Below are 113,444 nucleotides of genomic sequence, written 5' to 3'. Positions count from 1 at the left end.
CAAGGCCGTGCAGGCCCTGGCCGAGGACACGGCCACGTTCCTTCGAGAGGACTTCAGCCTCGCGCGCAGCTTCAGCCTGGACAACGAGGACTCCGTGCAGAAGCGCGCGGACTTCGTGAAGTCGCTGGGGAAGTAGGCCGGAGCCTCAGCCCTGGCGCCGCTGCGTGCAGCGGCGCCGCAGCTCCTCGGGGGATACGTTCTCGATGTGGGCGTTGAGGGCCCAGCGATGGCTGAAGGGCGCTCTCAGGTTCTACTTGGGCTCCGCCTTCACCAGCCGGGTCAGCTCCCGGTCCAGGGCGCCTGCGAACTGCTGGCGGTCCTGTGCCGAGTAGCCGTCCGGGCCTCCAGTCGTCACGCCGCTCTCCCGAAGCTCCTGCATGAAGTTCCGGACGGAGAGCCGCTCGGCGACGTTCTCCTCGGTGAAGACCTCTCCGCGCGGGTCCAGCACCACGACGCCCTTGGGTACGAGCAGCGCGGCGAGCGGAATGTCCTGGGTGATGGCCAGGTCCCCCGGCTGCGCCTGCTGGGCGATGTGCTGGTCCGCGACGTCGAGCCCCGCGCCCACCTGCACGCTGGAGACATAGGCCAGCCGGGGCAGGGAGAGCGCGTGGTTGGCCACGAAGACGGAGTGAACCTTCACGCGCTGGCCAGCACGCAGGATGATGTCCCGGACGGGGCCCGGGCAGGCATCGGCATCGACCCAGATTTTCATACGGGCACGACTATCTCAGGATTCGCGCGCGGACTCACCCACGGCGCGCCGAGCGCCCGCGCCTTCCGGCCCAAGGCCCAGCGTGGGCTCCACGCCGGTGTGGTGGCTGCTCCAAGTGCGCACGGCCGTTCCGTCGGTGCCCTGGACCAGCAGGTCCTCTCCCTGTGACAGCGTCTCCAACTGGGCGACAGGGATGCCTTGCACGCTGGTGAGGACGAACGGCCAGGGAGCGGGGACCAACCGTGAAAGGCAATCCCTTGCGGTCGTCGTGACGCGACGCGTAGCCCAGGATGGAAGACATCGGCTGGGGACTTTGCGGAAGGACTGGCGGTTGCATCTATGATGACGCCCATGCGTCTACTTTCAATGCGTGTCGTCATTCCAATCATTGCCATCGCCATGCTCACCTCGGCTTGCGGTACCGACGCCACGGGGGAATGCCAAGGCACGCTCCTGGGCACCCGTGTGAAATGGCCCATCGATGGTGAAATGTCCCGGTGGATCCGCAATGGCTCTGGCGGGAATGGGCAGCACGGCACCTGGATTGACCTGAGCTACGACCCCAAGAGCACCGCGGGCATGACGAGGTTCGGCGTGGACATCCGGCTCGTGAATGGGGCGGTCGTCAGCGGCGGGCCGGTGACGGTGGCGTTGTCCAACGAGGACGGGCAGCGGCTGGTGCCGGCGGCGGACTCGCTGGTGGTGGACTGGCTCGCCAGCGTGGCGACACACTCGACGACGGGCTTTCCCGAAACGACGGGCGTGCCGGTGGCGGGCTCGGTGACCCTGGACGCGGTGAATGATGACCTGGCCGCGGGCCGCTTCGTCTATCGTTACAGGGATGGCAGTGAGCTGACCTGCACCTTCAACGTGCCGTCGCCGGAGCGGGCCGCTGGCTTCTTGGACGGGGACTATGAAGACGATGATGATGACGATTGAACCCTGCTCATGAATTGCGTGCTCGCTCGTGGTGTGTGTTGTAGAACGAGCGCATGAACAAGAACACGGGTGGCTGCTTTTGCGGAGCGGTGCGGTATGAGGTGAGCGCGCCGCTGACGGCGGTGACGTACTGTCATTGCTCGAAGTGCCGCAAATGGCATGGGCACGTCGGGGCCTACGCTGCCGTGGACCGGGATGGCTTCCGGCTCACGGAGGAGCACGGCCTCAAATGGCACACCGTCTCGCCCACGGTGCGGCGCGGCTTCTGCGTCGAGTGCGGTTCCAGTGTGCTGTTCGATGAAGCGCCTTCCGCGAAGATGTCGATTTGCGCCGGGACGTTGGAGTCGCCCACCGGCATCCGCGAGAAGGCGCACATCTATCTGGGCAGCAAGGGGGACTACTACGACATCACTCCGGGCCTCGTGGAGTACGACACCTTCCCCGGGAAGTGAGCACCCGCTTGCTCACGCCCCGGCGCTGTGAGGCTCAGGGGGCTCTGGCCGCCGCGTCGATGGCGTCCAGGGCTTCCACCCGCAGGCGCTCCTCCGGGGTGAAGGAGTCGAACAGCAGCCGCTGCACGGCGGCCTGGCGCGCGGCGGGGTTCGGCTCGGACTGGCCCAGCGCCTCCCGGCGGGAACGGAACTCCGCCAGTCGCCGCTTCCACTCGGCCTCCTCGCGGTCCATGGCCTCCAGCCGCTCGGTGGCCTCCGCGCCCACGGTGGCCAGCCGGTGCTGGCGCAGGTCCTCGACCGACGCACCGGATTCCACCAGCTCGCGCTCCACCGCCTGCTGCCGCAGGGGGCGCAGCGCCTCGTCGCGGCTGGCGCGGTATTCCGCGGGGAGTTGTTCATCCAGCGCGGCGATGCGGCGCTCGCGCTCCTCAGGCGACAGCGTGGTGTCCTGCTGGAGCTTCATCCGCTCCACTGACACCGCGTCCACCCGCTCCTCGTCACCGAAGAGTCCCTCCGCCCAGGGGCCCAGGTGCTCGCGGCGCAGCTCACGCAGGGACTCCAGCCGCGCGCCCAGGTCCAGCTCCGCGCCCCGTTGGTTCGCCGCGAAGGTGCGCGCCGCGTCGCGATACGCGAGGTAGTCATCCAGCACGCGCACGGCTTCCTCCATCGCCGCGGCTGGCAGGTTCTTGGCCCGCAGCGAGGCGAGGATGCGCTCCCGGATGACGGGCAGTCCTTCCTCGCCCATCGCGGAGAGGTAGTAGTCGAACAGGCGCCGCAGGTCCACCGACACCACCAGGTGACCCGATGCATCCACCTGCGCCGAGCCATCCTCCTCCGTGTCCTGGAGCGAGCCCGGCATGGGGGGCAGGGTGGGCGTGGCGGACGTGGGCGACGCGGTGAGCACGGCACGGTGCGGCGCCGGTGTACCCACGCGCGGCGCGGAGGGCATCGGCGTTGAGACAGCGGCGACAGCGGGCCCGGGCGGCGTGGGCGTCGCCCGGGCCTTCCACCATGAGAACACGCCCGCACCCAGCAGGGCGCACAGCGCGGCTACGGGAATGACGGCGCGGCGCTTCATGGCGGTCCTTCGCGCGCGGCCGTCTAGAGGCCGAGCCCCTTCAGGCGGTTGGCATGGTTGCGGAACACCGTCTTCGGGTTGGTGAAGAAGGCGGTGAGGCCCAGCACCTGGTTCACCTCGTCCAGGTGGTTCATGTCGTAGTTGTCACGCAGCACCGTGCCGAAGTGCGAGCTGCACTTGCCGACCAGGCCGTCGTTCGCCTCGCTGTAGAAGAACGAGCTCAGCTTCATCGGGTAGTCGGACGCGTCGAACAGGTTGGTGAAGGGGTCCGTGCCGGACCAGGAGTAGTAGCGCTGGCCCTGCGTGCCCGTCGCGGCGCCCTGGCCACAGCTGCTGGAGGGGATGCCCGCCGGGTACTTCTGGTTGAACGCCGCCGTGCCGGACTTGCTGAGCGCCGCCAGCGCGCCAATGGCGTCCTGCGGGTTCGTCTTCCCCGACAGCAGCCCCAGGACGGTGCCCAGGTTGTTGGCGAAATAGGCCAGCACGCTCTCCGTGAAGGAGCCGCCACGGAGGTTGGCGCGCAGGTAGTCCGCCAGGTCCGCGCCCTTGTGCGGAGAGCCCACCGTCGTCACGGACGCCACCAGGTCCGGGCGCACCGCCGCCACGTAGCGCACGTCCAGGCCGCCGTGGCTGTGGCCAATGAGGTTCACCTTGCCCTTGCCCGAGCGCGCGACGATGTCCTTCACCTGCGCCAGCAGCGCCTCGCCACGCTGCTCCGTGGTGTTGAACTGCGGAACGCTCGTCACGTACACCGTCGCCCCGCCCGCGCGCAGGTCGGTGCCGATGCCGTAGAAGTAGTCGTAGACGCCAAACAGTGAGTCGAAGCCCGCCATGCCGTGCGCCAGCACGATGGGATAGCGGGTCTGCGTTTGGGTACTCGCGAGCGCGGGTTGCGCCCACAAGCCAAGTGCCGCGACAGCCAGAACCAGTGTCCGGACAGCGTTTCGCATGAGGAGGGGCTCCTGTTCGGGGGACGGGTCCACTGCGGATTGACCCGCGAATCAACGCGTAGGCCAATCACAGACCAGAATCAAGGCGCCTCCTGCATTATCGGCAAACCGGGCGAGGCCAGTTGTCGCATGCTCTTGCTGTGTTGCGTCAAGGGCTCACGGCGCAGTGCGTTGAGTAGAGCCGGGGCTGCGCGAGCGCATCAAGGCGGCGCGGACCGCGCGCAAGAAGACGATCCGGCGCTGGCGTTCGAAGGGCCTACGCCTCGGGCTGTGTGGAGGGATTGCCCGCGGGCGGGAGGAAGCCCGCTTCGTAGTCCGCGAGCAGCTCCGGGAAGACAATGCACTTCTGCGTTTCGGGATACACGCCGGTGGAGTAGCGGATGGCAGCATAGCCGAAGATTTCCGTGAACAGCGCCAGCTTCGCCTCCGCGGGGGCCCGGCGGACGTGGTCATGGAAGGCGAGCACTTCTCCCTCCAGCGAGAAGGGCCGCGCGTACATGGCATGGGGAATCACGTCATGGACGATGCGGAAGACGCAGTTCTCCTCCGGCGTCCACAAGGGATGTTCGCAGTGCTCGGTGTTGATTTCGAGCTGTCCCCGCTCCAGGTCCGCGACGATGTCCTCCGGGCCTGCGTAGACGGTGCGCGTCGAATAGCGGATGGACAGGCAGGGCCGGACGGCTTCGTAGACGTCGAAGGCGTGGGCCAGCAGGGCTCGCCAGGAGCCGCTGCATCCCTCATCAAGGTGCCGGGCGTCGGCCGCATAGGCATCCGTCACCCGGGTGGCGAACGCCAGCAGCGCGGCGGGTTGGAATGCGCGTGGCGCTGGGTCCGCATAGGCGGTGAGCGGAAAGCGTGAGTCAATGCGCTGGCGTAATTCGTTCAGCAACGTCATGGAACGACCCCCATGATGGCCATTGGAGCGCGCGGCCAACCTCTCCGTCAACAGCACATCCTTCCCCGAATGGGCGTGTTCGCTGCGCCTCGTCCCTTGTGGAGAAGTGTGTGGGGTCGTTAGATCGGCGAGGCTTCCAGGTCTCACTTCCACCCAGGGCGTCTCTCTCATGTCGAGCACTTTCTCCGCCGCCTCCCCGGCCTCCACGCAGTCCGCCCCTGCCGCCAAGAGATGGATGCTCTGGCTGGGACGCATCTTCACCGCGCTCGTCGTCGCCACGCTGGCCTTCAGCGCGTCGAAAAAGCTGGGTCAGTCACCCGAAGTCATCCAGGGATTCGAGAAGTCTGGCTACCCTGGCTCGGTGTTGCTGACCATTGGAATCACCGAGCTCCTCTGCATGGTGCTCTACGCGGTGCCGCGGACGGCCGTCTTGGGCGCCATCCTCGTTACGGGCTACCTCGGCGGCGCCACCTCGACGCACGTGCGTCTGTCCGAGCCGTTCATCGCCCCCATCCTCGTGGGCGTTTTCGCCTGGGCGGGGCTGTTCCTGCGGGACGCACGTCTCCGGGCCTTGCTGCCCCTGCGCCGCTCGCCCTGAGCACGCGCCACGGCTCCTCTCCTGGCGTCAGGCTTTCGTTGTCTGCGGGCGGGCGCTCATTCTCCGGGCGCCCACGAAGTCCAGCACCGCGTTCAGCTTCGCCGCGCCCGACGAGGGAAAGACAATCGCGTGGGGCGGACTCCCCCGGCAGCGGGCGCCGAACCTATGCCTCCGTCGGGAGGAGGCGGGACAGCAGCTCGAGCCCTGGGGCTTGCAGGGGGATGCGCCCACGGAGCGCGGAGAAGAAGGACCAGCCATGGTTCGCCAGCAGCACCACGCCCGCGTCCGCTCCAGCGGCGAAGCCCATGAAGCTGGTGTAGCCCCGGATGACGGAGGCGCGCCACACCACCGGTTGACCGCGCACCTGCGTCACGCTCCATCCGAGCCCCATCTTCCCAGGGTTCGCCTCCGCACGCGGCACATGGGTCAGCTGCAGGGCACGCACGACGCCCGCGTCGCCCCGTCCGAGGTTCGCATCGAGGAAGCGGAGCAGGTCGGGGGCGGTGGAGTAGGCGGCGCCAGCTCCCGGCAGTGCGGGGAAGGTCCATTGGGGGATGGGTTTGCCTCGCGCCGTGTGGCCGGGCGTCAGGCGCGGCTCCTGTTCCTCGGACACGCGCAGCGTGGTGTCGGCCATGCCCAGGGGCTTGAAGAGCAGGTCCCTCAACGCGTGTCCGTAGTTGACCCCCGCGCGCCGGGAGAGCGCGTGGCCCAGCACCCCCATGCCCAGGATGGAGGGCGCATAGCGGCGCGGCGGCGGCCATTCCGGCTGATAGGTCTGGAGGAATTCTCCGAAGTGTCTCGCGTCGTAATGGCCGAAAGGGTCCTCCATCGTCTGGGCGTTCTGCTCCAGGTTGGGAGGCAGGTGGGGCATTCCCGAGGTGTGTGTCGCCAGTTGCTCCAGGGTGATGCGGCCCGCCGTGGCATCCGCGAGCAGCGACCGGGGAATCACCTCGGACAGGGGCATGTCGAGCCGTGCCTTGCCCTGGTCCACGAGCAACGCGAGGAGGGCCCCCGTGAAGACCGGGGTCAGCTCGCCCAGCGCGAAGAGGGCGCTTTCAGAGGGCGGCGCGCCTTTGCTCCGCAGCGCTTCGACGTGATGCACGCCTCCCTGGGTGATGCCGGCGCAGAGGGACGCCGTGCGATATCCGCGCACGTAGGCACGAGTGGCATCCTGGAGCAATTCACCGGGGGGCGGCTTCGGCACGGAACGCATGGCGGGCCTTCTACACCATGTGTCCGGAGCGGCCAGGGAGGGCCGGCGTCGGGGCGTCCGCGCCTTGCTGTCACACGCCTGCACGGGAATTGACGGAATGTCATTCGTCCGCCGTGTCGGAGCCGACCAAGTGCGCGGAATCTTGGGAATGAAGCGTTGGAACGGCATGTGTAATGGCCTCCTGGCAACAGGAGGTCCACGCCATGCCCGTTTGCCGTCCGCCCGTTTCCCCTGGGTTTTCCGCCACGCGTCACTTCGTCGAGCGCAGCTCGCTTCGGCAGCTTCGCGACGATGTGCTCGACTTCATCCTGGAGTTTGGCATCCGGACCCGGGCGACGGGCATGACGCACGTCACGGTGCTGGAGCGGGAGCTGCCGTGGGCCTGGCGGAACCTGGATGTGGCACGGCAGGCGCGTGGGTGGATTGTCCTGCTCAATGACGAGGAGCGCCTCATCACCTGCTACCGGCGCGGCGATGCGAACCGCTTCATCCGCCGCAAGCCCAAGCACCGCATGTCCGGTGTCCAGCTCCAGGGCCTTTGAGCGGGAGGCGCTCACGCCGCGCGCAGCAGCAGGAACATCAGCATCGCCAGCAGCGCCGCGATGCCCACGGCCAAAGGGCCCAGCGGCGCACGCTGGGTCAGCAGTCGCCGCGCGGAGATGGCGCTGTCGGGGCGGTCCTGGATGGCTTCCGAGAGCAGGCTTTTCAGCAACCGGCGCAGGTGCCGGGGCACGCCCTGGGGGAGTGGCTGCGTCTCCGGCATGCCTCCCGTGAGCGCCTCGTGCAGGACGCGCCCCAGCGCATGCAGGTCCGATTGCGGGACGGCGCGGCCCCACTGTCGTTGCTCGGGAGCCTGGTAGCCATGGGCACCGGGAGGCACGAGCGACAGGCCGAAGTTCGTCAGCATCGCGCCGTCCTTCGCGAGCAGGATGTTCTGGGGCCGCACGTCTCCGTGGACAAGCCCTGTTTCGTGCGCGGCGCCGAGCGCGTCGAGCAGCCGCAGCGCCAGTTGCTCCACCTCTTGGAAGGGCAGTGCGTTCACCCGGTCCCGTCTCGTCTCCAGGTCGGGCGCAATCACGGGCTCCAGGGCGTACCAGCAGTGGCCGCGCTCCTCGCCCACCGCCAGGACGCGGACGATGCCCGGGTGGCGGAGGCTCCGCAGTGTCTCCGCCTCCCGGTGGAAGCGCGCTCGCGCCTCCGCATCCGCTGTCACCGAGGAAGACATCACCTTCACCACGCATGGACCCACATGGCCTTCCGCTGCGTACAGCCAGCCCGTGGCGTCGGTGTCCAGGCGGGCGTTCAGCTGGAAGCCCGCCAGGGATTCACCCGTGAGGTCCGGCTCCAGCGGTGTGCTTCGCGTCTGCGCGCCGGGCGTGAGGTCCGCACCGCAGGCGGCGCAGGTGCGTCGCGGGCCTGCCTCGGCGCCAGGGTGGGGCGTATGACATGTGGGGCAGGTCGGATTCACGGGGCCGGGCCGGGTCGATTCTTCGCCATCTTCCGGGCCGTCCTCGTCGTCCGCAAGCCATGCTCCCGTGTGGCTCGGTGGGGACTCCGCCCAAGGCCGTTGACTCGCCCCTCGCGTTGAGGGACGGGAAGCGCATGGCACTGCAGAAGGTCCAGGTTCCTCGTGAGGCCGCCGGTGAGCGGCTCGACCGCTTCCTGTCGAAGCAGGTCCCAGGCATCAACCTGGAGCGGGCCCGTGCCCTGATTGATTCGGGAGCGGTTCGCATCCGGGGCAAGAAGTGCCAGCCCACGCGCAAGCTGTGGGGCGGCGAAGAGATTGAGCTCGAAAGGCCCGAGCCACGCGCCGCGCCGGTGGCTTCTTCTGAAGGGCCGGTGCTGCCAGTGCTTCATGACGATGCGGCCCTGGTCATCGTGAACAAGCCTCCGGGCATCGTGGTGGAGCCGGAAGGGCGCGCGGCCTCCGTGGTGGGGTTGCTCGCCGCGCAGCGGCCGCCCTTCGATGTGGAGGGACTGGCCCAGCCCGGGGTGGTGCACCGCCTGGACCGGGAGACGAGTGGCTGCCTGGCCTTCGCACGCACGGACACGGCCGCCGCCGCGCTCCTGCGCTCCTTCCAGGAGAAGCGCGTGGACAAGCGCTACTGGACGCTGGTGTTGGGACAGCCGCCCGCGCGGGGACGTCTGGAGGGGCCCTATTCCAGAGATCCGTCGGACCCTCGGCGCTTCACCACCCGCGTGCCCTCCGCGCGTCGCGCGGCGCTCTCCTTCGAGGTTCGCGAGCGCTTCGCGGATGCAGCGTTGCTGGAGGTCGACCTGGATACGGGCCGCACGCACCAGGTTCGCGTGCAGCTCTCCGAGGCCGGGTTCCCCGTGCTGGCGGATTCACTCTACGGTCCGCCGGAGGCACGCGCGCATGCCGCGGCGCGGGCGTTGGGCCGGCAGGCGCTGCATGCCTTCACCTTGGAGCTGCCGAGCCCCGCTACGGGTCAGCCAGTCCGCGTCGAGGCGCCATTGCCCGAGGACTTCCAGCGCGCTCTCACGGTGCTGCGTGGTGGGTGAGCGCGGTCGTCCTTAGAAGCGCACCTGGAGCAACAGGTTGCCGCCCACGATGTCCGGCGAATCCCAGACGTGTTGGCCATGTCACGCCTCGCGCCCCGGGAGTTACTTCTTGGGGCGCTTGAGGAGCGCGGCGCACGGATCCTCCATGGGCACCGCCGGCGTGAACCAGACGTAGTCGAAGGGCAGGGATTGCGCGCCGAAAGAGGCCGCGTAGTCCGCCGGCTCGGGCAGCTTCGGGTCGACCTCCAGCAATCCCACGGAGCGCACGTCCTGGCCGGGCGCACGGGCCGCGAGCTGCGCGGGAACGCCCCGGTCCGTCCGTGCATGGCCATTGCCTGTGATGAGTACGCCGCCCTGGCCCGTGTCCGCGCTCGACAGCCGGTCCGCCAGGTGTGCATCCCGTGCACGTTGGGCCTGCACCATGGGACCGAGCATCTCCTGGGGCAGATGACCACAGTGGGCTTCGTCCTGCTCCTGGCGCATCGCCTGCTCCACCGGTTCGGGCAGCGGCGTGTCCAGAGACAGGCGCTGGCGCAGCTCGGGGGCCAGGGCCTCCGGGCCGCGCATCACCAAATCCCTCACCTGCGCGCGCGGCAGGTTGGCGGCGACGATGGGAAGCCCCGCCTCCAGCCCGGCCGCGAACACGGGCCGATACAGGGCCCAGTCCGGCCAGCCACTGCCCGCCCAGTTGACAGCGAGCGCGAGCGCCTCCGTGTCCCGCGGGGCCTGGGCCAGTGCCGCGTCCACCGCCGCTTGTTGCCCCACGTCGAGCATCTCGAAGGCCAGCGCGGGCTTCCGGCCTCCCTCGGTCAGGGCCTGGATGAGCCACGCCTGGAGCTGGTGGTGGTCGGGCTGGTCATGCCGCTCTCCCAGCACCACGAAGCGGGCCTGGGCGAGCGAGCGGCGCAGGGTGTTCGCGTCCACGAAGCGGGCCGCCTTCACGTCCCAGATGCGGCCCGTGAGCGGATGCTCTCGGTGCAGAGGCGAGGACCACTCGATGGGAAGCGGCGCCTGGACGCTAGGCTGCTCCACGGCGGAACCAGGACGCGTGGCGCTGGCGCGCGAGCAGGCGGTGGCGACCAGCAGGACGGAGGCGATGAGGAGCGTGCGCATCACGCGCGCCATTCATCCACAAGGGAGGCCGTGTGGACCACTCCCTGGGTGGCGAGGTGGTGGACCGGTGACAACCGCTGGCGCGAGGGCGTCCCGGAAGGGACCCGACGGGATGGATAGGGCGCCGTGACGGATGCGTTTCCCTCCCCACCGGGCGGATTGTTGCGTCACCGCGCGCGCCTGAGGTTGCCGCCTGTCGAACCAGAGGGGAGCAACGTATGCGTCAGGGGAAGTGGAAGCCCGTGCGAGTGGCGCGGTGGAGCAGCATGTTGCTGGGAGTGATGCTGTCCGCCTGCGGTATGCCCTTGGACGACGCGCCTGAAGGCGTGCCGGAGGCGGTCTGGGAGGCGTTGGACGGGCGGGCCGGACCGTCCGAGATGGGAAGGAACATCGGGAAGCGTCCGCCCACGGGGCGGCCGGGCGAAGGCGTGGCCTTTGATGGAAAACAGTTCCTGGTCGTCTGGCAGGACGAACGCGAGGGGGGCGTCTTCGGCGCGCGGGTGACACCCAAGGGGAAGGTGCTGGACCCGGGGGGCTTTCCCATCAACGCGGGCAGCGGGTTCGATGGCGGGCAGCCTCGAGTGGCCTGGGACGGAAAGTTCTTCCTGGTCACCTGGGTCAGCGCTTCCGGTCTGGTTGCCGCCCATGTGGAGCGGGACGGAGATGTGCGCCGCCGGTTCGTCGTCTTCGGCTCCGATGAGGTGCGAGGGCCTCCAGGCATCGCCTGTGCGCACGAGTTGTGTCTGCTCGCCTTCCCCTTCGTCGGCGATGTGGAGAGCATCATCAACGCCATCCGTGTGACGTCCGACGGAGACGTGTCCGAGCGCACGCAGCTCTCCGTCTCCGCCTCCAACATGGCCATCAGCCCGGCCGTGGCCTGGGACGGCAAGGAGTTCCTGGTCGTCTGGAGTGACGAGCGGGGTGGAACCCTCACGCCGGACCTCTTTGGGAACCGGGTGACGAAAGACGGCATCCGATTGGATGGGCCTGGCGGTGTCCCGCTCGTCGTCCGTGAGGGCGCTCAAACCGTCCCCGACGTGACGTGGACGGGCAACCACTTCTTCGTCGTGTGGCAGGACGACAAGAACGATACCGCCGATGTCTACGGCGCCCGTTTCCGAAAGAACCTCGCGTTGGACGGGCCCGCGGCCTTCGGAATCGCCACGGGCGCGGACGAGCAGACGCTGCCGCGGGTGGCGCCCAGTGGCAACAAGTCGCTCGTCGTCTGGGATGCCACCCGGCAGGGTATCCACCGCGTGCGCGGTGTCCGGGTGGGGGACAACGGAAGCATCCTGGGCTCGAGCTTCACCATCTCCACGGGGGACTTCCAGCAGGAGATCGCGCCCGCCGTGGCGGCCGGAGACCACAAGTTCCTCGTCACCTACGCGGGCACGACGACAGGCACGGACGAATTCGGCCCGCACGAAATCCTGGCGACCCGTGTGACGCACGATGACACGGTGAAGGACAGGCCGGCGCTGCGCCTCACGCGCCCGTGGGGCCACAAGCCTCCGGTCGCCGCCGCGCGGGGCACCGATGCCTATCTGGCGGTCTGGAGTGAGAATCTCTCCGGCACGCCGGGCATGCTGGCCGCTCGGGTGAGCCTGGATGGACAGTTGCTCGATGTGCCCGTCGTGTTGCCCGCCGGGGCGACGTCACGCGCGCCCGTGGTGGTGTGGGACGGGACGGCCTGGTTCGTGGCGTGGGAAGAGGGCGCCGCTGACGCCACGGGATTCCAGGGGGCGCGCGTGAGTGGAGCGGGCCCGGCGCTGGAGGTGAGCAGCCTGTCCCGTTCCGCGCTGCTTCCTCTGGAGATGCTGGCGCCGTCCGCCGAGCGCTGACGGCGCGCCTCCCGGCCAGGCGGGCACTCCGCCTGGCCCGGGACGGTCCTGCTACTTCGAGTCCACCACGACGACCATCCACCGGTCCGTGGCGTGGTCGATGCGGATGTTGGCGGCGCCGGCCTCCTGGAACTGCTGGATGATGCCCTCCAGGAAGGTGAGGTGCTCCTTGGGCGCGTCCACGAAGATGTTCTTCGGGCCGTTGCCCTTCGCCTTGGCCTTCTTGGCGGGGGCGCCGGCCGCGCCGTTGATGGCCTCGGGGGCCGCGGCGGCGGCCTTCAGACGGGCGGCGGCGTCGTCCACCGTCGCCTCGGTCTCCTCGGCCTCGGGCTCGGGCTCCACTTCCGGGGCGGGGGCGGGCGCGGCGGCGGCGGCCGACGCGGCTTCGTCCTCGGCCTGCTCGCGGAGCTGGTTGAACGTCTTCATGTTGATGGTGCCGCCAAACTTGTCCTTGAAGGACTCCAGCGCCTCCTTGCTGCTGATGTCCGGCTGCTGGCGGAAGAGGTCGAGCAGAAACGCGTGGCGCTCCTGGGTCTGCTCTTGGGTCGTCCTGGCCATCGTCTTCGTGCTCCTGGGTGTGTCGCGATGTCGCGAAAGGCGGCGCACCCTATCCGGAGCCGTGTAGCGCCGCAAAGGGGGGCCTGAGCCTCCCCTTCGCGGGCATGACTCGCGTGCCGAGCCACACGCGCTGGACGTATGCTCTCAGCGCCGGGGCGGCGGCGGCGCGCTGTGGTCGCAGTGCAGCAGCGACGGCGGGTCGAAGCAGGTGAAGCGCTGGTTGTCGAGCCGGCACACGCCGTCCGGCGTGTTGGCGCACTGCACCTCGGTGCGCGTGGCCTTGCAGTCATAGCCGCAGGCCATGTCCTCGGAGGCGTTGAGGCAGCGGGGCGCGGGCGTCTCCGCGCCGTACTGGTGGATGACGGCGTCCGGCGGGTCCCAACAGGTCAGCGTGTTGAAGTTCGTGGAGCAGACGCCGTAGGGCGTCCGGTTGCAGGCCACCTCGCCGTTGAACTGGCGGCAGTTGTAGCCGCAGGCCACCTGGCCCCGGCTCTCCTTGCACTCCGGCTTCGCGCTCGTGGTGGGCGGGTGCTGGATGGCGACCAGGGGCGGGTCCCAACAGTGCACGCCTCCCACCAGGACCTCACAGATGCCGTAGGGCGTCCGGGCACAGGCTGTTTGTGTTCCGGTCGTCTTGCACTGGTAGCCGCACACCGAGCGTCCCTGGGAGAACACGCACTGCGGAGGCGGGGGGCGGACCACGGGCTGTTCCGAGGTCGTCACGGGAGCCGTGGCGAGCCACAACGCGGAGAGGAGGCTGAGCATGGTGGGAGGCCCGACGAAAATCGCGGCGGTTTATTCAAACCGCGCGTTCGGGCTCCCAGGTTCCAGGGCGCTCAGCGGGCGCGAGGCCCACCGGGACGGCGCGCCCGGGGACGCGCGGTTCCATTCGGTCCGGACCGGGGCGTGGCCTCATGACGCGGCGCGGAGGCACCCGCGCCGGTGTCGCGCTCGGCACGCTGCCGGCGCGCGGCCTCCCCGGGCGACTCCGGCGGGACGAGCGCGTGGGGCCCGCGGCCGATGAGGTCCTCGCGGCCGGCCAGCTTCAGCGCCTCTCGCGCCAGCGGCCACTGCTCCGGGTTCCAGTAGAGCAGCAGCGCCTTCTGGAGCCGCTTCTCGCGCAGGCCCTGGGCCGTGTAGACGGGCTCCATCTTCAGCGGGTCCAGGCCCGTGAAGTACATGGCGGTGGCCATGGCCATGGGGGTGGGGATGAAGTCCTGCACCTGCCGGGGCCGCTTGCCGTTCTGCTTCAGCCACAGCGCCAGCTCCACCATGTCCTCCAGCGTGGAGCCCGGGTGGCCGCTGATGAAGTAGGGGATGTCGTACTGCTCCTTGCCGGCCTCTTCGCTGGCGCACGCGAACATCTGCTGGAAGCGCTCGAAGCTCTCGATGCCGGGCTTCTTCATCTTCTCCAGCACGCGCGGGGAGACGTGCTCCGGCGCCACCGACAGCTGCCCACCCACGTGGTGCGCGGCCAGCTCCTTCACGTACTCCGGCGAGCGCTCCGCCAGGTCGTAGCGCACGCCGCTGGCGATGAAGACGTGCTTGACGCCGTCCTCCTTGCGCACGTCCTGCATGAGGCTGATGAGCGGCCCGTGGTCCGTCTGGAGGTTCTCACACACGCCCGGGTGGACGCAGGACAGCTTGCGGCACCGCTTCTCGATGTCCTCGCTCTTGCACTTGAGCTTGTACATGTTGGCGGTGGGGCCACCCAGGTCGGTGATGGTGCCCCGGAAGTCGCCCATGCGGCGCAGGGCGCGGACCTCGCGCAGCACGCTCTCCGCGGAGCGGCTCTGGATGACGCGGCCCTCGTGCTCGGTGATGGAGCAGAAGGTGCAGCCGCCGAAGCACCCGCGCATGAGGACGATGGAGTGCTTCACCGTCTCGTAGGCGGGGATGCGCTCCCGGTACATCGGGTGCGGTACGCGGTTGAAGGGCAGGTCATACAGCTCGTCCATGGCCACGGACTTGCCTTCGGCGCCCGCGGTGCCCACGCCGTCCTCCAGCGGGAGCGCGGGCGCGTTCATGTAGATGGCGCGGTTGCCGTGGCGCTGCGCCAGCGGACGCGCGTTGCCCGGGTTGGTCTCCATCTGGAAGTCGCGGCTCATCACCGCGAAGGCGTGCTTGTCCTCGATGACCTGCTCGTAGGACGGCAGCACCACCGTCTTGCGGTCCGCGGCGCGCCGGGCCGGGTCCGCCTCCAGGGCGCGCATCTCCTCGTCGTTGATGGTGTACGCGGTTCCGCGCACGTCGCGGATGTCCTGGATGCGCTCACCCTGGCGCATGCGGTCCGCGACTTCCATGATGGGGCGCTCGCCCATGCCGAAGACGAGCAGGTCCGCCTTGGCGTCGAAGAGGATGGAGCGGCGCACCTTCTCGCTCCAGTAGTCGAAGTGGGCGATGCGGCGGAGGCTGGCCTCGATGCCACCCAGGATGATGGGGACGTCGGGGTAGGCCTCACGGCAGCGCTGCGCGTAGACGATGGTGGCCCGGTCCGGCCGGCAATTCGTCTGCCCGCCGGGGCTGTACTGGTCCTCCGAGCGGTTCTTCTTCTGGGCCGTCAGCCGGTTGAGCATCGAGTCCAGGTTGCCCGCGGCCACGCCGAAGAACAGGCGCGGCGGCCCCAGCGCCTTGAAGGGCTCGGCCGAGTGCCAGTCCGGCTGGGGGAGGAGGCCCACCTTGAAGCCGCGACCTTCCAGGAAGCGCGCGATGAGCACCGGCCCGAAGGCCGGGTGGTCCACGTACGCGTCCCCCGTCACGATGATGATGTCGCACTGCTCCCAGCCGCGCGCCTGCATGTCGGCACGGGTGGTAGGCAGGAAGGGATGGGCGTAGCGCGTCGAATGGGCCATGTCGGTGAGGAGGGCGGGGGGCTTCCACCCAGAACATCGGGAGGACGCGGAAGCAAGCCCGGCTGGAGAGGGTGTACACCGGGGCGGCCTGCCTTCCTACCCACCGCGCATGCACCCTGGGTGTGGCGCATTGACGGCGATCCAAGCCTCCCCTACCTTGGCCGGCCTCTTACATGTGGCGACCTGTTCGGGTGGGCAGGTCATGAAGTGTAGGCTTCGCGAGTGTTCGCCATGGCAGCCGCAGCGTCTTCTCCAGCCCTGCCGGATGTAACGGCCCCGCGTGGCACCGGTGGCCCAGGGCCGGTGCGCGGCGAGGTGTGGAGGCCGCGCGTCCGATGAGGCGGGGGCCGGAGGCGGGACGTGCGGGCGAGGCGGCCGAGCCCGGAGACGGGGGCTCGCAGGCACCTGCGTCCACGCGCGAGCTGCATGTCGAATACGACGATGCGCCGCCGCCCGAAGCCGCTCCGCCCCGGCGGGTGGGGGCAGTGCCGCGCTGGCGCAACACGTTCCAGGCACCCGAGCCTCCACGTGAGGAGGACGTGGCGCTGCGGCGCACCGAGAACGCGGTGCGGGTGGAGCCGCCCCAGGCCCCTGAGCCCACCGAGGCGAAGGCGGACGTGGCCCGGGCGCCGAATCCGTTGCTGCTCGTCTCGCGGATGGCGCGGGGACGGGAAGGCGGAGAGGACGTTCCGTCGCGCGATGTCTCCGCGCCCGAGGACGTCAGCCCTGCCGAGCGCGAGGCGATGCGCGCCGCGGTGGCCACCGGGAAGCGCCGCGAGCTCTGGGCTCCGCCGGCGTATCTGCCGGAGGACCTGCGGGAGGCGCTGTTGTCCGAGCGCAGCCAGTACCGCGCGCAGCTGCTGCAGGACGTGCGCGAGGTCAGCCTCCAGGGACCAGGGGTGCTGTCGCTCATCCCGCGTCCGGCGGCGGATCCGGACTGGTCGGGAGGTTCGGTGCTCGGCTTCCTGGGGGAGGAGTGCGTCTTCGGCGGAGACGTCGTCCACCTGGACTTCGAATCGGGGCGGGTGTTCGCCGCACCCAGCCACGGTGATGACGTGGACCGCCGCGCGCTGTCCGCGGACCGCTGGTGCTATCGGCCCTACGATTTCGCCGAGGCCCTGTGCGCGGCGGCCTCCGCGTACGAAGAGCGGCAGGACGCCCTCGCCGAGTCCCTGCGCCGCGCCTGTGGGGAGGCGCCTCCGGCCACGCTGACGCCTCAGGACGAGGCCCTGATTCCGGCCGACCGGCTGTGGCGCCAGCCCTGGGGCTGCATCTGGGGACCTCCCGGTACGGGCAAGACGACGGCGGTGGCGGACCTCATCGCGCGGGCGCTGCGCGCCTTCCCGGGCGAGCGCATCCTCGCGGTGGCGCCCACCAACCGCGCCGCGGACGAGCTGGTCCTCCGCGTCAGCGCGCTGCTGGAGCGCGAGCCCATTCCGCTGCGGCCCCTGGCGCGCAGCATCTTCCGTGGTGGCACCGGCGCGAGCGAGGCGCTGGTGAAGCTGCCCACCGTCATGCTGGAGGACACCAAGGGCGGCAAGCTGCGCGCAAGCATCGAGGAGCGGGAGCGGGAGCTCATCCTCCAGCGGGTGCGAGGCGGCCCCGCCCATGAGCTGGCCAAGCTCCAGGCGGAGCTGCGCGGACTGCGCGGCAAGGTGAAGGACCCCACGCTCAAGGAAGTGGAGAAGGGGGACTGCCCGCTGGTGGTGGTCACCGTACACCGCGCGTTGCGCCTGGTGTCGGAGCTGGAGGGAAAGCGGCACTTCGCGCGGCTGGTGGTGGACGAGGCCGGCATGGTGACTCGCGTGGCCACCGCGTTGATGGGGCCGCTGGCGGAGCGGGTGACGCTGGCGGGAGACCCGAAGCAGATTGGCCCCGTGAGCCGCGCCGCGGAGGGCGCGGGCAAGGGCACGCAGAAGTGGCTTCGCGGCAGCGGGCTGTCGCACCTGGAAGACGCGGTGAAGGACGCGGCGCGCGCGGATGTGTTGTTGCTGCGCACCCAGCACCGCATGCACCCGGACATCGCGAAGGTGGTGAGCCACTTCTGCTACGGCGGCGCGCTGGAGGATGGCGACGTCGTCAAGCAGCGCGCGGAGCGGCCCGCTCCGGTGGCCGCGTTCCCCTCGGTGCGCGCGGGCTGGGTGGTGCTGGACGGCCTCACGCGAGATTCAAAGCGCCTCACGCACGGCCGCGGGGAGACGGGCTCCGGCTACCAGCGCGAGCTGTCCGCCAACCTCGCCGTGTCCCTGGCGCGCGAGGCGGTGCGCTCTGGCCTCAGCGTCTTGTGTGTCACGCCCTACCGCGCGCAGGCCGCGCTGCTGCGCCGGCTGGGCAATGCCGCGGGCCTGCGCGGGGACGTCTTCAGTGCGTCCACCATCCATCGCCAGCAGGGCACCCAGTACGACGTGGTGCTGGTGGACACCGTCGCCGGAGGCAGGCCCTTTCCGCCTCACACACTGGTGCCCATGCTCAACGTGGCCGCCAGCCGCGCGAAGGATTACCTGCTGGTGCTGGCCTCCCGCGACGAGGCGCGCGCCGCCACCATTCCCCAGCGCTTCCTGTCACTGCTGCCGCGTCTTCGTGTGCACCCTGGTGAGCCGCTGCGCCTGGAGCCGCTGCCCATGCCGCAGCGCGCGCCGCCGCCGCCACCCCCGCCGGTGCCGGTGGACCTGGGCGCGGAAATCTCGGGCGCGCGGCCCGGCAAGCCCCTCTTCACGCACGAGCAGGTGTCCCTCTTCGAGCGCCGCTTCGACGACGGGCACCACCTGGTGCGCGGCGTGGCGGGCAGCGGCAAGACGTACGTGCTGGCGCACTGGGTGGCGCGCTACCTGCTGGAGCACTCCGAGGCGCAGGTGCTGGTGTCCTTCTTCAACCGTGCGCTGGCCCCGCTGGTGGACAAGTTGTTGGTGGAGGCGCTGGCCCAGCGCGCGGGCCGCCTGCGGGTTCGTGAGCTGCGCGCGCGGGTGACGGTGCTGCACGTGGGGGCGCTGCGCCGCCATGCCCCCGCCTCCTTCGATGGCGTCTTCGTCGACGAGGCCCAGGACATGGACGCCAAGGCGCTGGCCATGCTCCACACGTTGGTGCGTCCGGACACGCTGCCGGACGGGCGCGAGGTGCGCTGCTTCCAGCTCTTCATGGACGACTCGCAGAACGTCTACGGCCAGGTGCCCATCGACGCGCTCAAGGAGCAGCTGCCCGAGGGGCTGTCGTTCCGTGGCCGCACCCGCGTTCTCAAGGAGACGTTCCGCGCTACCCGGGACATCCTTGATGTGGCCTTCAACGTGGTGCTGGACCCGCTGCGCCAGCACGCCGCGGCCGAGCCCGGCATGCGCGAATACATGAAGGTGGGCGAGCTGGCGCGCGAGGGGCTCGTCTGGCTTCCGGAGGAGACGTTGGAGGGCCTCTTCCGCGTGCAGTCCACCGAGCGCGGCGGCGTGCTGCCCCAGGTGCGCGGCTTCGCTTCCAGCGCCAGCGAGGCGCGGCAGGTGGCTCGCGAGGTGGCCCGCCTCATCCGCGAGGAGGGCGTCCACCCCAGTGACATCCTCGTGGTGGCCCCCGTCATGCCCTCCCAGTACACGGAGGCGCTCAAGCGCGCGGGCGTGCCCGCGGAGGCCTACGGAGGCAAGGGCGGGCGCAACGTGACGGACTTCCGCGTCAGCGGCGTGGACCACGTGCGCGCCACCACGGTGTTCTCCTGCAAGGGGCACGAATGCCCCATCGTCTTCTTCGCGGGCCTGGATGCGCTGGACACCGCGGAGCAGTGGATGGCCGGTGCCCGCGAGCGCTCGGCCCGAGAGAACGAGCGCATCCGCCGCGCCATGTTCTACGTGGGCGCGACGCGCGCGATGAAGCGGCAGTACCTCACCGGGGTGAAGGGCGCGCGCTTCCTTCGCGTGGCCGCCACGTACGTGGAGACGCTGAGCGGGCTCGTGCCGGCGGCTCCATCCCTTGAGGGAGCCTCGGGGGCGGACGCGCGGTAGTTCGCTGGCCGGGTTCCACGCGCGCAGCGTGGGCGGGTGCAGCGACGCGGGCGCCAGCACGTCCGTCACGATGAGCCGCTGGGCGTTCGCTTGGGACGGCGGCGTATCGGTCAGGCCGCCCACCCGGTCGGACCAGGCGATTTCGGGCGGCAGCAGCCCCGCGCGCCCCTGCACCGGCGGCCGCGCGAGGACGTCCACGCTGGGGCAGGCGCGAAGGGCCTTCCTCACCGCGTCGGTTACCAGGTCTTCGACGCCTTCCTCCGGCGCCCTCCTTCCCGGGTCGTGGTGGACCAGGAGGCGCCCCTCCGCGTCCCGGGCAACGACGAAGGTCCGCTCATCATCCACCGCGACGCCCAACACGCACCGCTCCGGCGCGGGCATGGCGTGCTCCTCGGCGAAGAGCGCCAGCCCCTTCGCCCGTCCGGCCCGCGTCGAGGATGAGTGACGTGTAGCTGTAGACGCGGGCCTTGTGCGCGCTCACGCCCGCTGCCGGCAGCCTGGAGGCGTCGGCCAGCGCCTGCCCTCTGTGCGCGACCTGCTCCAGGTAGAAGCGTCCCTCGATGTGGCGCAGCAGCGCGAGGTCCTGCGCGCCCGAATCGCGCAGCGCCCCCAGGCCCTGCTCCAGCAACCGCGCGTCCTCCGGCTTGCGGAAGGGCGTGCGGGCCAGGTCGGCCAGCCGCGCCATGGAGGGCTTCTGACTGCACTGGATGGCCCGGTCGAGCAGCTCCCGGGCACCCGCGACATCCAGCGCGCGGTGGTGCGCGAGCGCCCGGACCGCGCGAGGCGTTGTCAGGCAGGGGGGGCGCCGATGTGGGGCGGGCTGCGTCGCTGTCAGGCGTCGCTCGCGCCTGGGCGGAGGGCGTTGACGGTTTCCAGGGTGGGCATCGGCACCTCCAGCCGGAGTCGCTGGGGGCCACCGACGTCCGCCATGAAGGACAGGCGCCCGCCGTAGCGCTTGAGCAATCCGCCCACCACCTTGAGGCGGTCGTCGGCCAGCAGGCCCGCGAAGCGCTCGATGAGCGCAACGGCCTGGTCCGCCGGGAAGGACGGGTCGGCCACCTGCACCTTGAGCACCATGGACGCGGCCGACATGCCCACCTCCGCGTTCACGCCGTCCGGCGCCTCCCGGAAGGGGGCGTAGAGGCACGCCATCGTCTCGCGGTGCCGCAGCAGGCCCTTGAGGTACGTCACCAGCTCCGCGTCGTCCCAGGGCTTGCTGATGAACCGGCAGATTTCGCCCTCGTTCACGGAGGCCACCACGGACTTGAAGTCCGCATAGCCGGAGATGATGAGGCGCAGGGCCAGCGGATGACTGCGTTTGATGCGCTGGAGCAGCTCGCTGCCCGTCATTCCTGGCATCCGGAAATCCGTCAGCACGATGTCCGGGCTGAACCCTTCCAGCCGCTCCAGCGCCTCGTTGCCGTTGAAGGCAATCTGGACCTCGAATCCCTCTCGCTTCAACAGACGCTGCAGCGCGCGTGCGATGGGCTGCTCATCGTCGACCACCAGAACCTTGAACGCATCCATGACAACGTCGCTCCTCGGGCGCGCACTCTAGACCGGGCACCTACGGAAAATCCCAGCGTCTGGAAAATGAATGCCGGGTCATGCTCGCACCTGCGACAGGGTGGGTGGGATTGCTTCATCCCATTGCACCCGGGGTTCATTTCAACGTCAGCAATGCACCCCCAGCCATGAGCGTCACGCCCACACCCATCCGCCAGGTGAGGGGTTCGTGGAGGATGAGGAACGCCAGCAGGAGGGTGAGCGGCAGGCTGAACTCGTCCAGGGGCGCCACGCGGGAGGCGGGCCCGTGCGGGAGCGCGCGGAAGGAGGCCCGCCACGACAGGCCCGTGGCCACGCTGGAGCGCACCAGGAAGAGGCGTGTCTTGTGGGGGATGGAGGGCAGGGCGTGATGCTCCCCGCGTGTCAGGGATCGGCTCCACCACGGCATCGAAACCCCCAGGTTCCGGAGCCGGCGGAATGCCACTCAGGGGCATCGGCCTACCAGTGCGGGGCGGCGCTGTCAGGAGCGACTGGCGGTGGGGCGGCTCCTGGCATATGGCGGGGGGCCTCGCACACGCCAGAAGGAGCCCGTCACTGTCCCAGGCAATCAGGCCTTCATTCCTCCTGCCCTCCGTGCTGGCGCTGCTGGCGCTGCTGAGCGCGTGTGGCGCGGAACAGGACTCGGGACTGGCGCGGGTGCGCCGCACGGGGGAGCTGCGTTGGGGTGCGGATGCCCAGGGTGGAGAGCCCTACGCCACGGAGGACCCGGACGCACCGGGGGGCATGAGAGGCTTCGAGGTGGAATTGGCGGAGGCCCTGGCGCGTGAGCTGGGGGTTCGGGCCCGGTTCGTCCAGAACGACTGGTCCAGCCTGGTCCCCTCGTTGGAGCGCGGCTCGTTCGACGTGGCGCTCAACGGCCTCGAAGTCACGCCGTCGCGCTCCGGGCGCATCCTCTTCACGCGGCCCTACTACGTCTTCCACCTGCGCTTGCTGGCGCGGCGGGACGATGCGGCCGTCACCGGGCTGGATGCGCTGAAGGGCCAGCGGGTGGGGACGCTGGCCAACTCCCTGGCGTGGGACCTGCTCCAGCGCAGCGGCGTGGAGGCGGTTCCCTACGAAGGCGTGGAGGAGCCCTACATCGACCTGGAGCAGGGGCGGGTGCGCGCCGTGTTGATGGACGACATCATCGCGCAGCGCTACGGGCAGCCACGTCCAGGGCTCCGGGGGGTGGGCGACGTGGGGAAAGGCTACTACGCCATCGCCGTGCGGCCCGGTGAGGAGGACCTGCGGGAGGCGCTGGACACGGCGCTGGGGAACATCGCTCGCTCGGGCGAGCTGCGCGCCATCTTCCAGCGCTGGGGCATCGACAACGCCGAGCAGCAGCGCATGGTCGACTGGACGGATGCGCAGACCCGCGAGGTGCTGGCGCCCACGCAGACGGCGCGCATGGGCTGGGGACAGCTGGTGCTGTTCCTCCAGGCCGCGGGCGTGACGCTGCTGGTGTCCGTGGGCGCCATGGTGCTGGCCATCCCCCTGGGCGTGGGGCTGGCGCTGACGCGGCTGTACGGGCCTGGCTGGGCGGCCCGGCTGTCCACGGCCTATGTGGAATTGTTTCGCGGCACGCCGGTGCTGCTTCAGCTCTACGTCCTCTACTACGGGCTGGCCGGAGTGCTCCGGTTGGACCCCATCAGCGCGGCCATCCTCGGGCTGGGCCTGAACTACGCGGCCTACGAGTCGGAGGTCTACCGGGCGGGCGTGTTGGCCGTGCCACGAGGGCAGCTGGAGGCGGCGATGGCACTGGGCATGCCCCTGCGGCTGGCGCTGCGGCGGGTCATCCTCCCCCAGGCCTTCCGCGTAGCGCTGCCTGGGGTGGCGAACGACTTCATCGCGCTGCTCAAGGACAGCTCCTTGGTATCCGTCATCTCCGTGGTGGAGCTCACGAAGCGGATGACGATTACCGCGGTGGATGTTCGAAGCTGGCTGATACCTGGCGCGTTGTGCGCATTGATGTACCTGGCAATGAGCTATCCCTTGTCCCGGCTGGCGAGGCACCTGGAAGCGAGGCTGGAGCGCGGATGATTGAAGTCGAGAAGCTGAGCAAGCGCTACGAGGGGCGGCCGGTGCTGGAGGGCATCAACGCCGTCTTCTCCCCGGGCGAGGTGACGGCGTTGGTGGGCCCCTCCGGTGGAGGCAAGAGCACGCTGCTGCGGTGCCTCAACGGACTGGAGTCCTTCGACGGGGGCGTGGTGCGCGTGGGGCCGGACACGCTGGCACCGGGCGATGTTCGCGCGCAGGGCGAGAAGGTGCGCCGCATCCGCCGCCGCGTCGGCTTCGTCTTCCAGCAGTGGCACCTGTTCGCGCATCGCACGGCGTTGGGCAATGTGACGGAGGCCCCCATGCACGTGAAGGGCATGGGCCGGCCAGAGGCCAACGAGCGGGGCCGGGCGTTGTTGGCGAAGGTCGGCTTGTCCCACCGCGAGGACGCGTACCCCTCCGAGCTCTCCGGCGGCGAACAGCAGCGGGTGGCCATTGCCCGGGCCCTGGCCATGGAGCCGGAGGTGCTGCTGATGGACGAGCCCACCAGCGCGTTGGATCCGGAGCGGGTGGGGGCGCTGATTGACCTGTTGGAGCAACTGCTCTCGGACGGCCTCACCCTGGTGGCGGTGACCCACGAGATGCGCTTCGCGTACGAGCTGGCCTCGCGCGTGTTGGTGCTGCACGGCGGGCACATCATCGAAGAGGGCCCGCCCGCCCGGGTGCTCGCCAATCCGCACCATGAGCGCACGCGCGCCTTCCTGGGCCTGGGCCGCGTCCCCGCGCTGCGCACCCTGGGGGCCTGAGCGCCTCACTGGCATCGCGGCCTGCCCGCCGGGCATGCTGACGGACGGGCCGGGCAGAACCGGCGCACTGGCGGTGTTCCTCGCCGCGTCCCGCGAAGGAGAGGCATGCGTCGAGAGGTCCAGTGGATGGAGTGGGGGCAGGGGCGGGGGCCTCGGGTGCTGCTGCTGCCCGGACTGGGCGCGCGTGGCTCCGGCTTCCAGGCGCTGGCCCACCAGTTATTGCCCTGGGCCCGTCCCATCCTGGTGGAGTACCCCGAAGGTGAGGCGGCCGCGTGCGGCGCGGGCGCCTTGGCGCGGCAGGTGCTGCGGGCCGTGGGAGATGTGGACGCGGTGGTGGCCAGCTCCTTCGGAGGCATGGTGGCCGCGCATCTGGCGGCGGCTGGCGCGGCGCGAGGCGTGGCCTTCCTGGGCGCCTTTACCCGCACCGAGCACCTGGGCGTGCGCGGGCTCGTCATTGGCATGATGGGCCCCATCGCCCGGTGGGCCCGGCCGGGTGCGGTGGCGGCGGGGCTCGCGGCCTGGACGCCGGTGTCTTTCTCCCGTGTGCCCGAAGTCGTGCCCACCACGGCGCTGGAGCGCAGCTCCACCTGGCATCGCGCCCTGGCCATCCGGGGCGAGGCGCCCCCACCGGAGCTGCGCAGGCTGCCCGTGTCCTGCGTCTGTATCCAGGGGACGCGGGACGTGCTGGTGCCGCCGTCCACGGTGGAGCGCCTGGCCGCGTCGCTGCCGCCGGGAACGCCACGGCACCTGCTGCGGGGCGCGGGGCATGTGCCCTACTTCACGCACCCGGAGGCGTGCGCGGGGCTCCTGCGGCCCTGGTTGGCGGCCCTGGACGCGCCGGCGGTGCCCGAAATGGAGAGCAGCGCCGCCTGACGCAGCCCGGCAGGGGCGGTGCGGGGCACGTTCGGACCGACAGGGGGATGTACGGAAGGCGTGGGGATCGCTACCTTTCGGGCGCCAATGCAGAACCGTCTCACGCGATTGCTCGTCACCCTCTTCGTTGTCTCCGCGACGCCCGCGCCCGCTGCTTCCGTGCAGGAGCCGTCGCCCTCCACCGTGGCGCCCACGGCCGTGCCTGCGCCCGCCGCGGCACCGGAGGCTCCCGCTCCGTCGCCCGAAGTGGCGCGCAAGCACAAGGTGCTGCTGCTGGGGGACAGCCTCATCGCCACCGGCTTCGGGGAGTACCTCCAGGCCCAGTTGGACGCGCACCCGCGCATCCAGTCGGCCCGCCGCGCCAAGTCCTCCACGGGCCTGGCCCGTCCGGACTTCTTCGACTGGATGGACGTGGGCCGCGAGGAGGTGGAGCGTCACCAGCCGGACGTCGTCGTCGTCATCCTCGGGGGCAACGACGGGCAGTCGCTCCAGGACACCCAGGGCGGCAAGGCCATCCACTGGGGACATGCGGAGTGGGAGGCCGCGTACCGTCAGCGCATCAATGACTTCCTGACCGTGCTCTCCTCGCCCGGCCGGAAGATTGTCTGGTTGGAGCTGCCGGCCACGGGGCTCAAGCGCTTCGAACAGAAGCTGCGCATCATCCGCGCCCTCCAGCGCGAGGTCATCTCCTCCCGACAGGATGCGGTGCACCTGGACACGCGCCCCTTCTTCACCGACGCGAAGGGGCGAGCGCTGAGTCAGGCCCGGGTGGATGGCTTCCGCAAGCCCATGCGCCTGCGCATGGCGGACGGCGTGCACTTCACCGTCGCGGGTGGCCGTTACTTCGCCAACAAGGTGTACCCCGAGGTGCTGGGCGTGCTGGGCCTGCTCCAGCAGGGCTAGCCGCGCGGCGAAGGCCGCGTCAGTGCGGGCTCAGGGCGGTGATGAGCCGCTCGGCCTGCTCGCGGATGTCGCGGTGGGTGCTCGCCTGGGCGCGCCTGGCGTGCGTGAGCGCCTGGGCCTTGTCGCTGTCCGCCAGGGCCAGCGCCAGGTTGAGGTGGACGCCCGCGTCATCCGGGTGATGCTTCAAGGCCTCGGTGAGGATGGCGCGCGCGGCGGCGGCACCACCGGGACGCGACAGGTGCAGCACCGCCAAATCGTTGGCGGCGCCGGCCTCGGACGGGTCCGCCGCCACGGCGGCCTCGAGCAGTGTCTGGGCCTCCGCGTCGTCACCCAGCTTGCGGCGCACCTTGGCCAGCGCCACGCGCACGGGCGCGGACTCCGGGGCCTTGGCCAGCGCCTCGCGGAGGATGCGGTCCGCGTCCTCGTCCTTGCCGGCCACGAAGGCGGAGATGCCGTGCAGGTAGATGGCGTCCGCGCTGTCGGGGAGCTGGAGGCGCAGCTCGATGGCGGCGCGCATCGCCGCTTCGGGGGCGCCGGCCATCAAGCACAGTGAGGCGAACTCCCGGAAGAGGGCCGTCTCCCGAGGGCTGCGCAGGATTGCCTGCCGAAGCGTGACGATGGCCGCGCCCACGTGCCCTTGCAGCAGTTGCACACGCGCGGCGAGCTGGAGCGGCAGGTGCTCCGTCTTGTTGGCCTCCGCGGCTTCTTGATAGCGCCGCAGTGCCCGGTCCAACTGCTTGTCACCCTGGAGGGCCATGCCCAGGTACGTCAGCGTCTGGGCATTGCCGGGCTGCAGCGCCAGTGCGCGCTCCAGCTCGGGGATGGCGGCGGCGTACCGGTCATGCCCCAGCAGGGCGCGGCCGTGGTTGATGACCTCGAAGAAGCCCGCCTTGGGCTGCGCGGCGAGCGCGGCCAGCAGGTCCAACTGGCGCGCATCACCCTTCTCCGCGTCCAGCCGGGCCAGGTGGCTCAGCGCCTCCGGGTGGGTGGGGTGCAGCGCCACCAGTCGCTGAAGCACCGCGCGGGCCGCCGTTTCGTCGTGCTGGGCCAGCCGCAACCGGGCCAGCCCCAGCAACGCGCTGGCATCCTTCGGGTCCTGTTCGATGGCGCGCTCGAAGTCTCGGGCCGCCTCCTTCAGCAGACCCTGCTTCATGAGACGCGCGGCGGAGGATGCCAGCTTGGAGACGGCCATGGGCACCGATTCTAGCGGCGGGGGCGTGAGGTGGGTACCTCTAGAAGACCTTGTCCCAGGCGTTCTTGATGCCGTTGCCCACGTCGCCCGCGAAGTCCGTCACGGCGTCCGCCGCGTTGGTGAAGACCTTGCCCGCCGCGTCGGCCACCGCGCCGCCGGCGTTGATGGCGCCGTCGACCACGTTCTCCAGGATTTCGCCACCGGCGGCGGCGGCCGTCTCACCCACGGCCTTCAGCACGTTGCCGGCATTGACGGAGCCCTCGACTTCCACGCCCAGGCCCAGGCCCGCGGTGGCCTCCACGCCAACGTCGAACTCCAGGTTGCCGTTCTCGATGCCGATGTTGGCGTGCGCGTCGCCGCTGACACCCGCGCTGGCGCTGGCGGTGATGCTGCCGGACGCGAGCGTGTTGTCCTCGTGCTTCAGCTCGATGGAGCCCGTGAGGCTCGCCTGCGCACCCGCGAAGCCGGAGGCCGCGGCGTTGATGGACACGTTGCCGTCGGTGCCCACGTGCAGGTCCAGCTCGATGCTGCCCTCGGCGCCAATCTTGCCCAGCGCCTCCAGGTCCAGTTCGACGGAGTACTCCTCGCCGGCAATCTCGAACTCGACCGTCTTGGAGGCCCCGGCGCCCGCCTCGATGAGGTTGGCCTCGATGTCGATGTCGACGCTCACGTCGATGCCGGACAGGCCGATGTCCGCGTCCACCTGCGCATCCGCGGAGAACGTGGGACCCTGGACGTGGGCGCGCGTGTCGATGCCACCGGGGCCGGTGCCGCTCACATCGGCGCGGGCACCGCCGGCCGTGAAGCTGGACTGGCCGCTCAGCGCGCTGTGCCGCGGCTGCTCCACCGAACCGGACGCGGAGGCCTGGGTGTCAACCCGCGGGCCGTTACGTCCACCCTGGGCAGGAGGCCGGGTGTCGCGAGCCGGGGGCGGGGGCGGCGGCGGCGGGGGCGGCTGCGGACGGTTGCCAATGCGGGGGGACATGGGGGCTCCAGCGAGATTCGGGGGCGCCCGGAAGGACGCCATCTGTCCCCATTTTCCGTGATCCGCTGCCGCAGTTGCTTGGCCCCTTCATTTTTTGAGAATCGAGGCCCGGATTTTTCTCGAACCGGGTGAGTCTTCATCCCACTCCGCGCGCGAATCGAGCCCCATCGGCGTCCAGGTGGGATTCAGTGCGAGGGAGGGACCGAGTCGGGCGAGCCGGGGTCGGGCCTCAGCCGGCGGACGGCGCGCAGCAGGAGCTCCTCGTCCCGGGGGCTGGCCAGGAAGCCGCGTGCGCCGAGCTCGCGGACCCGGTCGAAGCTCTCGTCATCGCTGCCGTGGACGATGAGGGCGCCCTGGATGTGGACCTCCCCGGCCAGCAGGCCCTCCATGGCCTGGAGGGGCGCGAGCACGACGTCCTCCGGCCCGGTGTGCAGCACCTCCAAGGGGGTGGCGGTGCGGGCCTGGAGGCCGTTCCTCGCCAGCAGCCGGGTGATGAGCACCGCCGTGACGGGCGGCCAGCCATAGAGCAGCAGGGGGCCCCCGGGCGCGAGTGAGGGGGGCGCGGGCGGCTCGGCGGGCGTCTCGATGCCATAGAGGTCGGCCAGCGCGCGGGCCAGCGCCGCGTCCGAGGCGATGTGCGCTTCGACGCGTGGCATTCCGGACACGGCGCGGACGGCGTCCACCGCATCCAGCGACACGGGGGCGGGCAGCGCGATGTGGAGCACTTCCCGCTCGCCCTGGTCCAGCAGCACCTTTTCGATGCGCAGCGGGACGACCCGATACTGGCGCGCCACGCGAGCGGGGATGTGGTTCAGCAGCCTGGCGTCTGGCGGGGTCCGTTCCAGGTCCACCGCGTCCACACCGAACTGCTCGGCGAGTCCGCGAAGCACGTCGGCTTCGGAGCAGAGGCCCTCTCGCACCAGCGCCCGCCCGAGCGGGACATGCACCTCATGGTGATGCACCAATCCCACCCGGAGCTGGGCGCGGTTGAGCACTCCCTGTTCCAGGAGAATCTCGCCGAGCGGACGTCGTGAGCCGGTCTCCATGAGAAGACATGAAGTCTTCACTCGACGCCCCGGTCGGCGAGAGGCGGCCCGCCGTGGGCTCGCCAGGTCGCCTGCCTTGCGGGCGAGGCTCAGCCGCGCGAGGCGAAGTGCTGCTCGTAGGCCTCGGGCTTGAAGCCCACGAGGACGGTGTCACCGGTGACGAGCACGGGGCGCTTCACCAGCTTCCCATCCGCGGCCAGCCACTCGACCAGCTCCGCGTCACTGGCGGCATCCACCTTCGCCTTGCCGAGCGCGCGGTAGCTCTGGCCGCTGGTGTTGAGCCACTTGCGGACGGAGACACCGCTGCGAGCAATCCATTGCTTCAGCTCCGCCACGGTGGGCGGCGTCTCGACGATGGGGCGCACCTGGTGGGCAATACCGTGCTCCTGCAACCACTTCAGCGCCTTCTTGCAGGTGCCACAGCCCGAGTATGAGAGTACGAGGACGTCTTTCGCCATGCGCGCGCTTGTAACAGGGCACCCGCGTCCCTCCCAGCGATGAGTCCACGGGTCGTCCGGACCCGGTTTGCGAGCCGCCAGCAGCGCGTGTTAGCGCGACGGGACATGAAAGCCTCCCGCTTCCCGCGCTCGCTGTTCGCGCTACCCGTGGTCCTGGTGCTTGTTGCCTGTTCGTCAGGGCCGGATGACAGGCTCTCTCCCGGAGGCGACGCGGGCGTGCCGGACGGCGGCGCGGACTCAGGCACGCCGGACAGCGGCACGGATGCGGGCAGTGACGGCGACGCGGGCACGCCGGACGCGGGGCCGGACATCGAGGTCCCCGAGGATGGCGGCACGATTGTCAGGGGGACGTTGACGGGACGGCTCACGGTGGAGGGCTCGCCGTACCGGGTGGAGGGGGATTCAGACGGGGTCGTCACCATCCCCCACGGACAGGTGCTGACGGTGGGGCCGGGCGTCATCCTGGACTTCCGTGGCCGGCCGGAGGTGTCGGAGCGGGACGTGGATTCGGACGCCCCCGACAGTGTGATGAACCACCAGGCGGGCCGCGTGGAGGTCCGCGTGTACGGCGCCATCCAGGTCCGGGGAACGGCGGATGCGCCCGTGCTGCTGACGTCCACCAACCCCCATGGCTGGTGGGGGGTGAACTTCTACGGCGCCAACTCCGTGGGCTCGGGCGACCCGGTGTTCGAGCACATGATTTTCGAGAATGTGCGCAAGAACCAATACAACAGCGACCGCGATTGGACGCGTGCCGCGCTGTGGGTCTACTACCCGGGGGCGGTGACGATTACGGACTCGGTGTTCCGTGACAACGAGTCCTCCGCCAACTGCGGCGCGTTGGACCTGATGTTCACCGACGGCTCGCGGGTGGAGAACACCGTCTTCGAGAACAACCGCATTCGTGAAATCGACCGCTTCGCACAGCCGGGCACCTCTTCGATGGCCGGCGGTGGAGCGGTGTGCATCACCCACGGCCGCAACACGGTGCTGCGCGGCAACACGTTCCGGGGCAACTTCGTGCAGGCCTTCGGCGGCTCGCTGACGAGCGACCTCTGGGACCGGCCCATCCTCACGTGGCCCAACCCCCAGGGCATCTTTGACCTGGGCGGTGGTGCCGCCATCCACTACTTCCAGCCGGACAATGACCTGCTGGAGGGCAACGTGTTTGACGGCAACTACATCCCGCTGGGCCCCGGCGCGGCCGTCCAGTTGGAGGACATCGGCGGGTCGCGGACCGTCGTCATGCGAGGCAACCGCTTCGTGAACAACCGAGGCGGAGCCGGAGGTGTCATCACCTGCAACCGCGGGTCGAATACGGGTGAGCTGGTCATCACCCGCGACAACGCCTTCACTGGCAACACGGTGAATGGACAGCCGGCCACGAACATGACGGGCGACTGCGGCGTGGTGACGCAGTAACGGCCCTCACTGCGTGGCGAAGCGGACGCCCGCGCGGCTCAGCAGCGGGTCGTCCGCCAGTTGCCACAGCGCGACGGCGTGGTTCTCCTGCCGGGTGCCACCGAAGTGCAGGCCGAGCACTGCGTGCGTCTCCAAATCAACGATGGGCGAGCCGGAGCTGCCTCCCAACGTGGAGCAGTCATGGGAGAGCTGCTGCCGGGCCGGGTCGAGCGAGAGCAGCTCTCCTGGCTGGAGTCGCTTCACGCCGAAGGCGTCCGCGAAGATGCGCAGCAGCACCTCGGGCGGCGTCCGGCTGTGGTCCTTCATCGGGTAGCCCACGCAGTACAAGGCGCGGGAGTCCGTCGCGTCCGGTGCTTGGGTGGCGAGCCGCAGCGGGGCTGGGCGCAGCACCGCCCCCTTGGGAGCGCCCAGTCGCAGCAGCGCCAGGTCATGCACGGTGTGAACCGCCGCGACGCCTTGGATGGGGAAGGTGGCCTGGGCATCGCGCTGGTGCTCCCCCAGCCAGTCCACCCGAGGCACCACGCCGAGTCGCAGCACCCACTTGTCCGTCGCCTGCCGGCAGAAGTGCTGCGCGACGTGACGGTTGGTCATCACCAGCTCATCGGTCACCAGGAAGCCCGTGCCGAGCATGCCGCTTCCGGCCAGCTCGATGCGCCCGGTGGCGTCGATGGTCCGCTCGATGTGCTCGCGGTGTTGCTCCAACATCTCCCACCCCACGGGCGGCGCACCGAAGCTGCCGTTCCGGATGGCGAGGGCAGGGCGCCCGAAGAAGGCGACGACCGTTTCCAGCGCCATCCGCTCGGTTTCGGAGAGGGGCGTGTCTTCCCCTGAATGCTCCAGCCGCGCGAGGACCTGCGCGCCCGTCTTCAGCAAGTCACGGAGTTCGTCGCGCAGAGCGTCGGCAGTCACCTTGCCGACGACGGAGGTGGGCACGCGCCAGGTGGGGGGAAGGTGCGTGGCGACGAGCGCCTCCACGCCCTCAGGGTGCAGTGCCTCGCGGACCTTCGACAGGTCGCGGAGGGTGCGGCGTGCCCGGTGCAACGGCTCACGGCCTTGCTGGGTGGCGCTCATGGAGACGTCGTGCCTCACGGCGTCGGCAGGTCCGCCAGGGGGCCCGCTGGGAGAAGGAAGGTGTCGCAGATGGACTGGACCGGTGCGTACTCGCGCCGTCCGCGCATGAGCGTGCAGGCCTGTCGCAGCAGGTCGTCCGGCCGGAGCGAGAAGACATAGGCTCCGTCCGAGTCGAAGGTGGCGACGCGCGTGCCCTCCTCATCGGGCACCATCTCCAGGTCGGAGTGCTCGCCCTGGTGCAACTCGGCCACGTGCCGGCCATCGGAGGTTCGCCAGAAGTGGAGCTTGCCCGACGTGTCCAAGACACCGAAGCGCTCGTGTGCATGCCGGACCTTCACGTGGATATCCGTGCGCACGTCGATTCTGCGCACGAGCGCGCCTGAGTTCGGGTCGAAGAGGTGGATGGCATCGTCTGTCACCGCGACGAGCCGGGACGTATCAGGAGAGAAGGAGAGCGCCTTGACCTTTCCGTCGATGGCCGCCAGGGGCTTCCTCTCGCCGTTGGTGGCGTCGAAGAGGTAGGCCTGTCCCATCCAGTAGACGTCGGGGTGGTTGGCGACCGCGAAGTACTTGGAGTCCGGTGAGAACGCCATGACGGCGGCTCCCAGGCTCGTGGGCAGTGGCGCCAGCTTCGTCCCCGTGGCGCTTTCCCAGAGCGCGGAGGACTCGGGCACGTTGGAGAGGGTGACGAAACGCTCGCCGTCCGGTGAAAACGAGGCGCCCTGGGATGTCAGCGCAGCGGTGGCCAGCGGCGCTTCCCGCGTCAGCCGGCAGTCTCGGGCGGAGCCCAGGTAGACGGAGCGTTCGTCCTCAATCGCGAAGTATCTGCCGCTGGGGGCGAACTCGACGAGGGCGCTCTGCGAGAAGGTCCTCTGCGTCTGACACGCGCCCTCGCCAGGCACCTCGGCCCGCTGGAGGTGCGCACGGGTGCGAGGCGACGCCAGGACGCGCTCGGTAGCGGGGGCCTCCGTGGGGGTGACGTGCCGCCATTGCCAGTGGGCGGGGAGCGAGGTCAGGTGGATTCCTGCTTCGATGGGCGGCGGCTGTGTGCGCGGTCCAAGATTCGCCTGCGCCACGTCCCAGAACAGGACCTTCACGCCGCAGCGGACGGCGAGGAACTGGCCGTCGTGAGAGAAGGCGCCCTCCAGGGGCGGATGCACGCCTTTGACGTCACACGCGCCCAGTGCTGTCTGGCTCGAGGTCTCCCTGTCAACGAGCGAGAGCTGGCCGCTTTGCGGCTCCCTCACCACCATCCAACGCAGGTCCTTGGACACGGCGAAGCCGCCCGGCACGTACTCGCTCCAGGTGGAGATATCGATGCTCTTCCGCGTGAGGCCGGGTTCGGCCTGGACGAGGAGCGTGCGTCCATCCGGCGCGCTCAGGGCTCGCTCCGCCCGGGATTCCAAAGGCCCCTGGCGAAACATCCAGCGCAGGGTTGCCTGGGGAACCCGGATGAAGGGATGGGCGCCCACGGGATTTTCGGCGAACTCGACGGCGCGCCGCCCGTTCTCGAAGAGGCGTCCATGGAGGGGAATGGGCGTCCAGCGTGTTCGCATCCGCGGGGATGCCGTGCTTCCGGTGGCGTTGCCAGGCCCTCTGTCACAGAAGCGCACGGTGAGCGCCGAGGAGAAGATGTCGTCGAAGGCCGAGAGGCTGCATTCGTCTTCGAAGGACGGCATGAGCGCGTGCCCTTCGAGTTTCGTGAGCGGGCGATGAAGGTCCCGGCCAGAGGGCAGCTCCAGCAGACGGAGGCTGGCTTCGCCTCGCCGGTCGCCGAGCACGGCAAGCCTGCTCGAAGGAGCGAAGGCGACCGAGGGTCCCGGGTCCTGCGTCGTGATGCACCGGATGAGGCGCACATCGGAGGTCAGGTCGTAGAGGCACGTCAGTTCTTCACCGCCCACCCAGGCGTAACGCGAGTCGCCCGACAGCACGGCCTGGGTGCAGGGCTCCTGGAAGGTCAGCTCGCGCAATGTCCGTCCGGTGTTCGCATCCCAGAGCTTCACCCTGCGGTCGCGACTGGCGGACAGCACGCGGTCGCCGCTGTCCGAGAACGAAATGGCTGTAATCCTGTCCTGGTGGGCATCCGGAATGGAGGGCACAGCGCCCGGGTGGCTCCACCTGAACAGGGTGCCGCGGCGCCCCCCCAGCCAAAGCGTTCCATCCCCAGGCGAGAAGCCAAAGGCGTGGGTGTCCTCCCCTGAAATGTCGGCGTACAGCGCGTCCGTGCATTCCACGAGCGCGCCTTTCGGGCACAGGTCGACGGACTCGAACTCGCGCAGCAGGCTGGCGGTGCGGACGTCCCAGAGCCGGCTGACGAACCGCATGGACGGAGTCAGCACGACGCCTCGTGTCAGGAGATGACGTGAGTCTGGAGAGAACGCGCCGACGGTGCGCGCCTCCAGCTCCGTGGACAAGGGGGCCGAATAGAGGAACGCGGCGATGGCCTCGGTCAGCGCTTCGGTCACTTCGTCCTGGGCTGCGTCCGCGCCTGCCGGCGGGCTTCCCGCGAGTTGGATGGCCTGCGTGAGTGCCTCTACCTCGCGGCCAGGGCTGCGCGACAGGCTCACCACGGAATCGGCTTGGGAGATGCGCAACTGCAAGGAGAGCTGTTTCGAGGTCGCGGCCTCGGCGGCCACGGCAAGCTCAGCTGCATCCTTTGCGGCCACGGCCTGCTTCTCGGAATCCACTGCCCGGAGGTAGAACCCGCTCACGCCCAGCAGCGCGCTGACGGAGGCACCCAGGGCGAGCCACAGGTTTCGCCGTGTCCGCCTGTACCGGCCCCGCTCCGCTTCCTGGCCGCGCAGGACGTACCGTTGGGCCAGTGCGCTCGTTTGGTGCGGATGGAGCGTGACCATCGCCTGCGCGTGGGTGAGCGCCTCGCCTCGCAGCAGCCGGTGCTCGGCCTCCTGTCGCTGCTGAGCGCGCTCCGCTTCCCACCAGCGCTCCGCGTCGGCCTGCACGGCTTCGTGCCAGCGGCGGAAGGCCCGGTCCTCGGTGCGCAGCTTCACGAAGCGCTGCCAGTGCGTGAGGAGCGCGTCGTGAATCAGCTCCACCGTCTCCCGCTGCCGGTGCCCGTCCTGGGCTGTCACCAGGAGCCGTCCGTTGACGAGCACCTGGAGCACCGCGTCCATCTCGGCCTGCGCACCCAGGCGCCCGCGCAGCACCTCCAGCGGCACCCGGCGCCCCTTGTCCTCCAGGCCGCTGTCCGCCTCACCCAACTGCACCAGCTCCAGCAACAGCCGGTCCGCCAGCAGGCGCTCCGAGGGCTTCAGCGGTTCGTAGACGCTGTCCGCCCAGCGCGCCAGCGAACCGAGCAGCCCCGCGCTGGCGTTGAAGGCCTCCAAGGTCATCGCGCCATCCCGCGACGCCTGCCACAGCTGCGTCAGCGCGACCTCCAGCAACGGAAGCACGGTGACGCGAGCGCCCGCGCCGGACTCCACGCGGAACTCCTCCTGCGCGGCCAGGGCGATGGAGTCCACCACCTCGGGTGGGTCGAAGCGCAGGCCCACCTCCCGGGCCGGGCCGGCGATGATGTCCCGCAGCTCCGAGGGCGTCAGCACCGATGGCACCTGCACCCGGTGCTCACCGAGCAAGGTGCGCAGCCTCGGCGCGCGCTCGGACAGCACCGCGTCGAAGCCCTCGCGCAGCGCCACCACGCACGTCACGGGCAGAGACGCGTCCGCGAGCGCGGAGAGCTGCTGGAGGAATCGTTGATGTTGCGCCAGCTCCGCGCTGCTTCCGCGAAGGAGCACGTCCTCGAACGAGTCGATGACCAGCACCAGCCGCTTCCCTGGCTCCGGATTCGCGGCCCGCCACGCCTGGACGCGCGCGACCAACCCCTCTCCAGCGGGCAGGCCCGCGCCATCCAGCGCGGCGAACGGCTCCAACCCGGGGCGCAGGGCCCGGACGTCCCAGTGCTGGCTGCCCGGAATGAACGTTCCATCCCGCAGCGCGGGAATCAGCCCCGCGTGGAGCAGCGACGACTTGCCACTGCCCGAAGGGCCGGAGGCCTCCACGAATCGGGGCAGCCTCGCGAGCAGCGGCAGCAGCTGTTCGTTCAGCACCCGCCCGCGTCCCTTCCAGAACCGCGCGTCCGATTCGCGGAACGACGCCAGGTCCCGGTAGGGGCAGTCCTCCGAAGCACTCAGCTCCGGACAGCGCGCGAGCAGCTGCTCCGTGGGCGTCGCGTACGCCTCCCTCGCCTCCGAGCCCACGGCCTTGAAGCGCACCACGCCCACCACGCGCCGCGTCTGCTCGTCGAAGAGGGGACCGCCGCTGAAGCCCTCCCGGATGTCCGAGCCGTGCAGCAGCAGCTTGCGAAAGTCGCCGTCCCCCGTCGCGTAGCCGATGGTGCCGCGGGCCCACGTGCCCGTGTCATCGAAGCCCCGTGGAAATCCGAACGTGGCGAAGCGGTGGTCCGCGCTCCGCTCCGCACTGCCCAGGGGCAGCGGCGTGGACGGTCCTCGGAGCGGGCGCGTCAGCTCCAGCAGCGCGAGGTCCGCCACCTCCGTGGGGCTCGATGCATCGAGCCGCAGCCGCGCCGTGGCCTTCTCGTGGCTCTGCAGCACCTCCAGGCAGATGGCGTCACGCTCGGTGTCGCTGAGCGTGTCGAGCACGTGCCAGCACGTCACCACCAGGCGCTCGGTGACGAGGAACCCTGTCCCGAGGACGCGCTGCCGATCCCGGCTCAACACGCGAACGACGCCTTCTCGGAGGTCACTGCCTTTCATGATGCGCGCGAAGCTAGCACGCGCACCCTGAGCTGATTCCAGGCGCACTCAAGAGGTGGATTCCGTCTCCGTGAGCGCTTGCACGATTCGGCGGGCGGCCCGTCCCAGGGGGATGCCCGCGTGGTGGTGGAGCTGGGGGCGGAACGCGTGGGTGGCGTCACCCGCCAGCTTCAGGGCCTTCAGCTCGCCCCGGCGCAGCTCGCGGGTGGCCATGTATTCGGGCAGCCACCCGAAGCCCAGCCCCTCCAGGATGGCCGCCTTCTTCGCCGCGAAGTCATTGAGATGCACCGTGGAGCGTGCCTCCAACTCGCCGGTGCTGAGCTGGAGCCGAGGGTCCGAGCCGCGCACCGTGAGCACCAGGTGCTCGGCCAGATCCTCGTCCTTCAACGGTCCCCGCCGCCGGGCCAGGGGATGGCCCCGGTGGGCCACCAGGATGGCCTTGAGCTCCGGCAGGCGGTACGTGCGCAGGCCCGGCACGGTGGGCGGCAGCAGCGTCACCATCAGGTTCGCCTCCTCGCGCACGAAGGCCGCTTCCACGCCGGAGAGGAACTCCGCGGAGACGTGGAAGCGGGTGCTGGCGCCCTCGGTGCTCAATTCCTTCACCACGCGCAGTAGGGGCTCGGCGGGGAAGATGCCGTCGAAGACGATGCGCAGCGCGGGCTCCCAGCCAGCGCGAATCTCCGCGCACGCGGCCTCCAGCTCGCGCTCCGCGGCCAGCAGCTTGCGGCAGTGCTCCAGAATCCGTTCCCCAGCGGGCGTCAGCCGGGTGCGGTAGCCGCGCCGGTCGAGCAGCGTCAGCTCCGTCTGCGCCTCGAGCGTGCGCAGCGCGTACATCACCGCCGTGTGTCCCTTTCGCAGGGCCTCCGCCGCGGCGGTGAAGGTGCCATGGCGGGCGAGGGCGTCCAGGGCGCGGGCATGCTCCAACGTGACGTTCATGCCCGACATTGTGCAATCTTCAGACATACATCGGCAGTTCTCTGTGCTCGTGCCGCGTCCTCTGCGCTGGGCTGGCTGCTTCATGACACATGACGCAGCGCGCCCTATGCCGGGTGTGCGGGCCGCCCTACAGTCCCTCACAGTGCGGTGCTCCGAGAACACCCACTTCGACGGAGGGGAATATGACGGGAAAGCTGTCTTGGGCCCTGGCTGTGGTGTCACTGCTGGCCTCCACGCGCGCGAGCGCGCAGGAGGAGGCGCAGGCGCTGGAGTCCTCCGCGCGGGATGAACGCAGGGGCCTGGAGCTCACCGTGGGGGTCGGCTTCCAGGTGGGCGCCGGCTACGTCTACCGGGATGGTGCGGGGTTGGACCGGCAGGTCCGCGACCTGAAGCTCAGCGACGCGGCCAATGGGGGCATCGCCTTCCTGTTGGAGGCGGGCTACCGCCTCAACTCGCGCTGGTACGTGGGCGCGTTCGGCCAGTACTCGCACGTGTTGACGAAGACGAACCCGTACACGTGCCCGGAAGGCTACGACTGCTCCACGTCGCAAATCCGCTTCGGTCCCCACGTGCAGTATCACTTCGCGCCGGACGCCTCGTTCGACCCCTTCGTGGGGCTGGGCGTGGGCATGGTCCTGCTCAACAACAAGGTCTCCGGTCCCATCACCCAGCCCGCGCCCGGAACGGTGGAGATTGACAGCCAGTCGCGCGGCCCTGAGTTCGTGAACCTGACCCTGGGCGGCAAGTGGCGGCTGTCGGATTCGCTGTCGTTCGGCCCGTACCTGACGGGCACGTATGCTCGCTACACCACGCGCAGCGGCACCTCGACGGTGAACATCCCCGCCGTCAATCTCACGCAGGAGACGCCGCTGGAGCAGGTGGGTGATGGCCCCTATGGCTTGCTCATGCTCGGGGTTCGCGGGACCTGGAACCTCTAATCCGGAGTAGCCGGGTTTGTGTTTCACGCGCAGTCTCAAGTGACGCGGTGCCAACACGCCGCGTCACGTGTTTCCCTACCGGGGACGTCGTCGTTCGGGATTCTCAACGCCTGTTGGCTGCGTAGAGTGCGGGCAGAGATTTTCATCCCGAGGAGTCGCCCATGGTTCGTGGTTGGCAGCGGTGGAGCGCGTGCGGAGTCCTGGGTGGATGGGCGCTGCTGAGTCTTCCCGGGGCCTCAATCGCGAAGGCGCCTCCGTTGCAGCAGGTCACCAGCTGGGTGCACCAGTCCGGCGGCCCGCAGGACGAGCTGGCACAGGCCGTCACCACCTCCGGCGACGCCGTTTATACGGCGGGCTACACCACTGGGCAGCTCGGCGCGGAGCCCTCGGCGGGGGGGCAGGACGCCTACGTTTCGAAGTACGACGCCTCGGGCGCGCTGCTGTGGACGCGGCAGCTGGGAACGTCCGCGAATGACCGTGCGCTCGCGGTGTCCGCGGATGAAGCCGGCAACGTCTACGTCGCGGGCTACACGTGGGGCAGCTTCAGCTTCTACGAGAACGCCGGCGGCACGGACTTGTTCGTGGCGAAGTACGACGAGAAGGGGGCCTTCCAGTGGGTCCGGCAGTTCGGCACCGCCACGGATGACTACGCCACGGGCATCGCCGCCACGCGGCTGGCCTCGCATGACGTCGTCTTCGTCAGTGGCTACTCACTGGGGCGCTTCGATGGCTCGGCGCCGCAAGGCAACTACGACGTGGTGGTGGCCAAGTTCGACACGGGCGGCAATCCCTACTGGCTGCGCCAGTACGGCTCCGCGCGCAGTGACGTGGCGCTGGGCGTGGCCGTGAGCCCCAACGAGGACGTCTACGTCACGGGCTACACCTACGGCAGCTTCGACGGCGTGACGAACCCGGGCAACACGGTGGACCTGTTCCTGGCGAAGTACAGCGTCCTGGGCGAGCCGCAGTGGGTTCGCCAGCTCGGCTCCTCGCATGACGAGTTCGGCACCGGCGTCGCGGTGGCGGACGACGGCGGCGTCTATGTGTCGGGCTACACGTCGGGCGCGCTGGAGGGGAGCACCCGCCTGGGCTCCTATGACGCCGTGCTGGTGAAGTACGACACCCAAGGCAACTGGCATTGGACGCGGCAGATTGGCACGGCGACCACTGACTACGCGCAGTCCGTGGCGGTGAGCAAGGCGGGCCGTGTCTACCTGGCGGGATTCACCTCCGGCGCCATGGGCGGCGAGCCGTCGCTCGGGAGCACCGACATGTTCCTGGCCACCTACGACATCCACGGCACGTGGCTGGATTTCCGGCAGGTGGGCTCCACGTCGGCGGACCGTGGCCAGGGCGTGGCCATCGCGGACGACGGCGCCGTCTATCTGGTGGGCTACACCTTGGGGCAGACGTCCAGCTTCCCCAGCGCGGGGGGCTACGACGCGGTGCTGTACCGCTTCCTGGATGGCGCCGCGTTGCCGGATGAGCCAGGGCCGTGGGGGCCCCGATGGGACTCCAAGGCCCTCTGAGCCGTTCGCCGTCCAGCACGGGACATCGCGCGCGGGGGCAAGCGGCCACCGCGCGAAGCCGCGCTACGCTTCCGCCATGAGCCAGCAGGGCGACGGCGCGGCGACAGCCCGCTACAAACAAGCGGCCGCCGAATGGGCGGTGGACGGCTTCGTCCAGCCGGGCATGGTGGTGGGGCTGGGCACGGGCAGCACCGCGGCCTTCGTCGTCCAGCGACTGGCCGCGCTGCGCGAGCGGGGACGGTTGCTGGACGTCGTGGGCGTGCCCACCTCGCGCGCCACCGAGGCGCTGGCTCGCTCGCTGGGCGTGCCCGTGTCGACACTGGACGCGCACCCCGTGTTGGACGTCACCCTCGACGGCGCGGACGAAGTGGCGCCGGACCTGTCCCTCATCAAGGGCGGAGGTGGCGCGCTGCTGCGCGAGAAGATCGTCGCGCAAGCAAGCCGGCGCGTCGTCATCGTGGTGGACGCGGGAAAGCTCTCCCCCGTGCTGGGCACGCACTGGCCGGTGCCGGTGGAGGTGATGTCCTTCGGTTGGCGCTCCCAGGCGCGGTTCCTCGAATCGCTTGGCGCGCGCGTCACCGTCCGGCACGGCGCTGGCGGCGAGCCCTTCCTCACGGACCAGGGCAACCTCGTGCTCGACTGCGCCTTCGGCCCCATCGACGCGCCCGAGGCGCTGGCCGCGAGCCTGGGCGCGCGCGCGGGAATCGTGGGCCACGGCTTGTTCCTGAACCTCACCACGGACCTGGTGGTGGCGGGGCCGAAGGGCGTGGAGCACCGCGCGCGCTGATGTCGACGCGGTGTGAGTGCGCACCCAGAGTCCTGTCTCACCCAGAAGACAAACAGCGGCAACGTAGGCGACTGTGTGGCCTGTATATTCTGTAATCCTTGCATTCACTGGCGTTTGAAGCCAATCCCAGCGCAATCCCGCAGTTCGCCTGGACGCTCAGGGGCTCTGAAGCGCCGCGCGAGAATCGTGACGGACCGTGTTGGTGAAGCGGTTAGAATCGTCTGCCAGCCAGCACTTCAGAGGGGGCCAATCTGGGGGTGGCTGGTCCGAGGGTGCCTTGCGTATGCGACTCTTCCGTTTCTCTGTTTCCGCGGCCTTGCTGCTGTCAGCAGCGTCGTGCTCTTCCGACAAAAACCCGCCAGGGGGGACGCCTCCTGAAGTCGACGAGGCTTCGGCGACGCGAGTGCGGCGCATGACGCGTGCGGAGTACGACAACAGCGTCAATGCCATCTTCCCCACGACGGTGCCGCTGGTGATGACGTACGCCTTCGCGCCGGAGGACACCATCCTCGGGTTCTCCACCCATGACCGGCTGCAGGTCACGTCCTTGCTGGCGGACCAGATTGACGTGGCCGCCAACAACCTCGCGGAGTACGGCAAGGTCCAACTGCGCGCGGACTGGACGTGCGCGGCGGGCGTTCCGGAGCTGGAGTGCGCGGAGAAGTTCATCCGCGGCATCGCCTCGCACGCCTACCGCCGGCCCGTCACCGACGACGAGGTCGCCGACCTCCTGGCGCTGTGGCAGGAGTCGAGCAGGGGAACGGACCCGGGCACCGGGGCCCGCATGGTGCTCCAGGGCATCTTCTCCTCTGCCTCCTTCCTGTACCGCACCGAGCTGGGCGCGGAGGGGGCCGGCGCCAACCGGGTGGTGCGGATGACGCCGCATGAAGTCGCCACCGCGCTGGCCTTCGCCATCACCGCCGGCCCCGCCGACGCGGAGCTGCTGGCCGCGGCCGAGGCGGGCCAGCTCGACTCTCCGGACGAGCGTGAGAAGCACGCCCGCCGGCTGCTGGCCACGCCCGCGGCGCAGCGGCACCTGTACCGCTTCGTCGAGGAGTGGATTGGCATCACCGGCCAGGCCAACCTCACCAAGAACAACCAGGTGTTCCCGGTCTTCAGCGCGCTCTTCAAGATCTCCAGCCAGGCGGAGACAAAGGCCTTCATCAACCACATCCTGAAGGAGCGCAACGGCTCCGTCCGCGAACTGCTCAACGCCGACTACACCTACGCCGACGCGCGCATGGCGTACTTCTACGGCAAAGAGCCCTCCATGCCGGATGGCACGCTGGGCCGGCTGTCGCTGCCGCCCGAGCGCGCGGGCATCCTCACCCACGCCAGCGTGCTGGCCACCTACGCGCTCTTCGACTCCAGCTCGCCCATCCGCCGGGGCAAGTTCATCATGCACCGCCTGCTGTGCCGCGAGGTGCCACCGCCGCCGGCGACCATCTCCATCATCCCGCCGGAGCCGGTGCTGGACCGCACCACGCGCGAACGCTTCGCCGCCCACACCAACAACCCGACGTGCGCGGGCTGCCACCGGACCCTGGACCCCATCGGCTTCGGCTTCGAGGACTTCGACGGCCTGGGCAAGCACCGCACGGTGGAGAACGGCCTGGCGGTGGATGCCTCCGGCGCCGTGGAGCTCTCCACGGGGACGGTCCCCTTCACGGGCGCTGCGGCGCTGGCGCGCGTGCTGGCGACCAGTGACGACGTGGGGGACTGCGTGCCGCTCCAGCTCTTCCGCTTCGCCATGGGACGTGACGAGACCCCCGTCGACGAGCACATGCTGGCCGACATGCGGTCCATGTTCCGGGCCAACCCGGAGTGGCGCATGGGCGATGCGCTCGTCGGCCTCGTGCGCTCCCCGTATTTCGTCCACCGGCGTACCTCTTCCCCCGAGTAGCCCCCATGCTCCGCGAACTTTCCCGACGCTCACTGCTCCAGGCGCTGGCCGGCTCGACGGCGGCGCTCCCCTTGGCCAACCTGCTCGGCACCACCGACGCCTATGCCCAGGGCACCACGCCGCCGCTGCGCTTCGTGGCCCTGTTCACCTCGCACGGCTGCCTCCCGGAGCTCTGGAATCCCCAGGGCTCGGAGACGAACTTCACGCTCGACTTCCCCAACTCCATGCTCGCGCCGCTCCAAGAGCACAAGGACAAGCTCCTGGTGCTGGACGGCCTGGACTACCAGGTCCTCTATGAGCAGGGCCTGACGGGCCATGAAGGCGGCCCGGTGACGTTCCTCACCGGAAGCAAGGTCAACACCGGCAGCGGTGACCACCTGCCGGAGAGCGCCTCGCTGGACCAGGTGCTGGGCAACCACATCGGTGGTGGCACGCGCTTCCGCTCCCTGCAGCTCAACGCCTGGGAGCAGTTCGGCGGCCAGCACGTCTACAACAGCATCAGCTTCACGGCGAACGGCTCGCGCGTCCCCTTCGAGCGCGACCCGGCCAACGTGTACCAGCGCCTCTTCGGTGACGCGCCCTCGCCGAGCGCCGACCCGGCGCAGGTGGCGAGCAGCCGGGCGCGCCGCAAGAGCCTGCTGGACTTCCTGATGAAGGACGCCACGCGCCTGCGCAACCGCCTGGCGGGCGCCGAGCGCCAGAAGCTGGAGACGCACCTGGAGGCGCTGCGCGACATCGAGCGGCGCCTGGGGGCACTGGCCGTGGATCCGGCGCCGCTCCCCAAGCAGCAGTCCGGCGAGACCGCTTGCGGTGGCGGAGCCGCGCCGCCGTCCTACGGTTTGGGCGGCCTGGGGGACCTCAACAACATGCCGGCGCTGACGCGGCTGCACATGGACCTGATTGCGCGAGCCTTCGCGTGTGATTTGACGCGCGTCATCACCATGACGATTCCGGGGCCGTCCATGCCCTGGCTGCGCATCCACGAGGACACGCACAACGACATCGCCCACCTGCTCGACGTGCAGGATGAGCCCCGCCGGAGCACCATCCGCGGGAAGATGGTGCTGATTCAGCGCTGGTATGCCGAGCAGTTGGCCTACCTGATGACGCAGCTGGCGAACATCCCGGAGGGCAGCGGCACCGCGCTGGACAACACGCTCATCTATTGGGGCAACGAGCTGGGCGACGCGTCCGGCCACATGAACGTGCGCGTCCCCACCGTGCTCGCGGGCGGGGCGGGGGGGCGCTTCCGCATGGGCCGCTTCCTGCGCGTGCGCCCCGCGGGCTCCAACCCGCTGGGCGGCTGGGCGGGCCCCGGCACGCGGCTGAGTGGCGCCGTGGCGCACAACAAGCTGCTGGTCTCCATTGCCCGAGCCTTCGGCGTGAATGTGAATACGTTCGGCCACCCCGACTACACGGGGGAGCTGCCGGGCCTCACCTGAGCGGCGCTCGGGCTTGAAGTCCGGGCCCCGGTGGGAGCTGCGTGCCTCCGCCGGGGCCTTCGTGTTTCTTCAGGGCGCCGCGGTGCCAGCGCTCCGCCACCTGCGCAGCAGCTCGCTGGCGCTGCCACCGCGCTCCAACTGCGCGTGGGTCACCGCATTGGACGCGTCCAGGTGGATGACGAAGGCCAGCGTCGGCTCGCCGCGCAGGTGGTAGCGCAGGTCGGCGATGCGCACCTTCTGGCCTCCTTCGGCCAGCGGCTCCAGGTGGACGAGTGGGAAGCGGGCCCAGGCGAGCGCCTCGCGCACCGTCGGCACGGCCTGCACGTGCTCCGGCAGCGTGCTTCCGGTGGCTTCCGCGCGCCGGGCCTCCGAGGGCGGACCCGCCAGGGGGACATCTCCCGCGGCGAAGACGTCACCGGGCAGCGTGGCCACGTAGCGCCACGTGCTCACGGAGAAGGGCAGGGGAAAGACGCGCACCGCCTGCGCGGCGGGGTAGGCCGCCTCCACCCGCTGCGTCAGCACCGCCCAGGTGGCCACGCGGAAGCCCACGTACGCCACGGAGCAGGCCGCGCTCCACAGCAGCGTCCGCCGCCAGTCCGCGCGCCGGCGCCAGGCCAGGATGGCTCCGGCGAGCAGCGGCAGCGTCACCCAGGGGTCCACCACCATCGTCCAGTCCAGGCTCAGGCGGCTGTCGGAGAAGGGCAGCAGCACCCGTGTCCCCCAGCCCGTCCACAGGTCGGGCAGGAGGTGCGCGAAGACGACGGAGGCCAGGCTGGTGAGGAACACGGGCGCCAGCCGCGCGCCGCGGAAGCAGGCGCGGGCGGCCAGCGTGGCGGTGAGCGCCACCAGCGGCGCGGCGACGAGCGCGTGGGACAGCCCCCGGTGGGCCTGGAGCGCCACCGTCACCGCGTCGCCGCGCGCCAGCAGGGTGTCCAGGTCCGGCAGCTCCGCGGCGAGCACCGACGCCACCAGCACCGCGCGGTCCGTGGGGGAGGCGCGCTCCGGGGCGCCGGGGCGCACGTCGGGCTTGCGCATGGCGCCAATGGCGAGCCCGAGCAGTCCGTGGGTGAGGTTGTCCATGGCGTGGCTTCGTCTATCGCCCCACGGGCCGCGTGGCCAGCGGCAGGGGAGGCGCCATTCGCCCGGCGCCTGAAACGGCGAAGCGGGACGCCGGGAATCCCCGACGTCCCGCTCCAGGTGCGGCGTCACCGGGCCAGGCCCGGCGTCAGCGGCTGGCTACCCGCCCAGCGCGCCGTTGATGAGCGGCGCGACAATCTGCATGCCCGGGTCCTCGGCGTTGTAGCCGTTGGCGGGCTCGTAGATGCGGACGCGCTGGTTGCCGTTGATCCACCGCGACAGGAACGTGTCCATGCCCACGAACTCGCTGTAGCACTTGTACGTCTGGCTCCACGGGAACTCGAGATACTCGTACCAGTAACGCTTCTTCTCCATCTGCTGGCAGGCGTGCGCGCCGATGAAGGTGATGATGGTGCTGCAGTGGCTGGAGTTGATGGCGCGCTCGTGCGGGATGAAATAGCTGAAGTTGTTGTACTTGTTCAGCTCGGTGACCAGCGCGTCCTGGTCCTGCTTCCAGTAGCCCAGCACGGACTCCTTGTCGTTGGGCGAGTGGAAGCGGTCATACGAGAAGCGCGAGTAGTTGTAGTCGCGCGAGTAGCCCGTGTAGGCCAACTGGTCGTTGGGGAACTCCTGCGCCACCATGCGGTTGATGGAGCCGAAGTCGCTCTGGCTGAACGTGCCCGGCAGCAGGGAGAAGACGGAGTTCAGGTCCCACGACTGGCGAATCTTGTCGTGCAGCGCGCGCGAGCGGAAGTTCGCGTTGGGCGCCAGGAAGATGGGGCCGGAGTCGTTGAGCAGGTAGCCCCGCGCCGGGTTGATGGCCTTGCGCAGGAAGTAGTAGCCGGCCGCCGTCGCCGTGCCACCCGCGCTGTAGCCCGTCATCAGCATCTTCTGGACGTTGGGGAACTGCGTCTTCGCGTAGTTCGCCACCGCCAGCGTGTTGTTGTAGCCGTTGTGGTGCCACGTCAGCGGCGGGTTCTGCCCCGTCGAATCGACGTAGGTGGCCACGTTGTTGCCCACGTGCACGTCACCGGTGCAGTAAGGCACGTAGACGATGTTCCAACCCTTCGTCACCAGGTCCGTCTTGCTGCGCCCCGGCAGGCCCGGGTCCGCGCCGTTGACGAGCGGCGACACATACTTGGCCGTGAACTGGGTGATGTAGTCGTCGGCGATGCCGTTCGGATTGGCGGCGCCCAGCAGGCCCGCGCGGCCGCTACACGTGTCGTAATCCCAGCACGCGCCGCCACCTTCGAACAGGAACATCAGGTTGGGCGAACCCGTGCGGTGCACCCAGAACTTGAACTGGGAGCCATTGCCACACTTGGTTCCCGGCAGCTCCACCTTCTGCCAGTTGTAGTTGTTACCACCGTCCACCAGCACGTCGACGATGGAGGACATCACCACCTCCGCGCGTGCGGCTGCGGGCACGAGCGCGGCGGCCGTGAGTCCAGCCAGGACCAGGTTCTTCATTCGGGGACCTCCGGGAATAGTTGGGAAATCCGTGTATACAATGGCGTTGCATCCGAGTCAGGAGGATTGTGGTTGTTTCACGTTTCCGACGAGAGGGACGCGGGTGCTGCATTGCGCCAAGGATGCGACGCATTGCGGCATCCGATGTGGTGCGTTGCGCTATCTCGCGGTGGGAGGTTGCCGCGTCCACTCCGTGCGCGGTATTCGGAGCGGCATGGCCGTGAATGCATGGAGGAAGGGCCTGCCCGGCCTTGTCGTGGCGACGGGCCTCGTGGTGGCGGCGCTGGTGTACGCGCTTCGCCAGGACCCGGAGCCGGTGACGCCGGAGTCTCCCGCCGTCGTCAAGCAGGCCGCCACGCCCACGGCGCCGCATTCCGAGGCGCGCACGCCGCCGCCTCCTCCACCGCGGGCCACGCCGCCGCCGTTGGACCTGACGCGGCCGCCCGAGGAAGTGCCGGACGACAACGCGCCCAAGGTGCACCCGGTGGACCTGCAAGTGATTCGCGCGAAGCTGCCCGACAACCTCTACTGGCGGATGGGCGCGCCCACGCAGGACCCGGCGGAGCTGGAGCGCCGCGAAGCGGAGTCCCGCCGCTGGAACGAGCTCTACGGCAAGGTGCTGTCCGCCGATGCCACGGTGGAGCAGATTCGCGAGTACTACGGCCACCGCCGTCAGGTGTCCGAGGACTTCATCACCTTCTCCACCGAGGTGTTGTCCCGGTTCGGTGACGTGCTGCCGGAGCGGGACCGCGGGCTCTACGAGCTGAGCATCAACATGCACCGCACGCGGCTGGCGGAGCTGCCGGCGCAGGAGCAGGACGCGCTGGACCGGCGGGAAGCCCAGGAGCGCCGCCGCGAGGCCTGGCGCCAGGGCCTTCAGTCGCCCTGAGCGCGCTCCCGGGCGTGCGGCGGAGACTGTCCATCTCCGGACAGTGCCTCCGCGGGTGCACCCGGCACGCCTCGGGGTGGGGAAGGGCGTTCCCCCCGAGCGGCGAGAATGTCGGCTGCCTTGCAGATTTCCGGCGCGTGGCAGTGGGGTGGGCGCGGCGGAAATGTTAAGCGGCAGGTACATCGCCTTGGCCCGTTCTCACACCGACCGCGTGGACTCACTCTCGACCGGACAGGACCCTGGTGGCGCCAGCCACGGCGGGTCGGACGCCAGCGGGCTGGATACCGCCCTGCTGGACCAGATGCCGGAAGCGGTCGTGGTCTGCTCGCTGGACGCAGTCTGTCTTCATGTGAATCCCTCCCTGGAGCGGCACCTGGGCCGGCCGCGCCAGGAGCTGCTCGGCCGGAGGCTCTGGGAGCTGCACCCGGAGTGGACGGAACGTTCCTTCCAGGAGCGCTTCCTCCAGGTGGCCCGGACGGGCGAATCCGCCGAGTTCGAATGCCACACCGAGCTGCAGGACCGCTGGTTCGTGAAACGGCTGTTTCGCGTCCATGAGCGGGTCGTCCTGTTCTCGCGGGACATCAGCGCGGAGAAGAAGCAGGAGGCGACGCTTCGGGCCCTCTACGACGAGATGCGCCGGGCGCAGCGGCACGCGGCCTTCCTGGCCCAGGCCAGCGAGGTGCTGGCGTCGTCCCTGGAGCACGACCTCATCCTGCAGCGCATGGCCCACCTCGCCGTTCCCATCCTGGGTGACGCGTGCTCGGTGGACCTCCCCATGCCGGATGGGCAGGTGCGCCGTGCCGCCGCCGCCTTCTCCAGGCAGGAGATGGTGGGGCCCGCGCAGGACTTCCAGGCGCGCTATCCCATCCGCCTGGAGGACGCGGCGGGTATCGGCAAGGTGCTGCGTACCGGCGTCACCGAGTTCACCCCGGACTTTCCCGCCATGCTCGCCGCCGCCCAGGGGGGCAGCTCGGCGTACCGGCGGGCCGTGGAGGCGCTAGGCATCAGCGCGTACATCATCGTCCCGCTCATCAGCCGGGGCCGGGTGCTGGGGGCGCTCACGCTGCTCAATTCGGAGTCCCGGCGCAGGTACACGGAGGCGGACGTGCGGCTGGCGGAAGACCTGGCCCGCCGCGCCGCCACCTCGCTGGACAACGGCCGGCTCTACACGGAGGCGCAGGAGGCCGTGCGCGCCCGGGACTCGTTCCTGTCCGTGGCGTCTCACGAGCTCAACACGCCGCTGACCTCGCTCATGCTCAACATCCAGGCGTTGCGGCGCGACATGGAGCCGCGCGCCAGCAATGGCCCCGCGTCACCGGAGGCGCTCTCCACGAAGGTGGTGGCGGTGCAGCGGCAGGTCTCCCGCCTGTCGAGCCTGGTGCGCGAGCTGCTGGACGTGTCCCGCATCACCGCGGGGCGGCTGCGGCTGGAGCGCGAGGACCTGGACCTGGCCGCGCTCACCCGCGAGGTGGTGCCCCGCTTCACCGAGGACCTGGCGCGTGCGGGCTGTGCGCTGCACCTGGATGCGGGGGGCGCCGCCACTGGCCATTGGGACCGGCTGCGGCTGGAGCAGGTGCTGCAGAACCTGCTCTCCAACGCCATCAAGTACGGCCGGGGCCGCCCCATTGAAGTGCGGGTGGGGGCGGATGCGTCGCGCGCCTGGCTGTCGGTGAAGGACCAGGGCATGGGCATTCCACCGGAGGGGCGCGCGCGTCTCTTCCAGCGCTTCGAGCGGCTGGCCAGCGAGCGGCACTACGGCGGACTGGGGCTGGGCTTGTGGATCGTGAAGCAGATCGTGGACGCCATGGAGGGCCGCATCCACGTGGAGAGCGTGCCCGGCCAGGGCTCCACCTTCACCGTGGAGTTGCCGCGCCATCCGGCGTGAGCAGGTGCGAGCGGACGCCGGAGGACACCACCCACAGCTGATGGGAGGTGCGCGTCACCGCCACGTGCAGGCGGCGGCGTGACTCGTCGTCCACCGGGTAGGCCCGCGCCGTCACGTCTGGGAGGATGACGTAGTCGAACTCCAGGCCCTTCACGCTGCCCACGTCGGTGACGTCCACGCCGGGCTCGAAGGTGAACTCGCCGTCGCTCACCAGCCGCGCCCAGGGCTGGTCGGAGACGACGCGGTAGATGGTCTTCGCGGACTCGGGGCTGCTGGCGATGACGCCCACGGAGGCGTGGGGCTCGCGGGCGACGAGGTCCCGGAGCGCCTCGCCGATGAAGAGCTGCGCCTGGGCCTCGTCGGGGAAGTGGTGGAAGCCCACCGGAGCGCCCGCGCGGCCGGTGGCGGCGGCCTCCGGGGCCTGCGCGCCCAGCACCTGCCGCGCCAGTTCCACCACGGGCCGGGGGCACCGGTAGGAGACCTGAAGCCGGCAGGTGGCGGCGTCGAGGATGTTGAGCTCGTTGAGGACGGCGGGCCAGCCCGCGAAGCCCGCGTCCGTCTGCTGCATCTCGTCGCCCGCCAGCGTGCAGCTCTTGCTCTTGCCCAGCAATTGGCGGACGGCGAAGAGCTCGAAGAGGGAGAAGTCCTCGGCCTCGTCCAGCACCACGTGCGCCAGCCGCTCCAGGCCCAGCGAGGTGTGCTGGGCCTTGAGGAACATCAGGACGGGCAGGTCGTCCAGGTCCACCGTGCCGGCCATGGCGTCCGGCGTGTCGTCCTCGATGGAGCGCCCATCCACGGTGATGAGCCGCTCCGCGTCGGTGATGTGCTTGAGCGCCTTGGACAGCGGCGTGGCGAGCTGGAGGCGCGTGTGCTCCAGCGTCTCGTCGATGGCGGTGCGAGGAATCTCGCCCTTGGCGGCCGTGACGACGCTGTCCAGGAAACGCCGGTCCATGTATGCGTCCGCCATCCGCGTGCGCAGCCGCTCCAGCGTGGTGCCCGCGTCTGTCTTTGGCACGCCCACCCGGGCGGCCAACGCGCGCCGCAGGGTGGGGTGGCGCTTGAGGCGGGACACCAGCGGCGGCGTGTCATTCCACAGCTTGATGCCGGGCACGTTGAAGGCGGAGCGCGCGGCGGCGAGCAACCAGGCATCCCGCGTCTGCACGGCCACGTTGCCCAGGCCCAGCGGCGCCAGCAGCCGGCGGGACAGCCGCGCCAGCCCTTCTTCCGGGACGATGAGCTTCATGCGGGCCTGGGGGAACTTCTGTGGCTCGTCGAAGGCCAGCTTCGCCAGCCGGTGCAGCGCCACGGTCGTCTTCCCACTGCCCGCGCTGCCCAACACCAGCAGCGGCCGGTCCGGGCCGGTGCTGAGGGCCTCGTACTGTTCGGCGTCCAGCATGGCGGTGACGCCAAAGGCATCCTCGATGCGCCGCGCGCCCTTGCCGGTGCCCAGGAACTCCGGCCGCGCCGCCGTCCCCGCTCCGCCCGACTGGAGCGTGGCGAAGTCGCGGTTCACGCTGCGCCATGTGCCGTCCGCCAGGCGCTCCAGCACCAGCGCGCCGGAGATGATGCGCGTCAATACGCCGCGCTCGATGATGACCAGCCGGCGCGTCTCCACGCTGCCCTCGGCGAGCCGCTCACCGAAGTACTCCTCGTAGTCGTCGCCTTCCTCGTAGCAATAGAAGACACGGGCCACGGGGGCGAAGCGCCAGTCGATGACGCGCACGCCAGCGCCCACGTCCGCGAACGTGGTGCGGCCCAGCAGGTAGTCGCGCGGGCCGCTTTCGCCATTGAGGCGCAGGTGCGCGAAGTAGGGCGCCTGTGGGTCGGGAAGCTTCACGCCCTCCTGACGGTCCAGGAGGGAGCGCATCTGGTTCATCTGCGCGAAGATGTGCGGCAGGTCGGCCACGGCCGCGGTGGCGGCGTCGTCCCGCAGCACCTGCAACTGGGCGACAAGTCCCTGGGCGTCCTGTCCGCGTGCGGACTTGCGCCGCGCGGCTTCCAGCGTGGACTGAACACGGGCCAGCAAGGCCTCTTCCTCGGCGATGATGGCGCGGGCATGGTCCGGCAGCGACGCCTCGACGTGGCTCATGCGCGGCAAGGTGAACCTCGGCGCCGTATGCGTCAACCTGTTGTTTTTCCTGAGAGAAATGCTGTCTTTTTGGTACTCTGTACCAGAAAGGGATGGACATGCGCGGTGTGACCCAGCGGCTGCTGCTGGTGGGGCTGGTGTTCCTGGCATGTACGGCCTCCGCGTCCCGCAAGGTCCTGTACGAGAAGGAATCGCCCTACACCCTCATCTCGGTGACGGAGGACGAGGAGGGGCGCCGGTACCTGGGCTTCGACGCCTCGGGCGCGCTGCAGAGCGTGGTCTGGCCGGGCAAGCCGCTGGACCTGGTGCTGCCCTACACGCAGGTCTCCATGGTGGGGCTGGCCTACGTGCCCGCGCCCAAGCGCATCCTCATCGTGGGGCTGGGGGGCGGGGCCATGCCCATGTTCCTGCGCAAGGTGGTGCCCCGGGCGCACATCGACGTGGTGGACATCGATCCGGATGTGGTGACGGTGGCCAGGCGCTACTTCGGCTTCCGGGAGGACACGCTCCTGCGCGCCCACGTCGGAGACGGCCGGCGCTTCATCGAAGCCGAGCGGCCCGCGTATGACCTCATCTTCCTGGATGCCTATGGCCCGGACAGCATCCCCGAGCACCTGGCCACGCAGGAGTTCCTGGCGGCGGTGCGAGCGAAGCTGAGCCCCCGGGGCGCGGTGGTGGGCAACGTGTGGGCGTTTCCGCCCAACCGCCACTACGACGCCATGGTGCACACGTGGCAGGTGGCCTTCACGCAGTTGTATGAGTTCATCGTGCCGCAGAGCTCGAACCGCATCCTGGTGGGCGTGGGGTACGAGGAGAAGGTGGCCGCCAAGACACTGGAAGCGCGCGCGGAGAAGCTGGAGCGCACCCGGGGCGTGCCCTTCGACTTGAGCGGGCTGGTGGACCGGAGCTACACGGACGCGACGGAGCGGCAGCTGCGAGGCAAGGTGCTGAAGGACGCGGACCTGCCGAAGCCCGAGTCTGTGACGACGCCGGCGCAGGTCCGCTGAGCGCTTGTAGGGGGGCTTGGGCCTGCTTCACATCGACGTGTCTGCCTTCAGCGGCCCGTCCATGGGGGGGACCACGCCTTGGGATGCCGATAGCGGTCCTTCCGGGCGTCGAGGTAGGCGCGGAGCTTCGTGAGCGCGGGGTGCGCGTTGTCGCTACGCCAGACCAGGGAATGTGGATACACGAGCATCGGGTTGCGGATGGGAATGCGGCGGAGGTTGTACTCGGCTGGCCACACCAGCCGGATGTGTTCACCTACGAGTGTGGCCAGGCTCGAGGAGCCGGCAATCACCTCCAGGAGCGCATCGATGCCGAAGTCGGGACCGAGCGTGTCGATGGTGAGCCCGAATCTCGCGGCGAGCTCGTCGTAATAGGCGGCCCACTCTGTTCCTGGGACGATGAAGGGCATCCAGACCTTGTGCTTCGCGAGCTCGGCTGGCGTCAGCGAAGTCGCAGCGGCGAGCCTGTGCGTAGGGCTCGTGAGGAGCTCCACGGCGTCGTCGAGCACTCGAGTCGCCACGACGCCGTCGGTCAGTTGCTGCGCGGGACGGGTGATGGCACGAAACGTCGCGTCGATCGTCCCGGCCCGCACAGCGGCCAACGCGGTCTTCGCGTCGAAGAGATGCGTGACGACGTCGATTTCAATCTCGGGATGGGCGCTGTGGAAGTCACGAAGGATGCGTGCGCTCCCGAGGTTCGGCCTGACCACGTCGACACGGAGCCGACGGCGGCCAGGGCGCACGGAATCGGCTGCCCGCTCCGCCGCTTCGAGGAGGCTGCGAGCATGAGGCAGGAACACCTGTCCGTCGATGGTGAGCTGAACGCCGCGTGGCGTCCGGACGAACAACCGGGCCCCGAGGCTGGCTTCGAGCGCGGCGATGCGCTTGGAGACGGCTTGCTGTGTCAGTGACAGCCTTGATGCCGCCTCTTGGAACTGTCCCGTGTCGGCGACGGCAATGAAGGTCCTCACCCCATCGAAATCCACGCTGCCCCGCCTCCGTTGCTCCAGTGTCGTCAGCGGAGGGTACCAGGGAATGGCACAACCCGCGGTTGTGTCTCAGGGGATATCAAGTTGTTTGATGTCTCAGCGATGCACTGGCTAGGGTCCTGTTCAACGGCACGCACGTCTTCAATGGCTGCCGTCATTCCAGGAGAACCGTTCCATGCATGGCGAGAAGCCATTCCTTCCTCGGGAGGTGCTGATGGGCACCCCTGAATCAGCGGTCATGTTCAGCAACATCCGGCGAGCGATGCGCCTGACCGTCGAATTGAACAAGCGCGCCTTCGATGATGCCGAGGAGATCAGAGCGCTCTTCAGTGAGCTGACCGGCAGGAATGTCGACAGCACGTTTTCGCTCATCCCGCCGTTCTATACCGACCATGGCGTCAACATCCGCGTCGGGCGGAACGTGTTCATCAACCAGTGCTGCACGTTGATGGACATCGGCGGTATCGACATCGCTGACGACGTCATGATTGGCCCGAAGGTGAACCTCATCACGTCGAGTCACCCTCTGGAGCCCGCCAGGCGGCGTGCTTCCGCGGTCGCGAAGCCCATCGTGCTCCAGCGGAATGTCTGGATTGCGGCGGCCGTCACGATATTGCCGGGCGTGACGGTGGGCGAAAACTCGGTGGTGGGCGCCGGAGCGGTGGTGACCGAGGATGTGGCGCCGAACAGCTTCGTGGCGGGCGTCCCCGCCCGGCTGGTGCGACACCTGACTTGAGGGGCCAGGGGGCACGCCTCGGTGCCCCCTGGCCTCGCTCAATGTCAGGCGTTGGCGATGGACTTGGGCGGCAGCTTCAGCACCTGCCCGACCTTGATCTTGTCCGGGTCCTTGAGCTGGTCCTTGTTGGCCTCGAAAATCTTCGGGTACAGCTTCATGTCCCCGTAGATGTCCTTGGCCAGCTTGCTCAGCGTGTCGCCCGACTGGACGGTGTACAGGCCATACGGCGTCTCGTGCGCGACGGTGAGCATGACCATGACCTCGTTCTGCCAGTTCGGATGTCTGGCCTTGATCTGGTCCCACATCCGGTCCCGGTCCCAGGCGTAGTCCACCGTCCCCTTGATGATGAGCTTGCCGTTCTCCTCGCGCGACTCGACCTTGGCGCCCACGTTCTTCGCCACGTCGAGCACGTCCTGGTAATCATTCTGCAAGGCCATGGTTGCTCCCTTTCGCCTGCGCACGCCGGAACGGGCGTGGTGCTGGGCGGGGCGCAATGTAGCCGCCTGGCCCGACGTACCCGTCGCGCCTCAATGCCGCTGGGCGCGCGGATGGCGGACGGTCAACAGAGCCGGCCCCGCGCCTGTCTCGGATAGACGGCGGGCGGAGGGAGAGGCGCTCCTCCCGCCCCGCGCGTCAGCGCCATGCGTTCGGCGCGCGCGGTCACGGACAGTATTGCAGCGCGCACTCGTGCCGCTGGTCGATGCAGACCTGCGTCTCCTCGGGGTCCCCAAGGGCCTGACGAATGCATGCGGTGTAGGTGGTATGGCAGTCTTCACAGGTGGTCAGCGCCTGGACTTCGGCCCCGTGTGCCTCGTCCGTGCTGGCGGGGTTGTCCAGTCCCGGGTCCATGCCGCCACAGCCCGTCCCCATGAAGACCGCGGCCAGCGCCACGCCCATCCACGTTGCTCGCATGATGCCTCCCCCGTCGCGAAGACGGTCCTGTTGCGTTGTGGATTGCCAGAATTGCGGAGGTGCCTGGATGTGGCAATCGCGCCTGGAAGTCCCGGCCCTTGGCCTGTCTTCCCGCGGATGGTATGAGCATTCCGTCCGTCTGGCCTTGAGTCCAGGGCCAGCGTGGTTCGTACACGGCCTTCGCCTCGTCGCTGTCGAGATTCACTTCCGCTCGGGGGAGGCGGTGGGGTGTGCCCCAGCGCGCCGCTCCCGGGTTCGTCCTTGGAGCTTGGATGTTTCGCCCGCGTGTCTCCCTCCCTTCCGTCTGGCGGCCCCGTGCCGCCGTCGTCGCCCTGACGCTGCTGCTGAGCGCGTGCGCCACGCTGCCTCAGCGTGGGCAGATCGTCATGCGTGACGTGGCCTTCCCGCTGCGGGACTTCCGCTTCCCCTCGGGGCTCCGCGTGGTGGTGGAGCAGGATGCCCGCTCTCCCGTGGTGGCGGTGGTCGCGGTGGTGGGCGCGGGGGGCTCCAGTGACCCGGGCGGCAAGGAGGGCCTGGCGCACGTCGTGGAGCACCTGGCGTTCCGTTCCCGCCACGCGGGGAGTCCGTCGGTGTGGCGGCGCCTGGAGGCGTCGGGCGCGGGCTTCTACAACGCCTCCACCAGTTTGGATTACACGTCCTACGAGACGCTGGGCCCCAAGGAGGCCTTGCCCGTTCTCCTGAAGCTGGAAGGCCAGCGCCTGGCCGCGCCGCTCGCGGGCGTGAGCCCAGAGGTGTTCGCGGTCGAGCGCGAGGTGGTCCGCAACGAGCTCCGCCAGCGCAACGAGACGGGCTACGTGGGACAGGTCTTCAGCTGGTTGAACGCCGCGGCCTTCCCCGGTGGACACCCCTACGCGCGTCCTCTCGCAGGGACGCATGAGTCGCTGTCCGCGCTCAGCCTGTCGGATGCGCAGCGCTTCGCCCGGGCGCACTACCGTCCAGACAACGTCACGCTGGTCATCGCCGGCGACGTGGACCTGGCGGCCGTGGAGGCCACGCTTCGGGCAAGCCTGCCCGAGGCCTGGGTGGGCACGGGGGCACCCCTGGCACTGGAGGCGCGCCTGCCCACGCAGCCCGCGGCCCCGGCCACCACGCCCGCCCAGAAGTCGGTGCCCGTCTTCACTGCCGCCGTGCCCACCCCGGAGGTGTATCTCTCCTGGGTGCTGCCGCGTGGCTTCGATGAGTCCAGCGCGGTCCAGGACTTCGTGCGCGCCACCTTCAGCCAGAACCTCTGGGGCGCCGTGCGCAACGACGGCGACATCGCGGACATCTCCACCAACCTGATTCCGGGGACGCGCGCCTCGCTGCTGGTGGTGCGGGTGCGGCTCAGCCGGGGCGACGACCCGACGCGCTCGGCGGGGAAGGTGTTGGACCAGGTGCAGAACGCGTGGGTCCAGGAGATCCAGCCCGGCTCCGTGCTGGGCCGCGAGTTCGACTTCCAGGCGACGCGCCGGCAGGTGGTGACGGGCATGGTGCTGGAGTCAGAGGACCTCATGTCTCGCACCGAGCGTCGGGCGTTGCTCACCCACTTCACGCAGGACGTGCGCTCCTATACCCGCTCGCAGGTGGCGCTGATGGGGCTCGTCGGCGGCAAGGTGACGGACTTCTCCTATCAGTGGCTACAGCGGGACCGGGTGCGAATGATTGTCGTCCGTCCCGGTGAGGTGCCGGGCGCGGCGACGGCGGCCGCCACGCTGTCCGCGGACGAGGAGCCCTGGACCACGCCCGCCGAGCAGGTGACGCCGTCCATGACGGCGGCGCTCGATTCGCCCGTGCAGGTGCTCAAGCTGGACAATGGCATGGAGGTGCTGCTCGCTCCGCGTCCGGGCCTCCCGGTGGTCCGCATCGGCGCGGCGCTGGGCGGTGGTTCGTCCTACGGCGCGAAGTCAGGGGTGGCGGACCTGGCCAACTGGGGCTCCTTCCGGGAGTCCTGGTTCGAGGGCCGCCCCAGTGACTGGGGCCTGCATTCGACCTCGTCGTTCCAGCGCGACCACCTGCGCGTCGGCATCTCCGGCACGGCCGGCAACGTCGGCAACATGTTGGCGATGCTGGCCGAGCAGCTCGACTCCACGCGGACCTCCGAGGACGTGGTGCGCTTCTACCGCGAGCAGGTGCTGCCCTGGCGTCAGGCGGTGGACTCGAATCCGGAGCTCCTGGCCGAGCGTCACCTCCAGAAGGCGCTGTACGGCACGCATCCCTTTGCGCGCGAGGCCACCGGCGCGGACCTGGCCCAGGTGTCCTGGACGGAAGCCGAGGCGTGGCTGAAGGACGTGTATCGCCCGGCCAATACGGTGGTCGTCATCGCCGGAGAGTTCGACGTGAAGGAAGTGGAGGGGCTGGCGCGCAAGTACCTCGGCGGTTGGAGCCGGGGGAAGGCGGCGCCCGTCGCCACGCCGGCCGCGCCTGAGCTGCCGGCGGCGTCTTCCGAGGCGACGGTCCTTCTCTCGCCGCGTCCTGGCGCGAGCCAGGCTCAGGTGCAACTGGCCTGCCGACTGCCCACGGCCACGCCCGAAGCAGAGGCGCGCTACGCGTTGATGGCGGAGCTCATTCACAATCACGCCTCGGGTGAGATGCGCTCGCGCCGGGGGGCGACGTACGGCTTCTCCGCGCGGCCCTGGCTGGGGCGCGGCGGCGCGGCCCACCTGGTGCTGGAGGGCGCGGTGGATGCGCAGCGCATGGGTGAAGGCATCAGCACCGTGAAACAGCTTCTCGCGTCCTTCGCGAAGGAGGTGCCCGCGCACGCGCTGGAGCGGGCTCGCAGGGGGATGCTGGCGTCCCAGGCCGTCTCCTTCATCAGCTCGGAAGCCTGGGTGAACGCGCTGCTGACCGCGCGCGTCCGGGGCTTCGAGCCGGACACGGTGACGCGCCGGCCCGCGCTGCTCCAGACGGTGACGGCCGAGTCCCTTCGGAAGGAGTTCGAGGGCTGCTCCCAGCGGCTCGTCGTCTCCATCACCGCGGATGAGGGCAAGGCGCGGCCCGTCATCCAGGCCATGTCCCAGCCGTAGCCCACCCCGGCCCCCTGCCTGCTGGCCGTCCCACCTGGCAGGGGCTGTCGTCCACCTCCGTGTCCCTGGCTGCTTATCTTGAGGCCGCCGGGGACCAGCCAGGGAGGCGCCGCATGCGGTGGCAGGGTGGACGTCGCAGCTCGAATGTCGAAGACCGGCGGGGCAGTGGCCTGGGCCGCCCGCTGGCGCTGGGGGGCGGCGCGGCCTCCATCGTCGTGGCGCTGCTGGTGCTGCTGCTCGGAGGAGACCCTTCCGAGCTCGGGCTGGGCGGAGGCGAGGACCCTCGGAGCGTGGACGGCACGGGCGGTTCGGGCCAGCCCTTGGACCCCCGGCAGGAAGAGCTCAAGGACTTCGTGTCCGTCGTGCTCGCGGACACGGAGGACACCTGGCCGGAAGTGCTCGCGCCCGTGGGCGTGCAATACGCGCAGCCCCGGCTGGTGCTCTTCACGGACGCGGTGCAGTCCGCGTGCGGCTTCCAGGAAAGCGCGGTGGGGCCTTTCTACTGTCCACCGGACCGGCGTGTGTACCTGGACCTCGGCTTCTTCGACGAACTGGACCGGCGCTTCGGCGCGCCCGGTGACTTCGCGCAGGCCTATGTCGTGGCGCACGAGGTGGGGCACCACGTGCAGAACCTCCTGGGCATCTCGAGACAGGTGCAGTCGCTGCGCGGACGCCTGTCCCCGGAAGAGGCCAATGCCCTGTCCGTCCTCCAGGAGCTGCAGGCGGACTGCTTCGCCGGCATCTGGGCCCACCATGCCCAGCGTCAGCGGCAGTTGCTGGAGTCGGGGGACGTCGAGGAAGGGCTGGCCGCGGCGAGCGCCATCGGTGATGACACCTTGCAGCGGCGCGCCCAGGGCTACGTCGTCCCGGAGTCCTTCACCCACGGCTCTTCCGAGCAGCGCGTCACCTGGTTCCGGCGTGGGCTGGAGCAGGGCACGCTCGAGGCCTGTGACACCTTCGGCGACGCAGGCCTCGGAGCGCGCTGACGGTGTGCCGGCGGGGCCCGGGTCAGCCGAGCCGGTCCACCGGTACCAGCAGCACGTCGCGCAGGCGCCAGTCCAGGCGCTTGAGGTCCTCGGCGGCGTTGCCCAGCCGGGTGACGAGCTCCGGTCCCCGCTCCTTCGGCACCAGGCGCACGTCCGCGCAGAAGACGTGTCCGTCCTCGCGCACGCGCACCTGAGCGGCCTCCACCCAGTCCAGGCCGCACAGGGCCTCGTGAATGCGGCGCGGCAGCGGCTCGGCGTGCTTCGAGTCGAGCGTGCGCGGCGTGCGGTCCATCAAGTCACCCAGCGCGGTGCGCAGGTGCCGCTGTCCGTCCCAGGCGATGTCCAGCGCGATGACCCCCGCCGCCACCGCGTCCGCCCACCACCAGCCCATGCCGATGCCCAGCACGCCCAACATGGCGGCGACCGCGGTGAGCCAGTCCGCCTTGTTCATCAGCGCGTCGGCGTGAAGCACCTTGTCGTGGAGCGACTCCGCCAGTGGCAGCTTCGCCCGTCCCAGCAACACGGACGGAATCGCCGACCACAGCAGGGCCGCCAGCATCAGCCAACCCATCCACACGGTGTGGCCGAACAGCTGCGTGGTACCGATGGAAGGGTATTCGGCGCGCACCAGCTTGAGCACGGACTCCACGAACAGCCACGTCCCCATGAAGAGCAGCGCCACCGAGCCCACCAGGTACGCCACGGTGACGGCGCGGTGGTAGCCATAGGGGTACTCGGCGGAGGGCTTCCGGTGCGCCACCTTGCTGCCCACCAGGAAGGAGATGGGCGGAATGAGGCTGAGCAGGTCCTCCAACCACGCCGCCTTCATGGCCTGGGACGCGCCCAGCGTGAAGTAGATGACGACGATGGCCGACGCCAGGTACGCCAGTGACCAGGCCTCCAGCCGCTGCGCGCGCTTGAGGGCGCGGTGCTTGTCGTCAGGCAGGTCTTTCGGGTCCACCGGGCCGCGCGCATGTCCGGCGCGTTGCCGCCGTTGGCGCCAGCTCATCGCCGGTCCTCCTCGGAGGTTGTGGGTGTCTCGCCGGCTCTGGCGGAGGCGAGGAGCCGCTGCCGGATGGGCTCTGCGTGGTCGAGGACGAAGCGGTCCACGGTAAACAGCCAGCGGTTTTCGCCCGCGGGCACCACCCAGATGCGCTGCTCCTCGCGAAGCACGTCTTCGCCAGCGGCGTAGCCCCAGCCATCGAGCTGCCAGTCCCAGGCGGCCCGAAGGCCCGGGGCTTCATGCAGCCGCTCCACCTCGCGAACCCGGGCGCCCAAGGACTGAAGCTGCGGCCCGGCGTCACTGCCCGGCGCCACGGAGACGGAAGCACCCTCCAGGGACTCCGGAACGGTCTGCCCCGGCGGCGCGCCCACCCGCATCCGGGTGGTGAGGTAGGGCTGTCCCGCGCCCAGCTGCTTCACCCAGGGGGACTTCGCGGTGATTCCTCCGACGACCACGTCCACCGCTCGCTCCTCCAGGGCGTGCACCAGCTCGGCTTCCGGCGCCACCGTCCAGGACACGCGCGCCCCCAGCTGTTCGGCGAGCTTCGCCACCGCCTCGGCTTCAGGCCCCATGGGCTTGCCGTCCTGGAGGCCCGTCCAGGGCTCATGGCGCACGAGCCCCGCGCGCAGCACGCCATCTCGGACGATGCGCTCCTGCGTCCCGTGGGTATCCCGGGGAAGGCCACAGGCCCCCAGGAGCAGGGCCAGCCAACCGAACAGCAACACTCCGACACGCCTTTCACCGCGCACCGTCTGAGCCTCCCTTCGGTCCGTGAATCGCACCGGGAACGGTAGGTACTCGGCGGATGAGGCGCTACGCGCCTCGTGCGCTCCTCGGAGTCACGGCGAAGAGGGGACCGCCTGCCTGCTCGCGTGCTCGGAGCGCGCTCAATCCAGGTAGCCCCAGCGCTCCTCCTCGAAGACGAAGAAGGGGCGCCCGAAGGGAATCCTGTCCGTCCATCCCAGCACGTGACGGCGTGCGTCCGCCGGGCCGCTCACGTCGTAGGTGAAGCCGAAGTGAGGACCGCTGAACCTGGCGGGTGGCAGCTGGGAGAGGAACTCCGGCACGAGCTGCTCCAGGGTGTCGGGGAGCTGTCCGTGCCGGGCCTGGTAGGCGCGGCAGGCCGCGATGAGCGTCTCGGCGTTGCGTTGCGCGCGTTCCGCCTCCTTCTTCCCGGGGCGGAGCGCCATGTACAGCGTCAGGGGAATGCCGACGGCATTCCGCAGCAGCCCCCGAGCGGTGCCAAGGAATCGGTGGAGCGTCATATGGGCGCGACCATCGCATGACTGACGACTGCCTATCTTCTCCAAGAGGAGGACATCGCCATGCCAGATGTGGAAGCGCCGCGGCCGCTGTCCGAGCCGCCAGACGAGGCGGAGGAACGACAGAGCCGCTACATGGAGGAAGAGCCGGGCCACACGCCGGGGAGCGCGGAGGGCGACGACGAAGACGCGCCGCACCGTGTTCGCCCCTACCCGGACCCGGACCACACCCCGGGGCGGGCAGAAGGTTGAACCCAAGGCCGCCGGGAGGGCTGACCTGCCAGAGGACGTGGCAGGTGCAGGAATTCGCGCCCTTCTGGCGGCACCCTGTTGAAGTGTCGTGAGTGAGGGGGCCTCGGGCGCGAAGCGCTGGGCCATGCCCTTCACGACGCTAACGGAAGTGGCGCTCCAGCACCGCGGCGACGTGCGGGTTCTTCTCCGCTTGCGTGGCCGCAGCTGCCAGGGTGGGGCAGTTCTGGGTGAACCAGTCCTTGTTCGGGCGCCAGTGCGTCATCACGGTGACGTAGAGGTCCAGCGCGCTGAAGCGCTTGCCGAGCACGTGAGGTTTGCCCACCTGGGCCTCGATTTCGCGCCAGAGGTTGGCGCGGCGCTCCATGACGGTGTCGCGCAGCCGGTCCGCGGCGGGACCGGGCAGGGTCCACTTGGGCGGGTCGTCCGCGTAGGTGAACGTCGGGTACACCGCGCCCACGAGGCGAAGCAGGAGGTTGAGGAAGCGCACGCGCTCGGGCGCCGTGGGCTCCGGCACCAGGCCGCTCTGGGGCGAGACGTCGTGCAGGTGCAGGATGATGGCCGCGCTCTCTGTCATCACCGCGCCATCGGGGAGGATCAGGGTGGGCACCTGCCCCAGGGGATTGAGCTTCAGTAGCCGGTCGCGCCCGGGGCCTGGCTCCAGGTAGGGCAGCTCCGTCAGGCGGTGCGGGATGCCGGTGATGCGCAGCGCCATCTCTACGATGGCCGAGCCACATCCCGGTGAGCCAATCAACTCGTAGTCGTTCATGGACCGTTCCGTCATTCCCCAGAAGAGGGCAGTGGCTGCCAGTCGGGAACCAATGTGGGGACGATTTCCCCTGAGGCCGGAATCGTCAACTCCTCCCGGTGGAAATCGATGGGGCCGTGCCGTCACCAGCCTATGGCGACAGGTTCGTGCTCTCGACAGGTTCGTGAGGCGTGGCGTCCAGCAGTGAACCCAGGATGGAAGACCCCGGGCTCATGTGGATGTCACCCAGTTCCACATCGCCTTCCAGCGGAACATCCACGGTAACGGTTCGTGATGCCACCCCTGCTGCTTCGAATACCAATGGCATCGGCCCGGAGCTCGCGGTCGACCATTGGAATGCGCCGTCCTTGGAGTAGACAACGTTTTCTTGGTTGAGGACGAACGCTGGAAAAGGGCGCCCATCAGGTCCCAAGAGCCTGCCTCGGACTTGTGAATCACGCTGCATGACGAGGCGGATGGTGTTCTCGTTCTCTCCCGGCTTGACGAAAAGCCAGTTGCTGTCGTGGTGGGTCCCTCCCATGGAACGTGCTGGGATGAAGGTATGGCCATGTTTCATGGCCCATATTGCATGCGGCGCGGACGACAGGCCCCGCAGGATGAATCGGCCATCGGCGTCTGTTCGAACGCCAATGGGGCTACCGCAGCGGAAACTGACTGTTGGCGGCTCCGTAGGGGCGGTCGAAGACGGTCGGTAGGTCTGGATGCCCACGCCCTCCAGCGGCTCTCCGCTCGCTGTCACCACGATGCCGGAGACAGTCACACCGGCGGGAAAGCGCAGTTCCACCTGCGTCGGCGTGCCCACTTGCAACTCGATCTCCTGCGCAGCGGTTCGCCGGACGACACCCTGAACCTCCTTCTGTGCCCACACGCTGTACCGTCCCGGCGGGACAGCTCCGAGCTGGAAGTGTCCCAGGGCATCTGATGAGTTGACGCGGAGGGGCGTGTCTTTCTCTTCGCTCCTGGCGAGTACGACGTTCGCGCCATGCACGGGGGCGCCGTGTTCATCCAACAGGATGCCTGTCACGGTCGGACCCTGCTTCAACGAGATGCGAAGGTCTCTGCTGGGGGCATGCACGGGAATGGCTTCTGGAAGGAATCGCTCGTCAACGGTTCGGATGTCCCAATGACCTGGGTGGCAAGCTTTCAGCTCGAAGCGTCCGGCGTTGTCGGTGGTCGTCTGCTGTTGAACGTTCAGTGGATCATCGAGGTGGACGCATTCGCGCTGCAGCTTGAGCGTGACGTTTGGGGAGGGTGCCCCGTATTCGTCAACTGCCACGCCGGTGATGAGGACCGCCCGGAGCAGCGTGACGGTGACCGGAGACTTGTCCTTCGGGGAATCAAGATAGATGAGGGCATCCAGGTGGCCCGGCGCCGACACTGTGACTTGATTCATGCCAGGGCTGAGAGGGCCTGCGCGAAAGCGGCCATCCAGGTTCGAGGTCGTGGTCGGGTAGACAATATCAAGGCGCTGCGGCTCGATGGAGATACGGGCGCCCGGAATGGACTGGCGCGCCTCGTCTTGAACGATTCCCTCGAGATAGGGGGCAGGCCGCAGTTCGAGGACCGTCTCAGCCCCGATTCGTTCGTCCAGGGTGACTTGCTCACTGGCAACCAGTCCTTCATGGAAGGCTGACAGCGTGAGACGGTGGGCTTTGCTGAGCCCGGAGAAGTGAAACAGTCCTTTCTCGTCGGACGTGGCGACCTGATAGGAAATGCCATCTGGAGAATCCGCGCTGAGCTCGACGCGAGCGCCCGCGATGGGACTCCCGTGCGAGAGGACCCTGCCTCCATGGTTCAGCGGCCGGGTGAGTTGCACACCGTCCTCCGGAAGGCTGTTGGCCTCATCGAGGTGGAGGAGCGCCGGTCGCCAGCCATCCTGCTCCGCCAGGAGGATGTAATGCCCAAGCGGTACCGGGCCGATGCGGAACCGCCCATCCGGACCTGTGATGCCGTCGAAGTAACGGTCCGTTGTCGCAGAGACCAAAGTGATGCGGGTGCCTGGAAGCGGCGCGTCCTCTCCCGACACGGCTCCCACCACCCGCAATCCCGGAGTCAGCACCAGCCTCAGGCTGTCATGCGTCCCCAGGATGCCTTGTTGCACGGCCGCCCCGTCCTCATTCAAGGCCCAGATCGACAGGAATCCGTCGTCCAGTCCATCCAAGAGATAGGTGCCGTCACCGTCGGTGACCGTCTCTGCCTGGAGGATGGCTTCGCCCATGCGGGAGGAGAGCCACTCCGTCAGAATGTCTCGGCCTGACCACTGGCAGTCTTGCAAGAGCAGGAGGGGTTTCTCCTCGTGGCGGGAATCCGATGGGCCAGGCGCCCTATCGGGACACGGCAGCTCTGCCAGGGACTCCTCGGCCCGTGACACGGCGGACACGCGCACGCCCGCGAGGGGGACTCCTCGCGCATCCACCACGGTGCCACGAATGCGCCGCCTCTGTTCGGGTTGAGGAATCGAGCCCAGGGCCGCCATGCCTGGGGTGCCAGTTCCTTCGATGCGGTTCGCGGCTTGCGACGATGCGGCGACACCTGCGCCTCGGTCGACAGCCTCTGAAGTGGAGCGCGCGTCCCAGGCGAGCATCCCGAGGACCCCGACGGCCAGAATCGTGAACGCCCCGCCGCTGCGCATGCGCCGCTCCCTCGTTCTCGCCATGAACCGACGGTAGGGAGCCGCGGCGGGGCAATCCTCACGGAATTGTCATGGTTGGCTCAGCAATCGCGCAGCGCGAGCGCCGCGTGTCGGACGCCTCATGGAGCCCGCGTAGCCTCACCGAGCCTGGGGGGAATCCCTCCGCAAGGTGGTGCTGGCCCGGCGCCTGGGGAGAGCGCGACCTACGGCAGCGCGCCCCGAAGTTTCGTGGTTCCAACATGGTGGCGCTGTACCGGCTCGCCTTGGAGTGCGCGCCCGCCGGGGCCTGTTGGGGACCGTCCAATCCTGGTCGGTGGAGGTAGCCAGCCGCGAACTGGACTGGAAGCCCCGTCACGGCGTGGATTCGCGACGAGATGCCGCTCGGTTGAGCGCTAGTTCCAGGGGAAGATGGGACCCCAGACGGAGTGCGAGCTCAGCGCGATGGGGAGCTTGAGCGTCAACACCAGCCCCACCTCGCGGGCATGCCGCGTCCGCTCCACGCCGCCGGGGCCGATGTCCCGGTCCCCGGCCAGCGGAATCCCGAAGCGCACGCCCAGGCTGCCGAACACGAAGGCCAGGTAGGGCGCGACGTGCAGGCCCGTGGTCGCCACGCGCGTCCGGCTCGCCGTTTCATGCATGACGCCCAGCTCCACACCCCCGAAGAACAGGGTGCCCTGGAGGCCGGCGCAGAGCCGCGCGCTGCCGCGCTCCATCTTCTGTGCCTGCGCGAAGAGGCCCAGGCCGCCCACGCCCTTGAACCCATTGAGCGTCAACTCCCCGCCCACGCCCGTTCCGGGCTCGTCCGCCCCGAATGCCGCGCTGTACAGGGGGCCCACCGACAGCCAGGTCTCTCTTTCGGGGAACAGCGTGATGTCCGCCCTCGCGGGCAGGGCGAAGAGCACGGACGCCGCCAGGAGCAGGACGGGAAGGCGCATGCGGCCGCCCGGATGCAACCACCGGGCCCTGTCTCCGCGCGAAGGGATGGCGCGTCTTGCATGTGCAAGGGACTGCACGTTGCGTCACCGCCCGTGCGCAGTCGCGGGGACGGACGGGACGCGTCTGCTCATTTCTTCCGAGGCTTCGGCCCCGTGGGACGAGCCGGCGCGGCGGAGGGCTCCACGGAGCCCAGCGTGACGGGGCCTTCGCGGTACAGGGCGTTGACCTTGCCGCCGCGAAGCTCCAGGGCCGCGAGGTTCCGCCCGTACCCGGTGCTCAGCCCGGTGTCGATGAGCAGCGCCTTGCCATTGAACCGCACCTTCACCTTGCCGTCGCGGTTCGTGGTGTGCCCCATGACCATGCGCCTGGCGCCATAACGCTTCAGCACCGCGTCCAGCGCAGGTTCGGCGTCCTGCGGCTCGCCCAGTGCGTAGCCTCGGAACCACAAGGGGCCCTGTGCGTCCCGCGCGCCGCCGGGCGGATGGCCGGGGAAGAAGTCCTGGCGCACCCAGCGGTTCAGCTCGGCCAGGTTTCCGCCGGGAACGCCGGGCGCGACGCCGCCGTGCACGAAAAGGGTGTCGTTGATGCGCACCACGGCGGCGTGCTTGCGCAGCCACTGGCCGTAGCGGCCCTGGAGGCTGTACGCGACGCGGTGCCCGTTGAGGCCGGGTGGGGAGCCGGCGCTGTCCTGCTCGGGGCTCTGGTCGGCGAACGAAGCCATCTCCCCGGGGTTCACGTAGCGCAGGTCCCCCAGCATGTTCATGGCTTCATGGTTGCCGAGCAGGGCGTGGACCCGTCCGCCCGCGGCGAGCGCTTCCTGCTCCAGTCGCATGAGCAGGTCGAACGCCGCTCGCGTCTGGTCGCCCCGGTCCGGCACATCGCCCGTCTGGACCAGGTGCGTCTTGCCGCCAATCCACCGGTCCTTCGCGTCGATGAGGCCGGCGAGCCGTAGCACCTCCTTCAGGGCGTCCACGTCACCGTGCACGTCCCCCACCGCCACCACGCGCTCCACGCCGGTGAAGGTGTCGGGGACCGTGTCCTCCAGCCGAGGCTGCGCTGGGGCATGGGGGGCGGGTGCCGCCGCCAGGAGCAGCGGGACGAGCACGAGCAGGGGGCGCGTGCGGAGCAAAGAGGGGGGCATGGGCATGTCCTCTGGTGAGCCTGCGCGCCTGGGCTGGCCGGCCCAGGCGCGCTGGAGGACCTCAGCGTGTCACGCCCGCGCGGCCCTCGGTGCCTGAATCGCCTCCAGGCACCCGGCCGCTCGGTCAGGCGACGGAGGGGCAGCGGGAGTCCCACTTCGGGTTCGGGTTGCCCGTGCACTCGTAGATGATGAGCCGGGCGCCGCTGGGCGTGTTGTGGTTCACGATGTCCACGCACGTGTTGGCGAGCACGCTGACCAGGTCACTCGCGGATGCGCTGCCGCACCCAGGTGGACGAGGTCGTGGTGGCCTGTCCCTGACGCGCGCGACGAACTGTGCTGCTCCCTGGATGCAGCACAGCGGGCGACATGCCGGGAGGACGTAGGATGCCGTCACGCCCATGCGCACCCACACTGAGGTCATTCCCTACGAAGTCCACCGCGATGACGGGTTCGTCGCCTCCGACGACCTCGCACGCATCGACCTGGATGTCGTCCATGGCTACCTGTCCCGCTCATACTGGTCCGCGGGCATTCCCCGGGAGACGGTCGAGCGGGCCGCCCGGAACTCGCTCGTCTTCGGGCTCTATTCCTCGGGAGGCCAGGTGGGCTACGCCCGCGTCGTCACCGACCGCGCGAGCTTCGCCTATCTTTGTGACGTCTTCGTCCTGGAGTCGTACCAGGGGCGGGGCCTGGGCCAGTGGATGATGGAGGCGCTGCTCGAGCATCCCGACCTGCAAGGGCTTCGGCGGTTCTTGCTCGCCACGCGAGATGCCCATTCGCTCTATGCCCGTTACGGCTTTCAGCCACTGGGCTCGCCCGCGTCCTTCATGGAGCGCCATGACCCGGACGTCTATGTCCGAAATCGAGAAGAGGGCGCGAAAGGGAAGACAAGATGAGGCGGCGGGCCTGACAGCCGTGCCATGCTCATCTCCAATCGCTTCTTGCGGTTGATGCGCTGCTGGCTGTCTTTGGGGCTGGGCGCGGTGCTCCGGGCGAGCCAACGCACAGCGTCTTCGCTACTTCACTGAGACAGTTTCTTTCCAGAGACAGCTGTCTGATTGTCGCGGGAAATAGCGAGGGCAGGACGCTGTTTCTTTGTCAGGCGCTTGTGACAGGCTTCAAGGGTTGTTACCTTTAAATTGCGAAATGCTGTTTATGCCGGGATGCGGATTTTTTGATGAGTCTGTCGTCCGAGGAGAGAGCAGCGTGCAACAGATTGAGGTCATCCGGCAGCTCGACCATCGGTTCCAGCATCAGGAGCCGTTTGGAAATTCATCGAAAATCGTGTTGCGTGTCATCGAACGCTACAAGTTCGTCCTGGAGGTGTTGTCGCGCCAGGACGCGCGGCTGCGGGCGCTGATGGAGCGCGTCGAGGCGCTGGACACCGCGTCCGTGAATGTCTTGTTCGGTGACCTGCTCGTGCGCGCCGCGCTGGAGACGGCCATCAGCAAGCTGGAGACGACGGGGCCGGTAGGGGCGGTGCGTGACACCTTCCCGGCGCTGCTCGGCGAGGCCCTCGATTCGCTGGAGGAGGGCCGTGGGATGTCCGTCGCGCGCAAGGCGATGGGGCGTGACTTCACGGTGGGCCCTTCGGGCCGCACCTGGGTCTGGGACCTCGCGGACACGCCGTCGCGGGTCGGGGACCTGCTGCGCGACAGCATCCGCACCGGGTTCATGCCAGGGGCCCAGAGCAGCGTCGAAATCATCCGTCCGACGCCGCGCATGGTGGAAGGCCTGGAGCGGGCCTGTGAGCTGCTCCGGCGGCTGGTGCCGGAGATGGCGCAGAGCGTGTTCCTGCACCTGCACTGCATCGCCGTGGCGAACATCCGGGGCTCGCGTGGCCGGATGCTCACCGGCTCCGGGGGCGACGGCACGCCGTGCATGATTTTCATCGACCCGGACGAGCTGGAGAACCCGTGGGACACGGCGGGCCACATCCTGCATGAGGCGATCCACCTCAAGCTCTCCGACTTGATTCGCACGGGCGCCATCGTGACGGATGACGACCCGGTGGAGCTGCCCTGGGGGCGGCGGACGGCGCTGTCCAACAGCGTCTTCGCCTACCACGCGTACGCGCACATGCAGGTGTTCCGCGAGGCGGTGAAGCACCTGGGGCCGGACTGCTACGCGGAGTTCGGCGCGCCTCGTGACTACGACGCTCCGGCCCACGCGATGTCGGTGGTGAAGAACGACGTCAAGCCCTACTCCCGGGCCGAGGAGCGGCTGGCGTACCTGCACTCGCAGCTCTCGGGCCCACTGTCGCTCCGGGTGACGCCCTACGGGCGCGAGCTCGTCGCGTGGCTCTGGGACACGGTTCGTCCCCTGGTGGACGGAGTCACCACGGGCGACACCGCTCCGCGCGCCGCGGCCTCCACGCCATCGCCGGTCAGCTCCAGCCGGGCGCCGTCCTCGGTGCGTTACCGGCAGGGGCGGAACCTCTCGTTGCGCCGCTCTCCGGCGTCGGAGGTGCTGTTCGCGCTGGACCCCACGTCGCAGAAGATCGTCACCCTGAACCTGTCGGCGTGGCTCGCCTTCGAGCTGTGTGACGGCAAGACGGAGGAAGAGGTCCTCACTTCGTACACGTCGTCGCTGGGGCTCGGGGCCGAGCGCGCCTGGGCCCAGCTGGCGCCCACGCTCAGGGGCCTGGAGTCGAGCGGGATGATTGAGCAGGTCGCCGAGGGAGGTGCACCGTGACGAGTGGCCTAGGCGTCGTTCAGACCGCTGACCGAGCGCTGTCGAAGCACCCTGTGTTCGGGGACTCGCCGCGAATCCTGGCGAAGGTGATGACCCGTTACCGCTTTGGCGTGGAGTTGTTCGCGGAGCGGCTGCCGTCCCTGGCGCGCGCCGCGTCGACGGTGGAGGCGCTCAGTGACGCCGACGCGCGCCGCGTCTTCTTCGACCCGCTCGTGCGCCTGACGCTGGAGCAGGCCTTCTCCGACCTGGAGGCGGGTCACCTGGTGTCGCCGCACCCACTGGAGGAGATGCTGCCGGGCGCGCTGGAGGCGCTGCCGCTGGGCCTGTGCGAGTCGCGCATGCCCTCCCGCTTTCGGGTGGGCTCGGAGGTGCCGAAGTGGCTGTGGGACGTGGCCCGGCCCGCGGACCCGTACTCCCGGGCGCTGCATGCCGCGTTCGACGGCGTCTTCGGCGCGAAGTCCAAGAGCGGCGGGACGCTCTTGAGCCCGGACGCCACCGCGCAGCGGAAGATCAACGACTCCATCGAGCTGCTCTCGCTGTTGCTGCCTGACTCGGGCGCGAGCGCGCTGACCCACATCGAGGCCATCGCGCTGCTCAGCGCCCGGCTCGAAGGGGGCACCGTCCTGTCCGCCGCGGGGGGCGACCTGACGCCCTCCACCATCTTCCTGTCGTTGGAGGAGCTCGGGAACCCCTGGGACGTCGCCGGATGCCTGCTGCACGAAGGGCTCCATATGAAGCTCTTCGACGCGACGCGCTCGGTGGCGCTCGCGGCCCGTCCGGAGGAGACCATTCAGGTCCCCTGGCGTGACATCCGCTGGTCCATCGTCCGCACGGTGTTCGCCTACCACGTCTACGTGCACCTCTCGCTCTTCAAGGCGGCCGCGCTCACGGCGGACCGCACCCTGACGGAGCGGTTCGGGGACCCCTCGGCGTATGTGTCTCGCCCGCATGCGATGTCGGTGGTGAACAACGACAGCGCCTCGCGCTACGGCCGCTCGGTGGATCGTGCCCGCTACCTGGGAGAGATGTTGCTGACGGAGTGGGCCCACCTGCTCACCCCGCAGGGGCGCGACTTCGTTCGGTGGCTGAGCGAGTCCCTGGCGCCCGTGGACCGCGCGCTCTTCCTCAAGGACGCCGGCCCCCGAGCCCGTGAGCAGGAGCGGGCCGCGTACCGCAAGGTGAACGGGCTGCGGGTCCGCCCGTCGAAGCAGGGCGAGTGCTTGATGGTGTTCTCACCGGCCGCGCCACGCATCCACTGGCTCGACTTGAATGCGTGGCTGATTTTCGAACTCAGCGACGGCCGGACGTACTCCGACATGGAGCGGGCTTACCTCGAGGTTGTCGGCGCGAGAGTGGCCCCGGACGAAGCGCGCCGACAGTTGCGTTCGGGGCTCGACTCACTAGTACGCAGTACCCTCGTAGAGCCAACACGGCAGCAAGGAGACGTGGCATGAACAACGGATCGCAGTGGCTGGAGACCGTGAAGAACCTGGTGGCCGAGAAGGACCTGCTCCAGGAGCCGAGCGTGACGTGTGGGTCGAGCGCGGAGCGCCAGTGGTGGCCTCCCTACGTCGTCAACGACACGTCCAAGAAGGAGGACTGACCCCCAGCGGGTCAGCCTGAAGCCCTGTCGTTCTGCCCGCCGTGTCCGCGCTCCCTTCGAGCCGGATGCGGCGGGCGCTCTTCCATCTCCCCATGCCACCGAGGACAGCGAGCGAATGGACACGTATGACATCGTGGTGGCGGGCAACGGCGCGTTGGGCCTGGCGACCGCGCGCGCCTTGACGCTGGTGGACCCCCGTCTGCGCATCGCCGTGGTCGGTCCCCTCAGCCGTCCCGCGGGAGCGTCCCCCGCAGCCGGGGCGATGCTGGGCTGCTACGGTGAGGTGACGGCGCCCTTGCTGCGGACCGCGCCGGGCCGCGCGAAGCATGCCAAGGGCGTGCTCGCCGCGCGCCTCTGGCCCTCGTGGCTGGAGCAGCTCAATGGCGAGCTGCCCGAGGACGCACACGTCCAGGTCCGCGCGGGCACCATTGTCTTCAGCAACGCCAAGTCCGGGACGATTGAGGACGAGAACTTCATCGCCATCCAGCAGGCGGTGAAGGACGAGGACGAGCCGCACGAGTTGCTGGACCCCAACCAGGTGCCGGGCCTGAATCCCGCGGAGGACTGCCGGCCCAAGCAGGCGCTGTTCCTTCCCCGCGAGGGCTCGGTGGACGCGAGCCGCCTGCTGCGGGCGCTCACCCTGTCCCTGGAGCAGTCGCCGCAGGTGTCCGTCGTGGATGGGGCGGTCAAGACGCTGGACGTCCAGGGTGGCCGCGTGACGGGCGTGCGGTTGGAGGATGGCCGCGCGCTCAGCGCCGCGCAGGTGGTGCTCGCCATGGGCGTGGGGACGCAGGCGGTGCTCGACGAGCTACCGGAGCTGGCGCGGCGCATCCCCCGCATCTTCAGCGGCGGCGGGACGTCGCTGCTGCTCCAGGTGCCCCGGCCGTCGCTCCAGCACGTGGTGCGCACGCCGAACCGGGCCTTCGCCTGTGGCCTTCATGGCATGCCCCGCGGGGGGGACCAGCTCTACTTCGGCGCGACGAACATCCTGATGGCGCGGCCGATGCTGCGCACCACACCGGCCGACATGTACTTCCTGCTGGAGTGCGTCCTGGAGCAGATTGACCAGGACCTCTGCGCCGCGCAGCTCGTCGCCTGGCAGGCGGGAAACCGGCCCGTCACCGTGGACACGTGCCCGCTCATCGGACCGACGTCCGTTGACGGGCTGTGGCTGCTCACGGGCACGTACCGCGACGGGCTGTTCCTCTCCCCGCTGCTGGGGCAACACATGGCGCGGCGGATGTGCGGGCAGAGCGGCCTGGTGGCCGAGGACTTCCTGCCGGAGCGCAAGCCCCTCTCCCTCTACACGCTGAAGGAGGCGCGCGCGGAGGCGCTCAAGCACTACCTGGCCATGGGGTGGGAGCACGGCATCCGGCTGCCCAAGGTGGGCTGGCACCGCGCCTTCCCGCGCTTCTACCAGCAGATGCTGGACTCGCTCTACGACGCGCTGGGGGAGGAGGAGTTCGTCATGCCCCCGGAGCTCCTGGCCATCGTCGACAGCAATCGCGCGGCCATGGTGCCGTTCTTCCGCAACTACTACGCGGAGGTCCGCAAGGCCTGGGCGTGAAGCGGGCCCAGGCCCGGGACGCTCAGTGGCTCTCCACCGCCGTCCGGTTCTGCCGGGCGGTGACCGCCTCAATCACCTTCTCCGGCGGGACGACGCCCTCGCGCCCGAGCAGCACCGCGGTGGACTCGCCTTCCGCCACCACCTTCCCGCGCGAGAGGAACTGGTGGGTGGCGTAGAAGTACTTCTCGTCCCAGCGGGTAATCGACATGGACACCGTGTACTTCTGGAACGGGCGAAGCGGCTTTTTGTAGTCCATGGTGTGGCGCACGATGATGGGCGCCCACTTCTGCTTGAGCATGAGCGCCAGCAGGCCCGTCCGGATGAACAGGTCGACCCGGCTCAAGTCACAGACGGTGAGGAACCGTCCGTTGTTCATGTGCAGGTTCAGGTCCAGGTCATTGGGCAGGACGCGCTGCTCCAGCGTGCTCGTCAGCGCGTCCACGCGCATCTCCGGCTTCCAGAGCGAGGAGAGCATGACCCACAACATCCTGAGATAGAGATTCATGTGCTTCGGACGGCTCCTGCAGGAAGAACGAGATGAGCCGGGCCGGCGGGTAGTAACCCAGCCCGGAGGAACGCTGATACATGAAACCCAGGTGCCCGCCATGCGGCGTCAGCTCCAGCCGCACGTGCTCCCGCAGCGCGCGTGCGTCGGGGAGCGTGTCCCGGGCGACGAGCGGGTCGTCCTCGGCGTTGAGGACGAGGAAGGGCACCTCGATGCCCGGCAGGAATTGCTGGCTGCTGCACCGCTCGTAGTAGTCCTCCGCGTCCTTGAAGCCGTGGAGGGGCGCGGTGAAGACCTCGTCGAAGGCCTGGATGCTGCGCATCCCGTTCAGCGTCCCGACGCGTGAGGCGAACTCCGGCAGGTGGGCCTTGAGCCGCGCGACGCGCTTGTACGAGTTCAACACGCGGAGCTGGTAGAGCTGGTTGATGCCTTCGCAGGCCCGCCGGGCCGTGCTGCCCAGGGAGAACGTCAGGGACACGGCCGCCGCGGCGGACAGGTGGCTGGCGTGGCCTGTCTCCGCCAGGTAGCGAATCAGCATGCTGCCGCCCAGGGAGAAGCCCACGCCATAGAGTGGCGTGTGGGGCTCCTGCTCACGGACGAAGCGCACCAGCCAGGCCAGGTGGTCGGTGAAGCCCGCGTGATAGAAGGGGGCCCGCCGGTTGGGCACGGCGCCGCCCCGGTGGCACAACACCGCCGCGCGCAGGCCGCGCAGGGACAGCTCCGACAGCATGCTGCGGACGTAGGTGGAGTCCTGCGTGCCCTGCATGCCGGGCAGCAGGATGAACAAGGGCCCTGGCCGCGTCCGGTTCAGCCAGTACACGTCCACGAAGTCACCGTCCGCCAGCTCGTGGCGGATGTGCTCGGTGACCACGTCTTGGCGGCGCCGGTCCAGGTGGGGGACCACGGTCTGCACGTGGGAGAAGCGCAGCCACCAGGGGACATAGAAGACACTCGCATGCTCAGCCATGGACGGTCCGCGTGGGGGCCTCTTCGGGCAGCGGCATGCCCACCTCGGCCATGACGCTCAGGTCCTTCTCCGTCAGCACGCGCGTGCGCCGCCGCACGATGTCCGCCCCCAGCACCAGGTTGAAGTTGGACACGCCGCCGTAGCGGTGGTGCAGGAAGTGGTTGCGGTAGACGGCGCGCATGTAGCGGGTCCGCAGCAGCCACGCCAGCCACCGGGGCGCCGTGCGCTGTCCTTCCTCGAAGGGCATGTGCAGGTACGGGTGGACGAAGTGGCTCATGAAGGGCGGCAGCAGCAGCGTCACGCAGCCGGCCAGGAAGGCGATGGGCTTGAGCGTGAAGTAGAACACCGGGAAGAAGATGACCAGCGGGGCCACGAAGACGAAGGCGCCCTCGCCGTGCAGCCGGGTGGCAAAGGCACCGTTGATGATGGTCCGGCCGTGCTTGCCCCGCTGGAGCAGCTCCTCGGTGAGCTTCTGCTTCTCCTCTTCGCTCCGGAACTGCGTCACGTGGTTGCTCCGGAACGTCCTCACGTGGTGGATGGTGTGGTGGGAGAAGTGCGTGTTGATCATCGGCCGGAACAGGCGCGGCGCGCGGTTCCAGAAGCGCACCGCCTTCGGACGCGCGTCGGACACGTACTCGTGCATGAAGGACTCGACGTACGAGGAGATGACGTACCCCAGCACGAGTCCGAGGAGGACATGGACGTAATCAGGCATTTTCAGCGTTCCTCGCCGGAGAAGGTCAGCAGCCGGCCCAGCTGACCTGTCGGCTCGATGGAGGGCGGGGAGGCCAGCGGTGTCCTGGCCTGGACCGCGTGGACAGGGGGAAAGCCCGTCATCCTGCCGGTGGCCTCGTCGTACACCTTGAGGCGGAAGGCGAGCACCGAGTCGCGCAGACCCAGCTTCACGCCCTCTTCGGCCAGCCCGTGCTGCTCCATGTAGCCGCGCAGCAGGTAGTTGGGAATCTGGGGCTTCAGGTGATGGACGTGGTGCAGGTTGATGGCGCCGAAGAGCCACTCGAAGGCGCGTGGCAGCACCAGGTGACTGCTGCCCTGGAGCGCCGAGCCCTTCAGGGACCACTGCGCCCGGGGAACCCAGTAGGGCCGCTCCACCTGGTGCTGCACGAAGAAGAGCCAGATGCCCAGGCCCGCGGCCACCTGGGTGATGATGAGATGCACCACCAGCCACCGGGGCCAGTCACCCAGCGCCAGGAACGCGAGGTGGACGGCCACCAGCGCCAGGTTCGTCACCAGGATGGAGCGGCGCTCGGGCCTGCGCTCCTTGGCGACGATGCCCGGCATGCGGAAGCGCAGCAGGAACTGGAAGATGGGCCCCACGCCCAGGAGGACCGCGGGGTGCCGGTACAGCCGGTAGCGCAGGCGCTGCAAGGGCTTGAGCGCCAGGTACTCCTGGGCCGTCATCGTCACGATGTCGCCCACGCCGCGCCGGTCGAGGTCTCCGCTGGTGCTGTGGTGGACCAGGTGCATGGCCCGCCAGTACGCGTGCGGCGCCAGCGTCAGCATGCCCAGCACCACGCCCACCCGGTCATTCGTCACCGGACGCTGGAACAGCGAGCGGTGGGCACAGTCGTGCTGGAGGATGAAGACCCGGACGAGCACGACGCCCGCGAGCACGGCCAGCGCCACGCCGCCCACCAGGCTTTGGGCGAAGAAGACATAGCTGGCCCCCGCGAGCAGGACATAGGCGCCCACGCATCCCACGAGCTGGACCACGCTCCGCAGGGTGCGCGCCCGCCAATCCTGGGACCGGGCGCGAGAATCGCTAACGGTGGATGCGTCAGATGGCATGGCTGCCCCGAATCCCCAGACCTCCCCCGAGGGCAATCAATCTGGGAATTTCCGACATAACGCGCGTTGATTCTCGAATCAAGAAGCCCTGGGGTGGTGGGCGCTTGACGTCGTCGGGCGCCTTCGGCGCGGGTGTCTCAGCCCGGGGAGACGCCGAGCGCCTCACAGTAGAAGCAGAGCTCGTCGACGTCCTGCTCGATGAGCGCCGTCAGGGTGGTGCCGCCCCCATGCCCGGAGTCGCGAAGTGGGAGCAGGAGAAAGGGCCCGCCCTGCGTGCCTTCCGCCTGAAGTCTGGCGACCATCTTCAGCGGGTCGTGGGGTGGGGCGGTCCGGTCGTTCAGCGCGGCGACGAAGGCCATCCGGGGGTAACGGAGCCCGGCCCTGACATTGTGGTAGGGCGAGTACCCCGCGAGGTAGGCACCCTCAACCGGGTCCTCGGGTGAGCCGTATTCGACGGTGGCCGAGCTCAGGTAGCCGAAGCGCGGGAAGCGCAGCATGTCGAGCGTGGGCGCACGGCAGAAGACGGCCCCAAAGGACGCTGGGGCCTGCATGGCGGTGACGGCGACCAACAGCCCACCATTGCTGTTTCCTCGCGAGGCCAGCCGGGCAGGCACCGTGTAGCCCTCCGAGACGAGCCAGCGCGCCGCCGCGATGAAGTCATCGAAGGCGTTCTGCCGACGTGTCTTGAGGGCCGCCTCGTGCCAGGCGCGGCCGTACTCTCCGCCGCCCCGGACGTTGGCGAAGGCCAGCACGCCGCCGCACTTCAGCCAGGCGGCTTGGAGCGGCGTGAAGCGCGGCTCCACGGAGATGTTGAAGCCGCCGTAGCCACTCAGCCTCACGGGCCACTGTCCGTCGCGTGGCAGGTCCTTCCGGTGGACGAGGAACATGGACACCCGGGTGCCGTCGAGCGACGGGTACCAGACCTGCTCCGTCACGTATTCGGACGCGTCGAGCCCGACGTCGGGGACGTGGTACGGCGTCAGCAGGTCTGCGTCGTAGTCGTAGCGATAGACAGAGGGGGCCTGCACGTACGACATGAAGTTCACCCACACCTCGTCGCCCCGCCAGGGGCCACTGACGCCGCTGACGATTCCCTCTCCCTCGTTGCGATTCACGGCGCCCAGGGCTGGGAGCTTCAGGTCGCGCAGCCAGGTGCCGTCCTCGGCGTGGATGCGCACGTGGTGCGACGCCGCGCGTGAATAGACGGCGTAGAGCCGGCCGCCGACGCCTGCGACCGTCTGAAGGGTGTGCTCGCTTTCAGGGATGAGTGTCCGCCACTGGGTGGGCGCCGTCAGCGGCGCGGTGCAGAGCCTGCCGCGTGGTGCGTCGAGGTCGGTATGGATGAGCAGGGACTCCCCGATGACCTGCACCTGATTGAGGGAGGTCATGCCTGTTGCCACGGGGATGCGCGCATCATCCGCGAGGCGCAGCAGGGTGATGACGTTGGCGTGGACGTAGTCCCACTTCGCGAGCACGGCGAAGCGGCCGCACTCGCTCACCTTGACGGTGCACCAGTACTCCTTCTCGTGGTCATCACCGAAGACGCGCCGGGCGGGTGCGCCCGAGCCCAGCCGGTGCTCGTAGACGGCGTTCCAGTGGGCCTCTTCGCCCGCGGGCACCTCGCCGGGGTCGGGATTCGCGGCGTAGAAGAACCCGGATGAATCGGGCCGCCAGGCCACCGAGGCGTGGCTGGTGCCTCGGGGGCGGTCCGGCAGCAGCCTCCCCGTCGAGACATCGAGGACGTGAATCAATGCGCCGTGGGCGCTTCCCACGGCCTTGCCGAACGCGACGAATGCGCCATCCGGGGAGGGGACCGCGAAGACGAGCACCTCGTTGCTCGCCCACGTGTTGGGGTCGAGCAACGTCTCCAACGGCGCTCCTTCGTGGCGCCGGAGCAGGAGCTTGAGCTTGTCGTCGTGGGTCTCTGCCTGCCAGAGGAACGCACGCCCCTCCGGACCGGCGGCGATGGGCGGGGACCTGCGTGCCTGCCGCGCGGAGCGGGTGACCGCCTCGCGCAGTGCCTCGCGTCCAGGGAGGGCGTGGAGCACCGATTGCGTGAGGGTCTCCTGCTCGGAAATCCACGCCTGCGTCTCCGGCGCGTCGAGCTGTTCCATCCACGCGTAGGGGTCGTCGAAGCGCTGTCCGTGCAGCGTGTAGCCGCTCCGCGCGTCTCTGCGTGCGGAGGGGTACGTCCAGGTCCGGTCCACGGGCGTCATCGGATGTTCCTCCAGGGGGGCGCCGGTCCTGGCGCGGACGCGCAGGCAAGATGGCGCGGCGAGGTTGTAGCCCAACCGCGCGGGGCACCTTCGCGCGGCGCGGTGTCGGACTCCGGTATTACGCGCGTGAATCCGACGAATTCCAGGAGGCCCTGGTGCTCGGCCTGGAGCGCGTCGTGGCACCTTGTTTGATTTGCGTGAAACGGAAATAATCTCGCATCACTCCAACGGGACGGTTTCAACGTTGTTGCGGATTCGCGAGTCGCAGATGAGTTCGTTGCGCAGCGCCGCGATGGACAGCCGCGTCGCGCAGCTCGTCACGGCGCTCCTCGCGGAGCCTTCGGCGGCGGAGCCTGGATGGACCCGCGAGCGGCTCGAGCCGGTGGTGCGCAGGGTGGTGGACCGGGGCATCTTCGCGCTCGACGACGTGCGCGTGTACGTGCAGCTCGCCGAGTCGCTGGGGGATGACTTCGAGTCACAGCGTCGCCACGCGTGGATGCGCTCGTGGCTGGATGACGCCTCCGTTTCGGACCCTGTCGCGCGTCTGCACCGCGTGGTGCGCGAGCGCCGCCGCCGCGAGGACGTGGCAGCGCAGAACCAGCGGAAGGAAGCGGCCTTCCGCCTCCGCCACGCCCCGCCCGGCGAGGGCCGCTGACTTTTCCTCTCCCTGGATGCCTCATGCCCCCTTCCTCGACTTCACGGCAGGACCCGGCGGTTGCTCCATGCCCATTGCAGGCGGGCAAGGGGCAGGTGGAGGTGGTCGTCGTCGATGACCGCGAGACGCCGCTGTCCGGCGTGGCGGTGGAGCTGGCGCAGGGGACGGCGGACGCGGCGCTGCGCACACGCACCGACGAGCACGGCGTCGCGCTGTTCGAGGGGCTCGAGGAGGGGCGCTACCGCTTCCGGTTGCTCGACGTGGAGCCCGCGCTGTGGCGGGTGCTCGGCCGGCTTCCCCTGCCTCCGCGCGCCGCGGGCGCAGCGCCTCGCTGGGGCTCCGTCTCGCGGCCGAAGCCGCTGTCCTGGACGTGCGAAGGGACGGAGTCGCTCGCGGTGCTGGCGGCGAAGCTGGGTGTGCGTCCCTCGCGGCTCATCGATGCGAGCACGGGGCAGCCGCTCACCCCGGAGGTGGCTCCCGCTCCGGGAACGCGTGTGGAGGTGCTGCCGTTCGCCCATGAGTGGACGACGGTGGAGACCGGCTTCCGGCATGTGGTTCACCGCATCGGGCTTCCCCTGTCCCTGGTGGTGGTGCTGCGCGATGGCACGCACCACCCCCGAGCGCACCAGCCCTACCTGTTGAAGGTGTGGCTGGACGACGAGGAGGAGTTGCCCGCGCGCGAGGGCATGACGGACGCGGAGGGCCGCATGGCGCAGGTCCTGCCCGCTCGCGCGGCGCGGGGCGAGGTGACGGTGTCGCCCGGCCGCGACGACGAGCGCAAGGTGACGCTGCGCTTCGCGGCGCTGCGCGCGACGAGCGCTCCGGAGGGCTTGCAGGAGCGGCTGGAGAACCTGGGGTTCTCCTGTGGCGGCGAGCGTGGCCAGTTCGGCCCGAAGACGCGCCTGGCCGTGGAGTGGTTCCAGTATGCGCTCGGGCTGCCTCCGAGCGGAGAGGCCGACGAGGCGACCTGCGCCGCGCTGGGCCTGTTGCACCGCTCGTAGCACTGGAGGTCTTTCGTCATGCAGTGCCCCAACTGCGCGCCCGGCACGATGCGCGACCTGTCCGTGACGCCGCCTCGCTGCCTGGAATGCGGAGCGGTGTTGGTCTCCGAGCCTCCCAGCACTCCCCCCTCCTTTGGCTCGATGGAGACCGAGATCGAGCGGCTGGAGAGTGGCGACTATGACGACGTCCTGGATGACTTCCTGGACGACGAGGAGCCATACCGACTCTCCAGCAGCGAGATGCGTGATGAGACGCTCCGGGCATCGTTGGTCACCGACGACATCACGCCCCCGGAGTCGCCACCGTCCAACACGATGGGCGACGACGTCGCCGAGGAGCGCTGTGTTCCGCTGGGCGCGGAGACCACCGTCTCCGACAAGCCCGTCGTTCCGCCGAGCTTCCCGCTGCGGACGCTCCTGTGGAACATCGCGGACCTGGGCGGAGGCCCGAGTGGAACGCTCCCGGTGCGCAAGCCGTGGACCATTGCCGCCCTGGCCCATGTCATCCGCACGGCGAACGCCGACATCGTCACCATCCTGGAGCTGAAGAAGAAGGGTGGCATTCGTCTGGTGGAGCCCAAGCCGCCGACCCCGATGAAGCAGCACGCGGGCCGCGGAGGCAGCGGGATGAAGCTCAAGGTGTTGATGCGCCTGGCGTCGGCAGTCGTCGAGCCCGATGGCTACCGGGTCAAGACCGCCTCCGACGCACTGGTCGGTCAGATCGCGGAGCAGGAGGCGGCGCTCCTCAACGACCTGGCGAAGCACTTCGCGGAGCACGTGCGGCGGACCATCTGGCCACGTGACGCGCAGGACACGGACGCCGAGGCGTGGGACCCCTCTCATATCGAATGGAGCGGGGCCTCGCGGACGTTGGAAGCGGACAAACTGGGCATCATCAAGGGCAGGCTCGATGCAGCCTGGGGGGCATGTGAGCCGGACCTCGTGAAGCGCTTCGGTAGGCCTCGGGTGAGGAAGGACGAGGAAGACGAAGACGACGCGGACCCGCCCGAGGCGCTCGTCGCGACGTCGATCGACGTGTTCGGGAAGAAGCAGGCGAAGCTGGACGCGTACTGCCTGCTCTGTGTGCGGCTGCTCGTGGAGGAGGGCTACTACGATTGGCTCCAGCCCCACACGAACCGCTACTCGTCGAAGGAGAAGGACTCCAAGAAGGGCGGCGCGGAGGCGAAGGAGAAGGCGAAGCGGGACGATCTGGCGAAGCTTGGCGTCGAGCTCCTCCGCGAGCACTGCGGCATCCTGTTTCACCGCTACCTGGCGGTCATCGTGGGCCTGGGCGCCGAGGCTGTCCCGGCCGAGCAGGAGCAGGTCCTCGAGAACATCCTGCACCGTTCCAACGACGCGCATCTGCAGCGCGTCTACGAAAAGAAGCTCGCCGAGTACCAGGAGCGCAAGAGCGAGGTGGAGGACGCGCCGGAGTCGCACGCGGGGCTGCGCGAGTTCCTTCGCATCCGTGATGCGCTGAACGACCAGTGCAAGGCGCGCGGTGAGGAGGTCTACGCGTCGTGGCCCGCGGAGGTGCCCGACAAGCCCGTCAAGGGGCTCTACACCCAAGATGAGGCGTACGGCGTCTTGTGGCGGAAGTCCAAGCTGGACGTGGACGAATCGGCCATCTCGTACCTCAGTGCCTACGTGGCGAAGCGCTCGCCGGGTGGCGAATCCCCGTCGATGGATGTCGACACCAGGATGGGGAACGACGAGGCGGAGGAAGAGCAGGCGCAGCCCGTCAAGAGTCTCTACAGCAAGCGGGAGCCCATCCGGATTCCGGTGCGACTGGCGCAGGTGAAGAACGCGCCCGAGGTGAGCGTGGTGGCGTGGCATCCCCCCGCGCCGGGAGACCGCAACAAGAACGCGCGCGGCACGGACTTCCGCGCCTTCCTCCAGTACTGCAAGGACGAGCGCCGGGAGAAGGTGCTCGGCGTGGTGCTCTCGGACCTGAACATCGACACCGCGCGGCCCAAGGCCGAGCTCGCGAAGGATGGCACGCCGTACATCGACACCTGCGTGGAGCGCCTGTCGTTCCACCAGTTCTTCCAGACGTTGCTGGGGCCCGGGGCGGATGCGAGCCACCTGTACGACATGGCGCCCCAGCTCTCGACCATCGCCAAGAGCAAGTTCGGCAGCTGGGCCGTGGACAGCGAGAATGCGTTCGGAGACGGCTCGCTCAAGACGCTCCGAAGCTTCGTCAACAGCCGGGTGAAGCCGGAGATGTTCGCCCCCTTCAAGACGTCGACGGGCCACGAGCTGCGGCCCATGTTCTCGTCCGCGGAGGACGTGCTGGCCCACATCGAGTCGTTCATCACGCCCCCGCAGCAGCGCTACGGGGCGAGCGGCTACGACAAGATTCTCGTGTACTCGCGGCGGACGGATGGCTGGATGCTGGAGCAGTCGTCGGTCTACGTCATCCCGTTTCCCATGGCGCTCGCGGACGAGAAGGAGAAGGGACTCTTCTTCATCCACGGCAACCTGCTGCCCAAGCACCTCCAGCCGTTCTGGCGGCTCCTCCAACTGGAGGACGCGAAGCTGCCCGAGGATGAGCGGATCTTCGACCAACTGCGTGCCCCGGGCGTGAAGCTCACGGGTTCGGAGGACGCGCGCTGGGAAGCGGTCATGGCCGCCGCGAAGAAGCTGAGCGACCACATGCCGCTCGTCTCCGACCTGCGGCTCATCTACAGCGGCGAGGAGGCGCTGGTCGTGGAGGAGGTGGAGGTCGCCACCGAGACTGCGTCCTCCGAGCTGGGCCAGTTGGAAGCGCTGTGTGCCGCCTATCAGAAGTCCCAGGCCACGGATGACGAAGCCTCGGAGGCGCTCGGCGCGATTCTGGACGCCGCGGAGAAGGTCCCCGCTTCGGACCACGCCCGTTCCAACGCGCTGGTGGCGGAGGCCATGCAGTGGCGGGAGACGTTCGCCGCGCTGCGGAGCGCGGGCTTCGACCCGGAGGCGTACTGGGACCATCGGCCCGCGCTGAAGTCGGAGGAAGGGAAGGACAAGGGGGGCGGCCAGGGCATCTCGCTGGACACCCACCTGGGCTCCATCCACCAGGGGCGGGTTCACAACGCGGGCGGTGGGGACTGTCTGTTCCGCTCGCTGTCCCAGTTGTTCTTCGGTACGGAAGCGCACCACCGCGAGGTGCGCCAGGCGGTGGTCAATCACCTGGAGGACCTGCTCGCCGGGCAGTCGCTGGACGACGGGGGCATGGTGGGGCCCTCGACGGCGGCGACGTTCCGACAGGACATGGGGCTGCTGCTCGACTGGCACCGTGTGGCCTGGCCGCAGGAGCCCGCGTATCGCCGGGTGGCGGGCATGGACCCCTGGCGCCAGTACCTGCGGGCCATGAGCCGGGACAGGGCTTGGGGCGACCACGTGGTGCTGGCGGCGGCGTCCCACCTGTTCCAGGTGCGCTTCGAGATTTTCGCCCAGACGGGGGCGACTTCGTACTGGACGGACCTGGTGGACTTCGTGCCGCGCACCGATGGCCACGCGGCGCGGCCCCTGCTCCGGCTGGCGAACCTGGGAAACGCACACTACGAGGCGGTGGGGCCCACGGATGCGCCGCTTCCCGTGGCCGCGGCATTCCCCGCCGAACTGGGAGCGCTCAGCGAGCGCCGCCGCCGCGACGAGGGGCCGGCACCTCAGCCTGATTCGAGGAAGGTCGAGTCTCCGCGCTCAGCGGCGACGTCGACGCAGAGCGCCACCGCCACGTCGGCGCCGCCCACGGTGGGCCCGGTCTGCAAGTGGCCTCACACGTGCTACTTCCAGTTCGACACCCCCACCCACCACCCGCACGCACTCTTCCTCTTCGGGGAGAACGCCGTCGCGAAGAAGGCCAGATACCCCCAGCCGGACACTCAGGCCGTCATCCGGATGAACCCGAACGCGCTCGGGATTCGCACGTGCTGGGTGCCGGGCAAGGGGATGGAGGACAAGGAGCTCGCGAAGAACCAGCAGGCCATCGATGAGGACTGTGCCGAGGCCGTCCAACTCCTGACGAGCGGCAAGTACACCACGCTGGTGGTGCCGTGGAACCACTCGCGGGGCCATGTGGACATCGGGACGGGCGTCGCCAGGTTGCCGGGCAATGCGCCCCAAACGTGGGCGTACCTGACGAAGAAGATCGACGAACTCATCGGCTGGGCAAACACGCACCTGGGCACGGTGCTGGTCGTCCCGCAGGTGAACGTGCTCGTGCCTGCCGTGGTGCGGCAGCAAGCGTCGGACCTCCACGTGCAAGAGGTCTCGGACGTGATGAGGCAGGCGGCCTCCATGGGAGATGACTCCAGCACGAGCGTCCTGGGGCAGCCGAACGTCGTCTCGTTGAGGACGCTGCTCTTCTCCGGCGCGACGTCCCCTGAGACGGGGCTGCTGTCGGACAAGGACTACGAGAAGAACAAGGCGATGTTCGACGAGGACCTGGACGTGCTCACCCAGAAGGTGGAGAGCGGCCAGTACCGCAGGCTCGTGCTCGAACGAGACGATGAGGGACGCATCGTTCTCGGCACGGAGTTGGGGAAGCTCGACAAACACGCGCCTCGGACGCTGGATTATCTGCGCGAGCGCCTGGAGGCATTGTGCAGGCGCTGTACAGAGGTCCACGTCAAGCGCGCGACGTCGAAGCGGCAGGTCGTCGAGGACGAGAACTCGATGCAGGGCGTCGAGGAGTCGCAGTCCCTGGACTTCCTGTCCGTCGGCGATGGCCGTACGTCCTCTGAGGGAATCAAGCGCAAGAAGCCCGCCGTCGTCGCCGAGGGCTGGGAGGACGACGACGTCACCCAGGCGATGGACCCAGCGGCCTGGGGGACCGCTGCGTTCTCGAACTCTGGCTTCAGTGGAGGAACCCCGTCGTCGCAGTCCTTCGCGGGCTCGGGACAGGTTGCGCCGTCGAACCATAAAAAGCGCAAGTTCATGGGGCAGCCTGCGAGCGCCGAAGAGAACGAAGAGGTGCAGCTCATGAATGGCGATGACGTGCCGCCACCGCCTCCCGTCTGGGAGGAGGGGGATGAGGCGGAACCCAAGAAGCAGAAGAAGGGGCCGACCGGGTAGGGCCTCGGCATGGGGCAGTCATTTGGAGGCGGCGCGTCAGGCTGTGACGCAGAGCGTGCTGGAGGGTCTCCGGCCTTTCATGAGTCACAAGTCTGGCGCCACTCTCTATCTAAACACATCCAGTGACGGCGACATCCGCTGCGTGGGTCGCCAAAGCCACGCATGCCATCAGCACTCGCCGACGGTTCCTGATGCACAAGCGGTGTGACTCCGGCGCGTGACACATCCACTGGGCCGCGTTGGAGGCCAAGTGCATGGACGCTTGCTGCGGCGGCGCGTATGAGAATTGCGCAGCCAACCTGGAGAGACCCAACATGAACAGACAACGAAGTGTCTTGGCTGCACTCGGCGTGCTGGCCGTTGCCCTCGGGGTGACGGGTTGCTCGCCCGAGTGCGAGACCTCATCGGACTGTGCGTCGACGGGGGCGCCCCCGTCCGTGTGCGTCGAGGAGAAGTGCGTGCCCGACGACTCGCCCTGCGCGGCAGGATGTAGCAGCGGCACCGTGTGCGACGAGTCGGCGGACAACGGACGTGGCGTGTGCGTCCAGTGCTTGAGCGACGCGCAGTGCGGCGGTGATACGCCTGTCTGTGACATCACCAGCAAGAGCTGCAAGACGTGTCTCGAGGGCGCCGATGGCAGCGCCCAGGGCTGTCTGACGGGACAGGTCTGCAACGCCGGCGGCAACGGCGGTCTCGGCGTGTGCGAGGGCTGCGGCACCAACGCCGAGTGTGCCGAGGGCACGCCGCAGTGCAAGCCCGGGACCCCGGGCGTGTGCGTGGAGTGCCTGGAGAGCAGCCACTGCGCCAGCGCCGCCCAGCCGGTGTGCAGTGACAACAACGTGTGCGGCTGCACCGAGAGCGCGCAGTGCGGTGGTGAGACGCCACTGTGCGACACCGCTCGGGACAACGGGCAGGGCGAGTGCGTGGAGTGCATCGACAACAGCCAGTGCACCGCGCAGCAGCGCTGCAACGCCGCTGGGCGGTGCGAGGCGCTGACGGGGCTCGACGAGGCGAACGCGCAGATTGCCACCTTCCACGCGGCCCCCACGGGCGACCTGCCCGAGCCGCTGTCCCTCCATGGCGCCTTCGTCACCGCCATCACCCCGGATACCGCTGAGCCCCGCGGCTTCTTCGTGCAGGCCACGGCGGAAGGTCCCGCGTTGTTCGTCAGCCACTCCGACGCGGTGCAGGTGGCCGTGGGGGACCGGGTCTCCTTCAAGGTGCTCACGAAGCTCCTCCAGTCCGGCAACACCGCCGCGGATTACAAGCTGGACACCGCGAGCGTCATCTCCGACTTCCAGAAGCTGAGCTCGGGTCACCCCGTGCGGAAGCTCGCGGCGGACGGCGGCCTGGTGACGCACGTCACCGACGACGCGGTGGCGAACCTCGACCAATATGAGAGCCGGCTCGTCCGGGTGACCGGCAAGGTGACCACCACGGCGGGCACCGGCAAGCAGGCGGGCATTGGCTTCAAGATCGCGCAGTTCGCGATGGACGGGACCCCGCTCACGGGCGGCATGGGGCCGCGGCTGCGCATGCCCACCGAGCTTGCGGACCTCGTCGGTGTCGGGCTGAACTGCCGGGTCTCCGTTGAGTCGGGCGTGATGTGGCGCTACGACGACGCGACCAACACCCCCAATCCCCAGACGCCGTATTACCCCATGCCCCTGGTGACGGCCTTCTCGCTGTCGGACTTCTCGGTGGACTGCTCGGAAACGGCGGTCACCCTGAAGGTGCAGACCGTGGTCCCGCTGTCGCCCACGCAGTTGAGGGTAACGTTCGAGCCCGGCATCGACCCGGGGACCCTCGCGGACGTGGCGACCCAGTTCACCTTCGGCGACAGCGGGCTGACCGCCTCGGCCTACACCCTCGACGGGAAGACCCTGGTGCTCACCACGACCGCCCAGGAGCCCGGCACGCAGTACACGCTGTCGGTGGACCCGTCGGTGAAGAGCTACACCGGCGTCAGCGTGAGTGGGACGGCCACCTTCAAGGGCTACCGGGTGCCGGCGCTGCTCATCATCAACGAGGTGAACCCGAACATCACCACGGGCGTCTCCGCGACGAACAACCGCGACCTCATCGAGCTCAAGGCCGTGACGGCAGGGGCCATCGAGGGCATCACGCTCACCGAGGAGGCCACCAGCGTGTCCCGGCTGGCGACCCTGCCGGACGTGACGGTGGCCGCGGGCGACCTCATCGTCATCCACTTCCGTCCGAACTCGGCCGAGCTCGCTGCGGGCAATGACACCCTGTCCAAGGACGAGAAGACGTACGAGACGTTCTACCCGGGGGCGTGGGATGTCGTGACGGGGACCAGCAGCCATCCGACCTTCAATGACCGCCTGCTGCGCCTCGCGAATCCGCAGGGCGACACGCAGGACGTGGTGGCCTTCTCCCACAAGAGCATGACCACCGCCCGTCCGGCCAACTACCCCGTCGTCCTCCGGGCGGCCCAGGAGGAGGGGCACTGGCGTCCGGTGGACTGCCGCGGTGAGACGGCCACCCCGGTGCCCTGCGCCTACGACAGCGCTCCGCTGACGGCGCTCGACGTCTCGGTGGACTGGGGCGTGGTGGAGGAGAACACCCAGAGCGTGTTCCGCCATCAGGGCGCCAACACCCGCTCGATGGCGGACTGGGCCGTCTCGGCGGCGTCCAGCTTCGGCGAGGAGAACCCGGCCCGGCCGTAGTCAGGCTGGCGACGCTCCCCTGAAGTAGCGAGGGCCGCGCTCCCAAGCAGGGGGCGCGGCCCTCTTTTTTCATCGGTGCGCCCTGTGCGGAGGAGCGAATCCCTCCACCGCGACAGGGGGACGGATGTCGCTACGCGCGTCGGCGGGTGCGAACGGCTCCCGCGAGCAGCCCGAACAGGGAGAGCAGCAGCCCCGGCGATGAGCCGCCCGTGCTGGAGCAGCCACCCGAGGAGCCGCTAGAGGCCGGCTGCACCGTCACCCCGAGCACCGCCGTGCTGGCGCCGCCGCGGGCGTCCGTCGCGGTGAGCTCGAAGTGCAGCGTCACGGCCTGCTTCGCCTCGGGCGCGCGGAACGTCACCTTCTCACCCGTGGAGGCGGAGAGGGTGACGGACGGACCCGCCACCTGCTTCCACCCGAAGGTGAGGGCGTCGCCATCCGGGGCGCTGGACGCGGACGCGTCGAGCGTCACCTGGGCCCCCGGCCGAGCGTCACCCACCAGCCGCGGAAGGGCCTGGGGCGCCTTGTTGGCGTGCCGCACCGTCACCGTCGCCGTCATCGGGGCGCTGGACAGCCCGTTCGCGCTGGCGATGGCCTCGAAGCGCAGCACCGTCTCCGCGCGCACCTCGGGGGCGGTGAACGACGGGGTGGCCGTGTCGGCGCCCTGCAGCTCCACCGCGGGGCCCTCCACCTGACGCCACGTCCAGGTGAGGGCATCCCCGTCCGGGTCCACCGCCGTCGCGCTGAGGCTCGCGGTGGCCAGCGGGTCCACCACCTGCTCCGAGCCCGCCTCCGCCACGGGCGCCCGGTCGACGTTGCGCACCGTCACCGCCACGGTGGCCTTATTGCTCTGAGCCTTGCCGTCGTTCACCACCAGCGTGAAGGTGAGCTGCGTATCGGCGGCCACCTCGGGCACCTTGAAGCTCGGCGTGGCGCCGGAGCTCCCCTTGAGCGCGACGGTGGGGCCGGACGTCTGCGTCCACTTGTAGGTGAGGGCCGCCCCGTCCGGGTCGCTCGAGCCGCGGGCGTCCAGCGTCACGGGCTCCGAGGAGAACTCCGCCACCTCCGCCGGCGCGGTCACCACGGCCGTGGGGGCGCGGTTGACGTTGAGCACCCAGGCCCGGACCAGGTGTGCCGCGCTGGTCTCCAGGCCATCGCGCACCACGAGCTGGAACGTCAGGATGGAGTCGTCGGGCACATCCGCCGTGAACGACGGGGTGGCCGTGTCCGCGTCCACCAGGGTGACCGCCGGCCCGCTCACCTGCGTCCAGTGGTAGGTGAGGGGCTGGCCCTCCGGGTCATAGCTGGCGGTGCCGTCCAGCGTGTGGCGCACGAGCTCCAGTGCCCCCGTCTCGGCGTTCCTCGCGCGTTCGTACACCGGGGCGCTGGGGCTGCCGAGGTCACGCCCGGCGTTGGCCACCGGCCGCTGGTTGCAGGTGGTGCCGTCGCCCTGCTCGTCCACCCGGCCGCCGAAGGGCAGGCGCTCCACGTTGGTGAAGCGCACGTCGTCCAGGTCGAAGCCGTACGCGCCCACCGCGGTGTCGGTGCCGATGCGGAAGCGGAACTGGACGTTCTTTCCGGCGAGCATGTCCGCCAGCCGCAGCTCGGCGGTGGACCACTCCGGGAAGCGCACCGTCCTGCCGTTCTCCTGCGTGACGTTCTGGCCCACCCACGCGTTGCGGTACATCAGCGGGTTGGGCCCCTGCTCGATGTAGCCCGCGGAGCCGTCCGTCGGGTCGATGGAGTAGATGGAGGCCACGCCCATCGCGGCGATGTCGAACCACTGCAGGCCGTCGTGGGTGAACTCGAGGACGGCGCCGTCGTAGTACGGGAAGATGGAGCCGCCGGTGTAGATGTCGGACTCGAACGAGTGGCGGTAGCGGAAGCTGAACGTGAAGGCGCCGGTCTCATTCACCTTCAGCCACGGGGAGGTGAGGAACAGGTCCGCCTGCACCGCCGGGTTGGGCGCGTGCATGTAGCGCCCGCCCTCCGGACCCTGGACCTTCCAGTCCGCCTCGCCGTAGGGGTTGAGCCACGTGGACGAGGTCCACGAGGACAGGGCGCCCTCGAAGTCGTCCTCCGCCGTCGCGCCGGGCACTTCGTCGTAATTCACCCGCGGGTCAAACGTCGTGCTGCTCGCGCTGGCGGGGAGCGAGGGCTCGTCGAAGGTGATGCGCAGGCCGGCGTGTGCGTTCGGCTGCGCGGCGGCCAGCCTCACCGGGAGGGTGGCGGTGGCCGTGCCGGCGCGGCCCATGGCGCTGAAGGTCAGGGTGTTGCCCGAGGGGAACTCCAGCGTGGCCGTGCTGCTGGTGGTGGAGACGGTGCCGGAGAAGGAGCCCAGCGAACCGCTGCCCACGTTGCGCACGCTCACTCGCAGCAGGCCCGTCTCGCCTACGTCGAGCACGCCGTCCCGGTCGCAGTCCACCAGGGAGTCATCGAGCCGCAGGGAGGTGACCTCGATGACGTTGCCCGCGGCGAAGCTCTCCACCACGCCCACGTGGTCCATGGAGTCACGGTCCGGGGCCTTCGCGCCCATGCCGGCGCCGCGCTTAGCGAAGGCCTGGAGGAAGCGCTGGTAGTCGGCCGGGTCGCTCGCGGCGGTGACCGCGAGCAGCGCGTCGCGCGCTTCGAGGAAGGTGGGGGAGACGGGCGTGGCCTTGTACCCGGCGACCAGGTAGCGCTTCATGCGGTCCTGGGCCTCCTGGAAGGGGTGGGCCTGGAGGAGCGACACGTAGCACTCCCAGAGCATGGAGGCCCACACCTCGCCGCTGCTGTGCACGGCGGAGTTGCCGAGGCCCGCCTGTCCGTAGGCGAGTGGGTGGCTCGTCGGCAGGGGATTGCCGTTCTCGATGTGCCGGAAGGTCAGCGCGTTGCGGCTCGACGCCAGCGTCGGTGCGGTGGCGTAGGGCGCGCGGCGCACGCCGTAGTAGTAGCCGTCGCCGCCGCCACCGCCCGAAACGTAGCCGCCGACGGCGTAGGCGCCGCGCGCGTAGTCGTCCCCTTCACGCACCATCATCAGCAGCGCGTGCACGTCCGCCCAGCCTTCGCCCATGGAGCGGCCCTGGTTGTTGGTGAGGCCGCTGGCGTTACCGATGAGGCGGTTGCTGATGTAGTGGCCCCACTCGTGGGCGATGATGGTGTTGTCGAGCGTGCCGTCACGGTCCAGGTCCTTGGAGCGGTGCAGGCGCACCTGGAGGGGGCTCGCGTTGGCGGCCACCTCCGCCTTCCAGAGGTCCGCCGTCTCCCGAGAGATGGAGGCCACGGGCACGGTGACGCGCGCGTCGTCTCCGCTCATGGAGAGGGGGCCCTCACCGGCATTGGTGTTGGCCACGAGGACCGCGATGGCGCCGGCGTCCTGCGCGTTCAGCGCCTTGGTGACGAAGTCGCAGGCGCCGCGGTCGAGCAGCGCCACGTGGCCGGCGAACGTGCCCGACTCGAAGGGCGTGCAGCCGAGTGTCCGTCCCGTGGGCGCGAGCACCTGCACCGGACCGTCCAGCGTGTACTCCTGGGCCCCGAAGCGGCTGTCCCCGTTCACGTAGCCACGGGCCAGCGATGCGGGGGCCGTCACCTGGAGGATGGGCATGCCGTCGAAGACGTACATCTGCATGCGGGGCGAGATGCCGTCCGCCGGCGTGGCCATGTTGGCGTTGTTGCGGCCGTTGTAGTCCTGCCCCTCGACGCGCAGCGGGTCACCCTCGATGCCGCCACGGCCGAAGTTCTGCATCTGCGCGTTGCCGGAGGCTTCGTCGAAGCCCGCGTCGTAGTACCAGTCGTGCAGGAAGTTGTTGATGAAGAAGAGGTTCACCACCGAGGCCTTCATCTGCTCGATGCTGGAGCCCGGGGCGCGGTGGGGGTCGTAGACGTAGTTGAAGGCGCGCTCACCGGTGATGTCCGCGCGCAGGTCCGCGCCGGGCTGGTAGCCGTCCGGCGCCACCAGGTCCACGTAGGCGTCCACGTTGTTGCCCACGGTCTGCGTGGCGTTGGCGGGCAGCCACGGGTCGTTCCGCGAGAAGGGGCTGTTCCGCAGCTCCACGACGTTGGGCGGCACGTCCAGCGGGGCGTCGTAGCCGTCCAGCTCCTGGCGGGGGAAGGGCGAGCCGGCGGACCCCTGGGGGCCGTCGAACGGGCGGTACGGCGCGGCCGTCTCCGCCCAGACGGTGTACCGGTACGTGTTCTCCGCGGCGTGGGCACGCAGGTCATTGCGGAAGAGGACGGCGCCGTCCACGGCCGAGATGACGTAGGAGGTGTAGTCCGAGTCCTTGCTGCTCTTGGGGCCCGCGTTGACCTCCACGTACCAGGCGGGCCGCAGGCCGTCGGGCAGGGTGAAGAAGACCTTCTTCGCGCGCGCGGGAACGACGAGCTGGCCGGGCATCACGGTGCGCACGCCGGGCTCGAAGTCGAACAGCGTGTAGCCGCCGCGGGAGTCCACGGCGATGAATGCGTGCGCCCCCAGCGGGGTGCCGCTCTGGTCCGAGTACGCCGCCGCCACGGCGTCCGCCGCGGAGCGCTGGAAGGCGTTCGCGCCGGTGCGTTGCCGGGCCGCGAGGGTGAGCTCGCTCGGCGCCAGGTAGCCCGTGACGGCCACGGGCGCGAGCGCCTGCGTCATCACCACCTTCACCTCGCTGCGGAACACCTCCACGCCCTCCACCGCCTGGCGGAAGGTCACGATGACGGCGCCCTTGCCCGTCTGGTGTACGGCCTGCAACGGCGCGGCGGAGACGTCTTCTCGCTTCAGCCGGTAGAGGTCCGCGACCTGGCCCAGGTAGGCGCGCGCCGCGTCCTCGGGACGGGTGCCTGCGCGGGCCGCGGTCTCCAGGCCCGGGCCGGACTGCATGGACCAGAGGACGGAGGGGACGCCGAGCCGTGTCTCCGTGTGCTCGACGCGCAGGCCGCGGGCATGGGCCTGCGCATCGGCCACGGCGAGAGGCGTGCTGCCGGGCCGCGCGAGGAAGGCGTCGAAGTTCGACCGTGGAGCGGCCGAGGCGCTGGTGCCAAGACATGACGCCAGCAGGACATGGGTGAGCCACTGCTTCCTGAGATGCATCGTTCTTCCAGAGAGGAGGGTAGAGACAACGGAGGGCGCGACCCAGACAGGCCGCGCCCCCGACGTTGCGAAGCGGTTGCGGGGCCGCGCCGCCTTCGGGCGCGCCCCCGTGAAAGGGAGGGAGAGGGCGTCAGTCGCGCGGGGCCTGCTCGCGGCGCTTCAACGAGCGGCGGCGCGTCAGGCCCGCCAGGCCCGCGAGCGCGAAGGGCCAGAGGCCGGCGGCCGAGGTGGACTGGCAGCCGCAGCCGCTGTCCGACTCCGGGTTGGGCTGCGGCTCGGGGGTGCCCGGGCCCGCGTCCGGCGGGGTGGTGCCTGCGTCGGGCTCGGTGCCCGCATCGGGCTCGGGCTCGGTGCCCGCGTCGGGCTCGGTGCCCGCGTCAGGCTCGGTGCCCGCATCGGGGTCGGTGCCCGCGTCGGGCTCGGGGTCGGTGCCCGCGTCCGGGGCGCCCGGCGTCCAGAGCGAGGACTGGGCGATGTAGACGGCGGTGCCCCATTCCACCTGGTCCGTCTCCGGCGGGGCCAGACCCACGCCGAAGCTGATGTCGCTGTGGCGGTTGATGCTCGGCATGCCGGAGAACACCGGGTTGGAGGGGGTCTCCTGGTCCACCCGGGCGTCACCCTTGTCCGAGGGGAGGATGTCGTGCTCGGTGACCACGCGCTTCAAGTTCTCGCCGTCACTCACCCACACCGCGCGGAACCCGTCCGACTTGCGCGTGGCCCGGAAGACCACGTGTCCCCGGTCGTTGATGTCGGGCGGGAATACCTCCACCGTCCCGATGGCCTCGCCGGGCTCGCCCGGCACGTCCATTCCGTTCTGCGCGACCACCTTCAGCTCGTTGCCATCCCACAGGAGGATGGCGGTGCTCTGCCGCCCAGCCGCCTCCAGCAGCGTGGCCTGGATGGCCACCTGGCCCAGGTTGTTGATGGCGGGCTGCACGGCGGCGAAGCGGAAGATGTTGGAGTCCGGGTTGTGCCCGCGCGTGTCCGCGATGACCTGCGACGTCCCATCCGGGTTGAAGATGCGCAGCTCCTGGTACCAGGCGCTGGAGTTGGGCGCTTGCAGGTCCACCGCCGCGGCGATCTGCCCCAGATCGTTCGCGCCCGGGGAGTAGAGGAACGTGTAGGGGTAGCCTGGGTCGACGTTCTTCTCCGCCGCGAGAACCTTCGCGTCGAAGCCCCCCGTCGTATTGGGCGTGTACAGCACGTAGGCGTAGCCCGTGCTCAGCGTGACGCGGGCGGCCATCTGCCCCGCCTCGTTCATCACCAGGCTGGACCAGCTGGAGGCGCCCAGCGGCGAGCGGACAATCTGCGGCGGCGCGTCTGGTTCGTCCGCGTTCAGCACGTAGATGCCGTTCTTCGACGCGTCATTCGTCCCGGTGACGGCGAAGACCAACTGCCGGTGTGAGTTGAGGCTGACCTCGCCAAGGCGTGTATCCGGCCCCAAGCCGTCAGGGAGCAGGTAGATGCGGCCGCCTTCGCCGTTCTGGCCGTACCAGACGCCCGAACGTCCCTCCCGCGTGATGGCGAGCTGGAAGGCCGCCTGCCGGTCCGCGGTGATGGGAATGAAATAGCTGCCGGCGGAGGTGAGGCTCCCCAGTTCGACGTTGTAGGAGCCCTCCTCGATGTTGACGGCCAGGTTGGTGCGCGCTTGCAACTGGAACGTGTAGTCCGGTAGCTCGGCCGAGGCTGCTCCCGCCAGCAGGAACGCACCCAGCATCACGCCACGCTTCCGGTCGTGAGTGGGAGCGACGGTCCGACGACTGCTCTTCAGCGATGCACCACGAGTCATGCGTGCCACCTTTCCAAGGCAGGTAGCCCACCACCATGGAGGGCTGTACTGCCGGTTTCCCGCGCAGGACCCCGTCCCCCCATGGGACCGTCGCTCCGGGCGCGCCGCGCCCGTCACGAGGACCGCATTCGTCACGGCCTGTTCGCAAAGTTGCTACACACGATTAGCAGGAGCGTCGTTGATTACAAATTGATTCACTCGCAGCGTGCGACGCGGCAGCGGGCCAGGGGTGTCTGACTCGTGCTGGAACGGGGCATTTCAACGAGAATCCGGGCTGATACGCGCCAGGGCGCGGTGGGAAACCGGGACGACTGCTCCGACGGGTGGCCCGCACTGTTTGTGTGGCGAATGCGCGTTACAAATGTATCGCCAGTTGCACATCTGGCTGTTTCGAGGTGTCTGGCGCATGCGCGGCGTGTCCCGTCTCCGCCGCATCAGGGCGGCGCGCTGCGTCGTGTATTCATGGTTCAGTCGTGGTTTTTGATTGAACCGTGGAAGCGTGGATATGGCGGCTAGCTCTAAATATCCGCTATGTCTTGAAATGACATTTGTTGGAGGACGAGAACGTAGCCGTTCTCCTGCGGGGGCGGCTCCTGGGCACGGTGGGCGCACGCACCCCCCATGAGTACACCGCCTTCATGGGGCCGCATGCTGGTGCTGGGAATCACGCTGCCGGATGCTCCCGAACGCCTCATCGCCCGTTTCTCATGTCCGCGGCCCGATCGACACGCGGAGCGTCATGGTGGACGAGAGCGGGCCGGATTCGTTGGTGGGCCGGCGCTCCCGCCTGGAGCCCGCGGCGTACGTGAGGCATCCGGCCAATGCGGTCGCGGTGTTCCGCGCCGTGGCGTGGTTGCTCGCGACCCCACCAGGACGACGGGCCCGGGGCTCGAGCACGTAGCAGCGTTCGGGCCGGTGAGTGCTCCAAGGGGCGTCCGGCCCGGCGCACAACCCGTGTGTCATCCTCCAACGGCCTTTTTCAATCCCGTTGCAACAGTCCGCCCCTTGAGCTTGGTATGGCTTCCGACTTGTGACGGGATTTCGCTAGTCTATTGCCCAGGCCGGCATCCCTGCTTTTCGAACCTCCATCTCGCCCGTTGACGGCCAAAGCGCTGCTTCACCTCCATCACGTGAAATGGCGTTCACCAGGTCCCGGCGCGTCCGGGCAGAGAAACTCAGACAGCGTCTGAGTGGAATCGGAGAAACGATATGTCGTTCCCCGTTGTCAAGGCAGCGAACGTGAAGGGAATGGGGTGGGGCGCGGTGCTGCTGGCCGGTCTGGTTGGCTGTGGACAGGAGGCGCGGAAGCCGGCGCCCGAACAGGAAGCCATCGAGGCCGTGAAGGCGCAGGCGCAGCAGCTCCAACCGCCCGCGGGCTGCACCGAAATCACGATGGGGGAGCTGGCCAACGGTATCGGGCTGACGCCGACGATGTACTCACCGCAGCCGACGTACCGCGGCAACTTCGACAACTTTGGCGACCCGGCGTTCCCGGACCCGGCGCGCATCCGCCTGGACGTGAACACGGCGCCCGGCGTGTATGACCTGTCCGTGGGGGGAGGCAACACCTTCACCTGTGATCGCTGCGTCTTCGGCTATCAGGATGAGGGCTCGCCCGCGGAGAAGTTCTTCGTCGCCGACGCGGGCACGCTCCTGCTCGCGGTGAAGGTGTCGCCGCAGCAGACCCTGGGCGCGCTGACGAACGTGACGCTGCGTGAGTCGGTGGATGCCCCGCCCCTCAACGCGCCGTACTGGGGCAGCGCGGTGGTTCCGGGCGGCGAGTGCCGGTGGATTCGCTTCGCGACGTGGAACACGGTGCGCCAGGACGGGTGCGACCCTCGCCAGGGCTCGCTGACGGCGAACCTGCCGGACACCACCTGCGTCCCGGATGACTACGTCGCCTCCGACGGCACGCTGGAGCGCGCGCTGGGGACCAAGGTCCAGGGAGAGGCCTGCACGAAGACCGCGGCGGCGAGCGAGTCCGAACTGGCCTCGACGGATTGCGAGCAGGGCTTCGCCTGCACCGACCTGCTGTCGGAGAACGCCCAGTGTCTCAAGACGTGTGACTTCATGGCACCCAACCCCGGCTGCCCCTCTGGCACCATGTGCGGCGTGTACGGCCTGTGCACCGAGCAGTCCGTCCTCGAGCAGAACGGCTTCACGTTCGACCCTGCGCTGATTGGTGAGATCTGCAGCCTGGGCTTCGCGAATTACTGTGGCACCGAGGGCGCGCGGGGTGTGTGTGCCGACCTGGACCGCGACGGCAAGGGCGAGTGCTACCCCTACCACCGCGCCCGCTCCGAGTGTGGCCCGGGCGATGAGCTGGGTTACATGAACTACGCGCTCTCCGGTGGCGGCTTCGACCGCGGCCACGGCTTCTGCTACCACGACGGGCTCTAGCCCTCTCCGCCATTGCCCGGTCCCCCACGTGGGCCGGGCAGTGGGGCCTTCCGGGGCGGTACCATGAGGGGAACCTGGCCACGCTGTCACAGGAGGCAGGCGAGCTGGGACGCGGCCTGACTTCCGGGGAGTCATGACGCCGCGAATGACCCGCATGCCAACACGTTGGCCTTGTGCCATTGCATTGGCAAAAGGAGGACAGCCTGGCGGGTACGTGGCAATGGGGGCACCACTCACAAGGAGCTAGGCTGAACCATGGCCACTGGTTTCACGACCGAGCGTGTACTCTCGGTGCAACACTGGTCTGACCGTCTCTTCTCCATCGTCTGCACGCGCGACAGCGGCTTCCGATTCCAGAACGGCCAGTTCGTGATGATGGGCCTCGAGGTCGAAGGTCGCCCGCTCATGCGCGCGTACTCGATGGCGAGCGCGAACTACGACGACACGCTCGAGTTCTACTCCATCAAGCTCCAGGACGGCCCGCTCACCTCGCGGCTGCAGAAGGTCGCTCCGGGCGATCAAGTGCTCGTGGGCACGAAGGCGGTGGGCACGCTCACCGTCGCGAACCTCAGGCCGGGCCGTCACCTGTGGATGCTCGCCACCGGCACGGGCCTCGCGCCGTTCCTGAGCATGGTGAAAGATCCCGAGACCTGGGAGCGCTTCGAGCGCGTCACCGTGGTGCACGGCTGTCGCCATGTGAATGACCTCTCGTACTCGAAGTTCTTCGAAGAGGTGCTGCCGAACGACCCGTACCTGGGTGAACTCGTGCGCGAGAAGCTGACGTACTTTCCGACGGTCACGCGCGAGCCGTTCCGCAACCAGGGCCGTATCACCGACCTGCTTCGCGCGAAGCCGCTCTCACCCGAGCACGACCGCGTCGTCATCTGCGGCAGCCACGAGATGATCAAGGAGACCGCGACCATCCTCGAAGGCTTCGGCTTTCAGGAAGGCGACTCACACGAGCGGGGCGACTTCCTCATCGAGAAGGCCTTCGCCAGTCGTTGAGCCCCCGCCCCGCCTCGTCGAATGACGAGGCGGGGCGCCACCTCGCGCCGGAGGGGCTCCGGCGGCGGACTCGCGGCTCCATCGCCGGGCACCGGCTTCCCTCACGGTGTCACGGCAGGGAGACCTGGACGGGACCGTGGCCGGACGGCGTGCTCCCATCTCCGAGCTGGCCGAAAATATTGGAGCCAAAGGCCCACACCGCCTGGTCGTTACGCAGGACGAGTGAATGGCCACCGCCCGCGAAGACGGACGTGACGCCGGTCAGCCCGGAGACCTGCACGGCGGTATGGCGGTCGGTATTCGTCCCGTCGCCGAGCTGGCGATCATCGTTACTACCCCAGGCCCGGAGGGTGTTGTCGCGCAGCAGGGCCAGCGAATGGTAGCCACCCGCGGCCACGGCGATGGCACCTGTGACTCCGGGCACCTGCGCGGGGCTCTCTCGCTGGGTGGTCGTCCCATCACCGAGCTCACCTTTCAGGTTCCACCCCCAGGCCCAGACGGTGCCGTCGTTGCGCAAGGCCATCGAATGGTACATGCCCGCGGCCACGGCGATGACGCCGGTCAGCCCGGGCACCTGCACGGGGAGGGGGCGGCCGACGGTCGTTCCGTCGCCGAGCTCGCCATGAAAGTTGAGTCCCCAGGCCCAGACGGTGCCGTCGGCGCCCAGGGCCAGTGAATGGCCGGTGCCCGCAGCGAGCGCGGTGATGTTGCTCAAGCCAGACACCCGCACCGGGGTCAGGCGATCGGTGGTCGTCCCGTCGCCGAGCTCGCCGTTCCCGTTGAGTCCCCAGGCCCAGACGGTGCCGTCGGCGCCCAGGGCCAGCGAGAAGCTGGAGCCCGCGGCAACGGAGATGGCGCCGGTCAACCCAGATACCTGCACAGGGGCGTACTGGATGGAGGTCGTCCCATCACCGAGCGCGCCGCCGTTGAGCCCCCAGGCCCAGACGGTGCCGTCGGCGCGTGAGGCCAGCGAGTGGGCGTGGCCCCCTGCCACGGCCGTAGCGTCGGTCAACCCCGGCACCTGCACGGGGGCGTGGCGCGTGGCGTTCGTCCCATCGCCGAGCTGGCCGAAGGAGTTGTCCCCCCAGCTCCATAGGGTGCCATTGCCACGAATGGCCAGCGAGTGTGAGACACCACCCGAAACCACGGGGCCCGGGCATCGCGGGGCGGACACCGTGAAGGACTTGGAGGTGGAGAGCCGGGCGTTGTTCGTGACGGTCAGGGTGATGGTGACCTCGGAGCTCCAGAGCACGCAGGGCGGAGCTGTCCATGTCACATCACTCGTCGCGGCGGAGGTCACAGGACTCCCCAGGGTGCCCGAGCTGGCGTCCCAGGTGAATTGAAGCGGGCACGCCAGATCATCCCTTCCGGTGACGTGGAAGGTGACCGTCTGCCCGGCCGATACCTGGTGGGCGGACTGCGAGCTTTCGATGAGGGTGGGGGCGGTGGGCAGGGGCCCTCCGCCGTCAGGACTGCCCGCGTCGGGGTTGCAAGCGTCAGGATGCCCCGCGTCCGGACTGCCGGCATCGGGGTCGCCCGCGTCGGGGATGCCCGCGTCGGGAATGCCCGCGTCCGGATTGCCGGCGTCGGGGGCGCCGGCGTCGGGCGTCCCGGAGTCCTGCTGGCCGCAGCCGACGGAGGGGTTCGGACAGTTGTTCGTCTTGTCGGGCTCGGAGTCGCCACAGCCGGAGCCAAGGGTCAGCAGTACGGACACCAGCAGGGCGTTGACGGGGAGGAAAGGACGCGGAGAGGGCCCCCGGGTCGGGAGGATGGATCCAGGACTTCGGTGCATGTCTGTCTCAAGAGCTTGGGTCTAGGAATACTCAATGTACACGGCATGTGTGTGTTTATCGTTGCGTATGGACTTCTCCTGTATTTCCATGGCATCGGCGTCGCGCACGGAATTGGGGCTTGGTGCGCAAAGGATCGTGGCTGTTGCTGACGGCGGTGAGTATCAACGTCGATGCCACGTGAGAGGAGCAAGACGTGCGCTTCACCTCTTGCGCTGCCTGGGTGAGTGGGGGCGGCGAAGGGCAGGGAAGCGCATGCAAGCCGGGGTAAGATGAAGACGTCCTGGACTGGGCCCAATGGCCAGGCTCTGCTTCCTGGCGCTTCAACGTCTCGGAGGCCGCGAACGACACGAGGCCCTCCCACAGTGCTGCTTCCTTCAAGCGTTGTCGTCTTGCCTCGAACGTCCATGCGAGAGGTCCAGATGTGGATGGCCAGGCCAAGATCGATCGGTTCGTCGAGCAAGCCGCCCTTGATGTTGAGCGTAGCGGTGGCACCGCGGCACTGATGCCAGAGCCTGGAGCCGCACTCGGGACAGAAGGTGCAGTCCCGCGTGTTCCCCGTATCCGTAACCCGGGGCCAGAACCTGGGCGTTCCCCGCGCGAGATGCAATGCCGTTCGCGGCACCACGCAGGAGATGCCAATGGCCGACGTGGACTGTTTGCGGCACTCGGCAATGGCAGACGTACCCCTGCGGCGGGCCATGCGACATCTCGTAGCGGATTGCACCACACTGGCAGCCGCCGCGAAGGGGATTCATTTCAGTCGACATGGTTTGTACGCCCGCGCACTCGACGACGTCTGCTGCCGTGTCCAGGCGGCGGCGACGTGGTAGGATTTCTCCACGCTATCCATGGCGCCGCCTCACCTCCGCGACCGAACCCGCCACCAGTTCCTCGAGCACCCGCCTATCGAGGTCGGCGAGCCGCTTGAAGTACAGACAGGACTTGCCGATCTTGTGCGGCCCGAGCCGGTCCAGCAGGGACTGCTGCCGGTCCTGTTCTGTCGTCACGTAGATCACCAGTTCACGGCCACGGATCGCGAACCCCACCACGGGCGCCTCGCCGGAACGTCCGCTTTCGTAGGTGTATCGGTAAGCGCCGAAGCCCACGATGCTGGGGCCCCACATCCTTGGCGGCTCTTGCGTAACCTTCTCAAGCAGGGCGATCAACGCCCGGCAGTCGGCTCGTTGCTGCTCGCTGCCCCGTTTGGCGAGGTAGTCGTCCACACTGGCGCCAGTGAACTTCGTCTTGTTCTCGGTCATCAGGGCAGTCCGTGTTCGTGGGCCGTGGCATCGCTCAAGCGGCGATGGCTCGCATGACCTGTGGAGGACCGTGCGACGCCGATAAAAAGTTGCTTGAACATATTGTTCAATGCTGCTGGGCAGGCCGACCCAGCGATGCCGCCGCACACCATAGTTCGACGTACTCGGTGGCTGGAAGCCCCCTGTGTCGGGGAAGTTATCGCCTCGGGGCGACGGAGAGGGAACTGCTAGCGGCCGTCGCGGGCATGGACGAGAGTCCGGACGCGAGGACGAGATACGCGCGAGCGTTCGTCGCGTACCATGCGGCGGCGGCTCTCGCCGAACACGTCATCCGAAATCAGGAGCAGACCTCGCACCGAGCTGAGCAGCCAGCGCGTGGAGTCCACCATCGGCTGGCGCATTCTCAGCGCCCGAGGTGTCTCTCGCCACTCGAATCAAACGCCGAGTCTCGTAGGCACGCGTCAGCGACCCCATTGAGAGCGTCATGACTACGACGGCAGCGACATCGGGACCCCTGTGGATGACGGTGCGGATGGGCGTGGTGGACATCACCACTAACACCGGTGGGTGTTGCGTAATCGTACACAGCGCACCTGCCATGACGAACCCTGTCACGGCGCCAACTTCTTGGTGCACGGCCGCCACCGCAGCCATCACCCGCTCATACTCACTGGCCCGCAGCTCCGCTATCCGCGCCTGCTCTCTGGCGGCCAATGTTGCCGGCCTTTTGCGCCAGAAGGAGAGAACCCCGAGGGAACTCTTCGCAAGCATCGCGCCGACATGTGGGCTCAGCAGATTGATGGCGAAGCCCACGACGCCGCCGCCTGACCACCAATGCAGCGAGTGAGGTCCTTCCAAAACGAGTCCACGCTAGAGCCGGTCTCGAAATTGGGCGAGCAGGCATGAGCGCGGTGGTCGGGCCGCTGATCGACATGGAGGGGACGGCCATGTTCGAAGCTGACCGGTGGACCTGACTGATGAACCGTGCAGCCTGATTGAGTCGCTACTCCCCGCGCGGAAGCTGAAGCGGGAGGACCGGGCCTGGGCGAACGCCCACGCCCTCACGGGCGCTGTGGGACGGCATCCTGTGGGTTCTGCGCACCGGGGCCCAATGGAGCGAGCTGCCGAGGGAGCAGTATCCGCCCTACAAAACGGTCCACCGCTGGTTGCAGGGCTGGGTAAGCAATCTGCTCCGACTTCCACAGCGGGTCCAGGCAGGGGCAGAAGTAGCCGGGGCCCGCCTTCTCGCGCACGGCCCAGGTGAAGAAGTCGCGGGCGGTGTCGTGGAACTCCCCGGGAGGAAGAGTTCGGCGACGTCGTACTCGGTGAAGCGGAGCAGGCCCGGTACGCGCCACTCGCGCTCCCAGTCGAAGCGGTAGCTGTAGGGCGCGTTGTGGTGGTCCCCCTGGATGTCCACGACGGGCGTCGTGGACCAGATGGGCTCTTGCGGGGGGGGGCGGCGCCGAGAGCGCGCGCTCCACCTGATGCTTCAGGGCGAGGTGCGCGGGAGAGGCGTACTGGACGTACCAGACGGGGCCGCCGCCCTGGGCGAGGACATAGCTCTTGCTGAAGCCAATGCCATAGAGGCTGCGGCGCTGGACGAGCCGGGCCAGGGGAATCTCGCTGAAGCACACGGAGTGGTGGCGTTCGGCGACGGCGGGCGATGCCGAAGCCCTCGGCGCCGGGGATGCGCGTCCGGGCGCCCAGGATGCTCATCATGTTCTGGTAGGTGTCATGATAGGGCGGGGTCCCGGCTTCGTGAAGTGAACCACGAAGTCAGACATGTCTCGCCACTGTGGATTCGCCTGGCAGCAGAGCACCACCCCTGCTCCGCGAGCGATGTTCCGGACAGGGTAGGGGTATGCAACTCGAATGGCGCGAAGCGCACCGGGCCTCCTTGTCTTGCATTCGGTCAGACGGGGCTGACAGGCCACACTCATGCGCACGGATACTGGGCACCAGCGTTTCCAGGAGCACAGGACCGGCGATGAATCCCGTGTATACTCCGACGTTTCCACCACTGTGAGCACAGGGAGGGCTGGCACATGAAGCTGGGCATCAGGGTATTCGGGAGCGTGGCCGTGGGACTGCTGATGATGGCGTGCGGAAGCGTCGCCCCCGAGGTCAAGCCCGATCCGACGTCGGCGCCAGTGTCTGCGCAGCCGCCTGAGCAGGCTCTGGCGCAGCCGCCGGCGTCTGAACAGCCATCGGAGCAGGTGTCGGCACAGCCATCGGAGCAGGCGTCGGTGCCGGCGCCTGAGCAGCCATCGGAGCAGGCTCCGGCACAGCCGCCGGCGAAGCCATGCCTCTACGTCGAGGCTCGGGGGACGTACAGCACGCGGGAGGAGGCCTGTGCGATGTCGCGTCAGCAGGCGCCGCGGTTCTGTGCGGAGCGTGGCGGCGTGAAGTCCATCGGCGATGACTGCATGGCGACGGACAGGCCGCCCTACCAGGGCGCCTACCGTGTCTGCTGCAACGATTGAGTCTCAGCGCCGGGTGATGGAAATTCCACGGCTGCCATTCACGCGGGCAGGCGTGCGGTAGCAGCCCAGAAGAGGGGAAGGATGCTCCGCTCCTGGCCGGACTCCCGGCGGGCCATGCAGGCGGCAACGCACCGTGCTTGTGATGCTCTTTCCCGTCATGGCGACCACCTTCAGCGGAAGGAGGGGCCATGTACTTCCAGGCCATCAAGACCGAGGGCCTTGCCCAAATCACCTACATCCTGGGCAGTGAAGGCGAGGCGCTCGTCGTCGACCCCCGGCGTGATGCCGATGTCTACCTGGACGTATTGCGGCGGCAGGGATTGCGGCTGCGCTACGTGCTCCAAACGCACCGCCAGGAGGACTTCGTTGAGGGCACCTCCGCGCTTGCTCGCATTGCAGGCGCGCAGGTGGTGGCTGGCCGGCACCCCATCACCGGCCATGCCGACGTGCGGATGGGCGAGCGAGAGCGGTTACACCTGGGGGCCTTGACGCTGGTGGCGCTTCATACGCCGGGCCACACTCCAGAGAGCATGAGCTGGGCCGTCTACCTGGATCCCCACCATGCCCAGGCTTGGGGCGTCTTCACGGGCGACGCGCTCTTTGCTGGAGAGACAGGGCGCACGGACCTGGCTGCGCCAGAGCGAGTTTATGAGAATGCCGCGCTCCTCTTTGATTCGCTCCATCAGAAGGTCCTGCCCCTAGGCGACCAGACACTGGTCTTCCCGGCCCATGGGGCAGGCTCGGTGTGTGGCAGCGGCATCGCGGACAGGGAGTTGACGACACTGGGCTTCGAGCGCCTGCACAACCCCGTGTTCACCTCCAGCCGGAGCGACTTCATCCAGCGCAAGGTGCAGGAGCGGCTTCACCGGCCTTCGTATTTTTCGCGCATGGAGGAGGCGAACATACGCGGTGGCGTACCTCTCTCCGCGGATTCATCCGCCACCCCCTTCCTGGAGCCGAAACGCTTTCAGTGGGCAAGTCACAGTGGCCTTGTCCTGGACGCGCGTGAGCCCGAGTCCTTCGCGGGTGGCCACATCCCGGGCTCGCTGAATGTCTGGATGCAGGGGTTGTCCGTGTTCGGTGGACAGATGGTGCAGCCGGGCACGCCGCTGTTCCTCGTCCTGCCTGCGCACGCGGACTCGAAGGAGGCCGTGCTGGCCCTGGCCCGCGTCGGCCTCGACCAGGTGGAGGGTATCCTCACGGGGGGATTCGGGGCATGGCGCAACGAGGGGTTGCCTATCGAGAGCAGCGGCACGCTGACGCCCGAGGCGCTCTTTTCCCAGATGGAGGGCTTCCAGGTGCTCGACGTGCGCGAGCGCTCGGAGTTCGAGCGTGGCCACATCCGGAGCGCACGACATGCGTATGTGACAGAGCTGGAGGAGTGCCTCTCCGAGCTGGGACTGCGCGAGGACCATCCAGTCGCGGTGGTGTGCAGCACGGGCCACCGCTCCGGACTTGCCACGAGCATCCTGCTCCGCAACGGCTTCCAGCTGGTCTCGAACGTGCTGGGCGGCATGTCGGCATGGCGACGGCTGGAACTTCCGGTGCGGACAGGCTCGCCGTCGGAGGTCGAGTTCGAACAAGCAACGCGTTCCATGGGGACAGAGGAGCAGGACGCCTCTCCACCGTCGCCTTCGTGAGCCGTCAACGAGGTTGTCGTCGGATGGGGGCATCTCCACTTCGAGCGCGGGAAGGAGGCGGTCGTGGAGTCAGGTACGCATCAATTCGAACCGCACGTCAGTGAGGTTCAACTCCGCATCTCAGGCACGGGACTCCCGGAACTCTTCGAGGAGGCCGGGTATGCGCTCGCGGAGCTCATGCTCGGAGAGGCACCGTTGCCGCAGCCCTCGCCAGAATCGGCGATGGAGCGCGTCGCGCTCGTGGCGCCGGACACCGAGGCCCTGCTCGTCGACTGGCTCAATGAGCTCATCGCCCGCTCGGACTTGACGAAGCGCGTCTACACGGACCTCGTGGTGGACGAGCTCCAAGAGCGGTCGCTGCGCGCCCACATTCGCGGCGTCTCGCCTCCCGTGCTGAAGACCGCTGTGAAGGCCGCCACCTTCCATGGCCTGGAGTTGAACGAGCATGACGATGGCTTCACGGCCACGGTCGTCCTCGATGTCTGAGCCCCCCTGTCATGAGGCAAGCATGGAGACACTTCCCGAGGTCCCGCAGCAACTCGAGCCGCTCATCCGGCAGATAGGGCCCGCCCTGTATGAACTGGGCCAGGGCTTCCGCGAGGACATGCGGGTACCGGCCCGCATCGTCGCGGACTCGGAGTTGCTCCAGCAGATGGTCCACGACCGGAGCGTGCCTCAGCTCGTCAATGTCACCACTCTGCCGGGCATCCAGGGCTTCGCCATCGGAATGCCGGACATGCACGAGGGCTACGGCTTCCCCGTGGGCGGCGTGGCGGGCACAGCGTTGCCGGATGGCGTCATCTCGCCGGGCGGCATCGGGTTCGACATCAACTGCGGTGTGAGGTTGCTGGCGACCGGGCTTCGGCACGAGGACGTGAAGGAGGTCCTGCCGGAGGTGGCTCACGACCTCGCTCGGAGCATTCCCACAGGCTTCGGCCGGCATGGCCGCCTGTCGTTGGCTCCCGAGCAGATGGACCGGGTCCTCACGGAGGGCGTCCCCTATCTGGTGGACGTATTGGGACTGGGAGCACCGGAGGACGTCGACTACCTGGAGGCCAGAGGCTGCCTCGATGGCGCCGACACGGCCAAGGTCTCCGTTCGGGCACGGGAGCGGGGGCATGACCAGCTTGGCACGCTCGGTGGCGGCAACCACTTCCTGGAAGTGCAGCGGGTGGAGCGCGTCCTCGACTCGGAGGTGGCCCCGGCGCTCGGGCTGTTCGAGGGCCAGCTCACCGTGCTCATCCATACGGGCTCGCGCGGACTGGGGCACCAGGTCTGCACGGATGCGGTGCGCACCATGGACCGCGCCCTGGCCCGCGAGGGCATCCAGCTCGTGGACCGTCAACTCGCCTGTGCGCCGCTGTCGTCGGCGGAGGGGCAGGACTACTTCGCGGCCATGTGCGCCGCGGCCAACTTCGCCTGGGCCAACCGGCAGGTGCTCACCCACCGGGTGCGTGAGGTGTTCCGCCGGTGGTTCGGAGACCGTTCCGCCGCGTGGCCTCGCATCGTCTATGACGTGGCCCACAACATCGCGAAGTTGGAGCCGCATGGAGGCCAGCGCCTCTGTGTACACCGCAAGGGCGCAACGCGGGCCTTTGGTCCAGGGCACCCCGAGCTCCCCGCGGCCTACCATCAGGTCGGCCAGCCCGTGTTCATCCCCGGAAGCATGGGCACGGCGTCGTTCGTGCTGGTGGGGAAGGAGGCTGCCGAGGCCATCTCACTCAGCAGCGCCTGCCATGGGGCGGGACGGCGGCTGAGCCGGGCCGCTTCCAAACGCCAGGTGGTGGGAAGTGAGCTGCGCGCGGCGCTGAATCGTCAGGGCATCGCCGTGGAGTGTCCCTCCAATGCGGAGCTCGCGGAGGAAGCGCCCCTGGCCTACAAGGACGTGGATCGGGTGGTGGACGTGGTCGAGGCGGCTGGCATCGCGCGGAAGGTGGCGCGGCTGGTGCCGCTCGCGGTGTTGAAAGGCTGAGCGCCGGGTTGCATGGGACCGGAGGCGTGCGCTCACCGCGTCCAAGGAGGTTCCGCCGCCGTGCGGGGGAACCAGGGGCCCTGAGGCCGCTCGTCGCGTGTCTGGGAGGCTCACGTCCACTGAAGGACGAGCGCACCGTTGCCGTCTGATGCCAGCCGCGTGCGGGTCCCGAGGTCCCGCCCCTGCTGGTCCAGGACGCCGCCCAGCCACTCCGCATCTTGTCGTGAGGCATGATGGGGACGGAGTTGGCGCAGCTGCATCGGGAGCATGCGGAGGCCCGCCAGCTGACCGGTGGCCGGGGCGATGGACGCCAGGTACAGCAGCGTCAGGTCTGGACGGAAGGCCGTGTGGCCAGAGATTCCCTCATAGTCGTTCAGGAAGTCTCCGCAGCCGTAGAGGATGAGGTGGCCCCGGTGGACCTCAATGCCGCGGGGGTGGTGCGACGAGTGGCCATGGATGATGTCGACGCCGGCCTCATCGATGAGCGCTCGCGCGAAGGCCCGCTGCGCGTCCGGCACTGCATAGCCCCAGTTGCCGCCCCAGTGAATGGAGGCAACGACGATGTCGCCCGTGCGTTTGACGGCCGCGACGCGCTCGCCCAGTTGCCGCACTGCGGTGGGTGTCAGCGCTGGCAGCAGATCCACGCCGGGCCGGTCTTCCGTCGCGGCCCAGACGGGTGGGATTCCGCTGCTGCTATCACCGAACGAAAACACGGCGACCCGGCCCCCGGTCACATCCAGGATGGCCGGCCGCCGTGCTCGCTCCTGGTCCTCCCCGAGCCCCGCGGTGGCGATGCCCAGGCGCCGGAGGGTCGCCAGCGTTTCGAGGAGCCCCGGATAGCCCCAGTCCAGTACGTGGTTGTTCGCCAGCGCGCAGCAATCGATCCGGGCTGCTGTAAGACAAGCCGCGTTCTCCGGGTGCATGCGGTAATGGATGCCCTTGTCTGGCCACCACGCCGCGCTCGTGGTGACGCTCGTCTCCAGGTTGATGATTCGAACATCCGGCGCGGCTCGCTCCATCTCGTCGAGCGCGTCACCCCAGAGCTCACCAAAGCCGACGGGCGTCCGGATGGGGCCATTGCGTTCCTCTGCCAGCCGGACGTAGTCCCGCGCATCCTTCAGGTAGTCCTCGTGGAGGCCCGGCGGAGCAGGGTGGGGCAGGACCTGGTCGATGCCCCGGCCCGTCATCACATCTCCGCAGAGCAGGAGGGTGAGCACCTTCCCCGTGGCCGAAGGCGCCGAGCCATTGGCGCTCCGCTCCCTGTCCGGCGTATCCGGGATCATCGTGCGTCGGCCCCCCGCCACAGGTGCGGCGCGGAGCAAGCCCGGGAGCGCGTCAGAGCGTCAGCCACTTCTTGGTGGTCACGGTATGAACGGTGGAGATGCGCTTCTCCACCTCCTTCGTCTCCTGGCAGCGTGGGCACTTGGGCGTTCGCTCATCGTGCTCCTTGACGCTCATGATCTCGGTGAAGGGCTCCTTACACTTGCGGCAGTAGAACTCGTAAACGGGCATCACTCGCTCCTGCTCGGGCCTGGTGGCCTCCTATGAAGGGTGGGGATGGAGCGAGATGCACGGCAGGGCTCGAGCTGCCATCCCTGCGCCGGAACGGCGGCTCCTTCGGAGGGCCGGGATGAACTGCGCCCGGTGGGCTCCTGTAAGGCTGGGGTATCGCGGCCCGGGTGGTGGTGGCTCGCTGATGCTTCGGGCGCCCGGTCAGGAGTGGGCCGTGTCGCCGGGCGGCGCGTGACGGTCGTGACCGAGGGTGAGCCGGGCCTGTGCCAGGAGCGTCGCGACCGCTTCATCTGGAACCTGCTGGAAGTCGGCGTACCACTGGCCAATGGCATACAGCGACGGCGTGGAAAGCACGCACACCACGTCATCCGCCAGGGGGGCGAGCTCTGCGAGCGTCTGGGATGCCGCGACGGGGACCGCGAGGATGATGCTGCCGGGTTGGTGCATGCGGAGCGCCTGGATGGCGGCTCGGACGGTACCTCCCGTCGCGATGCCGTCGTCCACCAGGATGATGCGCTGGCCTTCGATTCGAGGCGCTGCGATGCCCTGGCGGAAGCGCGCTACCCGGACCTTCACTTCATCCGCCTTCTGACGGACGAGGCCTTGCAGGTCCGTCTCGGTGACGCCCACCTCGTCCATCAGCCTCCGGTTGACGAACGCGACCCCGCCTTCCGCGACCGCGCCGAGGCCCAGTTCCTCGTAGCCCGGCACACCGACCTTGCGGACCACCCAGACGTCCAGAGGTGCGCCCAGTGCTGTTGCCACCTCAAAGGCCACAGGTACACCCCCGCGGGGCAACGCCAGGACGAGCGTGCCTTCACCCGTGTAGCCACGCTCGCGCAGCAACTGGGCGAGCCGCCGGCCCGCATCGACACGATCCTCGAAGTGCATGGCACCCCCTGCGATCAAGAGAAGCATGGCCGGGGCACCTGTCCACCGATGCCTGTCGATGTCCGAGGCCTTGGGGGCCGGGTGGGCCGGTGAGTGGACCGAATCCCAGCCCACGGGATGTGCGAGGTGGGCCCCGGCAGGAGGGCCACCCCAGGCCGCGGGGTGTTGAGGCTCGAGAGGCGCCGAGAGGTCCAGGCCCCTGGTACGCACCTGAAGGGAGCGCGGTCTGGGCACGCGTGTACCCCAAGGGGGCTCAAGCGGCCTGTCCACCGGACGAGAGCATCACGCATGCGTTTCAACGGCCGCGACGAAGCTTCGCAGCAAGAAGAGATCGAGCATCCGGGTGTCTCTACAAAGGGCTCTCGGTCAAACTATTCAGAACCCCACTGGTAATCATTCTGGCATTTCGCTTCCGCATGGGATGGCCGGGGATTAGAGCACCTCGTCAGGAGGTGAAGTCGTGCACCTGGCGAACATTTGGAGGGTGATGCTCATGACGCTGCTCACGATGGCTTGCTCAGCTTCTGCGGGAGTGGGGGACGGCGGCTCTCCCGTGCCGCCCGAGGCCCTCTTGCGGGCCGCAGAGAAGGGCGATGCGGCGACGGTCTCCGAGCTGCTGCGCCAGGGGGCGGCGGTAGACGCCCGGGACTCGGCGGGCAACACGTCGCTCTTGCTGGCGACTGACGGGAACCACGTGGCTGCCGCCCGCGCCCTCATCGAGGCAGGAGCGAACGTGAACCTCCAGAACCGCCAGCTCGATAGCGCCTACCTCCTGGCTGGAGCGCGGGGGTACCTGGAGATCCTGCGCCTGACCTTGAAGAACGGCGCCGACCTGAAGAGCACCAACCGCTACAGCGGCACTGCGCTCATTCCGGCCTGTGAACGCGGCCATGTGGAGGTCGTGAAAACGTTGCTGCAAGCCGGCGTCGATCCGAACCACGTCAACCGCCTGGGCTGGACCGGACTGCTCGAGGCGATCCTGCTCAGCGACGGCGGGCCACGTCACCAGGCGATCGTCCGTCTCCTGATTGATGGAGGCGCCGACGTCAACCTGGCGGACGGAAACGGCGTCACGCCGCTCCAGCACGCCCGCGAGCGCAAACAAGACGCGATTGCCAAGATGCTCGTAGCCGCCGGAGGTCGCTGATGGAGAGGTCCGCCGAAGAATTCATGCGCGAGGCCATCGCCCTGGCTCGCACCAACGTCAAGTCCGGTGGCCGTCCGTTCGGGGCCTTGCTCGTGCGCGACGGTCGGGTGATCGCGCGCGCGGTCAACGAGGTCAATCAGACGAAGGATCCCACCGCCCACGCCGAGCTTCTGGCCATTCGCAATGCGAGCCAGAGCCTCGGTAGCGCCAGCCTGAGCGGCTGCGTCGTCTATGCCAGTGGTCATCCCTGCCCGATGTGTCTGGCCGCCATGTACTTGTGCGGAATCCAGGGCGCCTATTTCGCCTACTCCAACGAGGAGGGCGAAGCCTTCGGTCTCTCCACAGCGCCGATCTACGCGCAGTTGGCCCGCGAGCCCCAAGCCCAGTCCCTCGCCTTGCGGCCTCTGCGCCCGGCGGACGAGCACGGACTGTACGACGAGTGGAAGCGCCATCAGGGATGACCGATAAGGAGCTCCGGATGCGTCAGTCAGTCGACTCCTCCCGTACGTCCACCCCAGTCGAGCTGGTGAACGTAACCCTTCCTGACGGCCGCCGCGTGGACGTCCTCCTCCGCGATGGCCGCATCGCGTCGATCGACGAGCATCGACCGGACACGGGAAAGAGCGCTCACGGCGAAGCGACATCCATTCAACTCGATGGCGCGTTGCTGCTCCCCGCGCTGGTGGACGGCCACTGCCATCTCGACAAGACCTTCTTCGGAGCGCCGTGGCAGCCGCACCGCGCGGCGGGTTCAATCCGGCAGCGGACCGTGGAGGAGCGCGCTCTGCGCAACGAAGTCGGCGTTTCAGTCGCGCAGCGAGCCACGGCCCTCGCCAACCGCATGGTGTCCCTCGGCACCGGTCACATCCGCTCCCATGTCGACATCGACCCGGTTGGAAAGCTCGATGGCTTGCACGCGCTCTTCGAGGTGCGTGACGCGTTTCGTGATCGGCTCGGTATCCAACTGGTCGCGTTCCCGCAAAGCGGCATCGTCACCGCGAAAGGGGTCGCCGACCTGCTCGACGCGGCGCTCTCGGAGGGCGCCGACCTGATCGGCGGACTCGACCCTGCCGGTTTCGACGGCGACGTCGACGGTCAGCTCGACATTGTCTTCGGGCTCGCCGACCGGCACGGCTCGGGGATTGATATCCACCTTCACGACGGCGGCGAGGTCGGCACCCAACAACTACGCGCCATTGCCGAACGCACGAAGGCGTTGGGGCTCAGCGGTAAGGTCGCGGTCAGCCATGCTTACGCGCTCGGGCAGATCGACGAGCACGAGCTGGCACGAACGGCCGCCGCTCTCGGCGCAGCCGGGGTCGCCATCATGACGAACGGCCCCAGCCGCTCGATGCCACCGCTGCGGGCTCTACGCGAGCATGGCGTCCGAGTGTTCGCTGGCTCCGACAACATCCGAGACGCCTGGTGGCCGTATGGAACCGCGGACATGCTCGAACGAGCGACCATCATCGGGCTCCAAGCCGAGCTGATGTCCGACGACGACCTGAAGTACGCTTCTTCGCTCATTACCGACTCCGCAGCGGAGGTGCTCGGAATCACCGATTACGGACTGCATCCCGGCTGCCGCGCAGACCTGGTCGTGATTGCAGCAGGCAGCGTTCCCGAGGCCGTCGCCGCCCACCCTGAGCGCCTGCTCGTGGTGCACGACGGGCGTGTCGTGGGCCCGGTGCCGGGCGTTGGTCGCGCTCGTTGGGGATGAACCGGGCCGCAGGTCGAGCCCTTTTCCTGGTGCTGGGCGTCAACACCGGCTTCATCGCCGCCGGCAGTGGCCGCGTCGACCTGAAGATGGGCTTCGAGCTCTTCGTCGTCACCTACCTCGCCTCCATCTACCCGGCTCTCAATGCCAGCAGTGTGGAGCCAGTCGAAGGCCTCAAGGCAGAGGAGTCTGGACCGAAAGGGCCACCGTCGTGGCAGCGCGCAGCCCTCGAAGCGGCTGGCGGCTCGGCTCAATCGAAGTCGGTCGGAAGCGCGGCGACGCTGGGCGGCGACTCGAGAGTCCCCCAGCTCGCCGACAATCCGCGCCGGGGCCTCGCAAGCTCACGCTTCCCGCGAGGCGGGGACCCGACGCGCTCCCGCTGGCGACAACGGCGCGCTGCCGTGGGCCTTCAGCGGCTCGAGGGCGCCACGGGGAAGACGAGGTCGTCGTGGTCTGTCCAGGCTCCCGGGGCGCAGCTGACCGGGGTGGGATGGGTGCCGAGGATGCCGCGAATCGCCTGGAGCCCTCCCTCTGGCAGCGTGAAGGTGGTGGATAGCTCCTGCGCCCCTGTCACTTCGAGCGGGAGCCGGGCGACATGCGTCCATTGGGGGCTGCGCGCGTCGGGGGCGTGGAAGAGGTCCACCGCTTCCAGGAAGGGCACGAAGCCGAAGGCGGTCGCGGTGAGTTTCACCGGCTTGCCAGCGGTGAGAGGGCCGCCG

93 protein-coding genes and 1 pseudogene (2 of these 94 running past the window's edge) are annotated in these 113,444 nt (G+C 69.0%); 44 read left to right on the top strand and 50 right to left on the bottom strand.

Features of this window, described 5'->3' with window-relative positions:
• Positions 1-136 carry the final stretch of a DNA glycosylase AlkZ-like family protein gene (locus BLU09_RS14420; RefSeq protein ID WP_090490128.1) on the top strand. The gene continues 1,133 nt to the left of window position 1, outside the view, so only the last 136 of its 1,269 coding nucleotides appear in the window; its start codon lies off the left edge, out of view; the stop codon is at positions 134-136.
• 114 nt (positions 137-250) lie between these two features.
• Here the strand turns inward: BLU09_RS14420 and BLU09_RS14410 are convergent, their stop codons facing one another.
• On the bottom strand, positions 251-712 hold the full coding sequence (locus BLU09_RS14410) for a YaiI/YqxD family protein (protein WP_090490127.1): 462 nt from the start codon (positions 710-712) through the stop codon (positions 251-253).
• 15 nt (positions 713-727) lie between these two features.
• On the bottom strand, positions 728-952 hold the full coding sequence (locus BLU09_RS14405; RefSeq protein WP_244171725.1) for a hypothetical protein: 225 nt from the start codon (positions 950-952) through the stop codon (positions 728-730).
• 249 nt (positions 953-1,201) lie between these two features.
• Here BLU09_RS14405 and BLU09_RS14400 point away from each other — a divergent pair, with 249 nt between their 5' ends.
• Positions 1,202-1,651, top strand: coding sequence for a hypothetical protein (locus BLU09_RS14400; protein WP_244171724.1), 450 nt, complete (start codon positions 1,202-1,204; stop codon positions 1,649-1,651).
• A gap of 53 nt (positions 1,652-1,704) precedes the next feature.
• Entirely contained in the window at positions 1,705-2,103 is a 399-nt protein-coding gene (locus BLU09_RS14395) for a GFA family protein (RefSeq protein ID WP_090490125.1), read from the top strand.
• Between the two features lie 34 nt (positions 2,104-2,137).
• Here the strand turns inward: BLU09_RS14395 and BLU09_RS14390 are convergent, their stop codons facing one another.
• The 3 genes from BLU09_RS14390 to BLU09_RS14380 form a co-directional block, all read right to left on the bottom strand.
• On the bottom strand, positions 2,138-3,181 hold the full coding sequence (locus BLU09_RS14390; protein ID WP_090490124.1) for a lipase secretion chaperone: 1,044 nt from the start codon (positions 3,179-3,181) through the stop codon (positions 2,138-2,140).
• A 23-nt stretch (positions 3,182-3,204) separates the two neighbouring features.
• Entirely contained in the window at positions 3,205-4,131 is a 927-nt protein-coding gene (locus BLU09_RS14385; protein WP_186817817.1) for a lipase family alpha/beta hydrolase, read from the bottom strand.
• A gap of 256 nt (positions 4,132-4,387) precedes the next feature.
• Entirely contained in the window at positions 4,388-5,026 is a 639-nt protein-coding gene (locus BLU09_RS14380) for a hypothetical protein (RefSeq protein ID WP_090490436.1), read from the bottom strand.
• A 235-nt stretch (positions 5,027-5,261) separates the two neighbouring features.
• Between BLU09_RS14380 and BLU09_RS14375 the strand changes: the two genes are divergently transcribed.
• Positions 5,262-5,624, top strand: coding sequence for a DoxX family protein (locus BLU09_RS14375; protein ID WP_090490122.1), 363 nt, complete (start codon positions 5,262-5,264; stop codon positions 5,622-5,624).
• 163 nt (positions 5,625-5,787) lie between these two features.
• Here BLU09_RS14375 and BLU09_RS14370 read toward each other — a convergent pair whose 3' ends face one another.
• The gene (locus BLU09_RS14370) at positions 5,788-6,837 is read right to left on the bottom strand and encodes a serine hydrolase domain-containing protein (RefSeq protein WP_244171723.1); all 1,050 of its coding nucleotides are present in this window, start codon (positions 6,835-6,837) and stop codon (positions 5,788-5,790) included.
• Positions 6,838-7,010: 173 nt separating this feature from the next.
• Here BLU09_RS14370 and BLU09_RS14365 point away from each other — a divergent pair, with 173 nt between their 5' ends.
• On the top strand, positions 7,011-7,379 hold the full coding sequence (locus tag BLU09_RS14365) for a hypothetical protein (protein WP_090490120.1): 369 nt from the start codon (positions 7,011-7,013) through the stop codon (positions 7,377-7,379).
• An 11-nt stretch (positions 7,380-7,390) separates the two neighbouring features.
• Here the strand turns inward: BLU09_RS14365 and BLU09_RS14360 are convergent, their stop codons facing one another.
• A complete protein-coding gene (locus tag BLU09_RS14360; RefSeq protein WP_090490119.1) occupies positions 7,391-8,305 on the bottom strand; it encodes a serine/threonine-protein kinase in 915 nt (304 codons plus the stop codon).
• A gap of 134 nt (positions 8,306-8,439) precedes the next feature.
• On the opposite strand from BLU09_RS14360, the gene BLU09_RS14355 reads away from it, so the two are divergent.
• Positions 8,440-9,360: an RluA family pseudouridine synthase gene (locus BLU09_RS14355; RefSeq protein WP_090490118.1), complete on the top strand. Its 921-nt coding sequence runs from the start codon at positions 8,440-8,442 to the stop codon at positions 9,358-9,360.
• A 102-nt stretch (positions 9,361-9,462) separates the two neighbouring features.
• Here the strand turns inward: BLU09_RS14355 and BLU09_RS14350 are convergent, their stop codons facing one another.
• Entirely contained in the window at positions 9,463-10,473 is a 1,011-nt protein-coding gene (locus BLU09_RS14350) for a ChaN family lipoprotein (RefSeq protein WP_090490117.1), read from the bottom strand.
• 218 nt (positions 10,474-10,691) lie between these two features.
• Here BLU09_RS14350 and BLU09_RS14345 point away from each other — a divergent pair, with 218 nt between their 5' ends.
• Positions 10,692-12,314: a hypothetical protein gene (locus BLU09_RS14345; protein WP_244171721.1), complete on the top strand. Its 1,623-nt coding sequence runs from the start codon at positions 10,692-10,694 to the stop codon at positions 12,312-12,314.
• 51 nt (positions 12,315-12,365) lie between these two features.
• On the opposite strand, the gene BLU09_RS14340 is transcribed toward BLU09_RS14345, so the two are convergent.
• From BLU09_RS14340 to BLU09_RS14330, 3 genes are all read right to left on the bottom strand, one after another.
• Positions 12,366-12,872, bottom strand: a complete 507-nt coding sequence (locus tag BLU09_RS14340) for a hypothetical protein (protein ID WP_186817818.1) — start codon at positions 12,870-12,872, stop codon at positions 12,366-12,368.
• Positions 12,873-13,016: 144 nt separating this feature from the next.
• Positions 13,017-13,637: a hypothetical protein gene (locus tag BLU09_RS14335; protein WP_090490115.1), complete on the bottom strand. Its 621-nt coding sequence runs from the start codon at positions 13,635-13,637 to the stop codon at positions 13,017-13,019.
• A gap of 71 nt (positions 13,638-13,708) precedes the next feature.
• A complete protein-coding gene (locus tag BLU09_RS14330) occupies positions 13,709-15,724 on the bottom strand; it encodes a YgiQ family radical SAM protein (protein WP_090490114.1) in 2,016 nt (671 codons plus the stop codon).
• Between the two features lie 335 nt (positions 15,725-16,059).
• Between BLU09_RS14330 and BLU09_RS14325 the strand changes: the two genes are divergently transcribed.
• On the top strand, positions 16,060-19,704 hold the full coding sequence (locus tag BLU09_RS14325; protein ID WP_090490113.1) for an AAA family ATPase: 3,645 nt from the start codon (positions 16,060-16,062) through the stop codon (positions 19,702-19,704).
• Positions 19,705-20,041: 337 nt separating this feature from the next.
• On the opposite strand, the gene BLU09_RS39365 is transcribed toward BLU09_RS14325, so the two are convergent.
• The 3 genes from BLU09_RS39365 to BLU09_RS14310 all read right to left on the bottom strand — a co-directional run bounded on the left by BLU09_RS39365 (position 20,042) and on the right by BLU09_RS14310 (position 21,658).
• Positions 20,042-20,389, bottom strand: a complete 348-nt coding sequence (locus BLU09_RS39365; RefSeq protein ID WP_244171720.1) for a hypothetical protein — start codon at positions 20,387-20,389, stop codon at positions 20,042-20,044.
• Between the two features lie 146 nt (positions 20,390-20,535).
• Positions 20,536-21,231, bottom strand: coding sequence for a response regulator (locus tag BLU09_RS14315; protein WP_090490112.1), 696 nt, complete (start codon positions 21,229-21,231; stop codon positions 20,536-20,538).
• Between the two features lie 136 nt (positions 21,232-21,367).
• Positions 21,368-21,658, bottom strand: coding sequence for an EamA family transporter (locus tag BLU09_RS14310; protein ID WP_090490111.1), 291 nt, complete (start codon positions 21,656-21,658; stop codon positions 21,368-21,370).
• A gap of 185 nt (positions 21,659-21,843) precedes the next feature.
• Between BLU09_RS14310 and BLU09_RS14305 the strand changes: the two genes are divergently transcribed.
• The 4 genes from BLU09_RS14305 to BLU09_RS14290 all read left to right on the top strand — a co-directional run bounded on the left by BLU09_RS14305 (position 21,844) and on the right by BLU09_RS14290 (position 25,826).
• Positions 21,844-23,289: an ABC transporter substrate-binding protein/permease gene (locus tag BLU09_RS14305; RefSeq protein ID WP_090490110.1), complete on the top strand. Its 1,446-nt coding sequence runs from the start codon at positions 21,844-21,846 to the stop codon at positions 23,287-23,289.
• Complete coding sequence (locus BLU09_RS14300) at positions 23,286-24,050, top strand: amino acid ABC transporter ATP-binding protein (protein WP_090490109.1); 765 nt, start codon at positions 23,286-23,288, stop codon at positions 24,048-24,050. The genes BLU09_RS14305 and BLU09_RS14300 overlap by 4 nt, the downstream gene beginning before the upstream one ends.
• A 105-nt stretch (positions 24,051-24,155) precedes the next feature.
• Positions 24,156-24,923, top strand: coding sequence for an alpha/beta fold hydrolase (locus BLU09_RS14295; RefSeq protein WP_090490108.1), 768 nt, complete (start codon positions 24,156-24,158; stop codon positions 24,921-24,923).
• An 18-nt stretch (positions 24,924-24,941) separates the two neighbouring features.
• On the top strand, positions 24,942-25,826 hold the full coding sequence (locus tag BLU09_RS14290) for an SGNH/GDSL hydrolase family protein (RefSeq protein ID WP_090490107.1): 885 nt from the start codon (positions 24,942-24,944) through the stop codon (positions 25,824-25,826).
• 19 nt (positions 25,827-25,845) lie between these two features.
• Here BLU09_RS14290 and BLU09_RS14285 read toward each other — a convergent pair whose 3' ends face one another.
• The 4 genes from BLU09_RS14285 to BLU09_RS14270 all read right to left on the bottom strand — a co-directional run bounded on the left by BLU09_RS14285 (position 25,846) and on the right by BLU09_RS14270 (position 29,507).
• Positions 25,846-27,018, bottom strand: a complete 1,173-nt coding sequence (locus tag BLU09_RS14285; protein WP_090490106.1) for a tetratricopeptide repeat protein — start codon at positions 27,016-27,018, stop codon at positions 25,846-25,848.
• A gap of 40 nt (positions 27,019-27,058) precedes the next feature.
• Positions 27,059-28,003: a Circumsporozoite protein gene (locus BLU09_RS14280; RefSeq protein WP_244171719.1), complete on the bottom strand. Its 945-nt coding sequence runs from the start codon at positions 28,001-28,003 to the stop codon at positions 27,059-27,061.
• A gap of 185 nt (positions 28,004-28,188) precedes the next feature.
• On the bottom strand, positions 28,189-29,049 hold the full coding sequence (locus BLU09_RS14275) for a GspE/PulE/PilB domain-containing protein (protein WP_244171718.1): 861 nt from the start codon (positions 29,047-29,049) through the stop codon (positions 28,189-28,191).
• Between the two features lie 89 nt (positions 29,050-29,138).
• Positions 29,139-29,507 (bottom strand): arsenate reductase family protein, encoded by a 369-nt coding sequence (locus tag BLU09_RS14270; protein ID WP_090490103.1) that lies wholly within the window; start codon positions 29,505-29,507, stop codon positions 29,139-29,141.
• Between the two features lie 105 nt (positions 29,508-29,612).
• Between BLU09_RS14270 and BLU09_RS14265 the strand changes: the two genes are divergently transcribed.
• Positions 29,613-30,929 (top strand): right-handed parallel beta-helix repeat-containing protein, encoded by a 1,317-nt coding sequence (locus tag BLU09_RS14265; RefSeq protein WP_090490102.1) that lies wholly within the window; start codon positions 29,613-29,615, stop codon positions 30,927-30,929.
• Between the two features lie 6 nt (positions 30,930-30,935).
• On the opposite strand, the gene BLU09_RS14260 is transcribed toward BLU09_RS14265, so the two are convergent.
• From BLU09_RS14260 to BLU09_RS14250, 3 genes are read right to left on the bottom strand one after another with little or no spacing between them, the layout of a single operon-like run.
• Positions 30,936-32,000, bottom strand: a complete 1,065-nt coding sequence (locus BLU09_RS14260; RefSeq protein WP_090490101.1) for a trypsin-like serine peptidase — start codon at positions 31,998-32,000, stop codon at positions 30,936-30,938.
• A 14-nt stretch (positions 32,001-32,014) separates the two neighbouring features.
• On the bottom strand, positions 32,015-36,730 hold the full coding sequence (locus BLU09_RS14255; RefSeq protein ID WP_244171717.1) for an nSTAND1 domain-containing NTPase: 4,716 nt from the start codon (positions 36,728-36,730) through the stop codon (positions 32,015-32,017).
• Between the two features lie 48 nt (positions 36,731-36,778).
• Positions 36,779-37,666 (bottom strand): LysR family transcriptional regulator, encoded by an 888-nt coding sequence (locus tag BLU09_RS14250; RefSeq protein ID WP_244171716.1) that lies wholly within the window; start codon positions 37,664-37,666, stop codon positions 36,779-36,781.
• A gap of 182 nt (positions 37,667-37,848) precedes the next feature.
• Here BLU09_RS14250 and BLU09_RS14245 point away from each other — a divergent pair, with 182 nt between their 5' ends.
• The 5 genes from BLU09_RS14245 to BLU09_RS14225 all read left to right on the top strand — a co-directional run bounded on the left by BLU09_RS14245 (position 37,849) and on the right by BLU09_RS14225 (position 44,265).
• On the top strand, positions 37,849-38,604 hold the full coding sequence (locus BLU09_RS14245) for an outer membrane beta-barrel protein (RefSeq protein ID WP_090490098.1): 756 nt from the start codon (positions 37,849-37,851) through the stop codon (positions 38,602-38,604).
• Positions 38,605-38,765: 161 nt separating this feature from the next.
• On the top strand, positions 38,766-40,133 hold the full coding sequence (locus BLU09_RS14240; RefSeq protein ID WP_244171715.1) for an SBBP repeat-containing protein: 1,368 nt from the start codon (positions 38,766-38,768) through the stop codon (positions 40,131-40,133).
• Between the two features lie 76 nt (positions 40,134-40,209).
• Positions 40,210-40,920, top strand: a complete 711-nt coding sequence (gene rpiA, locus BLU09_RS14235; protein WP_090490096.1) for a ribose-5-phosphate isomerase RpiA — start codon at positions 40,210-40,212, stop codon at positions 40,918-40,920.
• A gap of 196 nt (positions 40,921-41,116) precedes the next feature.
• Positions 41,117-42,823, top strand: a complete 1,707-nt coding sequence (locus tag BLU09_RS14230; protein WP_090490095.1) for a DUF1588 domain-containing protein — start codon at positions 41,117-41,119, stop codon at positions 42,821-42,823.
• Between the two features lie 5 nt (positions 42,824-42,828).
• Positions 42,829-44,265, top strand: coding sequence for a DUF1552 domain-containing protein (locus BLU09_RS14225; protein ID WP_090490094.1), 1,437 nt, complete (start codon positions 42,829-42,831; stop codon positions 44,263-44,265).
• A 69-nt stretch (positions 44,266-44,334) separates the two neighbouring features.
• On the opposite strand, the gene BLU09_RS14220 is transcribed toward BLU09_RS14225, so the two are convergent.
• A complete protein-coding gene (locus BLU09_RS14220; protein ID WP_090490093.1) occupies positions 44,335-45,345 on the bottom strand; it encodes a metal-dependent hydrolase in 1,011 nt (336 codons plus the stop codon).
• Positions 45,346-45,501: 156 nt separating this feature from the next.
• Positions 45,502-46,812 (bottom strand): pectin acetylesterase-family hydrolase, encoded by a 1,311-nt coding sequence (locus BLU09_RS14215; protein WP_090490092.1) that lies wholly within the window; start codon positions 46,810-46,812, stop codon positions 45,502-45,504.
• Positions 46,813-47,026: 214 nt separating this feature from the next.
• On the opposite strand from BLU09_RS14215, the gene BLU09_RS14210 reads away from it, so the two are divergent.
• Together BLU09_RS14210 and BLU09_RS14205 are read left to right on the top strand one after the other, a co-directional pair.
• Entirely contained in the window at positions 47,027-47,701 is a 675-nt protein-coding gene (locus tag BLU09_RS14210; protein WP_090490091.1) for a hypothetical protein, read from the top strand.
• Positions 47,702-47,864: 163 nt separating this feature from the next.
• Positions 47,865-49,586, top strand: coding sequence for a PAS domain-containing sensor histidine kinase (locus tag BLU09_RS14205; protein WP_306440780.1), 1,722 nt, complete (start codon positions 47,865-47,867; stop codon positions 49,584-49,586).
• On the opposite strand, the gene BLU09_RS14200 is transcribed toward BLU09_RS14205, so the two are convergent.
• Positions 49,555-51,675, bottom strand: coding sequence for an ATP-binding domain-containing protein (locus BLU09_RS14200; protein ID WP_090490434.1), 2,121 nt, complete (start codon positions 51,673-51,675; stop codon positions 49,555-49,557). The two genes, BLU09_RS14205 and BLU09_RS14200, sit on opposite strands and share 32 nt — an antisense overlap.
• 92 nt (positions 51,676-51,767) lie before the next feature.
• On the opposite strand from BLU09_RS14200, the gene BLU09_RS14195 reads away from it, so the two are divergent.
• A complete protein-coding gene (locus tag BLU09_RS14195; protein WP_090490089.1) occupies positions 51,768-52,682 on the top strand; it encodes a spermidine synthase in 915 nt (304 codons plus the stop codon).
• 47 nt (positions 52,683-52,729) lie between these two features.
• Here the strand turns inward: BLU09_RS14195 and BLU09_RS14190 are convergent, their stop codons facing one another.
• Entirely contained in the window at positions 52,730-53,650 is a 921-nt protein-coding gene (locus BLU09_RS14190; RefSeq protein WP_244171711.1) for a LysR family transcriptional regulator, read from the bottom strand.
• A gap of 193 nt (positions 53,651-53,843) precedes the next feature.
• Between BLU09_RS14190 and BLU09_RS14185 the strand changes: the two genes are divergently transcribed.
• Entirely contained in the window at positions 53,844-54,404 is a 561-nt protein-coding gene (locus BLU09_RS14185; protein WP_090490087.1) for a sugar O-acetyltransferase, read from the top strand.
• A 44-nt stretch (positions 54,405-54,448) separates the two neighbouring features.
• Here BLU09_RS14185 and BLU09_RS14180 read toward each other — a convergent pair whose 3' ends face one another.
• Positions 54,449-54,841 carry a LysM peptidoglycan-binding domain-containing protein gene (locus BLU09_RS14180; protein ID WP_090490086.1) on the bottom strand — a complete coding sequence of 131 codons (393 nt, stop codon included), beginning with the start codon at positions 54,839-54,841 and terminating at the stop codon, positions 54,449-54,451.
• 223 nt (positions 54,842-55,064) lie between these two features.
• Positions 55,065-55,316, bottom strand: coding sequence for a hypothetical protein (locus BLU09_RS14175; RefSeq protein ID WP_244171710.1), 252 nt, complete (start codon positions 55,314-55,316; stop codon positions 55,065-55,067).
• Positions 55,317-55,588: 272 nt separating this feature from the next.
• Here BLU09_RS14175 and BLU09_RS14170 point away from each other — a divergent pair, with 272 nt between their 5' ends.
• Together BLU09_RS14170 and ypfJ are read left to right on the top strand one after the other, a co-directional pair.
• A complete protein-coding gene (locus BLU09_RS14170; RefSeq protein WP_090490084.1) occupies positions 55,589-58,339 on the top strand; it encodes a M16 family metallopeptidase in 2,751 nt (916 codons plus the stop codon).
• Positions 58,340-58,452: 113 nt separating this feature from the next.
• Positions 58,453-59,325 carry a KPN_02809 family neutral zinc metallopeptidase gene (ypfJ, locus tag BLU09_RS14165; protein ID WP_090490083.1) on the top strand — a complete coding sequence of 291 codons (873 nt, stop codon included), beginning with the start codon at positions 58,453-58,455 and terminating at the stop codon, positions 59,323-59,325.
• 22 nt (positions 59,326-59,347) lie between these two features.
• On the opposite strand, the gene BLU09_RS14160 is transcribed toward ypfJ, so the two are convergent.
• From BLU09_RS14160 to BLU09_RS14150, 3 genes are all read right to left on the bottom strand, one after another.
• A complete protein-coding gene (locus BLU09_RS14160; protein WP_090490082.1) occupies positions 59,348-60,334 on the bottom strand; it encodes a cation diffusion facilitator family transporter in 987 nt (328 codons plus the stop codon).
• The gene (locus BLU09_RS14155; RefSeq protein ID WP_090490081.1) at positions 60,331-61,053 is read right to left on the bottom strand and encodes a transporter substrate-binding domain-containing protein; all 723 of its coding nucleotides are present in this window, start codon (positions 61,051-61,053) and stop codon (positions 60,331-60,333) included. Before BLU09_RS14155 ends, BLU09_RS14160 begins: the two co-directional genes overlap by 4 nt.
• Before the next feature lie 162 nt (positions 61,054-61,215).
• The gene (locus tag BLU09_RS14150) at positions 61,216-61,593 is read right to left on the bottom strand and encodes a hypothetical protein (RefSeq protein WP_090490080.1); all 378 of its coding nucleotides are present in this window, start codon (positions 61,591-61,593) and stop codon (positions 61,216-61,218) included.
• A gap of 60 nt (positions 61,594-61,653) precedes the next feature.
• Here BLU09_RS14150 and BLU09_RS14145 point away from each other — a divergent pair, with 60 nt between their 5' ends.
• The gene (locus BLU09_RS14145; protein ID WP_011555432.1) at positions 61,654-61,842 is read left to right on the top strand and encodes a hypothetical protein; all 189 of its coding nucleotides are present in this window, start codon (positions 61,654-61,656) and stop codon (positions 61,840-61,842) included.
• A 139-nt stretch (positions 61,843-61,981) separates the two neighbouring features.
• Here the strand turns inward: BLU09_RS14145 and BLU09_RS14140 are convergent, their stop codons facing one another.
• The 5 genes from BLU09_RS14140 to BLU09_RS39885 all read right to left on the bottom strand — a co-directional run bounded on the left by BLU09_RS14140 (position 61,982) and on the right by BLU09_RS39885 (position 67,567).
• The gene (locus tag BLU09_RS14140; protein ID WP_167371084.1) at positions 61,982-62,608 is read right to left on the bottom strand and encodes a glutathione S-transferase family protein; all 627 of its coding nucleotides are present in this window, start codon (positions 62,606-62,608) and stop codon (positions 61,982-61,984) included.
• 130 nt (positions 62,609-62,738) lie between these two features.
• Positions 62,739-64,826, bottom strand: a complete 2,088-nt coding sequence (locus tag BLU09_RS14135; RefSeq protein WP_244171709.1) for a carboxypeptidase-like regulatory domain-containing protein — start codon at positions 64,824-64,826, stop codon at positions 62,739-62,741.
• Between the two features lie 806 nt (positions 64,827-65,632).
• On the bottom strand, positions 65,633-66,175 hold the full coding sequence (locus BLU09_RS14130) for a hypothetical protein (RefSeq protein ID WP_090490077.1): 543 nt from the start codon (positions 66,173-66,175) through the stop codon (positions 65,633-65,635).
• A gap of 128 nt (positions 66,176-66,303) precedes the next feature.
• A complete protein-coding gene (locus BLU09_RS14125) occupies positions 66,304-67,323 on the bottom strand; it encodes a metallophosphoesterase (RefSeq protein ID WP_090490076.1) in 1,020 nt (339 codons plus the stop codon).
• Positions 67,324-67,441: 118 nt separating this feature from the next.
• On the bottom strand, positions 67,442-67,567 hold the full coding sequence (locus BLU09_RS39885; protein WP_261770710.1) for a hypothetical protein: 126 nt from the start codon (positions 67,565-67,567) through the stop codon (positions 67,442-67,444).
• A 148-nt stretch (positions 67,568-67,715) separates the two neighbouring features.
• Between BLU09_RS39885 and BLU09_RS14115 the strand changes: the two genes are divergently transcribed.
• From BLU09_RS14115 to BLU09_RS14100, 5 genes are all read left to right on the top strand, one after another.
• Positions 67,716-68,213 (top strand): GNAT family N-acetyltransferase, encoded by a 498-nt coding sequence (locus BLU09_RS14115; RefSeq protein ID WP_090490074.1) that lies wholly within the window; start codon positions 67,716-67,718, stop codon positions 68,211-68,213.
• Between the two features lie 310 nt (positions 68,214-68,523).
• Positions 68,524-70,011: an aKG-HExxH-type peptide beta-hydroxylase gene (locus tag BLU09_RS14110; RefSeq protein ID WP_090490073.1), complete on the top strand. Its 1,488-nt coding sequence runs from the start codon at positions 68,524-68,526 to the stop codon at positions 70,009-70,011.
• On the top strand, positions 70,008-71,465 hold the full coding sequence (locus tag BLU09_RS14105; RefSeq protein ID WP_090490072.1) for an aKG-HExxH-type peptide beta-hydroxylase: 1,458 nt from the start codon (positions 70,008-70,010) through the stop codon (positions 71,463-71,465). Before BLU09_RS14110 ends, BLU09_RS14105 begins: the two co-directional genes overlap by 4 nt.
• Entirely contained in the window at positions 71,462-71,614 is a 153-nt protein-coding gene (locus BLU09_RS38750) for a hypothetical protein (protein WP_163884630.1), read from the top strand. Before BLU09_RS14105 ends, BLU09_RS38750 begins: the two co-directional genes overlap by 4 nt.
• Positions 71,615-71,729: 115 nt before the next feature.
• Entirely contained in the window at positions 71,730-73,181 is a 1,452-nt protein-coding gene (locus BLU09_RS14100) for an NAD(P)/FAD-dependent oxidoreductase (protein WP_090490071.1), read from the top strand.
• Positions 73,182-73,203: 22 nt separating this feature from the next.
• Here BLU09_RS14100 and BLU09_RS14095 read toward each other — a convergent pair whose 3' ends face one another.
• From BLU09_RS14095 to BLU09_RS14075, 5 genes are all read right to left on the bottom strand, one after another.
• Entirely contained in the window at positions 73,204-73,656 is a 453-nt protein-coding gene (locus BLU09_RS14095) for an acyl-CoA thioesterase (protein WP_225888026.1), read from the bottom strand.
• Positions 73,577-74,653, bottom strand: coding sequence for a YheT family hydrolase (locus tag BLU09_RS14090; RefSeq protein WP_090490070.1), 1,077 nt, complete (start codon positions 74,651-74,653; stop codon positions 73,577-73,579). The genes BLU09_RS14095 and BLU09_RS14090 overlap by 80 nt, the downstream gene beginning before the upstream one ends.
• Positions 74,646-75,368, bottom strand: coding sequence for a hypothetical protein (locus BLU09_RS14085; RefSeq protein WP_011555420.1), 723 nt, complete (start codon positions 75,366-75,368; stop codon positions 74,646-74,648). Before BLU09_RS14085 ends, BLU09_RS14090 begins: the two co-directional genes overlap by 8 nt.
• A gap of 2 nt (positions 75,369-75,370) precedes the next feature.
• Positions 75,371-76,363, bottom strand: coding sequence for a fatty acid desaturase (locus BLU09_RS14080; RefSeq protein WP_244171708.1), 993 nt, complete (start codon positions 76,361-76,363; stop codon positions 75,371-75,373).
• Positions 76,364-76,596: 233 nt separating this feature from the next.
• On the bottom strand, positions 76,597-78,675 hold the full coding sequence (locus BLU09_RS14075; protein WP_090490068.1) for a prolyl oligopeptidase family serine peptidase: 2,079 nt from the start codon (positions 78,673-78,675) through the stop codon (positions 76,597-76,599).
• A gap of 268 nt (positions 78,676-78,943) precedes the next feature.
• On the opposite strand from BLU09_RS14075, the gene BLU09_RS14070 reads away from it, so the two are divergent.
• From BLU09_RS14070 to BLU09_RS14055, 4 genes are all read left to right on the top strand, one after another.
• Positions 78,944-79,330: a hypothetical protein gene (locus BLU09_RS14070; protein ID WP_244171707.1), complete on the top strand. Its 387-nt coding sequence runs from the start codon at positions 78,944-78,946 to the stop codon at positions 79,328-79,330.
• Between the two features lie 23 nt (positions 79,331-79,353).
• The gene (locus BLU09_RS14065) at positions 79,354-80,331 is read left to right on the top strand and encodes a peptidoglycan-binding protein (RefSeq protein WP_244171706.1); all 978 of its coding nucleotides are present in this window, start codon (positions 79,354-79,356) and stop codon (positions 80,329-80,331) included.
• Between the two features lie 18 nt (positions 80,332-80,349).
• On the top strand, positions 80,350-85,386 hold the full coding sequence (locus BLU09_RS14060) for an OTU domain-containing protein (protein ID WP_090490066.1): 5,037 nt from the start codon (positions 80,350-80,352) through the stop codon (positions 85,384-85,386).
• A gap of 458 nt (positions 85,387-85,844) precedes the next feature.
• Positions 85,845-88,076: an Ig-like domain-containing domain gene (locus BLU09_RS14055; protein ID WP_090490065.1), complete on the top strand. Its 2,232-nt coding sequence runs from the start codon at positions 85,845-85,847 to the stop codon at positions 88,074-88,076.
• Between the two features lie 130 nt (positions 88,077-88,206).
• Here the strand turns inward: BLU09_RS14055 and BLU09_RS14050 are convergent, their stop codons facing one another.
• Complete coding sequence (locus BLU09_RS14050; RefSeq protein ID WP_090490064.1) at positions 88,207-93,117, bottom strand: myxosortase-dependent M36 family metallopeptidase; 4,911 nt, start codon at positions 93,115-93,117, stop codon at positions 88,207-88,209.
• Between the two features lie 130 nt (positions 93,118-93,247).
• A complete protein-coding gene (locus tag BLU09_RS14045; protein WP_090490063.1) occupies positions 93,248-94,906 on the bottom strand; it encodes an MXAN_5453 family MXYO-CTERM-anchored protein in 1,659 nt (552 codons plus the stop codon).
• 1,209 nt (positions 94,907-96,115) lie between these two features.
• On the opposite strand from BLU09_RS14045, the gene BLU09_RS14035 reads away from it, so the two are divergent.
• Both BLU09_RS14035 and BLU09_RS14030 read left to right on the top strand, forming a co-directional pair.
• Positions 96,116-97,306, top strand: a complete 1,191-nt coding sequence (locus BLU09_RS14035) for a hypothetical protein (RefSeq protein WP_090490062.1) — start codon at positions 96,116-96,118, stop codon at positions 97,304-97,306.
• 255 nt (positions 97,307-97,561) lie between these two features.
• Positions 97,562-98,311, top strand: coding sequence for a ferredoxin--NADP reductase (locus tag BLU09_RS14030; protein ID WP_090490061.1), 750 nt, complete (start codon positions 97,562-97,564; stop codon positions 98,309-98,311).
• 109 nt (positions 98,312-98,420) lie between these two features.
• Here the strand turns inward: BLU09_RS14030 and BLU09_RS14025 are convergent, their stop codons facing one another.
• From BLU09_RS14025 to BLU09_RS14010, 4 genes and pseudogenes are all read right to left on the bottom strand, one after another.
• Positions 98,421-100,103, bottom strand: coding sequence for an RCC1 domain-containing protein (locus tag BLU09_RS14025; protein WP_090490060.1), 1,683 nt, complete (start codon positions 100,101-100,103; stop codon positions 98,421-98,423).
• A pseudogene (locus BLU09_RS40085) lies at positions 100,010-100,859 on the bottom strand (GFA family protein). The gene BLU09_RS14025 and the pseudogene BLU09_RS40085 overlap by 94 nt, the downstream one beginning before the upstream one ends.
• An 87-nt stretch (positions 100,860-100,946) precedes the next feature.
• On the bottom strand, positions 100,947-101,363 hold the full coding sequence (locus BLU09_RS14015; RefSeq protein WP_090490058.1) for a DUF1801 domain-containing protein: 417 nt from the start codon (positions 101,361-101,363) through the stop codon (positions 100,947-100,949).
• A gap of 327 nt (positions 101,364-101,690) precedes the next feature.
• Positions 101,691-102,176, bottom strand: a complete 486-nt coding sequence (locus BLU09_RS14010) for a hypothetical protein (protein ID WP_090490057.1) — start codon at positions 102,174-102,176, stop codon at positions 101,691-101,693.
• A 257-nt stretch (positions 102,177-102,433) separates the two neighbouring features.
• Between BLU09_RS14010 and BLU09_RS40080 the strand changes: the two genes are divergently transcribed.
• From BLU09_RS40080 to BLU09_RS13980, 5 genes are all read left to right on the top strand, one after another.
• Complete coding sequence (locus tag BLU09_RS40080) at positions 102,434-102,742, top strand: transposase (protein ID WP_425270577.1); 309 nt, start codon at positions 102,434-102,436, stop codon at positions 102,740-102,742.
• A gap of 666 nt (positions 102,743-103,408) precedes the next feature.
• Positions 103,409-103,846: a hypothetical protein gene (locus tag BLU09_RS13995; protein WP_244171705.1), complete on the top strand. Its 438-nt coding sequence runs from the start codon at positions 103,409-103,411 to the stop codon at positions 103,844-103,846.
• Positions 103,847-104,034: 188 nt separating this feature from the next.
• Complete coding sequence (locus BLU09_RS13990; protein ID WP_090490055.1) at positions 104,035-105,486, top strand: MBL fold metallo-hydrolase; 1,452 nt, start codon at positions 104,035-104,037, stop codon at positions 105,484-105,486.
• A gap of 63 nt (positions 105,487-105,549) precedes the next feature.
• A complete protein-coding gene (locus tag BLU09_RS13985; RefSeq protein ID WP_090490054.1) occupies positions 105,550-105,972 on the top strand; it encodes an archease in 423 nt (140 codons plus the stop codon).
• Between the two features lie 22 nt (positions 105,973-105,994).
• The gene (locus BLU09_RS13980; RefSeq protein WP_244171704.1) at positions 105,995-107,458 is read left to right on the top strand and encodes an RtcB family protein; all 1,464 of its coding nucleotides are present in this window, start codon (positions 105,995-105,997) and stop codon (positions 107,456-107,458) included.
• A gap of 110 nt (positions 107,459-107,568) precedes the next feature.
• Here the strand turns inward: BLU09_RS13980 and BLU09_RS13975 are convergent, their stop codons facing one another.
• The 3 genes from BLU09_RS13975 to BLU09_RS13965 form a co-directional block, all read right to left on the bottom strand.
• Positions 107,569-108,741 (bottom strand): CapA family protein, encoded by a 1,173-nt coding sequence (locus BLU09_RS13975; protein ID WP_090490052.1) that lies wholly within the window; start codon positions 108,739-108,741, stop codon positions 107,569-107,571.
• A 52-nt stretch (positions 108,742-108,793) separates the two neighbouring features.
• Positions 108,794-108,970: an FmdB family zinc ribbon protein gene (locus tag BLU09_RS13970; RefSeq protein ID WP_011555386.1), complete on the bottom strand. Its 177-nt coding sequence runs from the start codon at positions 108,968-108,970 to the stop codon at positions 108,794-108,796.
• A 201-nt stretch (positions 108,971-109,171) separates the two neighbouring features.
• On the bottom strand, positions 109,172-109,861 hold the full coding sequence (locus tag BLU09_RS13965; protein ID WP_090490051.1) for a phosphoribosyltransferase: 690 nt from the start codon (positions 109,859-109,861) through the stop codon (positions 109,172-109,174).
• Positions 109,862-110,354: 493 nt separating this feature from the next.
• Between BLU09_RS13965 and BLU09_RS13960 the strand changes: the two genes are divergently transcribed.
• The 3 genes from BLU09_RS13960 to BLU09_RS13950 are packed head-to-tail and all read left to right on the top strand — an operon-like array spanning position 110,355 to position 112,728.
• Positions 110,355-111,008: an ankyrin repeat domain-containing protein gene (locus BLU09_RS13960; protein ID WP_244171703.1), complete on the top strand. Its 654-nt coding sequence runs from the start codon at positions 110,355-110,357 to the stop codon at positions 111,006-111,008.
• The gene (locus BLU09_RS13955) at positions 111,008-111,469 is read left to right on the top strand and encodes a nucleoside deaminase (RefSeq protein ID WP_011555383.1); all 462 of its coding nucleotides are present in this window, start codon (positions 111,008-111,010) and stop codon (positions 111,467-111,469) included. The genes BLU09_RS13960 and BLU09_RS13955 overlap by 1 nt, the downstream gene beginning before the upstream one ends.
• Positions 111,466-112,728, top strand: coding sequence for an amidohydrolase family protein (locus tag BLU09_RS13950; RefSeq protein WP_090490049.1), 1,263 nt, complete (start codon positions 111,466-111,468; stop codon positions 112,726-112,728). Before BLU09_RS13955 ends, BLU09_RS13950 begins: the two co-directional genes overlap by 4 nt.
• 406 nt (positions 112,729-113,134) lie before the next feature.
• On the opposite strand, the gene BLU09_RS13945 is transcribed toward BLU09_RS13950, so the two are convergent.
• On the bottom strand, positions 113,135-113,444 hold the final stretch of the coding sequence (locus BLU09_RS13945) for a S8 family serine peptidase (RefSeq protein WP_090490048.1). Its footprint extends 1,556 nt past the window's final position; 310 of the gene's 1,866 nt are visible here — the last part of the coding sequence; its start codon lies off the right edge, out of view — the gene reads right to left on this strand; the stop codon is at positions 113,135-113,137.

It is taken from the genome of Myxococcus virescens (assembly GCF_900101905.1).
Classification (GTDB): domain Bacteria; phylum Myxococcota; class Myxococcia; order Myxococcales; family Myxococcaceae; genus Myxococcus; species Myxococcus virescens.
This window is presented reverse-complemented; position numbering and strand designations above follow the sequence as displayed.

What these genes read in the sequence shown, in the direction of transcription:
- BLU09_RS14185 (WP_090490087.1), top strand. Translation starts at nt 53,844, where the DNA reads ATGCATGGCGAGAAGCCATTCCTTCCTCGGGAGGTGCTGATGGGCACC.
- BLU09_RS14395 (WP_090490125.1), top strand. Translation starts at nt 1,705, where the DNA reads ATGAACAAGAACACGGGTGGCTGCTTTTGCGGAGCGGTGCGGTATGAG.
- BLU09_RS14375 (WP_090490122.1), top strand. Translation starts at nt 5,262, where the DNA reads ATGCTCTGGCTGGGACGCATCTTCACCGCGCTCGTCGTCGCCACGCTG.
- BLU09_RS14270 (WP_090490103.1), bottom strand. Translation starts at nt 29,507, where the DNA reads ATGGCGAAAGACGTCCTCGTACTCTCATACTCGGGCTGTGGCACCTGC.
- BLU09_RS14070 (WP_244171707.1), top strand. Translation starts at nt 78,944, where the DNA reads ATGAGTTCGTTGCGCAGCGCCGCGATGGACAGCCGCGTCGCGCAGCTC.
- BLU09_RS14310 (WP_090490111.1), bottom strand. Translation starts at nt 21,658, where the DNA reads ATGCCGTGGTGGAGCCGATCCCTGACACGCGGGGAGCATCACGCCCTG.
- BLU09_RS14015 (WP_090490058.1), bottom strand. Translation starts at nt 101,363, where the DNA reads ATGACCGAGAACAAGACGAAGTTCACTGGCGCCAGTGTGGACGACTAC.
- BLU09_RS13960 (WP_244171703.1), top strand. Translation starts at nt 110,355, where the DNA reads ATGACGCTGCTCACGATGGCTTGCTCAGCTTCTGCGGGAGTGGGGGAC.
- BLU09_RS14335 (WP_090490115.1), bottom strand. Translation starts at nt 13,637, where the DNA reads ATGCTCAGCCTCCTCTCCGCGTTGTGGCTCGCCACGGCTCCCGTGACG.
- BLU09_RS14400 (WP_244171724.1), top strand. Translation starts at nt 1,202, where the DNA reads ATGTCCCGGTGGATCCGCAATGGCTCTGGCGGGAATGGGCAGCACGGC.
- BLU09_RS14245 (WP_090490098.1), top strand. Translation starts at nt 37,849, where the DNA reads ATGACGGGAAAGCTGTCTTGGGCCCTGGCTGTGGTGTCACTGCTGGCC.
- BLU09_RS14350 (WP_090490117.1), bottom strand. Translation starts at nt 10,473, where the DNA reads ATGCGCACGCTCCTCATCGCCTCCGTCCTGCTGGTCGCCACCGCCTGC.
- BLU09_RS14265 (WP_090490102.1), top strand. Translation starts at nt 29,613, where the DNA reads ATGAAAGCCTCCCGCTTCCCGCGCTCGCTGTTCGCGCTACCCGTGGTC.
- BLU09_RS14365 (WP_090490120.1), top strand. Translation starts at nt 7,011, where the DNA reads ATGGCCTCCTGGCAACAGGAGGTCCACGCCATGCCCGTTTGCCGTCCG.
- BLU09_RS14220 (WP_090490093.1), bottom strand. Translation starts at nt 45,345, where the DNA reads ATGGACAACCTCACCCACGGACTGCTCGGGCTCGCCATTGGCGCCATG.
- BLU09_RS14030 (WP_090490061.1), top strand. Translation starts at nt 97,562, where the DNA reads ATGGCCACTGGTTTCACGACCGAGCGTGTACTCTCGGTGCAACACTGG.
- BLU09_RS13955 (WP_011555383.1), top strand. Translation starts at nt 111,008, where the DNA reads ATGGAGAGGTCCGCCGAAGAATTCATGCGCGAGGCCATCGCCCTGGCT.
- BLU09_RS13950 (WP_090490049.1), top strand. Translation starts at nt 111,466, where the DNA reads ATGACCGATAAGGAGCTCCGGATGCGTCAGTCAGTCGACTCCTCCCGT.
- BLU09_RS14060 (WP_090490066.1), top strand. Translation starts at nt 80,350, where the DNA reads ATGCAGTGCCCCAACTGCGCGCCCGGCACGATGCGCGACCTGTCCGTG.
- BLU09_RS14050 (WP_090490064.1), bottom strand. Translation starts at nt 93,117, where the DNA reads ATGCATCTCAGGAAGCAGTGGCTCACCCATGTCCTGCTGGCGTCATGT.
- BLU09_RS14175 (WP_244171710.1), bottom strand. Translation starts at nt 55,316, where the DNA reads ATGCGAGCAACGTGGATGGGCGTGGCGCTGGCCGCGGTCTTCATGGGG.
- BLU09_RS14385 (WP_186817817.1), bottom strand. Translation starts at nt 4,131, where the DNA reads ATGCGAAACGCTGTCCGGACACTGGTTCTGGCTGTCGCGGCACTTGGC.
- BLU09_RS13975 (WP_090490052.1), bottom strand. Translation starts at nt 108,741, where the DNA reads ATGATCCCGGATACGCCGGACAGGGAGCGGAGCGCCAATGGCTCGGCG.
- BLU09_RS14340 (WP_186817818.1), bottom strand. Translation starts at nt 12,872, where the DNA reads ATGGCCAGGACGACCCAAGAGCAGACCCAGGAGCGCCACGCGTTTCTG.
- BLU09_RS14095 (WP_225888026.1), bottom strand. Translation starts at nt 73,656, where the DNA reads ATGCTCTCCTCGCTCTGGAAGCCGGAGATGCGCGTGGACGCGCTGACG.
- BLU09_RS14345 (WP_244171721.1), top strand. Translation starts at nt 10,692, where the DNA reads ATGCGTCAGGGGAAGTGGAAGCCCGTGCGAGTGGCGCGGTGGAGCAGC.
- BLU09_RS14410 (WP_090490127.1), bottom strand. Translation starts at nt 712, where the DNA reads ATGAAAATCTGGGTCGATGCCGATGCCTGCCCGGGCCCCGTCCGGGAC.
- BLU09_RS14330 (WP_090490114.1), bottom strand. Translation starts at nt 15,724, where the DNA reads ATGGCCCATTCGACGCGCTACGCCCATCCCTTCCTGCCTACCACCCGT.
- BLU09_RS13965 (WP_090490051.1), bottom strand. Translation starts at nt 109,861, where the DNA reads ATGCACTTCGAGGATCGTGTCGATGCGGGCCGGCGGCTCGCCCAGTTG.
- BLU09_RS14180 (WP_090490086.1), bottom strand. Translation starts at nt 54,841, where the DNA reads ATGGCCTTGCAGAATGATTACCAGGACGTGCTCGACGTGGCGAAGAAC.
- BLU09_RS14215 (WP_090490092.1), bottom strand. Translation starts at nt 46,812, where the DNA reads ATGAAGAACCTGGTCCTGGCTGGACTCACGGCCGCCGCGCTCGTGCCC.
- BLU09_RS39365 (WP_244171720.1), bottom strand. Translation starts at nt 20,389, where the DNA reads ATGGCGCGGCTGGCCGACCTGGCCCGCACGCCCTTCCGCAAGCCGGAG.
- BLU09_RS14250 (WP_244171716.1), bottom strand. Translation starts at nt 37,666, where the DNA reads ATGAACGTCACGTTGGAGCATGCCCGCGCCCTGGACGCCCTCGCCCGC.
- BLU09_RS14125 (WP_090490076.1), bottom strand. Translation starts at nt 67,323, where the DNA reads ATGCCCATGCCCCCCTCTTTGCTCCGCACGCGCCCCCTGCTCGTGCTC.
- BLU09_RS14145 (WP_011555432.1), top strand. Translation starts at nt 61,654, where the DNA reads ATGCCAGATGTGGAAGCGCCGCGGCCGCTGTCCGAGCCGCCAGACGAG.
- BLU09_RS14355 (WP_090490118.1), top strand. Translation starts at nt 8,440, where the DNA reads ATGGCACTGCAGAAGGTCCAGGTTCCTCGTGAGGCCGCCGGTGAGCGG.
- BLU09_RS14100 (WP_090490071.1), top strand. Translation starts at nt 71,730, where the DNA reads ATGGACACGTATGACATCGTGGTGGCGGGCAACGGCGCGTTGGGCCTG.
- BLU09_RS14300 (WP_090490109.1), top strand. Translation starts at nt 23,286, where the DNA reads ATGATTGAAGTCGAGAAGCTGAGCAAGCGCTACGAGGGGCGGCCGGTG.
- BLU09_RS14075 (WP_090490068.1), bottom strand. Translation starts at nt 78,675, where the DNA reads ATGACGCCCGTGGACCGGACCTGGACGTACCCCTCCGCACGCAGAGAC.
- BLU09_RS14325 (WP_090490113.1), top strand. Translation starts at nt 16,060, where the DNA reads ATGAGGCGGGGGCCGGAGGCGGGACGTGCGGGCGAGGCGGCCGAGCCC.
- BLU09_RS14085 (WP_011555420.1), bottom strand. Translation starts at nt 75,368, where the DNA reads ATGCCTGATTACGTCCATGTCCTCCTCGGACTCGTGCTGGGGTACGTC.
- BLU09_RS13980 (WP_244171704.1), top strand. Translation starts at nt 105,995, where the DNA reads ATGGAGACACTTCCCGAGGTCCCGCAGCAACTCGAGCCGCTCATCCGG.
- BLU09_RS13995 (WP_244171705.1), top strand. Translation starts at nt 103,409, where the DNA reads ATGAAGCTGGGCATCAGGGTATTCGGGAGCGTGGCCGTGGGACTGCTG.
- BLU09_RS14135 (WP_244171709.1), bottom strand. Translation starts at nt 64,826, where the DNA reads ATGGGCGAAGCCATCCTCCAGGCAGAGACGGTCACCGACGGTGACGGC.
- BLU09_RS14195 (WP_090490089.1), top strand. Translation starts at nt 51,768, where the DNA reads ATGGACATGCGCGGTGTGACCCAGCGGCTGCTGCTGGTGGGGCTGGTG.
- BLU09_RS14025 (WP_090490060.1), bottom strand. Translation starts at nt 100,103, where the DNA reads ATGCACCGAAGTCCTGGATCCATCCTCCCGACCCGGGGGCCCTCTCCG.
- BLU09_RS13970 (WP_011555386.1), bottom strand. Translation starts at nt 108,970, where the DNA reads ATGCCCGTTTACGAGTTCTACTGCCGCAAGTGTAAGGAGCCCTTCACC.
- BLU09_RS14370 (WP_244171723.1), bottom strand. Translation starts at nt 6,837, where the DNA reads ATGCGTTCCGTGCCGAAGCCGCCCCCCGGTGAATTGCTCCAGGATGCC.
- BLU09_RS14045 (WP_090490063.1), bottom strand. Translation starts at nt 94,906, where the DNA reads ATGACTCGTGGTGCATCGCTGAAGAGCAGTCGTCGGACCGTCGCTCCC.
- rpiA (WP_090490096.1), top strand. Translation starts at nt 40,210, where the DNA reads ATGAGCCAGCAGGGCGACGGCGCGGCGACAGCCCGCTACAAACAAGCG.
- BLU09_RS14065 (WP_244171706.1), top strand. Translation starts at nt 79,354, where the DNA reads ATGCCCCCTTCCTCGACTTCACGGCAGGACCCGGCGGTTGCTCCATGC.
- BLU09_RS13990 (WP_090490055.1), top strand. Translation starts at nt 104,035, where the DNA reads ATGTACTTCCAGGCCATCAAGACCGAGGGCCTTGCCCAAATCACCTAC.
- BLU09_RS14240 (WP_244171715.1), top strand. Translation starts at nt 38,766, where the DNA reads ATGGTTCGTGGTTGGCAGCGGTGGAGCGCGTGCGGAGTCCTGGGTGGA.
- BLU09_RS14380 (WP_090490436.1), bottom strand. Translation starts at nt 5,026, where the DNA reads ATGACGTTGCTGAACGAATTACGCCAGCGCATTGACTCACGCTTTCCG.
- BLU09_RS14200 (WP_090490434.1), bottom strand. Translation starts at nt 51,675, where the DNA reads ATGAGCCACGTCGAGGCGTCGCTGCCGGACCATGCCCGCGCCATCATC.
- BLU09_RS14170 (WP_090490084.1), top strand. Translation starts at nt 55,589, where the DNA reads ATGTTTCGCCCGCGTGTCTCCCTCCCTTCCGTCTGGCGGCCCCGTGCC.
- BLU09_RS14160 (WP_090490082.1), bottom strand. Translation starts at nt 60,334, where the DNA reads ATGAGCTGGCGCCAACGGCGGCAACGCGCCGGACATGCGCGCGGCCCG.
- BLU09_RS14205 (WP_306440780.1), top strand. Translation starts at nt 47,865, where the DNA reads ATGTTAAGCGGCAGGTACATCGCCTTGGCCCGTTCTCACACCGACCGC.
- BLU09_RS14295 (WP_090490108.1), top strand. Translation starts at nt 24,156, where the DNA reads ATGCGTCGAGAGGTCCAGTGGATGGAGTGGGGGCAGGGGCGGGGGCCT.
- BLU09_RS14210 (WP_090490091.1), top strand. Translation starts at nt 47,027, where the DNA reads ATGGCCGTGAATGCATGGAGGAAGGGCCTGCCCGGCCTTGTCGTGGCG.
- BLU09_RS14150 (WP_090490080.1), bottom strand. Translation starts at nt 61,593, where the DNA reads ATGACGCTCCACCGATTCCTTGGCACCGCTCGGGGGCTGCTGCGGAAT.
- BLU09_RS14260 (WP_090490101.1), bottom strand. Translation starts at nt 32,000, where the DNA reads ATGAGCGCCACCCAGCAAGGCCGTGAGCCGTTGCACCGGGCACGCCGC.
- BLU09_RS14390 (WP_090490124.1), bottom strand. Translation starts at nt 3,181, where the DNA reads ATGAAGCGCCGCGCCGTCATTCCCGTAGCCGCGCTGTGCGCCCTGCTG.
- BLU09_RS14255 (WP_244171717.1), bottom strand. Translation starts at nt 36,730, where the DNA reads ATGAAAGGCAGTGACCTCCGAGAAGGCGTCGTTCGCGTGTTGAGCCGG.
- BLU09_RS14225 (WP_090490094.1), top strand. Translation starts at nt 42,829, where the DNA reads ATGCTCCGCGAACTTTCCCGACGCTCACTGCTCCAGGCGCTGGCCGGC.
- ypfJ (WP_090490083.1), top strand. Translation starts at nt 58,453, where the DNA reads ATGCGGTGGCAGGGTGGACGTCGCAGCTCGAATGTCGAAGACCGGCGG.
- BLU09_RS14140 (WP_167371084.1), bottom strand. Translation starts at nt 62,608, where the DNA reads ATGAACGACTACGAGTTGATTGGCTCACCGGGATGTGGCTCGGCCATC.
- BLU09_RS14115 (WP_090490074.1), top strand. Translation starts at nt 67,716, where the DNA reads ATGCGCACCCACACTGAGGTCATTCCCTACGAAGTCCACCGCGATGAC.
- BLU09_RS14130 (WP_090490077.1), bottom strand. Translation starts at nt 66,175, where the DNA reads ATGCGCCTTCCCGTCCTGCTCCTGGCGGCGTCCGTGCTCTTCGCCCTG.
- BLU09_RS14280 (WP_244171719.1), bottom strand. Translation starts at nt 28,003, where the DNA reads ATGTCCCCCCGCATTGGCAACCGTCCGCAGCCGCCCCCGCCGCCGCCG.
- BLU09_RS14035 (WP_090490062.1), top strand. Translation starts at nt 96,116, where the DNA reads ATGTCGTTCCCCGTTGTCAAGGCAGCGAACGTGAAGGGAATGGGGTGG.
- BLU09_RS14090 (WP_090490070.1), bottom strand. Translation starts at nt 74,653, where the DNA reads ATGGCTGAGCATGCGAGTGTCTTCTATGTCCCCTGGTGGCTGCGCTTC.
- BLU09_RS14285 (WP_090490106.1), bottom strand. Translation starts at nt 27,018, where the DNA reads ATGGCCGTCTCCAAGCTGGCATCCTCCGCCGCGCGTCTCATGAAGCAG.
- BLU09_RS14275 (WP_244171718.1), bottom strand. Translation starts at nt 29,049, where the DNA reads ATGGAGACCGGCTCACGACGTCCGCTCGGCGAGATTCTCCTGGAACAG.
- BLU09_RS38750 (WP_163884630.1), top strand. Translation starts at nt 71,462, where the DNA reads ATGAACAACGGATCGCAGTGGCTGGAGACCGTGAAGAACCTGGTGGCC.
- BLU09_RS14315 (WP_090490112.1), bottom strand. Translation starts at nt 21,231, where the DNA reads ATGGATGCGTTCAAGGTTCTGGTGGTCGACGATGAGCAGCCCATCGCA.